Genomic DNA, 114051 nt, shown 5'->3' on the forward strand with positions numbered 1-114051 from the left:
CCATCACGCACGAGGGTCGAGACTTTGTTGATCCGCCCCTGTGCCGATGCCCAGGATGGCAGCAATAGGGCCACCAATGGTATTAATACGCTGAATTTCTTCATTTTTTGGCCTCCTGCAGCTCAAGCACTGCATCTCTCTCTATCCATTCACCTACGCCGTCCTGCACGATCTCACGCAGGGTGATCGCGCTGTCGCTGATGCTTTTTATCTTTCCGTAGTTCTGGCCCATGTACATGCCCTTGCTGACTTGGTAGATCAGGCTATCGGCCTTGACCAGGGCCACATCCTGCGAACCTTTTCTCAAGAAGCCCACCATCGAGATGGTGTCCAGAGGAAGCGACTCGAGCTGTTCTTTGCGCCGGGCACGCTCGGGTGCCACCAGTGCATCCGAGATGGTGGCGGGTGCACTAGCGCTCCCGCCCAGCAACGCCGCCAGCCGCTCCTTGCTGAACGGGTCCAACGTGGCACTGGCCAGGTAGCCTTGCGGCACAAATTCCTTGGGGGCGGTAATGGGCTTGACCGCGGGTCGGGTGCTGGCCTGCTCCTGCTGCATCCACTGCTGCAGGTTATCGCCCTCGTCACTACAAGCCGTCAGCAGCGATAGCGCCAGCGCAGCGCCTATCCATTTAGACAATGTATGCATATCCCACCCTACTTCTTCCCTTTTTGTTTGGACTTCGCAGCTTGCTGCTCTTGGAGCTCTTGCGGATCCAAATAGCGGAAGGTTCTGGCCGTGGCGTTCAGCGCCAAGGTGGCGCTGTCCTTGTTGGCGGGTGCCAGCGCGATATTGTTCAGGGTCACAATGCGCGAGAGATTGGCGACGTCAGCCGCAAAGAAACCGATATCGTGGTACTTGCCATTCACCTTCAAGGTAATGGGCAACTCGGCATAGTAGTCCCTGACCACCGTCTGCCCTGGCTTGAACAGGTCAAACTGCAGGCTGCGGCCAATGCCTGCCTGGTTGATATCGGACAGCAGCGCTGCCATCTCCGCCTTGCTGGGCAACTGCTTTTCCAGCTGGGTCACGTACTGCAGCACCTGCTCGCGCTGCTTGCGCAGCGCATCGAGGTTGACGGCCTTGCGCAAACGGGTCTTGTAGTCTTCCTTGAGTTTGAGCTCTTGGGCCTGCGAGGCGGTCAACTCGTCCTCAAAATTGCTCAGGTAGGCATACCAGCCCAGGCCAATCACCAAGGCCGCAATGAACAGCAACAAGACCGCACGAGGTGCGGCCGGCCATACGGAGGGGTCCTTGGGATCGAGGTTTTGAAACTGGCGCTGAAAGCTCTTCAACGCCTCTCCCGCTTGGATATTTTTTTTTGTAGCCATGATCGCCCTTACTTTTTCAGACCCTGAGCGTTATTGGCCTGCTCCACATCGCTGGAGCGCACCAGGCCAAAGCGCAGGTTAAAGCCGGCAACCCGCTTTCTTTCCTTGGCATTGACCTGGGTGGTGGTACCCACCACTTCGACCAGCTCGGGCTTGGACAGCCAAGGCGTCTTGGTCGCCAGGCTGTTGAGCAATTCGGAGACGCGCTCGTTCGATTGCGCAATGCCCTGGATCTGCACTGTCTGCTCTTGCTGCTTGAGGCTTTCGATATAAACACCGTCGGGCAACTGCAGCACCAGCTCATTGAGCAAATGCACGGGCAGATTGCGGTCGGACTGGAGGTCCTCCACGGCCTTCTGCCGGGCCTTGAGTGCGGCAATTTCCGCATCAATCTTGGCCACATCGGCGATCTTCACATCCAGGGCCTTGATCTCACGGTTCAGCAGCGCATTGCGCTCGCCTTGCAGATCGATCTTGTACTGGTAAAACATGTAAACGGCACCACAGACCACGGCACCCACCAGGGCAGCGGCCACCATCGATGCCTGGAAACTCTCTTTGCGCTTCTTGCGCGCCACCTCGCGGTGCGGCAGCAGGTTGATCAAGATCATGCGGCATACCTCCGCAGCGCCAGACCACAGGCCGTCAGGTAGGTGGTGAAGTCCTTGCTCTTGCTGCGCGAGCGCACCGCCGCATCCATCACCATGTCCTCAAACGGGTTGGCGGCAGACGCCGCAAAACCGGTCGCGTCAATCACCGCATCTGTCAAACCGCTCAGCACGGCCGAGCCGCCTGCCAGCAAAATATGGTCAATGCGGTTGTGTGGCGTGCTGGTAAAGAAGAACTGCAAAGCGCGGTTGATCTCCTGCCCGATGCTTTCCACAAAGGGCTTGAGAACGACTTGCTTGTAGTCGCCAGGCAGGTCGTTGCCCCGTTTTTTCTGCTCGGCTTCTTCTTGCGAGAAGCCGTACTGGCGCATGATCATCTGCGTGAGTTGACCACCATTGAAAGACTGGTCACGCTCGTAGATCACCTGGTTGTTATGGATGATCTGCAAGAAAGAGGCACTGCCACCGATTTCAAAAATGGCAATGAAGGCATCCTTGCCCTTGCTGGGCATATTGCCGATCAGGCGTCTGGCGGCCAGCGCGGTGGCATTGGACTCGATCTCCAGCACCACCGGCTTGAGGCCTGCCGCTTCAGCCAAACCTTGGCGGTCCTGCACCGTTTCCTTGCGTGCTGCGGCGATCAGAACATCCACATCACCCACCGAATTGGCGGATGGGCCAATGACATAAAAATCCAGATTCACCTCATCGAGGGAAAATGGTATGTATTGGTTAGCTTCTGATTCAACTTGAAACTCCATCTCGAGCTCCGAAAGCCCAGATGGAAGCACGATTTTCTTCTGAATCACGGCAGAAAGCGGCAAAGCCAGCGCTGCTTGTTTGGTGCGCGTACCGCTTTTTTTGACCAGACGGCGCAAAGAATCGGCCACCTCATCAAAGCGTTCGATGCCCGACTCAGTCACCCAGCCAGGCTCCAGCAGCTCTTGTGCACAGCGTTCAACCACATATTGACCACTGCCACTCCTCCCCAATTCAACCAACTTGATGCTCGACGCGCTCACATCTATCCCAAGCAGGCTAGGCGGCTGGCGTCGGAACAAAGATCCCATTGAGACCAAGATGGGCTCCTCCCTAATTTGCTCTATATTGAGCTACAAAACTTAACACCCCCTATGAATGCTATCAGCAAGATAGTCGCGCAGCAAAGAACCGCCTGCTGCTAGTCCCAATTCGTTGTCAAAACAATACGATACAAGGGATACATTGGGCGCTGCATGACGTTTGTCACAAGCTAATTCAAAGCAGGCGCTTTCCACACGGTCAGCAGCTGCGTGATAGCATCCCCCGCTTATGCAAGCTCATCTCGACGGTCTGACCCTATGAATCCAGACGCTCCGATTTCACGCAGAACGCCTGAAAAATCTCCCGCCAAGCAGCCCAAGCAAGCCCAGCCATCCAGCTTCGCCAACAAGGCGCTGAAATTCTTTGGCTGGCTGCTGGCCCTGCTCGTCGCCGCTGCGATTGCGGGTGCTGCCGTGGTTGCCGTGGGCTTGGCCATGGCCTACCCCAACCTGCCCGATGTCTCCGAGCTGGCCGACTACCGCCCCAAGCTGCCGATGCGAGTCTACTCGTCCGAAGGCGCGTTGCTGGGGGAATTTGGCGAAGAACGCCGCAATTTGACGCCCATCAACGAAATCCCCAAAGTGATGGTCGATGCGGTGCTGGCCATCGAGGACACGCGTTTCTTTGAGCACAGCGGCGTGGACTACAAGGGCATGGCGCGTGCCCTGCTTGCCAACCTGGGGCGCGAAAAGGCCCAGGGCGCCTCCACGATCACGATGCAGGTGGCCCGGAACGTTTATCTGTCGTCTGAAAAAACCTATACCCGCAAGATATACGAGATTCTGCTGACCTTGAAGCTGGAGCATGCACTGAGCAAGAACCAGATCCTGGAAATCTACATGAACCAGATCTACCTGGGCAACCGGGCCTATGGTTTCTCCGCCGCGTCCGAGACCTACTTCGGCAAGCCGCTCAAGGATGTCACCGTGGCGGAAGCGGCCATGCTCGCCGGCCTGCCCAAGGCACCCTCGGCCTACAACCCGATCAGCAACCCCAAGCGCGCCCGCATCCGCCAGCTCTACATCATTGACCGCATGGAAGAGAACCGGTTCATCACACCGGCCCAGGCCAGCCAGGCGCGCGAAGAGCCTTTGAAGATCCGCTCCAGCTATGCAGACAACCGAGTTCATGCCGAATATGTGGCCGAGATGGCACGCCAGCTGATCTTTGCGCAGTACGGCAGCGAGGCCTACACCCGCGGCCTGAATGTCTACACCACCTTGATCGCCAGCGACCAGGAGACCGCCTACGATGCACTGCGCAAAGGCATCATGGACTACGAAAAGCGCCAACATTACCGTGGCCCCGAGAAGTTCATCAGCCTGCCCGCTGCTGGACAGGAACGCGATGAGGCGATTGACGAGGTGCTGGCCCAGCACCCCGACAACGGCAACATCCTGTCCGCCGTTGTGCTGGAGGCGAGTGCACGCAAGGTGGTGGTCATCCGGGCTGACGGTGACCCGATCAGCATTAGTGGCGATGGCCTCAAACCCGTGCAGTCGGGCTTGAGCGACAAAGCCCCGCCCAACACCAAGCTGCGCCCCGGTGCCGTGGTGCGCATCATGGAGACCGCCAAGAAAACCTGGGAGCTGACCCAGCTGCCCGAGGTCGAAGGCGCTTTTGTCTCACTTGATCCCCGCAGTGGCGCGATCAAGGCGCTGGTCGGTGGTTTCGATTTTGACAAGAACAAGTTCAACCATGTCACCCAGGCCTGGCGCCAGCCGGGCTCCAGCTTCAAGCCCTTTATCTACTCTGCGGCCCTGGAGAAGGGCTTCTCGCCCACAACCGTCATCAACGACGCACCCTTGAGCTTTCCGGGCTCGGCGGGCCAACAACCCTGGGAGCCCAAAAACTCCGACGGCCGCTTTGATGGCCCGATGACCATGCGCCAGGCACTGGCGCGCTCCAAAAACCTGGTGACCATCCGCGTGATGCAGTCCGTCGGCCCGAAAAAGGCGCAAGAGTGGGTCACCAAGTTCGGCTTTGATGCCGACAAGCAGCCGCCCTACCTGCCCATGGCCTTGGGCGCAGGCTCGGTCACCCCGATGCAGATGGTGGCCGGCTATTCGGTGTTCGCCAACGGCGGGCACCGGGTCAATCCCTATCTGATTGCGAAGATCACCGACCACCGAGGCAATGTGCTGTCTGAATTCACGCCGCCAAGTGTGGAAGACCTGCCCCGCGCCATCGACGCCCGCAATGCCTTCATCATGGACTCCCTGCTGCAAGATGTGGCCCGCTACGGCACGGCCGCCAAGGCCCAGGCCCAACTCAAACGCCCGGACATTTATGGCAAGACCGGCACCACCAATGACTCTGTCGACGCCTGGTTTGCCGGCTTTCAGCCCACCAATGCGGCAGTCGTCTGGATGGGCTATGACAACCCACGCAGCCTGGGCGCGCGCGAATATGGGGGCGGCCTGAGCCTGCCTATCTGGATCAACTACATGCAGCATGCCCTCAAAGGCGTGCCGGTGGCCCAGATGACGCCGCCCAGCGGCCTCGTCAACCAAGGCGGCGACTGGTATTACGAAGAGTACGCACGCAGCGCTCCCAACCTGGGCCTGGATTCACCCGCATCCACGGCAGGTACCATGGTGCCGCCACCCAATGCCGAAGAGCGCAACAAGATTCTGGATCTGTTCCGCAACTGACACAGCGCCCGCACCAAGACAAAAGGCCAGCCCGTATTCGCTACGGACTGGCCTTTTTACATGGGCAAACTCGCCTCAGGCGCGAAAGACCAGCGCCAAACCGGACTGGACACTGGCGTCCCGGGTCAGGTCGGCGAAGAAATCATTGCCCGTCTTGGTATCGCGCCATACGCTGCCGTCCCATTTGTAGTGGTAGCCACCGGATTTGGCTGCCAGCCATACCTCATGCAGGGGCGGCTGCAGATTGACAATGATCTGGCTGCGGTTGGCAAAAACCAAGGTCAGCAAGCCACCCACGCGCTGGGCGTCAATGTCGGCATCGGTGTCATCGTTGATGCGGTCGCAGGTTTGCTCAACCGCTAGCAAGAGTTTTTCTGCCGCATCCAGGTATTCGAGTTCGTTCATTACAATGCTTCAATGTGGAGTATTTACCAAATTGTATGCAGGACCATTGTCCTTGCCACCGGTGCGGCACTCTTGGCCGCTTGCGGCCAGCGCGGGCCGCTGTACCTGCCAACCGAGCCTGCTGCCGCCAACCGGGCAACATTGCCACAAACCTTGGACCCCAGCGCGCCAGACCGGCCTGAGCCTCAGCTCCAGCCCTCCCCCGTGATGCAGCCGGCCAAACCCTAGTGCCCGCCTGGGCCTGCGCGCGAAACGCGGTCTCCCGCGATCCGCGTTCATGCCCTTGGCCAAGGGCGCTGCAGCGGGGCCCAGCGCCAGCGCCAGCGCCCGCTGTATGCGCTGTGCGGGCCACCAGCCCGCATCCTTGATCCATCTCAAGGTCCAGCCCACTACACCCCGTTACAGTCACGCCCGTTGCAATTGATAAGTGGGCGTAAGCGATGGCGTTGGAACCTGTGGAACTGTACCGTGATGAGCAGCACGCTTGTCTGATGTTCACCGACCTGGTGGAAGAGGATGCGCAGGCCGTGCAGGCCAACCAGTTCTTGATTGTCGACCATGGCACCGGCGCCATCATCGACCCAGGCGGCAACCTCGCCTTCAATGAGCTGTACATGGGCATGGTGCGCTATTTCTCGCCGCACAAGCTGTCCTACTTGATAGCGTCCCATGCCGACCCGGACATCATCGCCTCGCTGGACCGCTGGCTCACCTCCACCCGAGCCTCCTTGGTCATCTCGCGCGTATGGGAGCGCTTTGTGCCGCATTTCACCAAGGTCGGCAAAACGGAGAACCGGGTCATTCCTGTGCATGATGCCGGCGGCATTTTGCCCCTGGGCCAAAGCCATCTGCATATCTTACCCGCCCATTTTCTGCATGCCGAGGGCAACTTCCATTTCTACGACCCGATCAGCCGCATCCTCTTCACCGGGGACCTGGGCGTATCGATGACCGACGGCTATATCGCCCGCACGCCGGTGACCGACCTGGCCCCGCACATGGCGCGCATGGAGGGCTTTCACCGGCGCTATATGGTCTCCAACAAGGTGCTGCGCCTGTGGGTAGCGATGGCGCGGCAGCTGGATATTTCGCTGATCGTCCCCCAGCACGGCGCCCCCATCATGGGGCCGGCCATTGCCCAGTTCTTTGATTGGCTCGACCACCTGATGTGCGGTATCGATCTGATGGACAACCAAAACTACCGGCTGCCCCAGCAGCCAATCTCCCCGGTGCCGCAACGCCCTCAGTGACGCAGACCCCGGGCGCCATTTACAAGGTGCCGTAGCTGTGCAAGCCTGACAGGAACATATTCACCCCGAGGAAGGCGAAGGTCGTCACCACCAGACCCACCAGCGCCCACCAGGCAGAGACCGTGCCGCGCAGGCCCTTGACCAGGCGCATATGCAACCAGGCGGCATAGTTCAGCCACACGATCAGCGCCCAGGTCTCCTTGGGGTCCCAGCTCCAGTAGCCGCCCCAGGCCTCGGCCGCCCACAGCGCGCCCAGCACGGTGGCAATGGTGAAAAAGGCAAAGCCCACCGCAATGGCCTTGTACATCAGGTCGTCCATGATCTGCAGACGCGGCGTGCCCCGGTTGATCCAGCTGCGCAGCACGATCATCAGCCCAAAGAACAGCTCCAGCGGCAAGGCCATGCGCAAGGTCTTGTCCAGTGAGGGGTAGAGGCTCTCATCGCCCCAGATGCGAAAAGCCACCAAAGGCAGCACCAGCACCAGCATGGGCAGGAGCACCAGGCCGATCCATAGTGCGCGCTGCGTGGCGGCCTTGAGCAGGTAGGCCAGCGCCACCATCGCAGCCAGCGCAAAGGTGCCGTAGCCGACAAAATTGGCCGGCACATGCAGTTTCATCCACCAGCTTTGCAGCGCGGGCACCAGCGGCTGGATCTCATGGGCCTGGCGCGCCACGGTGTACCACAGCAAAAAGCCGACCGAGGCACTGACCACCAGCATCACAAAGCCGCCCAGCGCGCGGGTCTGGTAGTGCGCTTCAAAGTACAGGTAAAACAGCGCCGTCATCCAGGCAAACAGCACAAACACTTCATAGAGGTTGCTGACGGGGATATGGCCAATGTCCGGGCCCATCAGATAGCTCTCGTACCAGCGCGCCATCGTGCCCACCAGAGCCATCACAATGGCCAGCCAGGTCAGGCGGCTGCCCACCACCGACAACGCAGAGCCTTCGCCCTTGGAGAGCAGGCCGATCCAGTAAAACACCGTGCTCATGAAGAACAGCAGGCTCATCCACAAAATGGCCGACTGGCTGGAGAGAAAGTACTTGAGGCCAAACACTGTCTCAGAGCGCGCAATCTGGCCCGCGCCATCCACCCGGTACAGCCCAATGGCCACCAGCGAGAGCGCCGCCACCACCACCATCAATAGCTGCAGCGGCCGCCAAAACCAGCCCAGCCAGATGAAAAATGGCACCGAGGCGATCAGGATGCCTTTTTCATAGCCATCCATGTGGTGGCCATACAGAAACAGCGCAACACCGCCGCCAATGGCCAGCGCGATCGCAAACAGCCAATCCAGCACCGAACGGCTGCTGAAATAACCCGGATTGAGTTCCACCGTCTGGACCACGGTGCCCGCTGGGCCCGGCTGCAGGTTGGTTGACGCAGTATTCATCGTTGTTCTCCGCTAGGGCTCGCGCCCAGAAGCTTTTGGCTCAGGTCGTCAAAATCGCGGTCCACATCCAGGGTGCGGCGGTTGGTGGACAAGGCCATGCGTGCATCGGCACTGCCATCGGCGCGTGGCGCCAGCCAAACCCACAGGCGCCGGTCGCGCACATAGAGCATGGCAAACACCCCCAAGATCAAAAACAGACAGCCCAAGTAGACGACCAGCTTGCCCGGGGCCTTGGCCACCTGGAACACGCTGGCCTGCACCTGGTCAAACTGGGTCAGCTCAAACACCAGGGGCTCCGGGTACAGCAGTGCATCGCTGAGCGACAGCACCGACTGGGTCATGAAGCGCTGCGTCTGCTCGTTGGGCTCCAGCGGCGCCAGGCCGTCATCGGCCCGCGCCACCTGCATCAGCTCAAACAGCACCCCGTTCAGGATGCGCACCAGCACCTCGCCTGCCTTGGCCCTTTCAGCCTCCGGCACATTTTGCTCCATGAAGGCTGAAATCGCCTGCAAGCCGGTGACCTTGTCTGCACCCGGCTGCCCGTCACCGGCAAAAATCACCAAGGCCTTGAGGGCTGAGGCATAGAGCTGTTCGCGCAGCGCCGGGCGGCCCGCCTCGACGGCACCTTCCACATACTGCTGCACCGCCCGCTCGCGCATCGCAGGTGTCTGCAGCGCGGCCTTCAAGCGCAAAAAGCCCCGGTAGCTCGACTGCTCATCGGCGGGAATACGCAGGTAGCGGAACTGGTCGGCCAAGGTCTCGCGCACGCCCCAGAGGTAGACCGGCTGGCCATCGCCCATGTCCACGGGCAGCATGTAGTTGTTGAACTCGCGCGCCTGGCCAGAGGCATCGCGCAGCTTGTAGCTCACGCTGGGGCCCACATTGCGCAGGTCGCGGGGCGTGATCACCTTGTTGCCAGCGCCCAGGTGGTTTTCCAGGCTGGATCTCAGATCCACCTTGCGCACATCGGTAGCGCCTTGCGCCGCATCACCCGGGTTGCCACCCATGTTTTCCACATTGATGGTGCGCAGGCCGGTGAACTCCATCTCCAGCGGCGGCTGGCCCTCGCCCAGCTTGATTTGCGTGGAAGCACCTACTTCGCCCTGCACCTCAAAGCTCTTCATGCCGACCACCAGGGGCACGGCACGCAGCTGCAGGCGCGAGCCGCCATCCTCAAAGCTCGATTGGTAGATCTCGATGCCCTGGTAGCTGGCGGGATGGTTGACCTCGATGCGCTTTTCCACGGAGGCCCCGGTCTTCTTGTCATGCAACACCACCTCGCTGGCAAACAGCCTGGGCATCCCCGTGGAGTAGTACTCGACAATGAATTTCTTCAACTCCACCGAGAACGGCAGGTCCTGCAGCAAGATGCCGTCCGATTGGTTGAGGATGGCCGTGCCCGATTGCGCGCCTTCGGTCACGATCAGGTTGCCGCGAAACGTCGGGTTGCTGGCCGGCAAGCGATGCTGCTCGGGCACATCCGCCAACATGCCGCCTCCGCTGAAGGTGGTTTTTCCGCCCAGCAGCATTTGTGCGCGCACGATCAAGTCACCATCGAGCAGGCCCCCCAGGCAGATCAGCACAATGGCGCTGTGCGCCGCCAGGTAGCCAATCTTGTGGGCCGCGCCGGCCTTGGCCGCCACCATCCAGCCATCGCTGCGCTCTTGCAAGCGCACCTTCCAGCCACTGCCGGCCAGTTGTGCCCCTAGCCGCTGGGCTGCTTGCGCCGGGGTTTCTGCCAGGTGGGCGCTGGCCTGGTGGTGGAAGGCCTGCAGGCTCTGCACGCGCAGGTTTTCCTTGTACTGGCGCAAATCCGCCAGGTACTTGGGTGCATGTTTGGCAATGCACAGGCTGGTGCTGGTCACCAAAAACGCCAGAATCAGCAAGAACCACCAGGCGCTGTAGACCGCATTGAGCTTGAGGGACAGGAACAGCTGGGCCCAGAAAGGGCCGAACTGGTTGACATAGTTGACGGCCGGCTCATGCTGGCGCAATACCGTGCCAATGACCGATGCAATGCAGATGATGGACAGCAGCGCAATGGCAAAGCGCATCGACGACAGCATCTCGTAAACGGCCCGGGTGGCCAGTTGGGGCTGTAGCTGCGTTTGCGGGGGGGAGGATTCAGACATGGTACGACGCTATCGGTGAAAAGCAGGGGCAAGACCGCTGCTGCGCTGCCCGTCCGCATCCCATGGAGTCAGTACCGGGACACAAGTTCGCAGGACGCCTAAGTTTAGTCTGCAGGACCAGGGATAGCCCCAGACTCAGGCCAATGCCCCGCAACCCGCTCAATGACATGGCTTGGGCGGACGGCACGCAGACCGCCAGGAAAGGCCAAGAGGTGAGGAAAGGCCAGGAAAAAGGCCCCACAACAAGAGCCTTGGCTTAGCGCAGCCCCGCAATATAGTCCGACACTGCCTTGATCTCTTTGTCGTTCATCTTCGCGGTCACGCCCGTCATCTGCAAGCTGTTGCCGCGTTTGCCATCGCGGAAATCATGCAAGGTCTTGCTGACGTAGTCGGCGTTCTGGCCGGCCAAGCGCGGGTATTGGGCGGGAATGCCGGCACCATTGGGGCTGTGGCAGCCCGCGCAGGCAGCGATCTGGCGATCTGGCAGACCCCCCCGGTAGATGCGCTCACCCAGTGCCACGGTGTCCTTGTCCTTGGCAAAACCCAGCTTGCCCGGTTTGCTGGCCAACCAGGCCGAGATATTAAGCATGTCGGCATCCGACAGCCCCGCCACCATACCCTGCATCACCGGGTCCTTGCGCTTGCCGGACTTGAACTCCTGCAGCTGCTTGAGCAAATACTCGGGGTGCTGCTGAGACAATTTGGGGTTGATGGCGATCGAGGCATTGCCGTCTGCGTTGTGGCAGGCCACGCATACAGCGGTGTAGCTGGCCTCGCCCTTGACCAGGTCCGGCTTGGCCGACCGGGCAGGCGCATCGGTCGCCGAATACACAGAAAAAGAAGAAAAAGCCAGTACAGCCGTTGTCAGCAAAGGGGCGATCAACTTCATATCGTGGGTCTTTGTCTGGTTTATAGGTATAAGGCCAAACCGGCCGGATTCTACAATGATGCCTTAGATAGATTCAAATGCACATGACGACAACACCTAGTACCCCCCAAGCCGTTGCAGACACGCCAAGCCCTGGTATCGATGGCAAGGCGGCTATGGGCTGGATGCACACCGCCCGCTTTCTGACCACCGCTGCACAGCTGCACCAATTGCCCGTCGTCGATGTGCCTGAGTTTGCCTTTGTCGGCCGCTCCAATGCGGGCAAGTCCACCTCGATCAATACCCTCACCCAGCAGAACCAGCTGGCCTTTGCCTCCAAAAGGCCCGGCCGCACCCAGCACATCAACCTGTTCTCATTGGGCAAAAAGGGCGTGACCGATGCCGTACTGGCCGATTTGCCTGGCTACGGCTATGCCGCCGTGTCGCGCGAGGACAAGAAGCGCTGGCAGCAGGTGATGGTGAACTACCTGGTCAGCCGCCAAAGCCTGACCGGCATTGTGCTGCTCTGCGACCCGCGCCTGGGCCTGACCGAGTTGGATGAGGCCTTGCTCGACATCATCCGCCCCCGGGTGGAGCAAGGTCTGAAGTTCTTGATTCTGCTCACCAAGGCCGACAAGCTGACCCGCGTCGAGCAGGCCAAGATCCTGTCCATCACCAAGCTCAACGCCGGCGGCGGCGAGGTGATGCTGTTCAGCGCGTTAAAGAAGCAGAACGTGGACCAGGTGGCCCAGCTGCTGTGGCAGTGGTCGCACCCTGAAGGCCTGACCAGCCCCGAGGCTGCGCCTGCAGCGCCGGAAGCCGCTTCGGACGAACAATAAACCGCTCGGGCGCCCGCCGAGGCGCGCGACAACAAAGGCCCGAAAGGGCCTTTGTTCTTTATGGGTACAGCGAGGGCTGGCCTTCGGGCCGGGTCTTGAAGCGCTTGTGCACCCAGTAGTACTGCGGCACCATGGTGCGGATCTGGGCTTCGAGTTCGCGGTTCTGGCGTGTGGTGTCCGCCACCACATCGTCGGTGGGAAAATCCTGCCAAGCCGGCGAGATAGTCACCTCGTAGCCCTCGGGCGTCAGCCGCGTGTACATGCCAATCACCTTGGCCTTGCCCAACCGGGCAAAGCGCGACAGCGAGGGGATGGTGGCAGCGACCTGGCCAAAATAGGGCACAAACAGCGAGTCGTTCGGGCCAAAGTCCATATCGGGCAGCAGGTACAGCAAACCCTTGTCCTTGCGCAGGCTGGCAATGATGGGCTTGATGCCGTCATCGCGGTTGAGCATGCGCACATCGCCAAAGCGCTGCCGGCCCTTGCGAATCCAGGCATCGATATCGGCGTTCGGCTGGGTCGAGAAGATCGAGGTGAAAGGCCGGTTGCAGTGGATGGTCAGGGCCGTTCCGCCCGCATCCATGCTGTAGAAATGCGGTGCAAAGATGATGGTCGGGGTATCGCCTTCGAGCTCCTGTAGCGCGCCCGTCATGCGCGTGCGCTTTTCCAGTGTTTTTTGCGGTGCAAACCACAGCCAACTGCGGTCCAGCCAAGTTTGGCAGAAGACCACAAAGCTCTGCTTGGCCCAGGTCAGGCGCTGCGCGTCGCTCGCTTCGGGAAAGCACAGCGCCAAGTTGCGCAAGGCAATGCGGCGGCGCGATGGCACCAGGTAGAACAAGGCCCGGCCCATCAACCAGCCCAGGCCGCGCAATACCGACAAGGGCAGGTGTGACATCAGCCACATCCACCCGATAAACAACTTACCCATGCTTTTGACCTTCCGAGGGAGCGGCAGCGAGGCTGCGCGGCTGCTTGTAGCGCGCATAACCCCACAGATACTGCTCAGGGCTCTCGCGGATCAGCTGCTCCATTTCCTGGTTGATCTGCAATACGGCAGCCTCGGGCTCCTGGGCCAGCGGCGCTTGCAGGCCGCGCACATACAGATCAAAGCCCCGGCCCAGCGGCCGACGCACACAGCGCGCCAATATAACAGCCGCGCCTGTCTGCTGGGCCAACTTGGCGGCCAAGGTCATCGAGTAGGCCGGTTTGCCAAAAAACGGCACCCACATGCCCTGGCCATCAGGCGGCACCTGGTCAGGCAACAGGCCCACGCTATGGCCTTGGCGCAAGGCCTTGATCATTTGGCGCACGCCTGCCATCGTCGTGGGCGCAGAAGCCAGGCCGGGCCGCGTACGCGCCGTCTCCATCAGCTTGGCCAGCCAGGCCTGGCGCGCCGGGCGGTAGAGCACGGTGATGGGGCCATGCACAACGCCCCAGCGCCGCGCCATGTACTGCGCCGACAGCTCAAAGCAGCCCATGTGCGGCGTCAGGAACACAATCCCTTTGCCAGCGGCCAAGGCCTGCTCGATGGCCTCGGCCCCATGGATATCGCAAGGCAGCGGCGCGCCAAACCACAGCCGTGGCACCTCGGCCACCATGCGGCCGGTATGGGCCACCGCTTTGCGGATATCGGCAAAAGCATAGCCCGCCTGCCGGGCATTGGCCAGAAAACGCCGTCGGTAGGTCGGCGACGCGGCAAAGGTCAGCCAGCCCAGGCCAGCGCCCAGACCATGCAATAGCCACAACGGCAGCGCAGCAAAGAGTCGAAACAAGAAAGGCATTAGAATATGTCGGTCGCTGAGTTAAAGAGCAACTTGCAGGGCGACGTTAAAAACAAACTGCTAAAGCGTTCGCCAGGCTCCTTCAAGGCTCGGGCAACGCCATTGCCCAAGTTAACGAAGGAGTTTTTGTTTATGGCAAACAGCGATTTTCTGTTCACCTCGGAATCAGTGTCCGAAGGCCATCCCGATAAGGTAGCCGACCAGATCTCTGATGCGATTTTGGACGCTATTTTCACCCAAGATCCGCACAGCCGCGTGGCAGCCGAGACACTGACCAACACCGGCTTGGTGGTATTGGCCGGTGAAATCACCACCGGCGCCAATGTGGACTACATCCAGGTGGCACGCGACACCATCAAGCGCATCGGCTACGACAACACCGACTACGGCATCGACTATAAGGGCTGTGCCGTGCTGGTGGCCTATGACAAGCAAAGCCAGGACATCGCCCAGGGCGTGGACAAGGCCAGCGATGACGAGCTCAACACCGGCGCCGGTGACCAGGGTCTGATGTTTGGCTATGCCTGCGACGAAACCCCGGAGCTGATGCCCGCGCCCATCTACTACGCCCACCGTCTGATGGAGCGCCAGGCCCAACTGCGCAAGGATGGCCGTCTGCCTTTCCTGCGTCCGGATGCCAAGAGCCAGGTCACTTTGCGCTATGTGGACGGCAAGCCCCACAGCATCGACACCGTGGTGCTGTCGACCCAGCACAGCCCCGACCAGTCGGAGACTGCCACCAAGATGAAGGCCAGCTTCACCGAAGCCATCATCGAAGAGATCATCAAGCCGGTGCTGCCTTCGGAGTGGCTGCAGGACACCAAGTACCTGATCAACCCCACCGGCCGTTTTGTCGTCGGTGGACCCCAAGGCGACTGCGGCCTGACCGGCCGCAAGATCATTGTGGACACCTACGGCGGTGCCTGCCCACACGGCGGCGGCGCCTTCTCCGGCAAGGATCCAACCAAGGTGGACCGCTCCGCTGCCTACGCCGCCCGCTACGTCGCCAAGAACGTGGTCGCTGCCGGTCTGGCGCGCCAGTGCCAAGTGCAGGTCGCCTACGCCATCGGCGTGGCCCGCCCGATGAACATCACCGTCTACACCGAAGGCACCGGCGTGATCCCCGATGCCGAGATCGCCAAGCTGGTAGCCGCGCACTTTGACCTGCGCCCCAAGGGCATCATCCAGATGCTGGACCTGCTGCGCCCGATCTACAGCAAGACGGCAGCTTATGGCCACTTTGGCCGCGAGGAACCTGAGTTCACGTGGGAGCGCACCGATAAGGCAGCACTGCTTCGTGCTGCTGCGGGTCTGAAGTAATTCAGCTTAGCCCTTGCAAAATCCGCCTGGCGCAATCCCGGCGGATTTTTTCGTTGAGCGACCGAAAGCCTTACAGCCCCCGCACACTCAGCGCCAGCTGTTGCCGAAACGCGGGCCGAACCCGGTGCAGTTGCGCGGGCCGATGCGCGCCACCCGCCTGCATTTCGCCAGGCACCGGCTCCAGCATGCCCAGCTCGTCCATCTTGCGGCGGAAGCTCACCTTGTTCAAAGGCTCGCCCAGAATGCATTCATAGACCTGCTGCAACTGCGGCAAGCTAAAGCTTTCGCCAAAAAAATGCACCGGCAGCGACGAGTACTGGCTCTTGCTGCGCACCCGGGCCAGCGCTGTCTGCAAGATCTGCCCATGGTCAAAAGGCAGCTGGCCAGCGGCATGGACGGGCACGATCTTCAGACTCACCCTTTGTGCGGGCAGCTTTTGCTGCGGGATCAGCGCGCAATAGCTGATGGCGACCGACCAGCCGCGCGGATCGCGTGCCGGGCCGCTAAAAGTCGCCAGCTGTTCCAAGTAGGCCTCTTCAATCCCCGCCTTGCTGCGCAGCACGCGGGCGGCACTGGCATGGGCATCGGCGTCTTCTTGCGCATGGATATAGCCGCCTGGCAAAGCCCATACCCCCGCAAACGGCGCGCGCTCGCGCTGCACCAGTACAACGCTCAGCACCCCATCCACCAAGGTCAGCACCACCACATCCACCGTGGTCAGCACCTGGCTCGAGGCGGTTTCACTTTGACTCATTTCTGTACCAAGTCTTTTTCATGAAGGGCAGTATGCCGCCGCAGCTCAGTTGAATCAATAAAAATGCAGGCCGAACGCTGAAGATGGGCTGTAAACCACGCCGGCAAGTTAGTTGCAAAAATATTTTAACTAGCGTAGACTGCATCTTATCGAAGGAGAAGGACATGCGCCAACGCACACAGCTGCTCATCATCGACCCGCAAAACGACTTTTGCGATCTGCCGCCAGACTGGCGCCCCAGCAGCGCTGCAGCCGCTGCCCCTTTTGCGCCCAGCCTGCCCGTGGCGGGCGCCCATGCCGACATGCAGCGCCTGGCGCAGTGGATTGCGCAGCAAAGCCCGCAGCTGGATGGCATCACCATCACGCTCGACTCCCACCAGGCCTATGACATTGCCCACCCCACCTTCTGGCAGCAAGGCGATGGCAGCGCGGTGCCGCCCTTTACCACCATCACCGCTGCCCAGATGCGCGCTGGCAGCTTCAGGCCTCGCAACCCGGACGAGCGCCAACGCACCCTGGCCTACCTCGATGCGCTGGAGGCCCAGGGCCGCTACACCTTGATGGTCTGGCCGCTGCACTGCGAGATCGGCAGCATCGGCCACGGTGTGCACGCCGACGTATTAAACGCCTGCCGCCAATGGCAAAGCCAGCGCCAGCGCGCCGTGCACCATGTGTTCAAAGGCATGAATCCATGGACTGAACACTACAGCGCCTTGCGCGCCGAGGTACCGGATCCGCAGGACCCGGCAACCGGCCTCAACACCGCCTTGCTGCAGCAGCTGGCGCAAGCCGATACCCTGGTGATTGCCGGTGAAGCGGGCAGCCACTGCGTGCGCGCCACCACCGAGCACATCGTGCAGAACATCGCGCCGCTCTGGGGCGCAGAGGATTTCTCGCGCATCGTGCTGCTGACCGACTGCATCAGCCCGGTTGCCGGCTTTGAGGCTGCGCAAGACACCTTTTTGCAGCAGATGCGCGCCGTCGGTGTACGCTGCACAACCAGCCATGCTTTCAATTTATAGCCTTTAGCACTCCAGCGCTTGATGGATAAGCGCTGAAAGCTCTCATTTTTGACAGAGAAAGACGCGGTATGCAGCCCATCATCACCAGCCTGCTCGACACCGATTTGTACAAATTCACGATGTGGCAGGCCATGCTCCATCGCCATCCCCAGACCCAATCCACCTACCGCTTTGTCTGCCGCTCGCAGACCGAGTTTCCGCTAGTGGATTTGCTGGACGAGGTCCGCGCCGAGATCGATGCGCTGTGCGCGCTGAAATTCAAGAAAGACGAGCTCGATTACCTGGCCAGCCTGCGCTTCATGAAAAGCGATTTCATCGACTTTCTGCGCATCTTTCAGTTCCAGCGCGATTTCATTGAAGTCGAGGCCGATGGCGACGGCCTGCGCATCGTCGCCCATGGTCCCCAGGTGCATGTGATGGGCTTCGAGATTTTTGTGCTCTCCATCGTCAACGAGCTGTACTTCCGCCGCTTTGACCAGGCCAGCGCCCTCGCCGAAGGGCGCAAACGCCTGGGCGCAAAAATAGTGCGCCTGCAAGAGCTGGCGCAAGAGGCCAAGCACCGCCATCCCTTCGAGCTGTTTGACTTTGGCGTGCGCCGCCGCTTTTCTGCGCCCTGGCAGCGCGAGGTGGTGCAAGCCTTTGCCACGCAGACGGCGCAGTGGTTCAAAGGCACCTCCAACGTGCTGCTGGCCCGCGATCTGAACCTGGTGCCCATCGGCACCATGGCCCATGAATACCTGCAAAGCTACCAGGCCCACGGGGTGCGTCTGCGCGATTTTCAGATCGCCGCACTGGAAGACTGGGTGCAGGAATACCGCGGTGACCTGGGCATTGCGCTGACCGATACCGTGGGCATGGACGCCTTCCTCGCCGACTTCGACATGTACTTTGCCAAGCTGTTCGACGGCTTGCGCCATGACTCGGGCGACCCCTATGAATGGGGCGAAAAAGCGCTGGCCCACTACGCCAAGCTGCGCATCAATGCGCATGCCAAGCGCCTGGTGTTCTCCGATGGCCTGACCTTGGACACGGCCCTGGCGCTCTACCAGCACTTTGCCGACCGCATCCAGTGCGGCTTTGGCATAGGCACCCAGCTGGCCAACGACATGGGCCTCAAGCAGCTCAACATCGTGATGAAGCTCACCCACGCCAATGGCCAGCCGGTGGCCAAACTCAGCGACAGCCCGGGCAAGACCCTGTGCGACGATGAGACCTACCTGGCCTACCTCAAGCAAGTCTTTCATGTGACGCATTAAGGGGGCTGCCATGCTCAAGATCACCCTGGCCCAACTCAACCCCACCGTGGGCGACATGGATGGCAACATCGACCAGATGGTCGCCGCCGCCCGCCAGGCGCAGGCCGAGGGCGCACAGCTGGTCGTCTTTGCCGAGCTGTCGCTAACCGCCTACTACCCCGGCGATCTGCTCGACGAGCCCGACTTTCTGGACCGGGTCGACGCCGGCATTGCACGCCTGTTGCGAGAGAGCCAGCAGCTGCCCGAGCTGCACTGGGTGCTGGGCGCCCCCACCCGCGCGGCAGGCCCTGGCAAACACCTGCACAACAGCCTGCTGGTGCTGCACAACGGCAGCATCCGCCTGCAGTACGACAAGCAGCTGCTGCCCACCTACAACATCTTTGACGAGCGCCGCCACTTCGAGCCCGGCCGCGATGCAGCCAAGGTGCTGCGCATCGGTCAGATGCAGGTTGGCTTTCTGATCTGCGAAGACGGCTGGAACGACAGCGGCGCCGACTACGCCACCAACCCCTTCGAGCGCATGGCCGACGCCGCCCCCGATGTGGTCGTCAGCATCAATGCCAGCCCCAGCCATCTGGGCAAGCGCGAGGAGCGCCACCACATCTTCAGCCAGGCCGCGCGCCGCCATGGGCTGCCGATTCTCTATGTCAACCAGATTGGTGGCCAGGACCAGATCGTGTTCGACGGTGCCTCATTTGCGGTGCAGCCCGAGCGCGGCATCGTCTGGGAAGCGCCGCGCTTTGTGCAAACCGTCTGCACCTTGGGCTTTGACAATGGCGACTTCTGCCTGCCCGATGGCACGCGGCCCGCCACCCCAGCGGCACAGGGCCTGCCCACGATGGAGTTCTACCGCCAGCAGACCGTTCTGGGCCTGCGCGACTATGCGCGCCGCTGCGGCTTCCGCCAGGTCGTGGTCGGCAGCTCCGGCGGCATCGATTCGGCGCTGACGCTGGCCTTGGCCGCCGAGGCGCTCGGCCCCCAGAACGTGGTGGGCATCACCATGCCCTCGCATTATTCCTCCAGCGGCTCGGTGGACGACTCGCTGGCGCTGTGCCGCAACCTGGGCATCGCGCTGCACACCCACCCCATTGCCGAACTGGTGCAGGGCTATGCCCAGCAGTTTGAGGCCAGCTTTGGCACCCCATTGCAAGGCCTGCCGCTGGAGAACGTCCAGGCGCGCATCCGAGGCACCATCCTGATGGAGTACAGCAACGCCTTCGGCCACCTGCTGCTGACCACGGGCAACAAGTCTGAAATCTCGGTGGGCTACTGCACCCTGTATGGCGACACCAATGGCGGCCTGGGCCTGATTGGCGATCTGTACAAGACGGAGGTGTTTGCACTCTCGCGCCATATCAATGACAGCGCCGGGCGCGAGCTGATCCCCGAGGCCATCATCCAAAAACCACCTTCGGCCGAGCTGGCACCCGAGCAAAAGGACGAGGACAGCCTGCCGCCCTATGCGGTGCTCGATGAAATCCTCAAGATCCTGATCGAAGGCCAGCGCCTGTCGAGCCAGGAGTACGACGCCGCCCGCCTCTTTGTCGACAAGCTGATGCAGACCGAGGCCGGGCGCCAAACCGTGGACAAGGTGCAGCGCATGGTGCACCGCAGCGAATACAAGCGCCGCCAGGCGCCCCCCATCCTGCGGCTGCGCCCACGCGCCTTTGGCACCGGCCGGCAAATGCCGATTGCTGCCTACTACCCTTGAGCGCAAAGGACGGCGGCCAGCCGCTCTTGGCACGCTCAACCGCAACAAGGCCTGTCCGCAGCGCATAATCCCAAGCCAACACCCCCCGCTGGCACCAAGACACCGAGACATGACCGCAGTTACCGAGCACTATGACCTGGCCGTACTGATTGGCCGCTTCCAGCCGCCGCACCTGGGCCACCTGGCCTTGCTGCAGCAGGCCCTTGCCCGCGCCACCAAGGTGGTGGTGGTGCTGGGTTCGGCGCTGCAGGCCCGCAGCCCCAAGAACCCCTTCACCTGGCAAGAGCGCGCGCAGATGTTTGCCGCAGCACTCAGCCCGGCCGATGCAGCCCGCCTGGTGTTTGTGCCCATCCGCGATTACTACGACGAGCCGCGCTGGGTGACTGCCGTGCGCGAAGCCGTCACCAGCCACAGCACACCTGGCGCACGCATTGGCCTGGTGGGCCATTTCAAGGACGAGAGCAGCAGCTACCTGGCCCACTTCCCGGGCTGGGAGCTGGTGAGCCTGCCGCGCCAGAACAGCATCGACGCCACCCCCATCCGCGACGCCTATTTTGGCTTGCAAGGCGATGGTTCGGCCGATGCGCTAGCCCCATTGGCTGCGATGCTGCCCGCCAGCGCACTGCAGTTTCTGCAGCAGTTCCGCCAAAGCGCTGACTATTCTGCGCTGCAGACCGAATGGCAGATGCTGCGCCGCTACCAGGCCTCCTGGGCGGCAGCGCCCTACCCACCGGTCTTTGTCACCGTCGATGCGCTGCTGCGCTGCGGCAACGAGGTGCTGCTGATACGCCGTGGCCATGCCCCTGGCCAAGGCCTGTTGGCGCTACCGGGCGGCTTTGTCGAGCCGCGCGACAGCCTCTGGCAATCTTGCTTGCGCGAGCTGCAGGAAGAGACACATTGCGCGCTGGACGAAGCCCAGCTGCAGACCGCCTTGCAATCGGTCACCGTGTTCGACCACCCCGACCGCAGCTTGCGCGGCCGCACCATCACCCATGTGCACTATTTCGACCTGCAGCGCAGCCCCAAGCCCGCCGTGCGTGCCGACGATGATGCGGCTGAGGCCTTCTGGCTCAGCATCGATGCGATACGCGCGCGCGAGGCCGAGTTTTTTGAGGACCATTTCCAGATTCTGCAAAAGCTCGTGGCGGCATCGCATTGATCTGCAGCGCCAGCCTGGGTACGCATACAGATCCGCCCGCGCGGTGCCCACCTACCTGCCAGGGCGCTGCCTTGGCCCATGACCTATGACGACATCCCTACACATCCGCCCCGCCACCATCGACGACACCAACACCATCCTGCGTTTTGTGCGCGATCTGGCGGTCTATGAAAATGCCGAGCACGAGGTACTCTCCACACCCGCCCATGTGCACAAGACCATGTTCAGCACGGGCGCAACCGCGCATGGCCTGGTCTGCGAGCAAGAGGGCCAGGCGATTGGCTTTGCGGTGTATTTCTTCAACTATTCCACTTGGCAGGGTCGCAATGGCCTCTACCTGGAAGACCTGTATGTCGACCCCGCAAGCCGTGGCAGCGGCGCGGGCAAGGCCTTGTTGCGCCATCTGGCGCGCATTGCGGTGGACAAGGATTGTGGCCGCTTCGAGTGGAGCGTGCTGGACTGGAACACCCCATCGATCCAGTTCTATGACAGCCTGGGTGCCAAGCCCCAGAGCGAATGGATTCGCTACCGCATGACGGGCGAGGCGCTGGAGGCCTTTGCCAAAGGCTGATCTGACGCCAAGGTGCCAAGCCTCACAACCCCATCAGCGCCCAGTCAAGCCCTGGTTGTAGCGGGCTGGCTGGGGCTGTAGATGCACGGGCCTCAGACCGTAGCCGGGTCGAAATCGAGCTGGTAGTTCTGCGGGCCACGTGCCGCAATCTTCAAGGCGCCCATGCGGTTGCCCAGCTCCACGCAGCTGCGCAGCGGGCGGCCCTGCTCCAGGCCCCAGAGCAAACCACCGCGCCAGGCATCGCCGCAGCCGGTCGGGTCCACCACCGCAGCGGCTTTGAGGCCAGGCACATGGCTGCGCTCGCCCTTTTCCCACAGCTCACAGCCCTCAGCACCCAAGGTCACCATCAGGGCTTGCACTTGGTTAGAAATTTCAGCAAACGACAGGCCGGTGCGTTCGCTCAGCATCTTGCCTTCGTAGTCGTTCACGGTCACCCAAGTGGCCAGGCTGATGAAATGGCGCAAGTCATTGCCATCGAACATCGGCAGGCCCTGGCCGGGGTCAAACACAAAGGGGATGCCAGCGGCATGCAGCTGCTCGGCATGCTGGAGCATGGCGTCACGGCCATCGGGCGCCACGATGCCGATGGCTGCGCCGCAGTCCTTGGTGATGGTGTTTTCATGGGCCTGCATCATCGCGCCAGGGTGGAAAGCGGTGATCTGGTTGTTGTCCATGTCGGTGGTGATCATGCACTGGGCGGTGTAGTGGTCGTCGAGCTTTTTGATAAAGCGCGTGTCGATGCCCAGCGCCTTGAAATGCGCCACATAGCCATCGCCGTCATGGCCCACCACGGCCATCGGCAGCGCCTGGCCGCCCAGCAGGTTCAGCGCGTAGGCAATATTGCCCGCGCAGCCGCCAAAATCCCGGCGCAAGGTCGGCACCAGAAAGGACACGTTCAGGATGTGGATCTGATCGGGCATGATCTGGTCGGCAAAGCGGCCCGAAAAGGTCATGATGTTGTCAAACGCGAGCGAGCCGCAAATCAGCGAAGCCATGGATGCATTCTTTCTGTTATTCAATTTAAGGGTAAAAGGCGAGCACCCGGTAGCCCACTACATCACCGGCGGCCTCTGCCACCTCAATGACCATCTCTGCCGTCCACTCGCCATGGGCATCCAGCGCTGCGGGCGCCTGCAGATCCTGCGGACCCAGCACGCGGCGTAGCACCAGCTTTTCTGCGGCGTCGTTGAGGCTCAGCTCCAAGGAGGGGACAGCCACCGGGTCATCGGCGGCATTGCGCAAGACCACACGCAGCCTGAACTGGCGCGGCCCCACGGCATTGAAGCTGATGCTGTCGATAGAGACGGCCTGCAGTTGCCGTGGCACGGCAATCTCGCAACCCGCCAGGCGGCAGGCCGCTTGCAGCGCGGGCCGCCACTGCGGTTGTGCCAAGGCCAGCCGGTCACGCTGGGTCAGCGCCACTTGCAGCAGCAAGGCCGCCAGCAACAGCAGGCTGAGCAACAACGACAGCACAACCACCCAGGGCTTGCGCCAGAAGGCCTTGCGCTTGGCTGCGCGCACAAAGCCGGGCTCCACAGCGGCGTCCTTGCCGGCAGAAGCGGCGGCATCGACAGCCGCTGTATCGACAGCCGCTGTATCGACAGCCGCTGTGTCGACAGCCGCTGCATCGGCAGCCGCTGCATCGGCAGCCGCCACGGCTTCGTCCATCTGTGCAACATAGTTGGTCGCTGCCGCCAGCGTGGGCTCCACCTTGCCAGCGCCCAGCGTGCGCCCGGCCAATGCGGGGTCGCGCAGCAGTGCCTCGTCTTCGCGGCGCTGGCCCTCAGGCACGGCGGCAGCCATCTGCGCCGCTGGCGCCACATCTGCTGCCGCTGCGTAAACCGCCTCCCCAGCGGGGGCATCTTCAACGGCCGGGTCGGCCCGATCAGGCAATCGGCTGGATGGCGAGGACGGTGCCAGCGGCAGGCCCGCGTCGCTGCTGGGCAAGGGGGTTGCGGGCGTGGGGAGCTGCGCCTGCGGCGCTGACTCGGCGGGCTTTTGGCGCTCGGCCATGGCTTCGAGCAAGCGCCCCTCACGGGCCTGGAGCTCGGCCAGGTCATCGGTGGCAGAAAAATCCACGCGGCTGCTGCGCAGCGAGGGTGGCCGCTGGTCAGCGAGCGGCTGCCATTGGCTCTCCAGCCCACTGCGGTCCGCCGCCACGGCAGGCGGCTGCAGCGGTTGCGCCGCCGCAGCCTCGTCTTCGTAGGCCTGCATCCACGAGGAATCCACATAGCCCGAATCGCCGCCCAGGTTGGCGCGGCGCGGGAACACCAGCACCGACAGCTCGGGCACCTGGGCATTCGGATCGATCTGCAGCGAGTTCTGCGTCATCAGCACCGCAGCAGCCTCGCCTTTGGCGGCTGGCACTGCGGCAAAAGCCGAGGCCAAAGCCGCTGCCGCCTGCCTGGGCGCTGGCGCAGCAGCGGGCTGCGCCTGGTCAGAGGCTGGTGCAGCCGCGCCCGGCACCAGGTGGGCGAGCGCATCAAACACCGCTTTGCACTTGCCGCAGCGCACCCAGCCATCGGATATGCGCAACTGGTCATCCACCACCTTGAAGCGGGTCTGGCACTGGGGGCAACGCGTTATCTGGCTCATCGCAGTCGATTGTAGAGTCAGAAGTTCAGCGGCCTGCCTCGGCGGCGGCATCGGCCGCGCGATGTGCCGTCATCAGCACCCAGCCGTCTTCGGTATCGGCCACGTTCAGCTGCAGATAAGGGGCATAGGCCGCTTTGAGCTCATCGGTCTGGCGCTCCAGAATACCGGCCAGCACCAGGTGGCCGCCGCTGGCGACATGCGCGCACAACAGCGGCGCCAGCACTTTCAGCGGTGTCGCCAGGATGTTGGCCAACACCGTTTGGTACTCGCCCTGGGCCGCATCGGGCAGGCCAGCATGCAGTTGCACGCGGTTGGCCTGGGCGTTGTACTCGGTCGCTTCCACGGCGGCGGTGTCGATGTCCACCGCATCGATGTCCACCGCACCAAACTTGGCAGCGCCAATGGCTAGGATGCCAGAGCCGCAGCCGTAATCGAGCACGCGGCCCAGATCCTGTCCTTGCGCCCCGCGCTGCGCAATCCAGCGCAGGCACATGCGGGTGGTGGGGTGGGTGCCGGTACCAAAGGCCAGGCCCGGATCCAGGCGAATGCTGCGGGTGGCGGCTGCTGGCAGTTCATGCCAGGTGGGCACGATCCAGAAATCGGGGGTGATATCTACGGGCGCGAACTGGGATTGGGTCAGGCGAACCCAGTCCTGCTCGGCCACCTCTCGGATGCCCAGCAGCTCGCAACCTTCAAAGAAATCCTGCAACTGCAGCAGGCTCTGCGCCTCTTGGGCCGCAGCGCGCTGCGGGAACAGTGCCACCATGCGGCTGCGCTGCCAGCCATCCTTGGGCGGGGGCATGCCGGGCTCGCCAAACAAGGCCTGTTCGGCATCGGTCTGGGCATCGGCATCTTCGACCGAGACGCTGAGCGCATCGAGCGCATCCAGCGCTTCACTCACGCTCTCGACCCGGTCCTCCGGGCACATCAGGCACAGTTCGTACATGACAGGTTTCCTTAAAGCAAAAAGCTGGCATTCCCTTGGAAATGCCAGCATCTATCACGATCAAAGGGGGCGCATCAGCGCTTGCGCGCGGCCAGCCACTCTTCCAGATAGTGGATATTGGTGCCACCGGCATTGAACTTGGCATCCACCATCAGCTCCGAATGCAGCGGGATATTGGTCGAAATACCCTCGACCGCCGTCTCCAGCAACGCCGTACGCATACGGGCGATGGCCTGTTCGCGGGTGTCGCCATAGACAATCAGCTTGCCGATCATCGAGTCGTAGTTCGGCGGCACAAAGTAGTTCGCATACACATGCGTATCTACACGTACACCCGGTCCGCCCGGCATGTGCCAGGTGGTCACCCGGCCTGGAGACGGGGTGAATTTGTAGGCATCTTCGGCGTTGATTCGGCATTCAATCGCATGGCCGCGCATCTGCGCGTTGATCTGGCGCTGCGTGAACGGCAGTTTCTCGCCAGCGGCCACCATGATCTGGGTGCCGACGATATCCACACCGGTGATCCATTCGGTCACGGGGTGCTCGACCTGCACGCGGGTGTTCATTTCGATGAAATAGAACTCGCCGTTTTCGTACAGAAACTCGAACGTACCCGCACCCCGGTAGCCGATCTTCTTGCAAGCGGCCACGCAGCGGTCACCGATCTTTTCGATCAGGCGGCGTGGAATGCCAGGGGCCGGAGCCTCTTCAATGACCTTTTGGTGGCGGCGCTGCATGGAGCAGTCACGCTCGCCCAGGTAGACGGCGTTCTTGAACTTGTCGGCCATCACCTGGATTTCGATGTGGCGCGGGTTCTGCAGGTACTTTTCCATGTACACCGCAGGATTGCCGAAGGCTGCACCAGCTTCGGCCTTGGTCATCTGCACGGCATTGACCAGGGCCGCTTCGGTGTGCACCACGCGCATGCCACGGCCACCGCCGCCGCCAGCGGCCTTGATGATCACCGGGTAGCCAATGGCCTTGGCAATGCGGCGGATCAGCGCCGGGTCGTCAGGCAATTCGCCATCGGAGCCAGGCACGCAGGGCACGCCCGCCTTGATCATGGCCTGCTTGGCCGAGACCTTGTCACCCATGATGCGGATGGACTCAGGCGATGGACCAATGAACTGGAAGCCACTCTTTTCCACACGCTCGGCAAAGTCGGCGTTCTCGGACAGAAAGCCATAACCGGGGTGGATGGCTTCGGCGTCGGTCACCTCGGCAGCCGAGATGATGGCGGGCATGTTCAGGTAGCTTTGGGCCGACGGAGCCGGGCCAATGCACACGGCCTCATCGGCCAGCTTCACATACTTGGCGTCGCGGTCCGCCTCTGAATAGACCATGACGGCCTTGATGCCCAGCTCGCGGCAAGCGCGCTGCACACGCAGGGCGATCTCTCCGCGGTTGGCAACCAGAATTTTCTTGAACATGGGCTAGGCCTTATTCAATGATGAACAAGGGCTGACCAAATTCCACGGCCTGGCCGTTCTCGCCCAGGATCTGCTTGATCGTGCCCGATTTGTCGGCTTCGATCTCATTGAGGATCTTCATCGCTTCAATGATGCACACGGTGTCGCCTTCCTTGACCTGGCTGCCGATTTCGACAAAAGCCTTGGCACCGGGCGCGGACGAGCGGTAGAAAGTGCCGACCATGGGCGACTTGACCGTATGGCCTTGCGCCGCAGCGGGTGCAGCGTCTGCCGCAGCAGCGGCTGCGGGTGCCGCAGCCACGGGGGCCGCAACGGGCAACGCAGGTGCAGCCATCATTTGCTGTACCACAGCGCCGCCGCCCTTCACAATGCGAACCTTGCCTTCTGCTTCGGTGATTTCCAACTCCGAGACATTCGACTCGGACACGAGATCGATCAGGGTTTTCAGCTTGCGTAAATCCATGGGAGCTCCAACGGCTAGAAAATCAAACAGGGCGCAAATTTACTCCAATTTCGCCCTATTTGACTCAATATCTTTGATTTTTGATCAACGGCAACACTGCCGCCCCGGCTTGCATACCTTATAGACTTGCCCAATTTTGCAAGTCAGATGCAAGAAGTTGCCCCATTTTACGATGTTGAACCTCACCTTGCCTACCAAATACCACTGTAAACGGTAGGCCGCCGGCGGAATTGCCCAGATCGCGTGTGAGCTGTGTGCCGCTCAGGCCGGCAATCGCCACCGGAAACGCCAAGGGCATGCGCTGCAGAAAACGCTGCACCGCCGCATCCTGGTCCACCGCCAGGCCGAGCACCTGCCAACCTTTGTCGCGCTGCGCTTGGTAGAACTGGTTGAGCATGGGCAGCTCATCCACGCAAGGCGGGCACCAGGTCGCCCAAAAATTGAGCAGCAAAGGCTTGCCCTGGAAGGCCTGCATGCGCACTTCGCCCTGCCCGCCCGGCGCCGCAAAGGCCTGGCCCCAAATGCCATCCAAAGCGGCAGCGCTGGGCTGCCCCAGGCGATGCTGCCACCAAGCCCAACCCGCACCGGCAGCCAGCGCAGCGCCCGCCACGCCCCCCGTCAGCAGCTGCCTGCGGCGTCGCGACACCGTGGGGGATGCCAAGGTGTGGGCTGTATCCACAGCCTCGCGCTCAGGTGTTTGCATCAGGCATCACTCCTTGGGTTCGGTCAACAGGCGGCGCACCGCATCCAGCGAGCCACGGGGGACACGGCCCCGACTGTCAGGTTTGAGGGCACCCCGCAGGTCATCCAGGTCATAGACCAGGTAGTGCACGCCAATGCTTTCGTTCAGCGGCTTGCAAAAGCTGCTGATAGACAGGGCATCCACGGTTTCGCCATGGAAGCCGTTGATCGACGACACCTCGTAGCGCACCCCATGGTCTATCAACGCAATCTCGGCGGATTTGGAGTCATCACAGAACAACTGTATGTAAATGTCGGACAGCCGCGTGGCCGTGCCGTTCCACACGGCACCTGCCAGATAGGGCCTGAAGGCCGCCATGCGCTCCATCCACAGCAGCGCCCACTCGCGCAGCGCAAGCAGCTCAGCGGGCTGGGTGTCGCCACAGAACAGCGCCAAATACTCACGCACAGCCGCTTCCAGCACGTCATTGTCTGGCAGGGCTGCGCGTCCGGGCAGCCCCAGCTGTTTGGCAGCGCGCTTCTTGGCGGGCCCCCATTCCAAGCCCTCTTCCACCACCATGCGCGCAGCAGTGTTCGCAATTTCCCAGCTTGCATCAGTCATAGCGGTCCATTGTGTCGGATTTTCTGCCAGCCCGACGGCACTTGCTTGCAATTGCGAGGCAGCAGAGCACAGGGCTTGGCTGGACGGGCCGTAGAATCGGCCTCCATGCACATTCATATTCTGGGTATCTGTGGCACCTTCATGGGTGGAGTGGCGGCCTTGGCACGTGAGGCCGGTCACAAGGTAACGGGCTGCGACAGCGGTGTCTACCCGCCGATGAGCGACCAGCTGCGGGCGCTGGGCATCGACCTGGTGGAAGGCTATGGGGCCGACCAGCTCGCGCTGCAGCCCGACATGTTCGTGGTCGGCAATGTGGTCAGCCGTGCCCGTCTGGACGATGGCTCGCCCAAGTTTCCGCTGATGGAAGCCATCCTGGATGCGGGCGCCCCCTACACCAGTGGCCCCCAATGGCTGGCCGAGCATGTGCTGCAGGGCCGGCATGTGCTGGCCGTGGCTGGCACCCACGGTAAAACCACCACCACCTCGATGCTGACCTGGATTTTGGAGGCCGCCGGCTTGCAGCCGGGCTTTTTGGTGGGCGGCGTACCACTGGATTTTGGCGTTTCAGCCCGCCTGGGCGCGCCCACCCGGCCTGGAGAGGGCGACCCCCGGCCCGTGTTTGTGATCGAAGCGGACGAATACGACACCGCCTTCTTCGACAAGCGCAGCAAGTTTGTGCATTACCGCCCCCGCACCGCCGTATTGAACAACCTGGAATTCGACCATGCCGACATCTTTGATGACCTGGCAGCGATTGAGCGCCAGTTCCACCACCTGGTACGCACCGTGCCGGCCAGCGGCCGCGTGGTTGCCAACGGGGTGGAAGAGAGCCTGACCCGTGTGCTGCACCAAGGTTGCTGGAGCGAGGTGGTGCGCTTTGGCGCCGCCATCGACGAGATGCGCGCCGAAGGCGACCCGTCTAACTTCGAGGTGTTTTACAAGGGCGAAGCAGTCGGCAAGGTGCAATGGGGCCTGAGCGGCGTGCACAACCAGATGAATGCACTCGCCGCCATGGCCGCCGCCCAGCATGTGGGTGTGGCGCCCGCGCAGGCTGCGCAGGCACTGTCGCGCTTTCAGAATGTCAAACGCCGCATGGAACTGCGCGGCACCGCCGCCGGCATCCAGGTGTTCGATGACTTCGCCCACCACCCCACCGCCATCCGCACCACCTTGGATGGCCTGCGCCAGCAGGTGGGCGCCCAAACCCGCATTCTTGCGGTGTTCGAGCCGCGCAGCAACACCATGAAGCTGGGCACGATGAAATCGCAGCTGCCCTGGTCACTGGAATCGGCCAACCTGGCCTTTTGCCATACCGCCGGTCTGGATTGGGATGCCGCCCAGGCCCTGGCCCCCATGGGCACACGCGCGCAGACCGCCAACAACATCGACGCCCTGCTCGCCCAGGTACTGGCTGCCGCGCGGCCAGGCGATGTCATCGTCTGCATGAGCAACGGTGGTTTTGGGGGTATCCACACCAAACTGCTGCAGGCGCTGGCGGCACGGGGCTGACAAGCCCCGGCTCCACCCTCAAGCGCCCTGCCCAGAAAAAAGCGAGCCCATAGGCTCGCTTTTCTACCAGTGGATCTGTCTGACTGGCCGGCTGGTTCTCAGAACGAGGCCGTCATGGCCTTGGTGTTTACCACCACCGTGGGGCGGCCCACCGCGCCCACGCTGGCGCGGGCAAACTGGGCCAACCACTGGGCATCGCCCAGCAGTTGCGCACCGGCGGCCTTGGCGACGACCACCACCTTGTCAACGATCAGCACCTTGCCGCTGGCCCGCAAAGGTTCGCAATCCATGCGCAGAAATTCCTGGTCCAGCCAGCGGCGCCCGTCCTCGTTGGACATGGCCTCCGCGCTGTCGAAATCGTGGACAAATTCCTGGCCATCCTCCAGCAGCACCCGTACTTCGTTGCGCATGACAATCCCTTATCGGTGGTTCTCAACAGGGGCAGGCATCTGCCGCCCCCAAAACCGCCAGCTTACACGGTTGCGGCGCTGGTCTCCTCGGTATTTGCGCGCACCCGGCGGGCTTGTACCGCGTCGGACAGCTCGGCCAAGGTCGCCAGCGAATCCTCCCAGCCCAGGCAGGCATCGGTGATGCTCTTGCCGTACTCCAGGCTGTCGGGGTCGTTCTTGCCTGGCGTGAACTTCTGCGCACCGGCCTGCAGATGGCTCTCGATCATCACGCCAAACACACGGCGCGATCCGCCTTCGATCTGCTGCGCGATATCGTGCACGACCTCCTTTTGCTTCTCATGCTGCTTGCTGCTGTTGGCATGGCTGCAGTCCACCATCAAATTGGCGGGCAGGTGCGCTGCTTCCAGGTCCTTGCAGGCAGCGGCCACATGGGCGGCATCGTAATTCGGGGTCTTGCCGCCGCGCAAAATCACGTGGCAGTTGGTATTGCCCTTGGTGTGCACGATGGCGACCTGGCCGTTCTTGTGCACCGACAAGAAGTGGTGCGGGCGGCTGGCCGACTGGATGGCGTCGGTGGCGATGCGGATATTGCCGTCCGTGCCGTTCTTGAAGCCCACTGGAGCGGAGATGCCCGAGGCCAGCTCACGGTGCACCTGGCTCTCCGTCGTGCGCGCGCCAATCGCACCCCAGCTGATCAGGTCGCCAATGTACTGGGGCGAGATCATGTCCAGGAACTCGCTGCCGGCCGGCACGCCCTGGCGGTTGATTTCAATCAGCAACTGGCGAGCGATGCGCAGGCCCTCGTCGATGCGGTAGCTCTCGTCGAGGTAGGGGTCGTTGATGAGCCCCTTCCAGCCCACCGTCGTGCGGGGCTTTTCGAAGTAGACCCGCATGACGATCTCCAAGGTGCCTTCGTACTGCTTGCGCACAGCCTTGAGGCGGCGGGCGTATTCCAGCGCCGCTTGCGGATCATGGATGGAGCAGGGGCCGATGATGACCAGCAGGCGGTCATCCTCGCCGGCCATGATGTTGTGGATGTTTTGGCGGGTGTTGTTGATCAGCGATTCAACGGGCGTGCCGTTGATGGGGAAAAAGCGAATCAGATGCTCGGGTGGCGGCAGCACAGTAATGTCCTTGATGCGTTGGTCGTCGGTTTGGCTGGTTTTCTCGACACCGCGATACCAAGCATCGCTTGTGGGTTGGGCTTGCTGAGTCATCTGAGGATCCTGAATGTGTGGGTGGTTTATGCAACAAAAAACCGCCGGGCTTTTCAGCTTCGGCGGTTGTCTGGGAGGTTTAGGTGCTCGCGCGCTTTTAGACCTCTCGTCCGCCTTGGACAGAGAACCAAAAGTAAAAGCTAAAAGCGCTACGTGCTTGCATGTTTTTCAATGTACCACATCTGCAGACGGCTGTTTTCATGCTGCAGCGCAAAACGCACAAAAATTGCAAAAAACAAGATCAGAACTCTGAAAACACAGAATTGCATCTACAAATCACACCGATATGCATTTTTTCTGCGCAGTGGTAGAACACAGACAATGCCAAGCTGCCCAAAAACAAACGCCCGCGCGGCAAATACCGCGCAGGCGTTGGCTCAATCTGGCGCGGTGCGCCGCGCATGGGCGTGGCCGTTAAGCGGTGCCGCCCACCGTCAAACCATCAATGCGCATGGTGGGCTGGCCTACACCTACCGGCACGCTCTGGCCTTCCTTGCCGCAGGTGCCTACGCCGCTGTCCAGGCGCATATCGTTGCCGATCATGCTGACGTGTTTCAGGCACTCGGGCCCGCTGCCTACAATGGTGGCGCCCTTGACGGGGTACTGGATCTTGCCGTTCTCCACCCAATAGGCTTCGCTGGCCGAGAAAACAAACTTGCCGCTGGTGATATCGACCTGACCACCGCCAAAATTGCTGGCATACAGGCCTTTCTTGATCGAGGCAATGATCTCCTGCGGGTCCTTGTCGCCACCGAGCATGTAGGTGTTGGTCATGCGCGGCATGGGGATGTGGGCATAGCTCTCGCGCCGGCCATTGCCGGTGGGCTTGACCTTCATCAGCCGCGCATTCATCGCATCCTGGATATAGCCCTTCAAGATGCCATCTTCAATCAGCACATTGCGCTGGGTCGGCTGGCCCTCATCGTCCACATTCAGCGAGCCACGGCGGTCGGCAATCGTGCCGTCGTCCAGCACGGTCACGCCCTTGGCTGCCACGCGCTGGCCGATCATGCCGCTGAAGGCGCTGGAGCCCTTGCGGTTGAAGTCGCCTTCCAGGCCATGGCCCACCGCCTCGTGCAGCAACACACCGGGCCAACCCGGGCCCAGGACCACGGTCATCACGCCAGCAGGCGCTGGGCGCGATTCCAGGTTCACCAAGGCCGCCTTCACGGCCTCGTCCACATACTGCTGCACCAATGCATCGTCGAAATAGGCCAGACCAAAGCGACCACCGCCGCCCGCCGAGCCCACTTCGCGGCGGCTCTTGCTCTCGGCAATCACCGTCACCGACAGGCGCACCAGCGGGCGCACATCGGCTGCCAAGGTGCCATCGGCGCGCGCTACCAGCACCACATCGTGCTCAGCGGCCAGGCCGGCCATCACCTGCTTGACGCGCGGGTCCTTGGCGCGGGCCAGCTTCTCCACCTTCTCCAGCAAGGCGACTTTAGCGGTGCTGTCCAGGGTGGAAATCGGGTCCAGATCGGGGTACAGCGAGCGGCTGAGCGCAATTTTCTTGGCTGGCACCTTGACCTGGCGCGACTGGCTCTGCGCCCCGATGCTGCGCACCGTATGGGCCGCATCCAGCAGGGAGGCCAGCGAGATGTCGTCCGAATAGGCAAAGGCGGTTTTCTCACCGGCGACAGCCCGCACTCCCACGCCCTGGTCGATCGAGAAGGAACCTGTTTTGACGATGCCCTCTTCCAGGCTCCAGCCTTCAGCCCGCGTGTACTGGAAGTAAAGATCTGCATCATCCACCTTGTGGGCGCGGATATCGGCCAGCGCGCGTGCCAGATGGCTGTCATCCAGACCGAAAGGCGTCAGCAGCAGGCTGCGCGCTATTTCCAGTCGTTGTTCGGTAGAAGCCGCCAGCGGCTTGGCCACAGCAAGGTCAAAAGGTGCATTCATAAGGCGATTTTAGGGCTTGCGCAATGGCCGTGGGCACATGCGTTGATTTGCGGCGGCCACGGGCAGGGCTGCGGCCTCTCAGGAATCTGCGGTTAAAGGCGTGGTTTTCAATGGGCGGGCGCCGCAGACTCGCCTTTCGACGACCCTGGCACGCCCCAAGCCGGCTGCGCCTTCCGCTACAGCCTGGGCGCCTGCTGCTGCGCCAGCTGGCGCTGCGAGCGTGCCACGGACATCAGGATGCCCAGCGCCAGCCCCAAGGTCACCATGGCCGTGCCGCCGTAGCTGACAAAGGGCAAGGGCACGCCCACCACCGGCAAGATGCCGCTGACCATGCCCATGTTCACAAAAGCGTAGGTGAAAAAGATCATCGATACCGCGCCCGCCATCAGGCGGCCAAACAAGGTGGGCGCACGCATCGCAATGGCCAGGCCGCGCCAGACCAGCAGCAAAAAGAAAAAGATCAGCAGCAGATTGCCGGCCAGGCCGAACTCTTCGGAAAACGCGGCAAAGATGAAGTCGGTGGTGCGCTCGGGGATGAACTCCAGATGGGTCTGTGTGCCGGCCATAAAGCCCTTGCCCATAAAGCCGCCCGAGCCGATCGCGATCATCCCCTGGATGATGTGAAAGCCTTTGCCCAACGGGTCACGGGTGGGGTCCAGCAGGGTGCAGACCCGCTGGCGCTGGTATTCATGCAGCACCACCAGGTCCATGCCGTCTTCGCAGAGGTGGTGGCCATAGATGGCGATCAGCAGCAAGCCAATGACGCCAATCAGCACGGGCGGGATGATCAGCTTCCAGGACAGGCCGGCAAAATAGATGACGGCCAGGCCTGCGGCCATCACCAGCAAGGAGGTACCCAGATCCGGCTGCTTCATGATCAGACCGACTGGAATGACAAGGATCGCAAAGGCCACGACAAAATCGACCGGGCGCAAGGCCCCTTCGCGGCGCTGAAACCACCAGGCCAGCATCAAGGGCATCGCAATTTTCAGCAATTCGCTGGGCTGGATCACAATGCCCAGGTTCACCCAGCGCTGCGCCCCCTTCTTGGTGATGCCAAACAAGGCCACCGCCACCAGCAAGGCCACGCCCAGTGCATACAAAGGCAGGGCAAAGCTGGCCAGCCGGTGCGGAGGAATCTGCGACACCACCAGCAAAATGCCCAGGGCCAGCAGCATGTTGCGGCCATGGTCGGAAAAGCGCGAACCATGGTCAAAACCGGCGGAATACATCGCCGTCAGTCCGATGGCGGCCAAGGTGCCAATGATGAAGATCAGCGGCCAGTCATAGCCGCGCAGCATCGGCAGCAGGCGCTGGAACACATTCGGTTTATCAAGAACTTCGGACATGGCCGCCATTATCCTTGCTTGGCATCGACGGGCTTATCAGCACTGTTGGTAAAGGCCGGTTTTACACATCCAGGGCGGGCCAGATCAATTCAACAAAACAATTGGGGTTGGCAAAGCGTTGACTGGATGGGTCCGAGCGCTATTATTTGTGCATGACGACCACCCACTTGCTTTACCTGCACGGCTTTCGCTCCTCCCCCCAGTCTGCCAAGGCCCAGCGCCTGCAGCAGCATATCGCGCAGACGCGCCCCCACGTCGTGTGGTCCGCGCCGCAGCTGCCCCCGTCGCCCCAAGAGGCCGCCGATCTGCTGCTGGCCACCACCCGCAGCTGGGCGGGTTTGCCGCCAGAGAGCCTGGCCATCGTCGGCTCCTCGCTGGGCGGCTTTTACGCCAGCTGGATCGCCCAGCAACTGCGCTGCAAAAGCGTGATGCTCAACCCATCGACGACACCCTGGCTGACCTTGGAGCAGCACCTGGGCGAGCAGACCGCTTGGCACAACCCGGATGCCTCCTTTTTCTTTCGCCCGGAATACCTGCAGCAACTCCAGGCACTGGACGTCAGCGGCCAGCCTCCCGCCGCCGCCCAGCTGCTGATTGCGGCCATGGGCGATGAGGTGCTGCACTGGCAGGACATGGTGGCGCGCTACCCCAGCGCCCAATTGCTGCTGGACGAAGGCAGCGACCATGCACTTTCCAACTTTGAGAGCTATTTGCCGCAGATAGATGCATTTTTGGGCTGGTAAGCACCCCGCCAGGGGCTGCGCAGCCTGCACCCCTGGGGTTGCAACCAACAAACAGTTGCCGCCATCCCCAGCAAAAAACCCTGCAGCAGCGCCCTGGCACCATCCAGCATGGGAAAATGCGCGCCTATGTATGCACTGTTTGACGACGCTGGCAAATTTCTGGCTGGCCGTATCCTCTCCGAAGCTGAAAGCTCCGCCCAAATTGAATTGGACTCCGGCAAACGGGTCAAGGTCAAAGCAGCGAACCTGCTTCTCAAATTTGACAAGCCCACGCCCGCTGAGCTGATCGCGCAGGCGCAAGCCTTGTCGGAAGAGATCGACCCCCAGCTGGCTTGGGAGTTTGCGCCTGAGCAGGAGTTTGGCTTTGCCGACCTGGCGCGCGACTACTTCTCGGAGAACGCCTCGATCACCGAGCAGGTGGCGGCGCTGTTTACCTTGTTTGAGGCACCGCACTACTTCCGCCGCGCCGGCAAGGGCCGCTTCAAGAAGGCTCCGGCCGAGATCGTGCAACAAGCGCTGGCCGCCATCGAGAAAAAGGCCCAGCTGCAGGCGCAGATCGACGCCTGGGCGGTTGAGCTGGCCAACGGCCAGTGCCCGGCCCCCGTGCAGCAGCAGCTCTACAAGATTCTGTTCCGCCCCGACAAGAACGCACCCGAATACAAGGCCGTCGTCGAGGCCAGCCGCAAGGCGCAGCTGGCACCGCTGGCCCTGCTGCAAAAGGCCGGCGCCATCGACTCGTCCTACCAGTTCCACTGGCAGCGCTTCCTGTTTGACAACTTCCCCAAGGGCACGGGCTTCCCAACAGTCACCGCGCCGCTGCCGCCGGCGGATCTGCCGCTGGCAACCGTGGAGGCCTACTCCATCGACGATTCGGCCACCACCGAAATCGACGATGCGCTGTCCGTGCAAGGGCTGGGCTCCGGCCAGGTCATCGTGGGCGTGCACATTGCTGCGCCCGGCCTGGCCATCGAGCCGGGCTCGGCCCTCGACCACCTGGGCCGCAGCCGCTACTCCACCGTGTACATGCCGGGCTACAAGGTCACCATGCTGCCCGATGAAGTGGTGCAGATCTACACCCTCGACGAAGGCCGCGCCAACCCGGCCGTGTCGCTCTACGTCACCTACGACGAAGCCACCCTGGAAGTGCTGAACAAGGAAACGCGCCTGGAGCGCGTGCCCGTGGTTACCAACTTCCGCTACGACAAGCTCGATCACATCGCCACCGAAGCCTGGCTGACCGATCCCAGCTTGCAGATCGAGGACACGCCCCAGCCACTGCTGGACAAGCGTGACGAGCTGAGCTTCCTCTACCGCCTCTCGCGCCACCTCAAAGCTGGCCGCGAAGTGGTGCGCGGCAAGCCCGAGAACTTCAACCGCCCGGACTACAACTTCCGCCTGCAAGGCAATGGCGACCAGGTCCCCAATGGCTCGGAGATCGTGCAGATCACGGTGCGCAAGCGCGGTGCGCCGCTGGACCTGATCGTTGCCGAAGCGGCCATCGTTGCCAACAGCAGCTGGGGCCAGTTGCTGGCCGACCATGGCGTGCCCGGCATCTACCGCAGCCAGGCCAGCCTGGCACCGGGCATCAAGGTGCGCATGTCCACCAAGGCCCTGCCCCATGCCGGCATTGGCGTCAAAAGCTATGTCTGGGCCACCTCGCCGCTGCGCCGCTATACCGACCTGGCCAACCAGTGGCAGATCATCGCCTGTGCGCGCCATGGCGCCACGGCCGCGCTGGTCGCCCCATTCAAGCCCAAGGATGCGGAGCTGTTCTCCATCATCAGCGGCTTTGATGCGGCTTACAGCGCCTACAACGGCTACCAGGCCGGCATGGAACGCTACTGGACCTTGAAGTACCTGACGCAAAACGGCATCAGTGACCTCACTGCAACAGTTATGAAGGAAGGCCCGGCAGGCAGCATGCTCGTGCGTGCAGATGAACTACCATTGGTGTTTCCGGTGCTGGGTGCGCAGAGTCTGCCGCGTGGTGCCCAAGTCCGGGTCAAGCTCGGCGAGATCGACGAGATCACGTTGGATGTGACTGGAACCGTGCTGGAGAGACTGGACGACGAACAGGCCAACCAGGCCGAGACAGAGTCGCCAGAAGACGAGGAGGAGGCTGTAGCCGGGCCCATCGCAATTGCGGTGGACATGGGCGACGGTGAGGACGCGGCGGCCATAAAAACCGATTAACCCGGAACCGTGAAGTTTTTGCCATTTCTTCGATCCCTGTCCACGCTGCAACTGGCGCTGGCCGTGTCCGTGCTGTTGCACGTCGCCGTCCTGAGCATCCGCTTTGTCGATCCCCAGGCCTTTGACCGGGTGTTTGAAGACACCCCGCTCGAAGTGATCCTGGTCAACGCCAAATCCAACGACGCCCCGCCCGACAAGGCCCAGGCTGTGGCCCAGGCCAACCTGGCCGGCGGCGGCGAATCGGCCAACAGCCAAGAGCGCGCCACCAGCCCCATGCCCTACTCGGCCATCACTAATATGGGGGATGACTTTGAAGAGCGCCAGCGCCAGGTCGATGCCATGCAGTCCCAGCAAATGCAGCTGCTGGCCGATCTGCGCAACCAGCTGGCCCAGTACCAGCCACCCGACGCGCGCAAAACCAGCGCCTCGCAGGCAGAGGTGGAGCAAGAGGAAAAGCACAAGCAACTGCTCAAGATGCTGGCCGAAATTGAAAAGCGCATTCACGAAGAAAACGCCCGGCCCAAAAAACGCTACATCAGCCCCGCCACCCGCGAAGAGGTGTTTGCCATCTACTACGACCAGCTGCGCCGCAAGGTTGAAGACCGGGGCACCAGCAACTTCCCCGAAGCCGGTGGCAGAAAACTCTATGGCGAGCTGGTCATGATCATGACCGTCAACCACGACGGCCGGGTGCTGGGCACCGAGGTCTACAAAAGCTCGGGCAACCAGCAGCTCGACCGCCGCGCCGAAGCCATCGCCGTCAGCAGCGGCCCCTTTGGCCATTTTGGCCCCGCGCTACGCGCCAAGGCCGACCAGATTGCCATCGTCTCCAAATTCCGCTTCACCCGCGAGCAGACCCTGGAAACGGCCAATTTGCAGTAAAGTGGCATCCGCCCTTTTGCGACCCTTGTTGGCACCCCTGTGGGCAAGCATGCGCAGCCGGGTGCCGTTTTTCCGCCATGTGCTGCATGCGCCTGTCTTGCAGCTCAAGCCGCTACCACCATGCCTCTTCCAGACCGCTATTGCGTCATCGGCAACCCGATTGCCCACAGCCGCTCACCCCGCATCCATACCTTGTTTGCACAGCTGACCGACCAGGCCTTGGTCTACGAGCGCGAGCTGGTCGCTCTGGATGGTTTTGACGCCGCCGTGCAGCAACTGGTGCAGACAGGCACCCGGGGCATGAATGTGACCGTGCCCTTCAAACTGGAAGCCGCAGGCCTGGCGGACAGCCGCAGCGATCGGGTGCTGCGTGCAGGCGCTGCCAACACCCTGGTGGTGGGCGCCGATGGCCGCATCCATGCCGACAACACCGACGGCCTGGGCCTGGTGGCCGACATTGTGCGCAATGCAGGCGTGGCGTTGGCCGGCCAGCGCGTGCTGCTGCTGGGCGCAGGTGGTGCAGCTGCGGGCGCGTTGGCGCCGCTGTTGGCCGAAGCCCCAGCCCTGCTTGTGGTCTGCAACCGCACCCATGCCAAGGCCCAGCATCTGGTGGACCTGCACGCCGATCTGATCCAGGGCACCGCGACCCAACTGCAGGCGTTGGCAACAGATGCGCTGGCTGGCCCGTTTGACGTGGTGATCAACGCCACCGCCAGCAGCCTGCAAGGCGCCGCCATCCCCGTGCCCGGCCAGCTGCTGCGCCCGGGTGCACTGGCTTACGACATGATGTACGGCCCCGCTGCCGAGCCCTTTTTGCAATGGGCCAGCCAACACGGCGCCACCGGCCGCGATGGCCTGGGCATGCTGGTTGAGCAAGCGGCCGAGGCCTTTGCGCTGTGGCGCGGGGTGCGCCCGCCGTCACAGCAGGTACTGGCGCAGCTGCGCCGCGAACTAGCGACCCCCTGAGTACGCCATGACGGGCGCCCGCCGACTCCCACTCTGGCTCCGAACATGAAGGCCATCGCGCGCTGGATCGGATGGGTGCTGCTGCTGGCTTTGGGCCTGCAGCTGTTCTTTATTACGCGCATCGCGGTGATGGCCAGCATCGACCCGGCATCCACCGCGTTTGAGCGCAGCGAGGCCTGGCGCCAGGTGCGCCACGACGGGCGCCTGCACTGGCGCCAGCAATGGCGCCCTTACACGCAGATATCCGACCACCTCAAGCGCGCCGTCGTCGCCTCGGAAGACGACGATTTCGTCAACCATGACGGCGTGCTCTGGGATGCGATAGAAAAGGCCCGCGCGCGCAACGCCAAGGCCATGGAGCGCGCTGAACAGCGCAAGGAAAAAGCGCTGGAACGCGCCCAGGCCCAGGCAGAGAAGCGCGGCCAGGCATTCGATCCCAACACGGTGCAGGAGGGGCCACCCGTCAAGCTCATGGGCGGCTCGACCATCACCCAGCAACTGGCCAAAAACCTGTTGCTGTCCTCGGAGCGCAACCTGCTGCGCAAAGGCCAGGAGTTGGTGCTGACCTATGCGCTGGAATCGTTGCTCAGCAAGCAGCGCATTCTGGAGCTGTATTTGAACCATGCTGAATGGGGCGATGGCGTGTTTGGCGCAGAAGCGGCGGCCCAGCGCTACTTTGGCAAATCGGCGGCCCAGCTAAGCGCCTACGAAGCCGCACGCCTGGCCGTCATGCTGCCCAACCCCAAGGGCGCAGAAAAGAACCCGCAATCGGCCTACCTCAACCGCCGCAGTGCCACCATTGCGGCACGCATGCGCTATGCTGAGATTCCCTGAATTCCGGCCCGGCCGGCACCCCCACCGAACAGCATGAGAATCATCGGCATCGATCCCGGCTTGCAGACGACCGGCTTTGGCATCATCGACGTGGACGGCCAGCGCTTGTCCTATGTGGCCAGCGGCACCATCCGCACCACCACCCTGGATCTGGGCAACCTGCCGGGTCGCTTGAAGATGATCTTTGACGGCATCTGCGAAGTCAGCCAGCGCTACCAGCCCGACATGGCTTCGGTGGAGATCGTGTTTGTCAACGTCAATCCACAATCGACCTTGCTGCTGGGCCAGGCCCGGGGCTGCGCGCTGACGGCCCTGGTATCGCAAAATCTGCCGGTGGCCGAATACACCGCATTGCAGATGAAAAAAGCCGTGGTGGGCCATGGGCGCGCCGCCAAGAACCAGATCCAGGAGATGGTCAAGCGCCTGCTACAGCTGCCCGGGCTGCCCGGCACCGATGCAGCGGATGCGCTGGGCATGGCGATAACCCATGCCCACGCAGGCTTGTCGATGGCCCGCATGGCCGAGGTGAGCCCTTTGCAGCGGCGCCAGCATGCGATGTACAAGGCCGGCCGCAGCTACTGAGCCAGCGCCCCCAGGCCCGTTGCGCTATAGGCCAGAGCCGGCGCAAACTCCGCAGACAAAAAAAAACCTGTGCATCGCTAGGTGCACAGGTCTGGTCGGCTACAGGCTCCTTGTGCGTGGATCCGTGCGCTCCGTGAAGCAGCGCTCGGCACAAGGTGCAACCACCAAAGTAAGCTTTGGAGTGGGCGGGCGCATAAAGGTTCGCTTAGGGCGCCATGCAAACCCTCAATTATGGCCAGTTCGCGGCGTCTCAATAAGCATTGATAACAATATTGGCGATCAAGCCGGAGCCCACCGCAATCAGCAGGTAGTCGCCGCCGTACTGGATCCATTGGTAGCCCCGGGGTGGTGCGCTCAGCCGGTGGCCACGCCAGTCGCCCACCACATAGCTGTAGCCCCGGTAAGGCGCGGGCACATAGCCACCGCGGTACCAGTCGTTGCGCGGGCCAATGCCCCGGCCACGGTCGGGCACCACCACGACGCGGGGCGGAGGACGGTGATCGTGGCGATAGCCACGGCGGGATTCTTCATAGCGGCGATCCCGTTCGCGCTCGCGCTCCCAGCGGCGCTGCTGGCCGTGCGGGCCATGGTCGCGGTCACGCCGATCGTCACGCTGGTAATGGCGGCCATCGCCGTGGCGGCCATCTGGCTGCGCCTGTGCCGGGGCACTGAAAGCCATGGCGCCAGCCAATGCCAGGGCCAGACTGCCAATGCCAGCCAGGCGGCTCAAACGGCTAGGGGTAGTGCTCATGACGGAATCCTTTCTGGTGAACCAGCAGCTGCTGGTACAAGCGGCAAGCTGCCACCATGTAGATCTAACGCTGCGCAGTGCGGCAGCGTTTACCGTGCATGCCTGGGCGCGGAGGCTGTGTGTCTTTTGTAAAGTTGCTGCTGTTTCAGCAAAGCCGCATGGCTACAGGCGATGCAGCGCTTGGGGCCAGCAAGGGCGGGCGGCTGGTTTACCGCACTTTACCTGCCGCACAGTGCCTTGGAACGGGCGCGGCTCAGACCATGCGGCCCACAAAAAGCACAGCGAAGAAGGCCAGACCCGCCACCACGGTCCACTTGACCAGCAGCAAGGACCATTGGCGGTAGCGGCGCTGGCCGGTGCCCAGGTAAAAGCAAAAGCTGAGGGCTGCCATCAGCACCAGCAGCATGAAGATCCAGCGGAACAGCAGCATCCGTGCAGACCGGCCTACCAGGCCAGTGCAGATTGCGCAAAGCCCTGCGGGGCCTCACGCACATGGTCAAAGCTCACGATGTCCCAGGCATCCTGCTGCTGCATCAGCTCGCGCAGCAGCAGGTTGTTGAGCCCGTGGCCCGAGCGGAACGCGCTATAGGCTGCCAACAAGGGGTAGCCCACGATGTAGAGGTCCCCGATCGCGTCCAGAATCTTGTGCTTGACGAACTCGTCGTCATAGCGCAAACCATCGCTGTTGAGCACCTTGTAGTCGTCCATGACGATGGCATTGTCCAGGCCACCGCCCAGTGCCAGGCCATTGGAGCGCAGCATCTCCACATCCTTGGTAAAGCCAAAGGTGCGGGCGCGGGCGATATCGCGGCTGTAGTTGCCAATGCCCAGGTCGAACTCATAGGTCTGGCCGGTCGAATCGACCGCAGGGTGCGAAAAGTCAATCTCGAAGCGCAGCTTGTAGCCGTGGTAGGGGTCCAGCCGCGCCCATTTCTGCGCCGCGCCCTCGCCCTGGCGGATCTCGACGGGCTTGAGCAGGCGCAAAAAGCGCTTGGGGGCGTTTTGCAACTCAATACCTGCGCTTTGCAGCAGAAACACGAAGGAGGCTGACGAACCATCGAGGATCGGGATCTCCTCGGCCGTCACATCGATATAGAGGTTGTCGATGCCCAGACCGGCACAGGCGGACATCACATGCTCGACCGTATGGATGCGCACATCGCCTTTGCCCAGGGTCGAGGCCATGCGGGTATCGACCACCGCTTCGGCATTGACCGGAATATCGACCGGCTCGGGCAAATCCACCCGGCGAAACACAATGCCCGTGTTGGGTTGTGCAGGGCGCAGGGTGAGCTCGACCCGCTGGCCGCTGTGCAGGCCCACGCCGACGGCACGGGTTAAAGACTTGATGGTTCGTTGCTGGAGCATAACTTGTTGATTTTACGCTGTACGCACGCCCAGGACGCGCAAAAATGCCAATCACCCAGATAGTGCAAGCCTTGTAGGACACCGCACTTGCCTTGCCGGCCTATCTGTGCACAAAGCCGCCCACCCAACGGTGGCGCTGGCAGGCGGGGGGCCAGCGAACAACAACGCAGACCTCTAACAACAACGCGCTGAACCCCCGAAAGGTTTCAGCGCGCTGTGTTCAAAGCCCGGTCCGCCCAGAAGGGAGAACCGGCTTACAGAAAGCCCCGCAAGGCGATCAGTCGGCCTGCTTGCGCAGGAATGCGGGGATCTCCAGGTCTTCCATGCCGCTGGAAGACATGGCATCCACGCGGGCCGACGCCGCATTGCGGCCGGTGCGCCACACGGACGGGGTCTTCTTGTCGGCAAAGTCGTTGGCAAAGGCATTGCCCATGGGCACCGCATTTTGCACACCCAGACCCGACACGGGGCTGTTGACCGACTGGGGCGTGTAGGCGATGTCGTCGGTGCCGGTGCGCAGACCCGCGCTGCCCTGGATCACCGAGATCGGCTGGCGCTTGGCCACAGGACGCGACAGGCCGGTAGCCAGCACGGTCACGCGGATCTCTTCGCCCAGGGTTTCGTCGTAAGCGGCGCCGAAGATGACGTGCGACTCTGGCGAGGCGTAGGCATTGATGGTGCTCATGGCCTGGCGCGATTCGGCCAGCTTCAGGCTGCCCTTGGTCGCGGTCACCAGCACCAGGATGCCCTTGGCGCCCGACAGATCGATGCCTTCCAGCAGCGGGCAAGCAACGGCTTGTTCCGCCGCAATGCGTGCACGGTCAGGGCCGCTGGCCGTGGCCGTGCCCATCATCGCCTTGCCTGGCTCGCTCATCACGGTCTTCACGTCGGCAAAGTCGACGTTGATGTAGCCATGGTCGTTGATGATCTCGGAGATACCGCCGACCGCGTTCTTCAGCACGTCGTTGGCATGCGCAAACGCCTGGTCCTGGGTGATGTCATCGCCCAGCACGTCCAGCAGCTTCTCGTTGAGCACCACGATCAGCGAATCCACATTGGCTTCGAGCTCGCTCAGGCCGCCGTCGGCGTTGGACATGCGGCGCTTGCCTTCCCATTCGAAAGGCTTGGTCACCACGCCAACGGTCAGGATGCCCATCTCCTTGGCGACGCGTGCAATCACGGGAGCCGCACCGGTACCGGTACCGCCGCCCATGCCAGCGGTGATGAACAGCATGTGCGAGCCCACGATCGCAGCGCGGATGTCTTCGATCGCAGATTCAGCAGCCTCACGGCCGTTTTCAGGCTTGCTGCCCGCGCCCAGGCCGGTTTCACCCAGCTGGATCACGCGGTGGGCATGGCAACGCTCCAGCGCTTGCGCATCGGTGTTGGCCGAAATGAATTCGACACCTTGCACGCTGTTGGCGATCATGTGCTCGACCGCATTGCCACCACCGCCACCGACGCCGATCACCTTGATCTGGGTGCCTTGGTTGAATGTGTTGCCTTCATACATTTCGATGGTCATAGCCTGCTCCTCTTGCTCTCGCGTTAATTTGGAAAAAATGGTTTACGAATAATTCACTCTTTAATGAACAATGGTTGTCTGGTGGCCCTTTGGGTCTCCAAGGGTCGTACCCTTTGAGTCTTGAAGGGCCGCTTTGCGCCAGCCAACAAGTGGTGTCATGCATGGTTAAAAGTTCCCCACAATAAAGTCCTTCAAACGCCCAAATGCCGATTTCACCGAACCGGACTTCTGGGCCACCTTGTAGCCACGCATGCGGGCCATGCGGGCCTCTTCCAGCAGGCCCATGACGGTGGCAGCGCGAGGCTGGGCCACCATCTCGGCCAGGGTGCCGGAATACTTGGGAATGCCGCGGCGCACGGGCTTGAGGAAGATGTCTTCCCCCAGCTCGACCATGCCCGGCATCACCGCGCTGCCGCCCGTGAGCACAATGCCCGACGACAGCACCTCCTCATAACCAGACTCGCGGATGACTTGCTGCACCAGCGAGAAAATTTCTTCGACGCGTGGCTCAATCACACCGGCCAGCGCCTGCTTGCTCAACAAACGTGGGCCCCGGTCACCCAGACCGGGCACATCCACCTGCGAGTCGGGGTCGGCCAGCAGTTGCTTGGCGCAGCCGCTCTCGACCTTGATGTCCTCGGCGTCCTTGGTCGGTGTGCGCAGCGCCATCGCGATGTCGCTGGTGATCAGGTCACCGGCAATCGGGATCACCGCCGTATGGCGAATCGCGCCACCGGTGAAGATCGACACATCGGTGGTGCCTGCGCCGATATCGACCACGCACACCCCCAGCTCACGCTCGTCATCGGTCAGCACGGCCTGGCTGGAGGCCAGCGGGTTGAGCAGCAGCTGCTCGACTTCCAGCCCGCAGCGGCGCACGCACTTGATGATGTTTTCAGCCGCGCTTTGCGCACCGGTCACGATGTGGATCTTGGACTCCAGGCGCAGGCCGCTCATGCCGATGGGCTCACGCACATCCTGGCCGTCGATGGCAAACTCCTGGGGCTCGACCAGCAGCAAACGCTGGTCGGAGGGGATATTGATCGCCTTGGCGGTATCCAGCACCCGCGCCACATCGGCGGCTGACACCTCTTTGTCCTTCACCGCCACCATGCCGCTGGAGTTGATGCCCCGGATATGGCTGCCGGTGATGCCGGTGTAGACGCGCTGGATGTTCAGGTCGGCCATCAGCTCGGCCTCCTTGAGCGCCTGCTGAATGCTCTGCACCGTCGCATCGATGTTCACCACCACACCGCGCTTGAGCCCATTGCTGGGAGCCACACCCAGGCCCGCCAGCTTGAGCTCGCCATTGCCCAGCACCTCGGCCACGACCACCATGATCTTGGCGGTGCCGATGTCCAGGCCGACCACTACGTCTTTGCTATCTCGCGCCATAGTCAGTAGCCCTCGCTGATCAAGTGATTGGTATGGTTCATGTTTCGCATCTCTCTGTTTTATTTTTTGACCGGGGCTCGGCCCGCAGAAGCGCCCGTCGTCACGCCCTGCATGCGCACCGCATAGCCACCGGCATGGCGCAGATCCGCCGACATCAGCGATGCCACGCTGCGCTTGTAGGTACCGGTCACCTCTGGCAAAGATTCAACAAATTTACGCACCCGCTCGCTCAGCGCCTCCTCCCGGCCCTGCCCCATTTCAATGACCGCGCCGGACTGCAAGGTGGCTTTCCAGCTGCCACTGTTAGACTCCGCCAAGCTCACCAAGGCGTTGTCGAGCTTGGCGTAGATCGGCGCCAGCGCGCGGAACATGGCCAGCACCTCTTGCGAGCGGCCGGCCGGGCCCGACAGGTGCGGCAGATGCAGCAGATCCGGATCGGTGGAATCACCCTCGAACATCTGGCCGTCGCTGTTGAGCAGGCGGGATTCGCCCTCTGCACCCCAGATCGCGGCCGCGTCCTGCTCGGTGATCGTCACCGCCAGGGTGTGGGGGAACTCACGCTTGATGCGGGCCTGGCGCACCCAGGGCGCCTGCTCGAAAATCCGGCGGGTCTCATCCAGGTCCATCGTGAAGAAGTTGCCCTTCAACGCCGGCATCACATTGGCCTGCAACGACACCGCACTGTTGTGCTCCATCTCGCCTTGCACCACGATGCGCGCAATGCTCAGCGCCGGGTGGTGAATAGCCCAGCGAGCCGCTGCCAGCACCAGCAACGCGCCGCAGCCGAGGAACAATGCCGTGGCCAGCATGTTCATCAGCTTGACGTCGAAGGGGACTGGCATGGTCTGCTCCATGGATCGCATCTCCTTGTCTTACAGCTCCGCGCCTTGGGCCGCATCGGTCGATGCGTTCGCCACCAGGTGCAAGCACAGGTCTTCGTAGCTCATGCCGGTGGCACGCGCTGCCATGGGCACCAGCGAATGGCTGGTCATGCCCGGCGAGGTGTTGATCTCCAGCAAAAACAGCTGCTGGTCCGAGGCGCGCACCAGCACATCGGCACGCGACCAGCCCCGGCAGCCCAGGGTGCGGAAAGCCTTTTCCGCCAGATCGCGGATCGCCTCCTCCATCTCGGCGGGCAGTTCGCTGGGGCAGAAATACTGGGTGGTGTCGGTGAAGTACTTGTTCTGGTAGTCGTAGTTGCCCTCGGGCGCCACGATTTTGATCACCGGCAAAGCCTTGGCGCTGCGGCCCTGGCCCAGCACCGCACAGGTCGTCTCAATGCCCTCGATGAACTGCTCACACAGCACCTCGGGGTCATAGCGGGAGGCCAGTGCATAAGCCTGTGCGCATTCTTCGGGGCTGCTGATCTTGGACAGACCAATGGTCGAGCCCTCGCGTGCGGGCTTGACGATCATCGGCGCGCCCAGCGCGGCCAGCGCATCGCGCGTGTCCTGCGCGCTGGCAGCCATGCGCCACTCGGGGGTGGACAGGCCTTCAAAGCGCCAGATGCGCTTGGTCATGATCTTGTCCATCGCAATGCTCGATGCCATCACGCCAGGGCCGGTGTAGGGAATGCCCAGCAGTTCCAGCGCGCCTTGCACCGTGCCGTCTTCGCCATGGCGGCCATGCAGTGCGATAAAGCAGCGCGCAAAGCCCTGCTTGCGCAGCTCACCCATGTCCTGCTGCGAGGGGTCAAAGGCATGGGCATCCACACCCTTGGACTGCAAGGCAGCCAACACGCCCTTGCCGGACATCAGCGACACCTCGCGCTCTGCCGAGCTCCCGCCCATCAGCACCGCGACCTTGCCCAAGGCCTTCACATCAATATTTTTCATGGTTTCAGTCATACCGCACTCCCCTGGGGAGCCATTCGCTCTTGCTTGTCCAACGCCAATGCCATCACCTGTGCCGCCACCGCGCCAATCGATCCCGCGCCCATGCACAGCAGCACATCGCCGTCCTGCGCCTGGTCCAGAATCTGCTGGGGCAGGCTGGCGATCTGCTCGACAAATACCGGCTCCACCTTGCCCGCCACCCGCACTGCGCGGGCCAGCGCCCGGCTGTCGGCCGCCACAATCGGCGCTTCGCCAGCCGCATACACCTCGGCCAGCAGCACCGCATCGGCACTGCCCAGCACCTGGACAAAGTCCTCAAAGCAATCCCGCGTGCGGGTGTAGCGGTGGGGCTGGAAGGCCAGCACCAGCCGGCGCCCCGGAAACGCGCCGCGCGCGGCCGCAATGGTGGCAGCCATTTCGACAGGGTGATGGCCGTAATCGTCAATAACCGTAAACTCGCCGCCATGAGCGAGCTGGGCCTGGCCATAACGCTGAAAACGGCGCCCCACGCCCTTGAAGCCCTGCAAGGCCCGCTGCAGTGCGGCGTCGTCAATGCCCAAGGCGGCAGCCACACCGACCACCGCCAGTGCATTGAGCACGTTGTGTTCGCCGGGCAGGTTCAGCACCAGCTCCAGATCGGGCAAGGCCTGGGCCAGGCGCCGCTGCACGGTAAAGCGCATCTGGCCGTTGTCGGCCTGCAGGTTGACGGCGCGGATCTGGGCGGCTTCACTCAGGCCATAGGTCGTCACCTGGCAGGCCACGCGCTCGACGATGTCGCCCACCGCCGGGCTGTCGATGCAGACCACGGCATTGCCATAGAAAGGCATGCGGTTCAGAAAATCGACAAACGCGTTCTTGAGCCGGCCAAAGTCATGGCCATAGGTCTCCATGTGGTCGGCATCGATATTGGTCACCACCGCCATCACCGGCAGCAGGTTCAGGAACGAGGCATCGGACTCGTCCGCCTCGACCACGATGTACTCGCCACTGCCCAGGCGTGCATTGGCGCCGGCGCTGTTGAGCTTGCCGCCAATGACAAAGGTGGGATCGAGTCCTGCCTCGGCCAGCACGCTGGTCACCAGGCTGGTGGTCGTCGTCTTGCCATGGGTGCCGGCAATCGCAATGCCCTTGCGCAGGCGCATCAGCTCGGCCAGCATCAGCGCGCGTGGCACTACCGGAATGCCCATGGCCCGTGCTGCCAGCACCTCGGGGTTGTCAGCCTGCACGGCCGTGGAGGTCACCACTGCCTGGGCATGGGCGATGTGCGCGGCATCATGGCCCACCAAGGTGGTGATGCCCACATCGCGCAGATGCGCCATGGTGCTGCTGTCCGACAGGTCCGAGCCCGAGACCACATAGCCCAGGTTGTGCAGCACTTCGGCAATGCCGCTCATGCCAGCGCCGCCGATACCTACAAAGTGAATGCGTTGGATGGCGTGTTTCATCGTGCCAGCTCCTCGCATGCGTCCGCCACCACCTGTGCGGCTTCCAATTTCTGCATTTTCTTTGCCTTCTGGGCCCTGTCCAACAGGGCCGACCGCTGCATATTCTCTAGCATCTGAGCCAGGTTTTCCGGGGTCAACACGCTTTGTTGCACCAACCAGCCGGCACCGGCATCCACCAGAAAGCGCGCATTGGCGGTCTGGTGGTCGTCCACCGCTGCCGGAAAGGGCACAAACACCGCTGCCGCGCCCACGGCTGCCAGCTCGGTCACCGTGCTGGCACCTGCGCGGCAGACGATGACATCGGCATCCGCATAGGCCTTGGCCGCGTCATCAATAAAAGGCGTCAGGCTGGCCTGCACGCCGGCGGCGGCGTAGTTGGCCTGCAGTGCATCGATCTGCTTGGCGCCGCTTTGGTGGGTTACCACCGGGCGTACGCCGGGCGCCATCCGCGCCAGCGCCTGGGGCACTACCTCGTTCAAGGCCTTGGCGCCCAGGCTGCCGCCCACCACCAGCAGCTGCAAGGGGCCGCTGCGGCCGGCAAAGCGCTGCGCGGGTTCGGGCTGCTGCAAAAACTCGGCCCGCAGCGGATTACCCACCCACTGGCCACCGGCAATCGCATTGGGGAAGGCGCTGAAAACACGCCGTGCCATGCGGGCCAGCAGCTTGTTGGCCATGCCCGGCACCGAGTTCTGCTCATGCAGCACGATGGGCACACCCGCCAGCTTGGCGGCCAAGCCGCCCGGCACGGTGATATAGCCACCCATGCCCACGACCACATCGGGACGAACCTTGCGCAACACGGCGCGGGCCTGCTGCAAGGCCTTGAGCAGACGCCAAGGCATGCCAACCAAGGAGCGCAGGCCCTTGCCACGCACACCCGAGAAAGCCACCCGCTCCAGCGCAAAGCCCTGGGGCGGCACCAGGCGCTCTTCCATGCTGTCGGGCGCGCCCAGCCAGTGCACCGTCCAGCCACGGCTGCGCAGCTCTTGGGCGACGGCCAGGCCGGGGAAAATATGGCCGCCGGTGCCGCCAGCCATGATCAGGGCAGTCTTGCGGCTCATGACCGTGCTCCCCCGGCGCCCATGGCCTTGTTTTCGCAATCGATGCGCAGCACGATGGCAATCGCCACCAAATTCATCAAGATCGCCGAGCCGCCAAAACTCATCAGCGGCAAGGTCAGCCCCTTGGTGGGCAAGGCGCCCAGGTTCACCCCGGCGTTGATGAAGGTCTGGAAACCCAGCCAGATCGCGATGCCCTGCGCCACCAGGCCAGAGAAGATGCGGTCCATGCGAATCGCCTGGCGACCGATCTCGACAATGCGGCGAATCATGAAGAAGAACAGCCCCAGCAGCGCCACAATGCCGACCAGGCCCAGCTCCTCACCAATCACGGCCAGCAAGAAGTCGGTATGCGCCTCGGGCAGCCAGTGCAGCTTTTCCACGCTGCCGCCCAGGCCTACGCCAAAGATTTCGCCCCGGCCAATCGCAATCAGCGAATGCGACAGCTGGTAGCCCTTGCCCAGCGCATGCTTTTCGCTCCAGGGATCGAGGTAGGCAAAAATCCGCTCACGCCGCCATTCCGAGGTCATCACGATCAGCGCAAACGCGGCCACCAGCACCAGCGCGATCAGGAAGAACATGCGGGCATTGACGCCGCCCAGGAACAAGATGCCCATGGCTATCACGGCGATCACCATGAAGGCGCCCATGTCCGGCTCGGCCAGCAGCAGCGCGCCGACGATGCCCACGGCCAGGCCCATCGGCAGCACGGCGCGGAAGAAGCGTTCCTTGACGTCCATCTTGCGCACCATGTAGTCGGAGGCATACATGATCACCGCGACCTTGGCCAGCTCCGAGGGCTGGAAGTTCATGATGCCCAGCGACAACCAACGGCGTGCACCGTTCACCACGGTGCCCACATGCGGGATCAGCACCGCGATCAGCAGCAAGATGGAGGCGATAAAGAGCCAAGGCGCCCAGTGCTCCCAGACCTTCATCGGAATCTGGAAGGCCAGCACGGCCGCGACAAAGCCTAGGCCCACACTCATCAGGTGGCGCTGGAAGAAGTAGTAATGGGCGATCTTGCCAAAACGCGGGTTGTCCGGCATCGCGATCGAGGCCGAGAACACCATGACAATGCCCCAGGACAGAATGGCCACCACCAGCCAGATGAGCACCTGGTCGGCACCAAAGATATTGGTGGCATTCGATGGCGTCTGACGGTATTCATTGCCACCCACACGCACCGGCAGGATGTCGACGGGTTTTTCACCGGCGGGTTTGAACCAGCCGGAGAACCTGCTGCGCAGTCCGGTATCGGCCGTCATGGCTGCACCTCCAGGCTGCTGCCGCGCTCTTCGGCCAGCTCGGCGACCGCCTGGCAAAAGACCTCGGCGCGGTGGCCGTAGTTCTTGAACATGTCAAAGCTGGCACAGGCGGGCGACATCAGCACCGCGTCCCCTGCCACCGCCTTTTGGCTGGCCAGTTGCACGGCCTCGGGCATGCTGGGCGCATGCAGCAGGGGCACACCGGTATCGGCCAAGGCCGCCTCGATCAGCGGCGCGTCGCGGCCAATCAGCACCACCGCCCGCGCATAGCGCAGCACGGGCGCTGCCAAGGGCGAAAAGTCCTGGCCCTTGCCTTCGCCGCCCAAAATCAAGACCACCCGGCGTTCGGCGCCCAGGCCCATCAGCGCAGCCACGGTGGCACCCACATTGGTGCCTTTGCTGTCGTCAAAATATTCCACGTCGCTGACGATGCCGATCGGCTCAACCCGGTGGCGCTCGCCCCGGTACTCGCGCAGGCCAAACAGCATGGCGGCAAAACCGGCGCCTGCCGCACGGCCCAGGGCCAAGGCGGCCAGCGCATTCATCGCGTTGTGGCGGCCACGGATGCGCAGCGCATCGGCGGGCATCAGCCGCTGCATGAACACATCGTCTGCCGCGCTGTGGTTGCGCTTGTTGGTGGCACTGTTGCCGTCGTCTTGGGCACGCACCAGCCAGGCCATGCCGTTGACCACGTCCAGGCCATAGTCACCCACCTGGCTCGGCGCATCCAGGCCAAAGCTGATGTGCGGTCGCAGTTGCGGCCGCTGCAGCTTGACCCGGACGGGGGGCGGCAGCATGGCCATCACGGCCGGGTCGTCCCGGTTGAGCACCATCAGCGCGTCAGCGCCAAAAATCTTGGCCTTGGCCGCTGCATAGGCTTGCATGCTGCCATGCCAGTCCAGATGGTCCTGGCTGATATTGAGCACGGTAGCGGCCGTCGGGTTGAAGGCATGCGCATCTTCCAGCTGGAAGCTGGACAGCTCCAGCACCCAGGCCTGGGGCAGGTTTTCGCCGTCGATGTGCTGCGCCAGGGTATCGAGCAGGCTGGGGCCGATATTGCCGGCCACGGCGGTGGATATGCCAGCATGCGCGAGCAACTGCCCCGTCAAGGACGTGACCGTGGTCTTGCCATTGGTCCCCGTAATCGCCAGCACCTTGGGCGCATAGCCATGGCCCTGGGCCAGTGCTTGCAGCGCCAGGCTGAACAAATCGAGCTCGCCACTGACAGGCAGGCCAATGGCGCGGGCGGCATCCACCACGGGTGCGACCACCTCGGGGCTGAGCCCGGGGGAGCGGTACACGGCGCGCACCGGCTGGCCATCGATCAGCGCAGCCGTCAACGGGCCCGCCTCAAAGCGCACCTCGGGCAATTCGCTGCGCAGCTGCGCCAGTTGCGGTGGCTCGTCGCGTGTGTCGGCCACGGTGACCTGGGCACCGCAGCGCGCACACCAGCGCGCCATCGCCAGGCCCGAGATCCCCAGACCGAGCACCAACACCTGCTGGCCCTGCAGAGGGGTTGCCTGGCCTTGGGGCCACTGCGCGGGCACTGGGGCAAACACGACCTCTTCCGCCTGCGGCTGCAGATCAACGGCGGTGACATCGCTGCTGGCCGCATCCGAGACGCCAGGATCGGCAAAAATCTGCGCCACAAAGGCGGCCGCTTCCTTGGCCGCCGTCAAGGTCGACACATCGGGAACGGGGGCCAAGTCTGCAGGCAGTGCTTCCACCGGGGCCGTGTCTACTTCGACCGTGTCCATAGAGTCCGACTCCACGGGGGCCGTCTCCAGGGGGGCCATATCCATGGTGGCCGCATCCGCTTGTGCCAACGCAGCATCCGTGGTCGGCACCGCCTCTGCCAGTGTGGCGGCCTCCAGCCCGGGCTCCACGGCCTGCGGCAGCACAGCAGCTTGCGGCAACGCAGCCGTTTCCAGCGGTGCGGCAACGGCATCCGTCGGGGCGACCAGGGGGTTGAGGTGCTCGGTCGACATGGTGTTTACCTCAGCTTCAAGGTAGACAGACCGACCAGGCACAGCAGCATGGTGATGATCCAGAAGCGCACGACCACCTGGGTTTCGCGCCAGCCGCTTTTCTCGAAGTGGTGGTGCAAGGGGGCCATCTTCAGCAAGCGCCGGCCTTCGCCGTAGCGCTTCTTGGTGTACTTGAACCAGACCACCTGCAGCATCACCGACACAGCCTCGGCCACAAAGATGCCGCCCATGATGGCCAGCACAATCTCCTGGCGCACGATGACGGCAATGGTGCCCAGTGCGCCGCCCAAAGCCAGCGCGCCCACGTCGCCCATGAAGACCTGGGCCGGATGGGTGTTGAACCACAGAAAAGCCAGGCCTGCGCCCGTCATGGCGCAGCAAAAAATCAGCAATTCACCGGTGCCACCAATGTGCGGGAAGAGCAGGTAGCGCGAGAAATTGACGCTGCCCGTGACATAGGCAAACACGCCCAGGGCCGAGCCCACCATCACCACGGGCATGATGGCCAAGCCATCGAGCCCATCGGTGAGGTTCACGGCATTGCTGGCACCCACGATGACCAGGTAGGTCAGGATCACAAAGCCCAGCACGCCCAGCGGGTAGTTCACCTGCTTGAAAAAGGGCACCATCAGGCCGGCATTGGGAGGCAGATCCAGCGAGAAGCCCGATTGCACCCAGCTGACAAACAGGCTCCAGACCTCGGCATTGGTGTTTTCCGAGATGCAAAACACCAGCGCCAGTGCGGCGGCCAGGCCAACGACCGACTGCCAGAAATACTTTTCGCGCGAACGCATGCCCTCGGGGTCCTTGTTGACCACCTTGCGCCAGTCATCGACCCAGCCAATGGCACCAAAGCCCCAGGTCACAATCAGCACGATCCAGACAAAGCGGTTGGACAGGTCAAACCAGAGCACCGTCGAGATGGTGATGGCCAGCAAGATCAGCACCCCACCCATCGTGGGCGTGCCGCTTTTGCTCAGATGGCTTTCCATGGCATAGCCTCGGATGGGCTGGCCAATCTTCAGGGCTGACAAGGTGCGGATCACCTTGGGACCGGCCACCAGGCCAATCACCAGCGCCGTCATCGCGGCCATCACGGCGCGGAAGGTGAGGTACTGGAAAATGCGCAAAAAGCCAAACTCTGGCGAGAGGCTTTGCAACCAGCTGGCGAGCACAATCAGCATGCGGCCTCCTCACGGGCGCTCAGCCCCTTGTCTGCGCACGACTGCATCGCCTGCACCACTTGCTCCATCTTCATGAACCGCGAACCTTTGACCAACACACTGCCTAGTTGAGGCATCAGCTTGCACACCGCATCCTGCAAGGCAGGCATGCTCTCGAAATGTTGAGCCCCAGCGCCAAAGGCCTCTGCGGCAAACCCGCTTTGCGGGCCCAGGGTAAACAGCTGGCTGATGCCTTGCTGCCGGGCCAGCGCGCCGGCCTCGGCATGGAACTGAGGGCCCTGGTCTCCTACCTCGCCCATATCGCCCAGCACCAACAGCCGGGCAGCTGGCAGCTCGGCCAGCACCGCAATGGCGGCTTGCACCGAATCGGGGTTGGCGTTGTAGCTGTCATCGACCACCGTCAGGCTATGACCGGCCACCGCCATGGACAGCGCGCGCGAGCGGCCTTTGACCGGCTCAAACGCCGACAGGCCCTGGGCAATCGCTGCCAGCGGCACACCGGCCGCGTGGGCCGATGCGGCGGCCGCCAAGGCATTGCGCACATTGTGGCGGCCGGCAATCTGCAGCACCACGGCGGCCTCGCCACCAGGCAGGTGCAGCTGGAGGTGCCAGGCGCCTTCGCGCCAGACCACGCCACTGGCAAAGGCCTGCGCACCATCGGCCTGCTCGCCAAACAGGCAAGTGGCCCGGCCTGCGGCCAGCCCTTGCCACAAGGGGGTATAGACATCGCCTGCGGGGAACACGGCCACACCATCGGCCGGCAGGGCCGACAGCACGCTGCCGTTTTCCAGCGCCACGGCCTCGACCGTGTGCATGAACTCCTGGTGCTCGCGCTGGGCGTTGTTGACCAGGGCCACCTGGGGCTGCGCCATGGCGGCCAGCACGGCGATTTCGCCGGGGTGGTTCATGCCCAGCTCCACGACGGCTGCGCGGTGCGCTGCCGTCAGGCCCAGCAAGGTCAAAGGCACGCCGATCTCGTTATTCAAATTGCCCCGGGTGGCAAAGGCAGCGTCGCCGACATGGGCCCGCAAGATGGAGGCCAGCATCTGGGTCACCGTGGTCTTGCCATTGCTGCCCGTCACCGCAATCAGCGGCAGCTGGAACTGCGCGCGCCAACCGGTGGCCAGCGCGCCCAGCGCAGCCAAGCTGTCGGGCACCACAATGCCGGGCAGGCCGGCAGCTGCGGGGTCGGCATGGCACAGCGCGGCCGCTGCACCTGCTGCCTGGGCCTGGGCCAGAAACTGGTTGGCATCAAAGCGCTCACCCTTGAGCGCCACAAACAAATCGCCCGCCTGCAAGCTGCGCGAATCCGAATGCACACGCAGCAAAGGCACTGCACCCTCCCCCACCAGCCGGGCCTGGGGGACAAGGGGCCCAATGAAGCCCAGCGCCTGCTGCAGGGTCATCATGCTCATAGTCGTTCTTTCCGCTTGGCCAGCGCAGCATGGGCCTGCGCGGCATCGAGGAAGGGCAGCTTCACGCCAGCCACTTCCTGGTAGTCCTCATGGCCTTTTCCGGCCAGCAAAATCACATCCTGGCTGGCCGCGCGCAGCACCGCCTCTTCGATGGCCACTGCCCGCTCGGCCTGTACCTGCCAATGCGCATCGGGGGTCATGCCACGCAGAATGTCGTCGATGATGGCCTGGGGCTGCTCGCCGCGCGGGTTGTCGCTGGTCACGATCACAGCGTCGGCGCCGGCCTGGGCAATGCGGCCCATCAGCGGGCGCTTGCCGGCATCGCGGTTGCCACCGCAGCCAAACACGCACCACAGCTTGCCGCCGCGCTGCTGGGCCAGGGGCCGCAGGGCCTGCAAGGCCTTGTCCAGCGCATCAGGGGTGTGGGCGTAATCAATGGCCACCAAAGGTGCATCGGCTTGTGCCACTTGCTCCATGCGGCCAGGCACCGCTGCCAGCACCGCGCAGGCTTGGGCCGCCTGCTGCAAGCTGGCGCCCAGCACGCGCAGGCTAGCGATGACCTGCAGCAGATTGAGCACGTTGTACTGGCCAATCACCTGGCTGTGCAAGGTCACGGCAGCATGCGCGGCGCCGGCCTCCACCACCTCAAACACCAGCCCACGCTCGCCCGCGCGGATGGCCTGGGCAGACAGACGGGCCTGCGCGGCGCTGTCCACGGAGACGGTCCACAGATCCAGCGCGCCACCGGCCAGCGATGCCGCCAAGGCCGCGCCCCGGGCATCGTCCAGATTGACCACGGCGGACTGCAGGCCAGGCCACTGGAACAGCGCCTCTTTGGCGGCCCAGTAGGCATCCATGCTGCCGTGGTAGTCCAGGTGGTCCTGGCTGAAATTGGTGAAGATCGCCAGTCGGATGCGGGTGCCCGCCAGGCGGTGCTCGGCAATGCCGATGGACGAGGCCTCGATGGCGCAAGCGCCGTAGCCGGCATCGGCAAAGCGGCGGAAGGCGCGCTGCAGCAGCACCGGATCCGGCGTGGTCATGCCCGTCGCATCCAGCTGCTTGGGCGGAATACCCACGCCCAAGGTGCCCACCATGGCGCAGCCCCGGTGTTGCAAAACTCCGGCTTCGCAGAGATGGCTCACCGCCTGGGCCAGCCACCAGCTGATACTGGTCTTGCCATTGGTGCCGGTCACGGCCAGCACATCGAGCTGCTCGCTGGGCTGGCCCAACCAGGCACTGGCAATCGGGCCAGTGGCGGCCTTTAAATCGGGCATGGCCGCTACGGGCATGCCTTGCACATCAAACTGCTCCAGACCGGCTTGCTCCACCAGGCAGGCGGCAGCGCCGCGCTGCACGGCTTGCGCCACATAGGCACGGCCGTCGTTGACGCCGCCAGGCCAGGCAATGAAGGCATCGCCGGCTTGCACCTGGCGGCTGTCTGTTTGCAGGTTGCCGCTCCATACCCGCTCGCGCAGCCATTCAACGGCTGCGGCGCTGCTGTGCACGGTGGTCACAGGGGTGGTGGCGCTCATAGCGGCTCCTCCACATCGTTGGCCACGATCTGCGGCTTGACCGACATATCGGGCTGTACGCCCATCAGGCGCAAGGTCTGCTGCACCACTTCGCTGAACACCGGGCCGGCGACGGTACCGCCGTAAAAACTGCCCTGGCTGGGCTCGTCGACCATCACGGCGACGATGATGCGCGGGTTCTCAATCGGCGCAATGCCGGTGAACCAGGCGCGGTACTTGCCTGCGGCATAGCCACGGCCCTGCTGCTTGCGCGCCGTGCCCGACTTGCCGCCAATGGAGTAGCCCACGGTCTGCGCCTTTTGGCCGGTACCGCCCGGGCCGGCTGCCAGCCACAGCATGTGGCGCACCAGCTCGGCCGTCTTCTTGGAGAACACCGGTGTGCCCGCTGGGCGGCCGCTGCGCTTGAGCATGGTCGCGGGGATCACATTGCCGTCGTTCGAGAACACGGTATAGGAGCGCGCCATCTGGAACAAGGATGCCGACAGGCCATAGCCGTAAGAGATGGTGGCCTGCTCGACGGGCTTCCAGCTCTTCCAGGGGCGCAGACGGCCGCTGGCCGCACCGGGGAAGGCGATCTGGGGCTTTTGGCCATAGCCCAGCGCCGAGTGCACGTTCCACATCTCTTGCGCCGACATCTTTTGCGCCACCTTGAGCGCGCCCACGTTGCTGGACTTCTGGATCACGCCGTCCACCGTCAATGCGCCATAGTTGTGGGTGTCGCTGATGGTGAAGCCGCCAATCGCATAGCGGCCTGGCGTGGTGTCGATGATGGTGTTGTTCTTGACCCGGCCCAGCTCCAGCGCCGTGCCCACCGTGATGGGCTTCATCGTCGAGCCGGGCTCGAAGGTATCGGTGATGGCGCGGTTGCGCAGCTGCTCGCCCGTCAGGCGCGAGCGGTTGTTCGGGTCGTAGCTGGGGTAGTTGGCCAGCGCCAGCACTTCGCCGGTGTGGGCATCCATCACCACCACGCTGCCGGCCTTGGCCTTGAAGGCCGCGACCTGGTCGCGCAGCTTTTGGTAAGCGAAGAACTGCACCTTGCTGTCGATGGACAGCTGGATATCCTGGCCCTCTTGCGGCGGCGTCTCCACGCCCACGCCTTCAACGATGCGGCCCAGGCGGTCCTTGATCACGCGGCGCGAGCCGGCCTTGCCGCCCAGCTCGGTGTTGAAGGCCAGCTCCATGCCTTCCTGGCCCTGGTCTTCCACATTGGTAAAGCCCACGACGTGGGCTGCTGATTCACCTTCGGGGTACTGGCGCTTGTACTCTTTGCGCAGGTAGATGCCCTTGACATCCAGCGCCTTGATCTTCTGCCCAATATCCCAATCGAGCTGGCGCTTGATCCAGACAAAGGACTTGTCCTCGTCGGCCAGCTTGGCGTCAAACTGGGCCTTGGGCATGCCTATTAATTTGGAGATCTCTGCCAGCTTGCCCTTGATCGCCGGGTCGTCCTGGTCCACATCTTCCGGAATCGCCCAGATGCTGGCGGCCGGCACGCTGGAGGCCAGAATCAAACCATTGCGGTCCAGAATGCGGCCCCGGTTGGCGGGCAATTCAATCGTGCGGGCAAAGCGTACCTCGCCCTGGCGCAGGAAGAAATCGTTGCCGATGACCTGCACATAGGCGGCGCGGCCAATCAGACCCGTGAACGCCAAGGCCAGACCAATCATGATGAAGCGGCTGCGCCACATCGGCGTGCGCTCAGCCAGCAGTGGGCTGGTGGAGTAGCGCATGTCCTTGCTCATGGTGCAGCCACTCCCGCGCCGGGCTCGGCCACATACACGGTGACCGCCGGGGTCGCCGTCTGCATGGCCCATTTGTCACGCGCCAGTTGCTCCAGCCGCAGCGGCGTGGCCTGGGCCCGCTTTTCCACCTGCAGGCGCTGGTGGTCCGTCTCCAGCTGGCGCGACTCGGCCAGCGCACGGTCCAGCTCGGTAAACAGCTTGCGCGATTCGTACTGCGACTGCACCAGCGCCATGGCGCTGACGATGGTCACCAGGAGCAGCAGGATGTTCAGGCGCAGCAGCACAGCCACCCCCTGTGGGTTCGCACGGCCAGACCGCAGGCCCTCATGCTGCCACCTCGGTACGCTCAGCCACCCGCATCACCGCGCTGCGGGCGCGTGGGTTGGCCGCTACCTCGGCCTCACTGGGCTTGCTGCGCTCCAATGCCTTGAGCAGCATGGGCTTGGGCGCTGCAAAGGGCGCGCGCCGGTCGAACACTTCTTTGGAATGCTTGGCAATGAACTGCTTGACAATGCGGTCTTCCAGCGAATGGAAGCTGATCACCACCAAGCGGCCACCGGGTGCCAGCACCCGCAAGCTGGCCTCTAGCGCCTGCTCGAGCTCTTCAAGCTCGGCATTAATGAAAATCCGAAGAGCCTGGAATGTCCGCGTGGCAGGGTTTTGCCCAGCCTCGCGGGTCTTGACTGCGCCAGCCACGAGCTCGGCCAGATCGGCAGTGGTGGCGACTGGCGAGCCAGCCTCCCGCCGCGCAACAATCGCCTTTGCAATGGGCCCAGCAAACCGTTCTTCACCGAAGTCACGTATCACCTCCGCTATTTGCTGTGTTTCCGCCTCTTGCAACCACTCGGCCACGCTTTGGCCCCGGGTGGTATCCATGCGCATATCGAGCGGGCCAACGAAGCGGAAGCTGAAACCGCGCTCGGGACTGTCAATCTGCGGGGAGCTGACCCCCAGATCCAGCAATACGCCCGCCACCGAAGCAGCGGGCAATTGCGCCATGTGGCTAAAGCCCTCATGGCGAATGGAAAAACGGGGATCGGCGATCTTGCCCGCCTCGGCAATCGCCTCGACATCCTTGTCAAAAGCAATGAGCCGGCCCTGGGCCGGCATCTTGGACAGCACCAAGCGGGAGTGCCCGCCTCGGCCAAATGTCCCATCCACAAAGACCGGCTCGGTCTCTACCGCCGTCTGTAAAAGTGCGTCAACGGCCTCGTTCAGCAGGACCGTGGTGTGCAGGTAGTTATTGGTTTCCACATGCACCTCAGAATGCAAAGTTATCCAGGGCATCGGGCGGCAGATTCTGCAGGGCTTCCGCCTCCTGCTTCTCATAGGTCGCCTTGTCCCACAATTCAAAATGGCTGCCCATCCCCATCAGGATGGCATCCTTGCTGATGTTGGCGGCAGCGCGCAACTCGGGCGACACCAGCACACGGCCCGTGCCATCCATCTCCACATCCATGGCACTGCCCAAAAATATGCGTTTGAGCACTTGCTCACCCATCTTGACCTGCGCCATGCGGGCGCTGAAGAGCGCCCAGGCATCCTGCGGAAAAATCATCAGGCAACCATGGGGATGGCGGGTGATGGTCAAGGTCGCCCCCGGCTTCGTCAGCGCGTCGCGATGCCGGGTCGGTATCGATAACCGCCCCTTGGCATCAAGACTGAGTGAGGAAGCTCCTTGAAACACGGCGTGGACTCTGGTTGAGGTTTCGGAGGAAGACAAGTGCACTTTTTCCCACAAAACTGCACTTTTCCCCACTGTATCAGGAATTCCAGATGGCGCCACACTTCAACACAATGATTTGCAATGAAAATACAAGTAAATCAATAACTTATAACGTACTTCACGTAAAAACCGCTACGAAATTCTTCTTATTTGATAGGTACTTACAATCACCTCTATATCCAGACTCTGAGCTATCCACCGACGATAGGGGATATGAAATTCCATGTCATCTGTTACAAATGCAGTCCCTAGAACGGTGGGCTGCAAGTGGTGCCTGTCCCAAAAGCAAGTGCCCGCCAACTGGGGCGGGCACGGGGCGCAGGCTGGCCGAAGCCCGCTCTGAATGCTACAGAATGTAGCGCGACAAATCCTCGTTCTGGCTCAGCGACTGGAGCCGCTTATCCACATAGGCGGCATCAATGACCACGGTCTGCCCGTCCAGCTTGGTCGCATCAAAGCTGATCTCTTCAAGCAGGCGCTCCATCACCGTCGCCAGGCGGCGTGCGCCGATGTTCTCGGTGCGCTCGTTGACGTCAAAGGCGATACGGGCCAGGCGCGTAATGCCTTCGGCTTCAAACTGCAGCTTCACACCTTCGGTGGCCAACAAGGCCTCGTACTGCTTGATCAAAGAGGCATGGGTCTGCGTCAGAATCGCCTCGAAATCCTGCACCGACAGCGAACCCAGCTCCACCCGGATGGGGAAACGCCCCTGCAGCTCGGGAATCAGGTCGCTGGGCTTGGCCAGGTGAAACGCGCCCGAGGCAATGAACAGAATATGGTCGGTCTTCACAATGCCGTACTTGGTGGACACGGAAGTGCCCTCGACCAAGGGCAGCAGATCGCGCTGAACCCCTTGGCGCGAGACATCGCTGCCGCTGGTTTCCTGGCGCGTAGCGACCTTGTCGATCTCGTCGATGAAGACAATGCCGTTTTGCTCCAGATTCTCGATGGCGCGGGATTTGACATCGTCCTCGTTGACCAGCTTGGCAGCCTCTTCATCGGTGATGAGCTGCAGCGCTTCGCTGATCTTGAGCTTGCGGACCTTGCGCTTTTCCTGGCCCATTTGGCTGAACATGCCGCGCAACTGCTCGGCCATCTCTTCCATGCCCTGGGGGCCGGTAATCTCGATCTGGGGCTTGGCTTCGGCCACATCGATCTCGATCTCCTTGTCGCTCAGCTCGCCCTGGCGCAGCTTTTTGCGGAAGACCTGGCGCGTGCCGGTATCGGGCGCCGCCTCGCCAGTGCGGGCCGGTGGCAGCAACGCATCCAGAATGCGCTCTTCTGCCGCATCTTCCGCCCGGGCGCGCAGCTTTTTCACATCCGCTGCGCGGGTCTGCTTGACGGCCACTTCGGCCAGGTCGCGGATGATGGCATCCACATCCTTGCCCACATAGCCAACCTCGGTGAACTTGGTCGCCTCCACCTTGATGAAGGGCGCATCGGCCAGCTTGGCCAGGCGGCGTGCGATCTCGGTCTTGCCGACGCCGGTGGGGCCAATCATCAGAATGTTCTTGGGCGTGATTTCCTGGCGCAGGCCATCAGCGACCTGCTGGCGGCGCCAGCGGTTGCGCAGCGCTATCGCTACAGCGCGCTTGGCGTTGGCCTGGCCAACGATATGGTTGTCGAGTTCAGAAACAATTTCCTGGGGCGTCATCGAGGACATAAAGCAAAAATCCGGGTTAGCGCCAGCGAGGTGCGGGCGCTGCTGTCGATCAATCGAGGAGGATAGGTCTGTACACAGGGGGGCCAGCCGCGCCTACAAGGTCTCGATGGTGTGGTGCATATTGGTGTAGATACACAGCTCGCCGGCGATCGCCAGCGACTTGCGCACCACGTCTTCTGCCGACAGCTCGGTGTTGTTCAGCAGCGCCTTGGCGGCGGAATGCGCATAGGCCCCGCCCGATCCAATCGACACAATGCCCTGCTCGGGCTCCAGCACATCCCCATTGCCAGTGATGATCAGCGAGGCTGAATGGTCAGCGACGGCCAGCATGGCTTCAAGGCGGCGCAGCACCCGGTCGGTGCGCCAGTCCTTGGTCAACTCGATGGCTGCGCGGGTCAAATGGCCTTGGTGCTTGTCCAGCTTGGCCTCGAAGCGTTCAAACAAAGTAAAGGCATCGGCCGTGGCGCCAGCGAAGCCCGCCAGCACTTTGCCGCCATAGAGCTTGCGCACCTTGCGTGCAGTGCCCTTGACCACAATGTTGCCAAGCGTGACCTGGCCGTCGCCGCCGATGGCGACCTGGATGCCCTGCGGGGTTTCGCGCCGCACGCTGAGGATGGTTGTGCCGTGATACTGTTCCATAGTCCTGCCTATATAGAGCCGGGAGGCCGTTTTCCAAGGCACCGGCAGCGCGGCAGACGGAAAAAAACGCACCCGGGGGTGCGTTTTCGCCCAACACCGCTGCCAGCATCAGTTTTCGCGCTGGTTGACGATGGAGTGCTCGTTGATGCCGATCAGGTTGAAAAACACCGCATTGAGCCGGTGCAGGTTGCCAAAGCGCACCAGAACATTTTTTTGCTGGCATTCGGCCACCCAGTTCAGCACCGATCCGGCAGCGACAAAGTCGATGCGCATCAGCCGATCGCAGCGCACCGTGAAAGCCCGGCCAGGCTCCACCATGGGCGTGAAGGTGTCGAGCTGCTGAGACACATCTCCCTCGACAACCCCTTCAAGCACCGCCTGCGGGCTCTCAGCGACCAGCGACTTTCGCTCCGGCAGATCCAGCGCCAGCACCGAATCGTGCGCCACAGGCGCTCCTGAACGGGCACTGTCGCTGCTCATCTCCAGCTTGGGCGGCACCCAGGACGGCGGAGAGACTTCGTAGGTGATGCAGTAGTCCAGCGCTGCGGCTTCAAAATCCTGCTCCAGCTTCAGCACGCGCAGCAATGCCAGGCGCAGCGCCCAGCGGTCTTGCGCCACCTGCTTGTCACCCACGGGCGTCAGCGCCTCCAGCACCGACAGCAAATGGTCAGTGCCGACAAACACCACGCGCACCTCCGGCCTCTCGGCCCAGGCCCGGAACTGTGCAAGCAAAGGCTCTACCGCCTCGTCGCGCAGTTCGGTCACGCGGGACCAATTCAAGGTCCAAGGCGGCGCAAAGCGCTTGAGATTGCCCAGCAAGCCGCTGAGCGCTGCAGCGCTGAGCACCGGCGGTGCCTGCCAGTTCAGCAGCCGGGTTTCGGCACCCGGCGCCTCTGCGGTTTGCTGGGCCTTGGCGCCCAGCTCTTGCGGCATCGAAAACCACACCGGCGCGGAGCGGCCATATTTGCTGGCAAATTCAATGGCGTGGAAATCAAACTTGGTCTGGTCGCCCATGGCCCGGTACAGGTCAAACAAGGTCAGCCAAATCGTCAGCTGCCCCATCAGGTCGCCCTTGCGCTGCTGCACCAGCGCCAGCAGCGAGGCTTCCGCCCCAGCAGCATCGCCATTGGCAAACAGCACCGCCGCCTCTTCAAGATCCGTGTCATGGATAAAGCGCCCCGACTCCACCTGCGCATCGTAGGCGGCAGGGGGCAAGGTCGCGGGGGCGGCCATGCTGGCCGCAGGCGGGGCAGCGGCCACGGCTGGCTCGGCAACCAGGGGCTCTGCAGGCGCTGCCACAGGCGCGGCAGCCTCCTGCGGCGCCGCTTGCGCCGCTGCGGCCTGATTGGCTGCAGCAGCAGTGGCGGCATCGCCGGCCCACCATTGCTTGGACATCTGGCGCTCGATCTGGTTGATCTTCTCGATGGTGTGCGCAGGATGCGCAGGCTTGCCAGCTGCGGCCTGGGCGCCATCGGGCGCGACACCGGCTTCGAGCATCGCCGCTGAGCTGGCCGCGCTCAAGCCATCTACCCCAGAGGTGCTGGACTTGTTGGCTTCACGCCGTATTTTGCGCAGTTGGTCGAACTCCAGCTTGCGCACAAAATCATTGCGGCGCTTGCGCTCCATGATCTCCTTGAGCGCCTGCTTGGAAAACTGGGCTTCCGGATTCTCCGGCTCCGGCGTTTTGTCCAACTCCGACCACTGCGTGGTCGGCTTGGTTACAAAGCGCACCACCTTGGACAACAAACCCTTGTTTGGCTTGTGGGCCTCACTCATGGTTACTCCCTCCCCTTGCGTGTCCGGTGCGCTGCCTCAGCTTCAATCACCAAACATTTTTTGTTTCAATTCACGGCGCTGCTGCGCTTCCAGCGACAAGGTGGCCGTTGGACGGGCCAGCAGACGACCCACGCCAATGGGCTCGCCGGTCTCATCGCAGTAGCCATAATCGCCCGCATCGATGCGGGTGATCGACTGGTCGATCTTCTTCAGAAGCTTACGCTCCCGGTCACGCGTGCGCAAGACCAGTGCATGCTCTTCCTCAATGGTAGCGCGGTCTGCAGGATCAGGCACCACGACGGTATCTTCACGCAGGTTTTCCGTCGTGGCGTCGGCATTCATATGGATACCGGTCTTCAACTCCACCAGCTTCTTGCGAAAAAACGCCAGCTGGATGTCGTTCATGTATTCGCTCTCCGGCATCGACAGCACCTCATCGTCAGTGAGGGTGTCTACCGTCTTCGACTTCCAAGCATTGGCCAGCTTAGCGTCGCGTTTAGGGATAGTTGGCGTTGTGGTAGGCATAGTTCTCTCGACTGGCTAGCGCCGTTCTTACAGGCGACGGATGTCCGTCTCGTTACAAAAGAGGTGCCAAGCCCGACAGGCCCAGCTCCCCTGATCCACTGGCCCCAGCCCCATCGGGGCTCGGGCGCATCGGCGAAGTTGGGCGCGTGCCCGCTTTGCTGCATTTTGGGCCGCGATTGTATATGCCATCCATAGGGCCCAACAAGTGCGTGCAGCCCAGATGCAACGCGGGGTTTCCCGAAGCCCATCCCCCAGGCTGCACCTTGCGGCCGATCAGGCCTCCACGACGCACTGGTCCAGACCCTGTCGCAAGATGTCTTGCGGCAGGTCAATGCCGATGAACACCATCTTGCTTTGGCGGCGCTCGTCAGCGGCCCATTCTGGACCCAGGTCGCTGCCCATCAGCTGGTGCACGCCTTGGAAAATCACCTTGCGGTCGGTGCCCTTCATCGCCAGAACGCCCTTGTAGCGCAGCATGCGCGGGCCATAAATGTTCACAATGGCGCCCAAAAAGTCTTCCAGCTTGGCCGGGTCAAAGGCCTTGTCCGCACGGTAGACAAAGCTTTTCACATCGTCGTCATGGTGGTGGTGGTGCGGATGGTTGCAGTGCTCGCCATGCACGTGTTCGTCGCCATGGTCGTGGCCGCAGTTTTCGTCATGCACATGGCCGTGGTCATGGTCGTGACCGCAGTTCTCATCGTGAACATGGCCATGGTCGTGCTCGTCTTCCTTGAGGAAGTCGGGATCGATATTCAAGGTGGCATTCAGATTGAAGCCACGCAGATCCAGCACATCCTTCAGCGGCACATCGCCAAAATGCACGGCACGGATAGGCGCACGCGGGTTCATGTGCTTGAGGCGGTGGATCAGCGCATCCTTGTCGGCCTCGCTCACCAGGTCGGTCTTGGACAGGAAAATCTGGTCGGCAAAGCCGACTTGGCGACGCGCCTCCTGGCGGGTATCGAGCTGCTGGCCCGCGTGTTTGGCATCCACCAGGGTGATGATCGAGTCGATCAAATAGGTTTCCGCAATCTCTTCGTCCATGAAGAAGGTCTGCGCCACGGGGCCGGGGTCTGCCAGGCCGGTGGTTTCGATCACGATGCGCTCAAAATCCACCAGGCCCTTGCGGCGTTTGGCGGCCAACAGCTGCAGCGCTTCACGCAGGTCTTCACGGATGGTGCAGCAGATGCAGCCATTGCTCATCTGCAGAATTTGTTCCTTGGACTCTGTCTTGAGGATATCGGTGTCGATGTTCTCTTCACCGAACTCGTTCTCGATCACGGCAATCTTCATGCCGTGCGACTCATGCAGCACACGCTTGAGCAGCGTGGTTTTGCCCGAACCCAAAAAACCCGTGAGGATGGTGACTGGAATGAGTGACATAGAACCCCTGATAGTTACACAAAAGGCAGCAGCCACAAGCCGCGCCCTGCGCAGACTTGCCCGTCCACCGGCCCTGCAGCCAAATTGCAGGCCTTTGTATCAAACACCGTTATGTGAGGCCATGCCAGGCAATATCAAGACACCGGCAGGTAAATTCTGCTGGCATGCAAACAGCCGGCTATTGTGGCACGGTTTGCAGGGCAGACTGCCTCTGGTCTTGCCAGCGATCAGCCCCTGTGCCAGCGGCCAAAGAATGCTATCAAAAAAGCAGCAAGAATGCCGCTGCAATGCGCCTGCGCAAGCCCAATGCCTGGCGATGTCAGAAGCGCTCATACCCTTGCAGATAGCGCCACTGCCCCTGGGGCAGCTTGCCCAGAGAAATGCGGCCGATCCGCAAGCGTTTGAGCCCCACCAGCTCCAAACCCAGAGCCGCGCAGATGCTGGCCAACCACTCGGGCGCGACGCGCTTGAGCGCAAAGCGCAAATGGGTTTCATTCTGCCAACTGGCCTTGAGAGGCGGCAGGCGGTCACCGTCGATATACAGGCCATTGGCCAGCAAGGCCAGGCCATCGTCGATGATCTGGCCACGCACCTCGGCGAGAAACTCCTGCTCGATCAGACCGGCATCCTCCGTCAGATGGCGGAGGATGCGTGCATCCTGGCTGTAGACCACCAAGCCGCTGGCGGCGCGGGGCATGGGCAGCACAAACTGCTGGTGGCGAAAATGGCGTGCCACCGGCACCATCGGCTGGGGCGTATCCACATCCGCCAGATGCGCGGGCACCAGAAGGTCCAGCGCACTGGCGCCCTCGCGCCCCGGCTCTACCGGGCGCAGGCTGTAGCCTGCGGGTTTGTGCAGCAACAAGGTAACGGCCTGGATCGGGCGCAGATGGGCACCCGGCTGCAAGGCCACGGCCTGGCCCGGCAGCACACGGGCGCCGGGTGTGTCCTGCACCTGGCCATCCACCGTGACAAAACCGGCGTCAATGTAGTGCTCGGCCTCGGCGCGCGAGCAACCGATGTCGCTCGCCAGGCGCTTGGACAGGCGGATGGCTTGGGGGTCTAGAGCTTGCATGGGGCAGCAAATCTGCGGCTTGGCACGACAGTGCGCCATCCGCTCCTTAAAAAATAGCAAAAGCCCTGCATTCGCAGAGCGCAAACGCTATTTTAATCGCCTGCCATGGCTTGCGCTCCGCCGCAGCCCTTCACGGCCTGCCTGCAGGCACTCAAGCCGGTGCAAAACGCAGGCGAAACCGTGCCCCGCCTCCGGGCGCGCTTTCCGCATACGCCACCCCGCCTTGCAGTTCGGTCAGCGCATGGACAATGGACAGCCCCAGCCCCGAGCCCTCTCTTTTGCGGCGGCCCGGCGCCATCGCAAAACGCCTGAAGGGATGCGTGCGCAGCTCCGGCGGCAGGCCCGGCCCGGCATCGCTGACCAGCAGCTCGACCCAGATGTGCCCTTGCCCATCACGCATGGGGCGCACCTCCACCTCCAGCCAGCGGCCGCTGGCCGCATGGCGCACGGCATTGCCCACCAGGTTGGCAATGATCTGGCGCATGCGCAAAGGGTCGGCGCGGATGGCGCTGACGGCATCATCCTCAGGCAGCACCTGCGACAGCGCCATCTCGGCCAGTTGCAACTGAGGCTGCAGCTCCTGCAGACTCTCGCGCACCAGCGCACCCAGGCTCAGGCGCTCCTTGCGCAGCGACATTTCACCGGCCTCGGCCATGGCCAGGGTGTGCAAATCATCGATCAAGCGGCCCAGATGCTCGGTCTGCGCCAGCAGCAGCCTAAACTCCAGCTCGCTGGGCGCGATAACGCCATCGCACAGCGCATGCAAATGGGTCTTGAGCACCGACAAGGGCGTGCGCAGCTCATGCGAGATGGACGCCGCCGAGGCCTGGCGCTCGGCATTGAGTTTTTGCAGCGCATCGATCATGGCATTGAAGGTATGCACCACCTCCTTCAACTCCCCATGCGCGCCCTCTTCGACCACACGCGTCGAGCTGAAATCCCCATGCGCCACGCGCTGCGCCACCTCCACCATCGACGCCAGCGGCCGCGTGATATAGCGCGAGACGAAAAAGCCCATGGCCAGGCCAAACGGCAGGCAGACCAGCAGGCCAATGAACAGCGACACCTGCTCGCCAAAGAACACCTCGCCACGCCAGTACTCGCCATAGATCTGCATGGCGCGCGGGCTGTTGTCCATGTCCCGGTCCATGAGATCGTCCAGCTCCACGCGCACGGACTCGGGCAGGCTTTGGTAGAACTGGTTGTACTGCACTGCATTGAAGGCCCAGGCGCAGGCGCTGAGCAGCGCAATGGTGCTGAGCAGGGTGCCGGCAATCCAGAAGCCAAAGCGCACCCAGATGCGGTTCAGTCCCCGGGCCATAGGCGGTACCCAATGCTGCGCACGGTCTCGATCAGCTCCTCCTGGCCTGCCAGCTGCAGTTTGCGGCGCAGCTTGGACAGGTGCGAGTCAATCACCCGCTCCAGCGCGTCGCTCTCGGGCAAGCAATGCTCGATCAGCTGCGCACGCGAAAAACAACGCCGCGGCTGCGATGCCAGCAGGGCCAGCAGCCGAAATTCGGTCAGGGTCAGCGGCAGCGGCGTGGCCATGCCTTGCGCGTCATACACGCGGGCGCTGTGCGCGTCCGGGCTGATCTCCAGCGCCCCGACCCGGATCGGCGCCATGGGCGCAGACGCGGCCTTGGGCTGGCTGCGGCGCAACACGGCCCGCACCCGCGCCACCACCTCGGCCGGATTAAAAGGCTTGACCACATAGTCATCCGCCCCCAGGCGCAAAGCCACCAGCTTGTCCACATCGTCGGCCAGCGCGGTCACCATGATCACCGGCGTCTGGCCCTGATCCCGGATAAAGCGCAGCACATCGACACCGTCCATGCCAGGCAAGTGAATATCGAGCAGCACCAGATCGGGCTGGTGCTGGCGAAAAAGCTGCACGGCCTGCTCACCATCGCGCGCATGCAGGCTGCGCAGGCCGTCGCGCTCCAGGTAGGCGACAAGAATCGTGGCGATTCCCGGCTCATCCTCCACGACGAGCACCAGCGGAACCGCCACCGGTGGAGTGGGTAGTTTCATCGCGGACTGCTTCCAAAAATAGGGGCATGCGGCACAGCCTCAAAGGCGCGCACACGCTGTTGAAACAAGCCATTATGACCGTGCTGCCAGCCGGTTGCACGCCCTTGCCGCCTCCATGTTTTCTCCATCATTTGTGCAAGCTTGCGCAAGCTTGGCGGGTTTGAATCAAGCGCATATTTGTCCCGCCTATGCGGTCTGGCCACTGCGGTCAACACCGGCCTTGAACCGACTCCATTGCACGTGAAACCCCTGTTCTGCAAAACACTGCTGCTGCTTGCCCCTGCTGCTTTGCTGGCCGGCTGCATGACGCCGCCGCAACCCCCGCTTGACCAAGACACCCCTGCGCAGTGGCGCCAGGCGGTCAGTGCAGGGGTCGATGCGCGCACCATCCGGGCTGCCGATTTGGCCAGCTGGTGGACGCTGCTGGCCGATCCGGCGCTGAACGCGCTGGTCGAGCAGGCCCTGGCCCAGAACCTGGACCTGGCCCAAGCGCTGGGCAGGCTCCAGGCGCAGCGCATTTTGCTGGGCATTGCCACTGCCGCCTACAAACCAGAAGTCAGCGCAGGCGTGCGGACCTTGCAAGACGTGGCCGCGCTGGACTCCTACTTCCATGCCAGCCTGGACGTGAGCTGGAACCCCGGCCTGTTTGGCGCCTATGAATCGAGCACGCTCGATGGCCAGGCGCAGCTGCTCAATGCCCAGGCACAGCTGCAGGCGGCCCAGGTCCAGCTGATCGCCAACGTGGTGCAGCGCTATCTGGAAATCCGTGTCGCACAGCAGCAGCGCTTTTGGCTGACGCAGCAGCAGCAACTGGACGCACGCCGCCAGCAGCTGCAGCAGCTGCGCGTGCAGCAGCACATCGGCAGCGCCGATCTGGTGCAGCAAGCCAGCCTGGAGCTGGCCCGCAGCCGCAGCCAGGAGGCAGACCTGCAACACCACCAGGCACGCGCAGCGCATGCACTGGCCGCGCTGCTGGGCCGCAGCGAACCCGATGGTGCCTGGTTGGCCCCCTCCTCGGCGCCCTCGCTGCCCGCCACCGCCGGGCTGAACCTGCAGGTGCTGCCCGCTGAGCTGCTGCGCCACCGCCCCGCCATCCTGGCGGCCGAAGCCGGTGTGCAGCGCGCCGCAGCCGCTGCCGGCCTGTCGCACTCGGCCCTGTATCCACGCTTTGCGTTGGGCGGCTCACTGCTCTACTCCTACAACCTGACGCAAAACCGGCGCTCCAGCTCCAACCACGTGCCCATGCTGGGCCCGGTGATCGACATCCCCCTGCTCGACTGGGGCCGCAGGCGCGCACAGGCCGATGCGGACGAGGTGCAGATGAACAACGCCGTCAAGGCATACCGGCAAAGCGTTCTGGACGGCATTGCCGAGGTGGAAACCGCGCTGGCGGGCCTGGCCGCCCAGCAGCAACGCCAGCAGTCGCTGGACACCCAAACCAGCTTGCTGCGCACACGCGCCCAGCAGTTGCAGCGCCGCCAGCAGCTGGGCCTGGCCAGCGAGCTCGACGCCATGGAGCCGCGCCGCCTGCTGCTGCTGCAGCAAAGCCAGCAAGGCGTCGCCCAGGCGGCGCAGGCACTGGCCTGGGTGACGCTGTTCCAGGCCCTGGGTGGCGCCCCCCTGCCGCAGCAAGCCCTGCCTGGCGCAACCGGGCCCCTGCCATGATTGCCCTGGCACGCAAAACCCTAGTCTACGAATGGCGCCGCTTTGTGCCCTCGGTCTTTGCCGTGGGCTTTGCCGGTGTGTTGCTGGTCATGCAGGCGGCGCTGGTGCTGGGTATTTTCAGCTCGGCTGCCATTTACATCACGGCCAGCTCTGCCGACCTGTGGGTGGGCTACCCCGGCACACAAAGCGTGAACTTCGGCCGCAACATCGGCCCCGATGTGGAAATGCGCCTGCGCACGGACCCGGATATCCGGGCCGTCGAGCCCTTCGTCTGGGTGGATGGCGACTGGCGTGCCAGCCAGGGCGCTGGCCAGACCGTGGGCGCGGTATCGGTCTACCTCTCGGGCATCTCCACCAGCAATACCGCCATGATGTTCGACCGCGTGATTGCGCCATGGCAGCGCAAGCTGCTGCGCGAACCCGGTGCCGTCATTGTTGACCGCGCCGACCTGGACAACCTCGCTAGCAGCGAAGGCGGCACCGCCTGGATCAACAACCAGCGCGTGCGGATCGTGGCCGCCGTCGATGGCCTGCGTGGCCTGGGCGGCATCAATGTGCTGGCATCGCTGGAGAGCGCCCACCAGATCGCAGGCAGCTCGCCCAACCAGGGCAGCACCTATCTGCTGGCCCGGGTGCGCAAAGGCGCCGACAGCCATACTGTGCAGCAGCGCTTGAGCAGCGAAGCCCGCAGTTTTGGCCCACACGAGGTCTGGACCGCCAGTGCCTTTGCGCACCGTTCGCAGCGTTACTGGATGCTCGATACCGGCGCCGGCGCAGGTGTGCTGTTCATGGCCGTGGTCGTGTGCCTGGTGGGCGCCGTTGTCACCAGCCAGTCGCTCAAAAGCGTGGTGGCGGGCTCGGTGCGCGAATACGCGGTGCTCAATGCCCTGGGCGTGAGCCGTGCCGCACTGGGCCGAATTGTGGTGGAGCAGGCCTGCTGGATCGGTGCTGCCGGCCTGCTGCTCACCAGCATCGCCAGCCTGGCCCTGGTCTCGGTGGCGCAGATCTACCGGGTGCCTGTTGCACTCAACCTGCAAGCCGTGCTTGCCTGCGCTGCCTTGGTCGCCACCTTGGCCCTGTTGTCCGGCCTGGGTGCCATGCGCGTGCTGCTGCGCACCGACCCGGCCACCTTGCTGCGCTGAAAGACCTGCCCATGCCCACCAGCGCCCTCTCCCCACCCAGCCTGCAGGCCGTTGGCTTGCGCAAGACCTATGTCTCGGGCGCTATCCGCGTCCAGGTCCTGCAAGACCTGTCGGTGGATTTGTACTCCGGCGAGCTGACCTTGATCTCCGGTCCCTCGGGCTGCGGCAAAAGCACCTTGCTGTCCCTGCTCTCAGGCCTGCTCACCCCGGACCAGGGTGAGACCTTCGCCCTGGGCCAGAACCTGACGACCATGCCCCCCCGCGAGATGGAACGCTTTCGGCTGTTGCATACCGGCTTTGTGTTCCAGGGTTTCAACCTGTTTCCGGCGCTGACGGCCCTGGAGCAGGTGCAACTGCCGCTGGGCTACCTGGGCATACGGCGCAGCGAATCGCTGCGCCGCGCGCAGGACGCCCTCGAAGAAGTCGGCCTCACCCACCGCGCCCATATGCGGCCCGCCGAGCTGTCTGGCGGCGAGAAGCAACGCGTGGCCATTGCCCGAGCCCTGGCCAAGGCGCCCCAGCTTTTGTTTGCCGACGAGCCGACCAGCGCGCTGGATGCCGAAAGCGGCCAGCGCGTGATCGACATCCTCCATCGCGTTGCACGCAGCCACGGCAGCACCGTGCTGTGCGTCAGCCACGATCCGCGTCTGGTCGGCCACGCCGACCGGGTGCTGGACATGGAAGACGGCGCCGTGTACCGCGACCGACGCCAACCCACCGTGATAGAGAACTAAGCCGTGACCAAGACCTCCCCCACCCCTTTGTCTTCGCCGCATGCATGGCTGGCGCTGGGCCTGATCGGCATGGCAGCGCTGGGCTTGGTGGCATGCACGCCAGCCGCCGACAGCCCGCCTGTCAATACGGCCACCCAGCAGCAAAACCGCTCCCCGGTTGCCGTCGCCAGAGGAAAAATCGAAGTCGATGGCGGCCTGCTGAACCTGGCCAGCGCCATCGATGGCACGGTGCAGAAGGTCGCCGTCCGCGAGGGCCAGCAGGTGCAGGCCGGCCAGCTGCTGCTGAAAATCAACGACCAAGACCTGCGTGCCGAACTGGCCGTGGCCCAGTCTGCGCACCAACTGGCCCAGGCCAAGCACAAGGCGCAGGCTGCCAGGCTGCCGGCGCTGCAAACCCAGCTCAAGCGTTTGCAGGCCGCTGCACGCGATGGCGCCGCTGACATGCAGGAGGTCGACAACGCGCAGACCGCGCTGCGCAATGCGCAATCAGAGGCCGATGTAGCGCAGGCCGAGGTACAGCTGGCCCAGGCCAAAACGCAACAGTTGCGCGACCGCCAGCGCCTCTACCAGCTGAGCGCCCCGGAGGCAGCCACCGTGGTGCACCTGCATGCCCAGGTCGGCAGCCAGGTGCACACCAACCAGGCGACGATGCGTTTGCTGCCGCAGCGCCCGCTGCGCATACGGGCAGAGCTCAACGAGAGCTTTGCCGGCGCGGTGCAAAAGGGCATGCGCGCCACGGTGGTGCTCGACAACGACAGCGCCACCCCACTGCCCGAGGCCCGGGTGCTGCGCATCAACCCCATGTTTGGGCCCTCGGCGTTGCAGGACGATGCGCAGCGCGGGACGCTGCGCGTCGTCGAATGCGTGCTGGAATTTGAGGCCCCACCCGACAACCTGCGTGTGGGCCAGAACGTGAGAGTGAGCTTCCATGAATAAACACATCCTTTGGCAAGCGCCCGCTTGCCGCAACGCGGCCGGCTGGATGGTCCAGTCCGATTTTGACGGCACGATCAGCGTGGTCGATGTCACCGACAGCTTGCTGCAGCGTTTTGGCATGGCCGGCTGGACCGCCTTGGAAGCCGCCTGGGAGCGGGGCGACATCGGCTCGCGCGCCTGCATGCAAGGCCAGGTGGCGCTGCTGGACATGAGCCAGCAAGAGCTGGATGCGCACCTGGACGGCATTGCCATCGACCCCGGTTTTGCCGGCTTTGCACAAGCGGCACAGGCCCTGGGCCTGCAGGTGCAAGTGGTCAGCGACGGCATCGACTACGCCATCCAGCATGTGCTGGCGCGCCACGGCCTGGGCCACCTGGAGGTGGTGGCCAACCGCCTGGTGCAGTTGGACACCCGCCGCTGGGCACTGGATTCGCCCTGGGCCAGCCCGCACTGCAAACGCGCCAGCGGCAACTGCAAATGTGAGCGCCTGGCCGCGCAGCATACCCAGGCTACGCGGGTACTCTATGTGGGCGACAGCAGCTCGGATTTCTGCGTCTCGCACCAGGCCGACTATGTGTTCGCCAAGTACCGGCTGATCGACCACTGCGAGCGCCATGGCATTGCCCATGCGCCTTTTCACAGCTTCAGCGATGCCACGCCCTTGCTGACGCAGTTCATGCAGCAGCAGGAGATCGCGGCATGAGTTCCGCCCTCGATATGCTGTGTCTAACGCCCCATGAATTCGTCATGCCGGGCTCCGGCGCCGCCGCGCGTACCGGCGTACTGCTGGTGCATGGCCTGACCGGCACCCCGGCCGAAATGCGCTTGCTCGCCAAGGGCCTCAACCGCGAGGGCTTTACCGTCTATGCGGTGCAACTGGCCGGCCACTGCGGCAGCATGCAGGACCTGGTCCGCACCCGCTGGACCGACTGGCTGGCCAGTGTGCAGTCCGCATTGCTGCGCTTTGCCCCGCATGTCGACCGGGTGGTGGTGGGTGGCCTGTCGATGGGGGCCTTGCTGTCGCTCGCGGTGGCCGCCTCGCATCCGCGCCAGGTGGCAGGGGTGGCGGCGCTGTCCACCACCTTCCGCTATGACGGCTGGAGCATTCCGCGCTACACCAAGCTGGCCTTTCTACTGCCGCTTTTTCGCCTGTTGGGCATTGGCCGCCACCGCGTGTTCATGGAAGCGCCGCCCTATGGCATCAAGGACGAGGCCTTGCGCGCAAGGGTGGTCGCACAAATGCACAGCGGCGACAGCGCTGCGGCCGGCCTGCCCGGCAACCCCTGGTGGTCCATCATCGAGCTGCGCCGGCTCTCTGCCCATGTCCGCGCCCACCTGCCTGATTTGCGTGCCCCCTGTCTGGCCATCCACGCTAGAGAGGACGATATCTCCCACCTCTCCAATGCCCAGGACATTGCCACCGGCGCGGTCCATGCGCAGGTCGAGGTCGTGCTGCTGGACAACTGCTACCACATGATCACCATCGACCGCGAGCGCCGCACGGTGATCGCCAAGGTGCATGACTTTGTGGTTCGCATTGGCGGCACGCCAGCACAGGCGGCCGCATATGGGCAGTGAGATCACGCCCCTGGTGATCAGCCTGTGGCTGATCAATGTGCTGGTCGACAGCGGCGGGCAGTTGGCCTTCAAGGCCGCTGCCAGCCAGACCCCGAGCACGGCCACCGGCATGGCGCACTGGCGCTTCATGATGGCGCGGCCCTGGATCTGGATCGGCGGGGCCTGCTACGTGGTTGAATTTATCGCCTGGCTGGCCTTCTTGTCGCTGGTACCGCTGTCCGACGGCGTGCTGCTGGGCAGCATCAATATCGTGGCCATCATGGTGGCCGGGCGCCTCTTTTTCCAGGAAAAGCTGGCACCCATGCGGGTAGCGGGCATCGTGCTGGTCTCCATCGGCGTGGCCGTGGTGGGCCTCAAGGGGTGATGGCATGAAGCGCTTCTACATCGTGGGCTTTCTGGTGCTGATGGCCTTCGACACCCTGGCCCAGCTGAGCTTCAAGAAAGCGGGCGATGCCGCACTGCCGCTGGAGTTCAGCCCTTCATGGCTCTGGCGGGTGTTTGCCCAGCCCTGGATCTATGGCGCCTTGATCGGCTATATCGGCGCCTTCTTCACCTGGATGCATCTGCTGCGGCGCGCGCCTGTCGGCCCCGCTTTTGCCGCCTCGCACCTGGAGATCATCTCCGTGATGGTGCTGTCCCATTACCTGTTCCAGGAGAACATCGGCATGCCTCAGATACTGGGCTGCGTATTCATCGTTGCCGGCATTGCCTGCCTGGCGATGAGCGAAGCCCAGGACCATGGCGCCGCCGAGCCTACTGACCCGGCAGACAGGGCTGGGGGCGCCAGCGCGCCCGCACGCTGATGGCATTGACCGGCCAGGGGCACAGGCGATGACAGCGCACCGCATCTCCGTCCCACCCACCGCAGGCCTGGCGCTGCGTTGGTCCGATCTGCGCCCCTGGGGCGACGCGCGTCTGGACCGGGCGCTGGCCGCCTGGCTGGGTGTGGACGATGTGCTGCTGGAATGCTCCGGCACCTCGGCGCTGACGCTGGCACTGCGCACTCTGCGGCAGCTGGCGCCCGATCGCTGCGAGGTGGTAGTACCCGCCTATACCTGCCCCTTGGTGGCGCTGGCTGTGGCCCAGTGTGGCCTGCAGCTGCGCCTATGCGATCTGTCGCCCGATGCACTGGATATGGATAGCAGCCCACTGCATGCGCTGATAAGCCACCGCACCCTTGCCGTGGTGCCCACCCACCTGGGTGGCCGTGTCGCCGATGTTGCCAGCGTGCTGCCCCGCGCCCAGGCCTGCGGCGCCTATGTGATCGAAGACGCCGCCCAGGCGCTGGGCGCCAGCGTGCAAGGGCGCAGCGTGGGCTTGCAGGGCGACATCGCGCTGTTCAGCCTGGCCGTGGGCAAAGGCCTGTCCACCTATGAAGGTGGCGTGCTGCTGGCACGCGACCCCGCGCTGATGGCGGTGCTGCGTGCGCAGCACCAGCAATCGATACGGCCCCACCTGGGCTGGGAGCTGCGCCGCAGCCTGGAACTGCTGGGCTATGCCGCCGCATTCCGGCCCGCCTTGCTCGATCTTGTCTATGGCGCGCCGCTGCGCCGCAGCCTGGCACGGGGCGCCTGGGTGGAGGCGGCCGGCGATGATTTCGACAGCCATATCCCGCAGCACAGCCTGGGGGCCTGGCGCCAGCGCGTCGGCCTGCGCGCGCTGGCGCGGCTGCGCACGCACTGGGCGCATGCACACCAGCAGGCGCAGCGGCGCATCGCCCAGCTGCGCGCCCTGCCCGGCTTAGAGGTGCTGGGCGATACCGCCCCACAGGCACAGGGCATCTGGCCGGTGATCTTGCTGCGCCTGCCCAGTGCCGCCCAGCGCGATGCGCTGATGCGGGCGCACTGGGCCAGTGGCTGGGGCCTGTCGCTGCCCTTCAGCCACATCCTGCCCGACTACGCGCGCTACGCGCCCCTGCTGGGAGACGCCGTGCACGACCCGGTGCCACAGGCGCGCGACTGGGCGCAGCGCCTGCTGGCCATCAGCAACAGCGCCTGGCTCAGCGATGCACTGTTTGCCCAGTTGCTGGACGCGTTGAAGCAGACAAGGCCGCCATCAGCCGCTGGTTGAATGCATGCTGCCCTGCTTGCGCCTGGGCCAGCGTCTGCGCGTTGATCGCCGTGTCCTGGCCATCGCCGGCACTCAGCCAGCGCTTCCACCAGGTGGCATAGCGCCAAGACGAGATATCGCCGGTGACATCGCTGCCCACCAGCTGACCGCCCAGGGCCGCCATGATGCGCAGCGCCTGCGCCTCACGCATCTGGCCCTGGTCCCAGTTGGTGGTCACCACATCGGGGGCAAACACATCCTTGTCGATGCTGAGGTAGCTGCTCTCGCGCGCAGTGGCCAGGACGGCGGTCAAGGCATCGACCAGGCCATCCATGCTGTCAAACGCGCGGAAGGCAGCCGCCATGCCCAGCCGCCGCGCCCAGCCCGTGTCCACGCCGCAGCTCCAGTAGCTGAGCTTGCCGGCGCGCAGCGGGCCCAGGTAGTTCTCCCAGGCGTGGCCCGCGCCAATGTCCTGCGAGGTGATGCCCGCCACATGCACATGCGATACCGCCGGGTGCATGGCAATGCGCCGCACCCAGGAGCCGCAATGCACACCCCAGGGAAAGCGCATGTTGTCGGGGTGGTTGTCCAGCACCACCACGCGCAGCGGGCGTGCCGCCGTAAAGCCCTGGCGGGCGATGCAATGCGTGATCAGCAGCCAGGAGAGGTGGTGAAAATCGCCGCTCCCCATCCAGGCCGTGCCATGCTGCGCCGGCAGCTGGGCCTGTACATGGCGGCTAAAACGCTGGTAGACACCCAGCGATGCCCCAAAGCGGATGGCGTCCTGCCAGTCGCCCAGCGGCAGACGCAGCTCCCCGGCCAGCGGGCCGACGGAGCCATCGACATCCAGCACCAAGGGCTTCATCGCTGCTCCTGCCATGCACGGTCACTTTCAAAATGCCGGGAAAAACGCCGCCCCAAGGCCCGCAGCACCGGGTTGCGGATGTAGACCGCATGCTGGGTGAACGTGAAGCTGGCGCCCAATTGCGCCTTGACTTCGGGGTCGGTCCAGCCGGCGACATAGTGTGACAGGCCGCATTCCAGCGCATATTCCAGATTGACCATCCAGCTGACGAAATACAGATTGGTCTGGCGGGCACGCGGGTAGGACAGGCCGATGTATTTGTCGACCAGCCGGCCGTCATGCGCAAAACACAGGTTCCAGCCCAGCAAGGCACCATCCTGCGCATCGCGGTACTCAAAGACAAGGCCCTGGTTGGCGGCATCGCGCAGCACCGCCGCAAAAAAGCTGCGCGTGAGCTTGTCGAAATGCAGCGCGCTTTGCGCATACACGGCTTCGAACAGCGCGTAGTAGGCATCGACCAGGGCATCGTCGGCAAAGGCTGGGCCGGTGGGAATGCGGCGGATCTGCAATTCGTTGCGGCTCTTGAGCTTGCGGCGCAGGTCGGAGCGCCGGTTCTTCGACAGCCGCGCCAGGTAGGCATCGATGCTCTCGAAATCGATAGGCACATAGGCCAGCGCCTGGCCGTCCACCAGGATAAAGCCCTCATGCTGGAGCGCCTGGGCCAGCCGGTGGGCATCCGCATTGTCGGCCGGGGGCAGCAACGGGGAGGCCTGTGGCAAGTCCTTGACGATGGTCAGCATGCAGCGCCCCGCATGGCGGCACAACTGGGCCGCCAGCCTGTCCATGTCCACATCCGGGGGCAGCACCAGGTACTCGCTCAGGGTCGAGCCTACAAAATCGGTCCGCAACCGCAGCCGCCGTGACAGCCAGGCACCCCCGGGCCATTGCAGGATGCGGCGTTTGACGGTGTCATCGGCGGTGGTCAGCAGATCGAAGGGTGCACGAAAGGCCGGAAAAGGCCGGTCCGAGCGCACCGCAAAGCCTTGCGGCGGATGCGCGGCAAACTGCCGGATCAGCGCAGAGGGCTCCAACTGGTTGCGCGAGGGACGCAGGGGCTCGTCCAAGCTCAGGACCGCTTGGCCAGGCTGATCAGCTGGTCGAGCAGCACCAGCGCTTCATCGATCTCGCTGCGGCTGATCATCAGCGACGGCGCGAAGGTGATCACGTTCTTGTAGTAGCCGCCCACGTCCAGCACCAGGCCGCGTTTTTGGCCCTGGTACTCCAGCTTGCCTTCCAGGCCCAGGTCCACCATCTTGTCCAGCAGTGCCTTGTTGGGGGTAAAGCCATCGGCCGTGCAGATCTCGGCGCGCAGCGCCAGGCCCATGCCATCGACATCGCCGATCTCCGGGTGGCGCTTTTGCAGCTGCTGCAGACCATCGAGGAAATAGGCCCCCGATTCGCGCACCTGGCGGCCAAAGTCCATCTCGTGGGTCATCCGCATGACCTCCAGGCCCAGGGCGGTGCCCAGCGGGTTGGCGGCAAAGGTCGAGTGGGTCGAGCCTGGCGGGAAGACGGTCGGGTTGATCAGTTCCTCACGCGCCCACAGCCCAGACAAGGCGTTCAGACCATTGGTCAGCGCCTTGGCAAACACCAGCACATCGGGCTTGACGCCAAAATTCTCTACCGACCACAAGGTGCCGGTGCGCCAAAAGCCCATCTGGATCTCATCGACCACCAGCAGCACGCCATGGTCGTCGAGCACTTTCTTGAGGCCGTTGAAGAAATTGGGCGGTGGCACCACATAGCCACCGGTGCCCTGGATGGGCTCCACATAGAAAGCCGCGTACTCGCACTGCTGGGTCTTGGGGTCCCAGACGGCGTGGTATTCGTTCTCGAACTTGCGCGCAAACTCCTGCACGATGGCGTCCGCATACTCTTCGGACGTCATGCCCTTGGGCCGGCGGAAGGGGTAGGGAAAGGGGATGAACTGCGCGCGGTCGCTGAAGTGGCCAAAGCGGCGGCGGTAGCGGTAGCTGGAGGTGATGCTGGAGGCCCCCAGGGTGCGGCCGTGGTAGCCGCCCTCAAAGGCAAACATCAGGCTTTTGCCGTTGGTGGCATTGCGCACCACCTTGAGCGAGTCTTCAATCGCCTGGGCCCCGCCCACGTTGAAGTGCACACGGCCTGGCAGGCCCCATTTTTTCTCGGCATCCTGCGCGATGAACTTGGCCAGTTCGATCTTGGTGGGGTGCAGGTACTGGCTGGCGACCTGGGGCAGCTCACGCAGCTGCTCGATCATCTTGTCTTCCAGACGCTTGTTCTTGTAGCCGAAGTTGACGGCCGAGTACCACATCTGCAAGTCCAGGTAGGGCGTGCCCGTCTGGTCATACATGTAGCTGCCTTCGCAGCCGGTAAAGATCTTGGGAGGATTGACGTAATGGACAGTGTCGCCAAAAGAGCAGTATTGGGCTTCGTCAGCCAGCAGTTGTTCGGTGTTGAGGGTCACGGCGCAAGGCTCCAGATTTGAGTCCCGCAAGTCTGGCTTCGCAATGTTGTGGCTCAGCCTACGTTGTTTGTAGGATTGATGGAGATCTTGCCCGCTTCATGGACGACTGCCTCGGCCCGGTTTGGTGCTGGCTGGCGCACGGTGTACCATGATTGCCAACCATGGCCGCCCGACGGGCGGCCGCCGCACTTTGGCCCTTGGCCCCTTCTCCATGAATAGTCCTCAAAAACGTTTTTCGATGATCCGCGAGTTCCACCTCGCCGACTGGTTCACCTTGGGCAATGCCGTCTGCGGCGTGGGCGCGCTGTTCTCGGCGATGACCTTTTTGGAAACCGCTGACCGCCGGCATATCTACTTTGCAGCCGCCCTGGTGCTGGCGGCGCTGGTGTTCGATGTCTTTGATGGCCGCATTGCCCGTTGGCGGCAGAAATCATCGGCCATGGGGCGCGAGCTCGATTCGCTGGCGGATGTGATCTCGTTCGGTGTGGCGCCCGCCATCATTGCTTACGCCTGCGGCATGCAAGGCCTGTGGGACCGTATCGTGCTGGGTTACTTCGTGGCCTGTGGCGTGTCGCGCCTGGCGCGCTACAACGTCACGGCGGAGTCGCTGTCCGAGGGGCCATCGGGCAAGGTGAAGTACTTTGAAGGCACCCCCATCCCCACCTCCATCGTGCTGGTGGCGCTGTTGGCGCTGGCCGCTGCGATGAATGCGGTGCGCGCCGACCTGTGGATGGGCAAGGTGCTGATTGCGGGCTTTACCCTGCACCCGCTGGTGCTGCTGTTTGCGGTGTCGGGCTCGCTGATGATCAGCCGCATCCGGATTCCTAAGCTCTAAGCGAACTTGGACGCAACGCCCAAGTCTCCATCACATCCCGCGAATATGCTCCACATGCGCCAGCAGTGACCGCTTGGCCACCGGCCACAGCCGCTCTGGCGTATCGGCATAGGCGATGGCCACCCAGTCCTCCGGTGTGCCGTCCGGCGCTTGGGCCATGGCCTTGCGCACCTTCTCTTCCCGCGCCATGCGGTGCGCATGCAGCTTGGCAATCACCTGCAGCGGCTGGGCCAGCACATAGCCGTGGGCCGGCAGGATAAAGCCGATCTGGCCTTGCTCGCAGGCCTGGGCCAGCTTGGCGAGCGATGCCAGATACAGGCGCATATTGCCATCGGGCGGATCCACCACCGTGGTGCTGCCGTTCAAGATATGGTCGCCGCTGAACAGCAGGCCGTCTTCTTCCAGCACCAGGCAGACATGGTTGGCCGCATGGCCGGGCGTGTGCAGCACGCGCAGGCTGTGGCTGCGCGCGGGGTCGGTGGGATGCGCCAGTGACAGCACCTGACCATCCTGCAATTCCTGGTCCGGCCTGAACTGGCTGCCGGCCCGTGCGGTGCAGGCCGACGACAGCCCCCAGATCAGCGGCTTGCTGCGGCCGGTTTGGGCCACCAGCGCCTGCAGCGGCGCAGCCGCTGGGGAATGGTCGGCATGCGAATGGGTGCAGACGATGGCGCGGATATCGCCACCGGTGGCGGCCAGGATGCGCGCCAGGTGCGGGTCGTCCTGCGGCTGCGGCTTGGGGCCGGGGTCGAGCACGATAAAGCCCGTCTCGGCGTCGCCGATCAGGTAGGTATTGGTGCCTGGCCCGGTCATGGTGCCGCCGTTGTCCGCCGTCAGGCGTTGCACATTCTTGCGCAGCGGCACCGGCTGCGCACTCTGCCAGCCGAGCACATGGTGCAGCTGTCCATCAGGGCAGACCATGGCCAGCTCGCCATAGGCGCTCTCATGCTCCATAAAGCGCCGCACTTCGCCATCCACCACCGCGCCACGCGGCATGGACTGCCACAGCCATTGGCCCGGCTGCACCTGTTGCAGCGCCTGCAGCACATCGAGCAGGGCCTGCACCGTCGGGTAGGCGGCCAGGCGCTCCAGGGTGACGCGGGTGGGGAACATCACCGTCATGCGCCCCTCGGCCGCATGCTGCAAGGCCTGCGCAGGGTGTACCCACAGGGCCTCGAACTGTTCGCTGTCATCGGTCACCGCCTCCTGCCCCTCGGGCATGCGCGCCACGAAAAAGGGCACATCGAAGCGGATGGGTATCTCCTGCGCGGCCGTCCAGCGCGCCAGCGGCCACAGGGCATCGGCTGCCAAGCTCAGCCCCAGCGCCGCGCATTGGGGCAGCAAGGGCTGGCTGCGGTCCATGCCGGCCACCTCGGCCTGGCTGGCCCAGCGGCCATCGGCATGGCGGGCCAGCAGCACGCCCATCTCCTCCAGGCTCTCGCGGATGGCGGCCTGGGCGTAGGTCAGCTCCTCAGCGGTCTGCGCCGTGCGCCGCGCCAGCTGGTCGTGGTTTTGCGCATCGGCCGCATCGACGGAGCCGCCGGGGAACACATAGTGCCCGGCCGCAAAACGCGCCTTGTCGGAGCGGCGCGACATCAGCACTTCCAGGCGGGTGGCACCCGGCCCCGCCTGCGGGTCTGGTGCATCGCGCAGGAACAAGGCGGTGGCGGCTGCACGGGCCGGCACGGGCTCGCGTTGCACATGGAGTAGCTGGCTGGTTCGGGTCATGCGGCCCATTATCAACACTTGCATGGCCTGCCCATGTCACCCGCAGGGCGGTTGCGCAAGCCCATGGCCACAGACTGTCCGCATCTGCAACCTCGGGGCCGGGTGGCATTGACAGGTTCTCACGCGCTGTGCCCTGCTCGGCATCCGACCGGGCCCAAAAAGCGATAATGGGCGGATGGACATCCGTTTTACCAAGATGCAAGGCGCCGGCAATGATTTTGTCGTGCTCGACGAGACCGCCGGCCCGCTGGGGCTGCGCGCCGACCAGTACCGCTTTTTGGCCGACCGCCATTTTGGCGTTGGTGCCGACCAGATCCTGACGGTGCGGCCCGCGCCCGCCGCAGGGATCGATTTCGAATACATCATCCATAACGCCGATGGCGGCGAGGTGGAGCAATGCGGCAACGGCGCGCGCTGTTTTGCACGTTATGTGTATGACAAGGGCCTGACCGACAAGCGCGCGATCCGGGTCCAGACCCAAAAAGGCGTGATCGCCCCTGAGTTGATGGCCGATGGCCGCGTGACCGTGAACATGGGCCAGCCCCGCCTGCTGCCTGACGAGGTCCCCTTCAACACCAGCGGCCTCACGCCCGTCGCGCAGCACCACACCCAGAAATGGCCGCTGGCGCTGCAGGTGCCCAGCGATCCAACCACGGTGTTCGTGGTGCCGGTGTCCATGGGCAACCCGCATGCGGTGATGCTGGTCGACGATGTGGATACCGCACCGGTCGCATCCCAGGGCCCCGTGCTGGAGTCCCACCCGCGCTTTCCGGAGCGGGTGAATGTGGGCTTCCTGCAAGTCCAAAGCGCGCACCAGGTGCGGCTGCGGGTGTTTGAGCGCGGCACCGGCGAGACCCTGGCCTGCGGCACCGGCGCTTGCGCTGCAGTGGTCGCGGGCATCGCGCTGGGCCTGCTGCAAAGCCCCGTGGATGTGCAGACCCGTGGCGGCCTGCTGACCATCGCCTGGAGCGGCCAGGCAGCCGATCCGGTGATGATGACCGGCCCGGCCACCACGGTGTTCGAAGGGCAAATCAGCATTCCCGATTAGTCCCCCTCCCTGCCCCTGCACCTTGCGGATACCGAATGAAGAGGCGGCCCCCGTGCCGATACAAGAGACACCGATGAACGCCAACAACCAGGTTCCCCCCATTACCGAAGAAGACATTGCCGAGTTCCTGGTGCAGACACCGGATTTCTTCGAGCGCCATGCCCAGGTGCTGACCGGCGTACACATGGTCAGCCCCTATGGCAACCGCACCGTCAGCCTGCAAGAGCGCCAGGCCGAGATGCTGCGCGACAAGATCAAGGGCCTGGAGCACCGCATCATGGACATGATGCGCAACGGCAGCCAGAACCACCACACCATTGACCGTATCCACCACTGGACCTGCGATGTGGTCAAGACCCGCAACCCGCTGCAGCTGCCCGAGGTGATTGCCCAGAGCCTGGCCCAGCACTTTGAGGTGCCCCATGTGGCGCTGCGCCTGTGGGATGTGGCGGAGACCTACCTGAACGAGCCCTTTGCCCAGGGCATCAGCGCCGATGCCCGCAGCTTTGCCAGCTCGCTGTCCACCCCCTACTGCGGCCCCAATGTGGGCGTTGAGCCCGCCGGCTGGCTGCCCCACAGCGCCCAGGTGCAGTCGGTGGTGCTGCTGCCGCTGCGCGATGGCGCCATCCTGAGCGACACCCCCGCCTGGGGCCTGCTGGTGCTGGGCTCACCCGACCCGGCCCGCTTTGAGGCGGACATGGACACCCACCTGCTCGAAAGCATTGGCGAGATTGCCGCCAGCGTGCTCTGCCGCCTGCGCTAGCCCATGGATACGCCAGCCCCTCTGTGCGCCCCCATGCTCCAGTACCTGGAGCATGTGCGCGTGCAAAAGCGGCTGGCCGCACGCACGCACACGCTCTACACCCTGGATTTGCAGCGCCTGTCAGCCATGGCAGCCGAGCTGCCCACCGATGTGCTGCAACTCGGGCCCCAGCATATCCGCCGCTTTGTCGCGCAAATGCATGCCGCAGGCCGCAGTGGGCGCGGCATTGCCTTGATTCTGAGTGGCTGGCGCGGCTTTTACAACTGGGCTGGCCGCGAAGGCCTGGTCGAGCGCAACCCGGTGCAGGACGTGCGCGCCCCCAAATCCCCCAAACCCCTGCCCAAGGCCTTGTCGGTAGACGATGCCGTGCGCTTTGCCGAAACCAGCCATGCCCAGGGCGACCCCTGGGTGCAGGCCCGCGACAGCGCCATGGTCGAGCTGCTGTATGGCAGCGGCCTGCGCGTGGGCGAGCTGGTGGGCCTGGACACCGCCGCCAGCGTGCAGGCCCGCGGCTGGATCGACATGCAAGCGGCCGAGGCCCATGTGCTGGGCAAGGGCAGCAAGCGCCGCATTGTGCCGGTGGGCAAGGCCGCGTTAGCGGCGCTGGCCGCCTGGCTGGCCCTGCGTGACCAGGTAGCGCCCTGCGATGCGGCGCTGTTCATTGGGGTGCGCGGCGCGCGCCTGTCGGCCGCCAGCGTCTGGCAGCGTCTGCGTGAGCGCAGCCTGGTCGCCGGCATGACCACGCCGGTGCATCCGCACATGCTGCGCCATTCCTTTGCCAGCCATGTGCTGCAGTCCAGCCAGGACTTGCGTGCCGTGCAGGAGCTGCTGGGCCACGCCAGCATCACCACCACCCAGGTCTACACCCGGCTCGATTTTCAGCACCTGGCCCAGGTCTACGACCAGGCGCATCCACGCGCGCGCAAAAAGGACTGAGCACCTGCGGCCCCAGCTGCCGGGTGCCAAAGACAAAACGGCCAGCGATCTGCATCGCTGGCCGTTTTGTACGCTATCAAAGTGTGAAGTCTGCCGATAAGCCGGATTCTGTGCACCTGGGTTGCCCCAGGCGTGACCGCCATTACTCTGGGCCGGGTGTCACCACCACGGCTCGACGCTACCTACCCGCCAACTCTGCGGAACCACATCAACGCTGGCCTACTTGGTATTGCTGCGCGTAGAGATTGCCCGTTTCACCCCGGGTGGTTTACCTTGCGGTACGCCCCCCGGACTCGTCTCTGTTGCTCTGATCCTCACCTCACGGTGGGCAGCCGTTAGCTGCTACGCTGTCCTGTGCAGTCCGGACGTTCCTCCAGTGCTGCCTTTCGGCAATTGCACCAGCGGCGGTCTGGCAGGCTTCACAGGCGTGATTATTCCACCGAATGGCCGCCGCCCGCGCCAGCGGCCCAAAAACTGCATGGCATTGCCGGGAATAAGCCGCTCAGCACAGCGCTACTCCAGCACCGCACTGCTGAACTCGCGCCGAAACTGCTCGGGCGGCATGCCCGCGGCACGCTGGAACATGGCGATAAAGGCCGAGGCCGTGCTGTAGCCCAGGTCAAAAGCGATCTCCTGCACCGTCTGGCCCTGGCCCAGCGCATCCACCGCACACAGATGGCGCAGGCGCTGGCGCCATTCGGCCAGGCCCATGCCCAACTCCTGGTGGCAGTGCCGGGCCAGGGTGCGCTCGGTCAGGTGCACCGAGGCCGCCCAGTCGGCCATGGTGCGGCGGCTGCCCGGCTCAGCCTTGAGGGCGTCGAGCACGGTCACCAGTGCCTTGGACTGGGCAGCGGGCAGAAAACTGTGCTCGGACGGCGCCTGCCGCATCTGGTCCACCATGACCTCGGCCAGGCGCAGGTCTTCGGGCGTTGCGGGCCGGCGTATGTCACGTTGGGCCAGATCGGCCAGGATGCTGCGCGCGATGGCGCTGATGCGGATGATGCAGGCATGCCCAGGCAGGCCCGTGCACAGCGCCGGCTGCACATAAAACGAGCGGTAGACGGCCGCCTGCGGCACATAGCAGTTGTGCTCCACCGCTGGCGGAATCCAGATACCGTACTGCGGCGGCGCCACCAGGCTCCGCCCTTGGGTGACGATGGTCATCGTGCCATGCGATGTGTAGTTCAGATGCCCGGGCCGGTGGCGGTGCGCATCGGCAAAGCTGCCGGCGGCAAACTCGTCATAACGCACCAGATAGGGCGCCGTCTCGGCATCCACGTCATAGATTTTCAGTGCCTGGCCTGTCGCCATGGTGGCTCCTTGCAGCGACCCGCCAGCGCAACATGTCTGGCTTGGTGGCTGAATTGTCAGATTACAGCTATAGGCTTTAAACCCGCCACGGCGATGATAGCAGCCAGACGTTTTTGAGTTCTAGACATATGCAATACCTGTATCCGCTGCTCGCGGTCTTGATCTGGTCGGGCAACACGGTGGTCAGCAAACAAGCCGCTGGCGCCATCGCACCCATTGAAATCGGCTTTCTGCGCTGGGTGCTGGCGGTGCTGCTGGTCACCCCCATGCTGCTGCCTGCCGTTTGGCGCAACCGCGAGGCCATCCGAGGCCATGCCGGTCAAATCCTGGTGCTGGGCATTTTGGGCATGGTGGTCTACCAAAGCTGCGCCTACTTTGCCGCCGCCTACACCACGGCCACGCACATGGGCATCATCCTGACCTTGTCGCCACTGGTGGTGCTGGGTATCTGTGTCGGCCTGCTGGGCCAGGTGCTGACGGCGGGCGGCGCCTTCGGCTCGCTGCTGGCCTTTGCCGGCGTGGTCTTGGTCATCAGCGAAGGCCATCCCAGCTCGCTGCTCGCCCAGGGCATCAACCGGGGCGATCTGCTGATGCTGCTGGCCTGCCTGGCCTATGCGGCCTACAACATCTTGCTCAAACGCTGGGCCATGCCGCGTGTGCCCAGCTGGCAGCTGCTGTACCTGCAGATGGTGGTGGCCATGTTCGCCCAGCTGCCGTTCTACCTGGCCTCACCCAAGGTCGGCCTCAATGCCGACAACTGGTACCTGGTCGCCTATGCCGGCACCATGGCATCGATTGTGGCCACCTGGATGTGGATGACCGCCGTGGCCAGGCTGGGCCCCAGCCGCTCCATCATGTTCTTCAACCTGACCCCGCTGCTGACCGCGCTGATCGCCTCGGCCTGGGCCAAAGAGCAGCTGCACAGCTATTTGTGGATTGGCGGGGCGATGACCATTTTGGGCGTGCTGCTGGCCGAGCTGTGGAAAACGCCGCTGCGCCGCGCCAGAGGCAGTGCCCGCAACGCGGTCTGAAAGCTCAGCCCATCGCCAAGAGGTCGTAGATGGTCTTGGCCATCAGCCCCAGCAGGCCGCAGACCGATACCAGCATCAGCCAGGGCGCCCAGGCCTTGTCGCGCCAAGAAAAGCCCAGCATCAGGCTGACGCAGCAAATGCCCAGCAAAACCAGGGTGGTGTTGAAACTCAGCAAACGGCCTCCGTGCACAGTGGTGTGGATCAGCGGTCATCTTCCGCCCATTGGCCGGTTGGCTTGTTGACGGCCATCAAGGAATGCGGACGCGCCTAAGCCCTCCGCCCCCTTCTCGCTAAGAACATGCTTGGCATATTGATATTCCAGATGGAATGATCAACTGCGTCACAATGGTTCGACGATTTCCACCCCCTACCCCTTGATCCGCTGGAGGCTCCATGAAAGTTGAGAACATTCTGCACACCATTGGCAACACGCCGGTGGTCCATATCAACCGCCTGTTTGGCCCTGGCGCCCAGGTCTGGATCAAGTCCGAGCGCAGCAACCCCGGCGGCTCCATCAAGGACCGGATTGCGCTGGCGATGATTGAAGATGCCGAAAAGTCTGGCGCACTGCAGCCCGGTGGCACCATCATTGAGCCCACCAGCGGCAACACCGGCGTGGGCCTGGCCCTCGTCGCTGCCGTCAAAGGCTACAAGCTCATCTTGGTGATGCCCGAGAGCATGTCCATCGAGCGCCGCCGCCTGATGCTGGCCTATGGCGCCAGCTTTGACCTGACCCCCAAGGAAAAAGGCATGAAGGGCGCCATCGCCCGCGCCGAAGAGCTGGCCGCGCAAACCCCCGGATCCTGGATTCCGCAGCAGTTCGAAAACCCCGCCAACACTGCCGTGCATGAGCGCACCACCGCCCAAGAGTTGCTGGCCGATTTCCCCGATGGCCTGGATGTGCTGATCACCGGCGTGGGCACCGGCGGCCACTTGTCGGGTGTGGCCCATGTGCTCAAGGCCAAGTTCCCCCAGCTCAAGGTCTATGCGGTCGAGCCCACGGCCTCGCCGGTCATCTCGGGCGGCCAGCCCGCGCCCCACCCGATCCAGGGCATTGGTGCCGGCTTTATTCCGCGCAACCTCGATACCAGCGTGCTCGACGGCGTGATCCAGGTCGATGCCGAGCCCGCCCGTGAATACGCGCGCCGCGCCGCCCGCGAGGAAGGCCTGCTGGTCGGCATCTCGTCCGGCGCCACCTTGGCCGCCATCGCACAAAAGCTGCCCGATCTGCCAGCCAACGCCAAGGTGCTGGGCTTTGCCTATGACACCGGTGAGCGCTACCTGTCGGTCGAGGGCTTTCTGCCCGCCTGATCACCGCAGCCGCCCCTGCGCTCTACCCCCAGCCCCTGGCATCCAAGCCAGGGGCTTTTTTATTACCTATCGTCACATCAAAATGGATAACCATAATTAATTTATGGAGCCAGCCATGCCATATTTCAGGCCGAGCGCGTTTTCTTGCCCAGCCACCTTCCAGCCCCTTTTTCCGATTGCGCTGCTGATCTTGGCCCGAGCACCTGGCCCCTAACCAGAAGCCCCGCGCCCGCCTCGTCCACCCAAAAACTTCCCAACACCTGGAGAGACCGTGATGCAATTTTCCTGGAACGATCCAACGGCGATCATGTTCGCCATCTACCTGGTGGCCATGCTGGCCATTGGCTGGCTCGGCTACTTGGGCACCAAGAACCTGTCCGATTACATCCTGGGCGGCCGCAGCCTGGGCAGCTTCGTGACCGCCCTGTCGGCGGGGGCATCGGACATGAGCGGCTGGCTGCTGATGGGCCTTCCGGGGGCGATCTACGCCTCCGGCCTGTCCGAATCCTGGATTGCAGTCGGCCTCATCTTTGGCGCCTACCTCAACTGGTTTTTCGTCGCGGGACGCCTGCGCCTCTACACCGAGCGCGCTGGCAATGCACTGACCTTGCCCGACTATCTGGCCAACCGCTTCGAGGACAAAACCAATCTGCTGCGCATCGTTACCGCGCTGGTGATCCTGGTGTTCTTCACCTTGTACTGCGCCTCGGGTGTGGTGGCGGGTGCACGCCTGTTCGAGAACATGTTTGGCATGCACTACACCACCGCGCTATGGGTGGGCGCGGCTTGCACCATCGCCTATGTGCTGATTGGTGGCTTTCTGGCCGTGAGCTGGACGGACACCATCCAGGCCTCGCTGATGATCACCGCGCTGATCCTGGCACCGGTCATCGCCTGGCTGGCCGTGCAAGGCCAGTTGCAGCCCGGCCAGGACCTGCATACCATCGTGGCCGCCGAGAAGTTCGATCTGCTGCGCGGCGCCAGCGTTGCCGGTATCGTCTCGCTGCTGGCCTGGGGCCTGGGTTACTTTGGCCAGCCGCATATCCTGGTGCGCTTCATGGCCGCCTCGTCGGTGCAGACCATTCCCTCCTCACGTCGCATCAGCATGGGCTGGATGATTCTCTGCCTGGGCGGTGCCATGGCCGTGGGCTTCATCGGTATCCCGTATTTCGCGGCCCATCCCGAAGGCGCTGTGGCCGTGAACGCCAACGCCGAGACCGTGTTCATCGAGATCGCCAAACAGCTGTTCAACCCCTGGATCACCGGCGCGCTGCTGGCGGCCATTCTGGGCGCAGTGATGAGCACGCTGTCGTGCCAGCTGCTGGTGTGTTCCAGCGCGCTGACTGAAGATATCTACCGTGTCTTCCTGCGCAAGCAGGCCAGCCAGACCGAGCTGGTGTGGGTCGGCCGCGCCATGGTGCTGCTGGTGGCCCTGATTGCGATTGTCATCGCGCGCAACCCCGAGGCCAAGGTGCTGGGCATGGTGAGCTATGCCTGGGCAGGTTTTGGCGCCGCTTTCGGCCCAGTCATCATCTTGTCGCTGTTCTGGGGCCGCATGACGCGCGGCGGCGCACTGGCCGGCATCATTGTCGGGGCCGTCACGGTGCTGGTGTGGAAGCAGTTCGGCTGGCTGGGCCTGTACGAGATCATCCCCGGCTTCATGCTGGCCTGGATCGCTACCGTCGTCGTTAGCCGCATGGGGCCAGCGCCCTCGCCGGCCATGGCGCAAACACATGCCGAGGTGGAACGCGAGTTCGCCCAGCTGCCCCGCTGATTGGCAGCGCTGCGGAACAAAAAAGGGAGCGTGCCAGGCACGCTCCCTTTTTTGCGGCGAGTGGCCAAGGCCTTCAGGCATCCGTCACAGGGGCCAATCCAGCGCTGTCCACCTGGGCTTCCAGGCGCTTGACGCGGCTCTTGCGCCAGGCCGACCAGGTCACCGCAGCGAGCAAGAACGCGCTGATGCAGACAAAGGTGGCACTGATGGGGCGCTGCATGAAGACCATCATGTCACCCCGGGACAGCAGCAGCGCACGGCGGAAGTTCTCCTCCATCATGGGGCCCAGCACAAAGCCCAGCATGATGGGTGCGACCGAGAAGTCCAGCACCATCAAGATGGCGCCGATGATGCCGAAAGCCAGCACCTCCCAGATGTGGAACAGGCTGTTTTGCGTGGTAAACACCCCCACCGCGATGAAGAACATCGCCGACGGGAACAGGTACTTGTAGGGCACGGCCAGCATCTTCACCCAGACGCCGATCAGCGGCACATTCAGGATCATCAGGATCACATTGCCGATCCAGAAGCTGGCAATCAGGCCCCAGAAAATGTCCGGGTGCTCACTGATCAGCTGCGGGCCTGGCTGGATGCCCTGGATCAACAACGCGCCCAGCAGCAAGGCCATCACGGCATCGCCCGGAATGCCCAGGCTCATGGTCGGGATGAAGTCCACCTGGGTCTTCGAGTGCGCCGAGGCCTCAGGGGCTGCGACGCCAGCGATCATGCCGGTGCCAAAGCGGCTGGGGTCCTTGGCCACCTTTTGCTCCAGCGCATAGGCGATGAAGGTGGTGATGGTTGGGCCCGTGCCGGGCATGGCGCCAAACAAGGTGCCCACGGCCGTGCCGCGCACCATCGGCCAGAAGGCCTCTTTCAGCTCGGCCATCGAGGGGCGCATGTCGCGGATGCGCATCTTGGTGTTGCTGGTGATGGCCTTCATCTTGTTGACGTTGAGCAAGAAGTCGGCAATGCCGAACAAGCCCATGGCCACGGCCACCATCTCCAGGCCATCGCTCAGGTCCGGAAGGTCGAAGGCAAAGCGGAAAGTGCCGCTGTTCACATCGGTGCCAACGATGCCGCAGAGCAGTCCAAACAAGGTCATGGCCACCCCCTTGAGCGGCGAGCCGCGCGACATGGTCGAACCCGCCAGCAAGCCCAGCAGCATGATGGAGAACAGCTCGGCAGGGCCAAATTTGAACGCGATGGTGGTCAGCAGCGGCGAGGCGAAAATCATCACGATGATGCCGACCGAAGCGGCAAAGAACGAGCAGATCATCGTGATGCCCAGCGCCGTTCCGCCCTTGCCTTTCTTGGTCATCGGGTAGCCGTCCAGGCAGGTCACTGCATGGGGCGGGTGCGAAGGCAGGTTCAGCAAGATGGCGCCGATCGCGCCGCCGTACTGTGAGCCGTAGAAGATACCGGCCAGCATCAGGATGGCGGGAACCGGTTGCATGGTGTAGGTCAGCGGCAGCAGGATGGAGATCGCCGACAGCGCGCCCATGCCCGGCAGCACGCCAATCAGGTTACCCACCAGCACGCCGAAGAAGGACCACATCAGATTGTGGCCCTGGAAGGCGATGCCAAAGCCGAACCAGAGGTCTTGCAATGCTTGTCCCATGGCTTACATCCCCCATCTGACCAGCGGCATCTGCACTTGCAGCGCCCACCAGAAAATCACCACGGCGACGATCATCATCGACATGGCCAGCACAAAGCAGGCCATGATGCTGTTGCTGCGGTCGCCCAGAGCGCAGATAAACACAATGGCAAAGGTGGCGGGCAGCAGGCCCAGGTATTCGCCGCAGAAGTAGAAGGCAATGGTGCCCAGGATGATGCAGACCGCACCCCGGAAGTCCGGGATGTCATGCTTGTGCCCGACCAGCGCGGCATCGCCGCCAGCGCCTTTTTTATGGGCCGTCAGCGCAATCAGCACACCCGTCAGCGCCAGCAAGATGCCCACTGCAAAGGGGAAGTAGCCCGGCCCCATATGGTCCAGGGAGCCAATGTTGTAGCTCTGCGCCGCATAGGCCGCACTGCCACCGATCAGCACCATCAGCGCGCCGCCGTAGTAATCCTTGTTGTAGGTTTTGCCTGGGGCGCTCATGGTCGCCCCCTGGCGGGCACAGCGCGCCCATGCACACCCCGGAGGGTGGTCCAGCATTCACACATCTTCGTCTCCTTCTTTTACAACTTTGCGCAGAAAGTCTAGAAAACGAAGCTGCCAAACAGCTGCCAATCCGGCAGCCAACACCAAAAATACGTAGATCTACTTAGCCAAAACAGTCCCGCAAAAGACAGCGGAATCAGGCGCTTGCGGGGGCCAGCGGCAGGCGAACACGGACCAGCAGCCCCGGGCGGCCATCGCCATCGGCGGCATTCCCGTCTTCCAGCAGCAGCTCTCCGTGGAAGCGCTGCACATAGGCCCGTGCAATCGCCAGCCCCAGCCCCGATCCACCCGGCGCTTGCGCGGCATCGGCTTGGAGGCGGCTAAAGCGGGCAAAGGCCCGCTCGCGGTCTTCGGGGGCAATGCCGGGGCCATCATCCTGCACACGGATCTCCACCCAGCCCGGCGTACGCAGCACGGCCACATTGATATGGCCTTGCGCCGGGGTGTAGACGATGGCGTTGTGGACCAGGTTGGCGAGCAGTTCATACACGGCCGTGGCGGCGGCCTGCACGGGCGCGGCCATCGGCACAGCCGGCGCGTGTGCGCCATCGCTGCCGGCAGGTTCATCCTCATCAAAATCCTGCCCCCGCACATCGGTCCAGCCCAGGTCCTGCTGCTTGTCCAGCGCCAGCGGCAGGTAGGCCAGCACCACCTCGCGCGCCACCGCATTGGCATCGCAGAGTTCGGCCTCCCTGCGGATCGCCACCGCAGGCTGGCTGGCATGGGCCAGCGCCAGCAGCTGCTCGGACACGCGGCGGCCCCGCTGCAGTTGCTGGAGCATGCTGCGCAAAGTCGCCTGCACGGCCTCGGGATCGGTCTCGCGCAGCGCATAGCCGGCCTGGGTGGTCAGAATGGCCAGCGGTGTGCGCAGCTGGTGCGAGGCATCGGCCAAAAACTGGCGCTGCTGGGCCAGCGCATCGCGTTGCTGCGCCAGGTGCAGGTTCATCGCATCCACCAGGGGTCGCACCTCGCCGGGCACGTCCTGCGTCGCCAAGGGCTGCAGGTCATCGCTGCGGCGCTGCTGCACAGCGCGGCGCAAAGCCTTCAACGGCCGCAGGCCCCAGGCCACGCCCAGCCACACCACCAGCACCAAGACCAGCAGGGTGCGGCCGTCGCGCAGCAGGCTGTCCCACATGAGGCTGTGCACGGTACGCTCAATGCCCGCGCTGGTCTGGGCCGACTGGATCAGCACCCGCCATTCCTGGCCCGATCGGTCATGCAGCACGCGCAGCAAGGCCAGCACGCGCACCGGCTGGTGCTCCACCTCGGCGGCATAGACCACGCGCGTACCATCGGCAGCCGCGCGAAAAGGCCGGCCTGCATCGGCCGGGTCCTGCGCCGGCTCTGGAAACTGCGCCGCGCCCAGCAGCAAACGGCTCTGCGCGCCATCCGGCGTCTGCAGCTGCACGCGCAGGAACTTGCGCCGGCTGCTCACGGCCTCGAACATCGAGACGATGTGCAACGGCCCATCCAGGCTCAGCTGGCCCTCGCCGTCCCAGCCCAGGCTGTCCGACAAGGCCTGCGCCGGCTCCAGCAGGCTCTGGTCATAGGCCTGGGCCAGCTCCCGCCCCAGGCTAACGCTGTCACGCCAGCTGTCCAGCACCAAGAGCGCCGTCAGCACGGGCACCAGCACCCACAAAAGGCGCAAACGCAGGCCATGGGACGCGCGCAAATGCCAGGCCATGGCGGCTAAGTGGACAGGGTCGCGCCCGGGCTGTGAGGCGCCGTGGATTCGAGCATATAGCCCAGCCCCCGCACGGTGACCACATGCACGTCGGCACCCGCCAGCTTGCGCCGCACCCGGTGCAGCACCTGCTCGATCGCATCGGGGCTGACCGTGCTGTCTTGCGGGAAGACCTTGGCGCTGAGTTTGGATTTGCCGACGGGCGCGCCGGTGCGTGCCATCAAGGCCTCCAGCGCCGCATGCTCGCGTGGGGTCAGCGCCAGCATCTGCGCGGCCAGCCAGAAGGTGCGGTGGCTGCTGTCATAGCGCAAGGATCCGCATTGCTGCACCGCTTGCACCCTGCCCTGGCTGCGCCGGTACAGGGCCGCCAGGCGTGCCTCCAGCTCGGCCACTTCAAAGGGTTTGGTCAGGTAGTCGTCGGCGCCTCGATGCAGGCCTTCCACCCGGTCTTGCACCGCCCCTTGCGCGGTCAGTACCAGCACCGGCTCACGCCGGCCCTGGCTGCGCATCGACGACAACCAGTCAAAGCCATGCTGGTCGGGCAGTTGCAGATCCAGCACCACCACGTCAAAGGGGTCGTCCTGCAGCAAGCGGGTGGCCATGGCGGCATGCGAGGCGTGCACCGCCTCGATGTTGGATTGTTTGAGCGCGCGCACCAGCCAGGCCGCCATTTCCAGCTCGTCTTCAATCAGCAATATGCGCATGCTTAGCCGCCCGCTCGTGGAGCCACAAAGAGCGCGATCATACGCCTATGGACCGTTGCGCGGGTGTGCCGTGGGCGTCGCTACTCCTGGATCGGCGAGGGGATGCCAGGCGTGGGCACCGGTGGTGGCTGGATGGGAGCGGGGTCTTTGACGGGCGGCGCTTCCGGGTGACGGGGGTCAATATGCATCAAAGGCTCCTTGAGAATCATCTCCGGGCATTGTGCCCAGGCCCGGCAGGGCGCGCTGTCAGCAAACGCCCTGCCGTCGCGGCGCATTTAGCGCGCCAGCACGGGTGCCAGGGCCTTGCCGGTATGCGTGCCCGCCTGGACCAGGTCCTCGGGTGTACCCGTTGCCACAATGCGGCCGCCGGCATTGCCGCCTTCCGGCCCCAGGTCGATCACCCAGTCGGCCTCGGCGATCACATCCAGGTCATGCTCGATCACCACCACGCTGTGACCGGCATCCACCAGGCGGTGCAACACATGGATCAGCTTGTCCACATCGGCCATGTGCAGGCCCACGGTAGGCTCATCGAGTACATACAAGGTATGGGGCGCCTTGTTGCCCCGGCGCGTGATGTCATCGCGCACCTTGGTCAGCTCGGTCACCAGCTTGATGCGCTGCGCCTCGCCGCCCGACAAGGTGGGCGAAGGCTGGCCCAGGGTCAAATAGCCCAGGCCCACATCCTGCAGCAGCTGCAGCGGATGGGCGATGCTGGGCATGCTGGCAAAGAAGGCCACGGCCTCGTCCACCTCCATCTGCAGCACCTCGCCAATGCTCTTGCCGCGCCAGGTCACCGCCAGGGTTTCGGGGCTGAAGCGGGCGCCATGGCAGACCTCACACGGCACCTTCACATCGGGCAGAAAGCTCATCTCGATGGTGCGCATGCCCTGCCCCTCACAAGCGGGGCAGCGGCCCTCGCCAGTGTTGAAGGAGAAGCGCCCTGCCGCATAGCCGCGCGCCTTGGCTTCCAGGGTTTCGGCAAACAGCTTGCGGATCGTGTCCCAAAAGCCGATGTAAGTGGCGGGGCAGGAGCGCGGCGTCTTGCCAATTGGCGTCTGGTCCACTTCCAGCACCCGGTCAATGCCTTCAAAGCCTTGCAAGCCCTTGCTGCCGATAAGCGCGGGGGCCTTGCCGGCATCCATGTCATCGCGCCCCGCCTTGGTCGAGCGCTGGCCCACCCAGGCGGCCACATTGGTCAGCAGCACATCGCGCGCCAAGGTGGATTTGCCCGAGCCCGACACGCCGGTGACCGCCACCAGGCGCTTGAGCGGCAGGCGCACATCGACGTTCTGCAGGTTGTGCAGGTTGGCACCCAGCACCGCCAGCCAGTGCAGCGGCGCCATGGCATCGGCGCGGGCCGGCGCCGCCATGGCGGCATTGGCCAGGGCGCTGTCGGCAGCCAGCGCTGCGGCCAGGTCTGCAGCGATCTGCTTCTTGGTGCGCTTTTTGGCGACGGGTGCGGCCTCGTCCGTGGGCGCTGCCAGCACCGCATCGGCCACGCCATGCACCAGCCGGCGCGGCTGGAAGGGGTGGCGCATCGCATGCAGCAGGTAGCGGCCGGTTTGCGATTCGGGCGCATCCATCACATCCTGCGTCGTGCCCTGGGCCACCAGGCGGCCGCCACGCTTGCCAGCGCTGGGGCCAATGTCGATCACATGGTCGGCGCGGCGAATGGTGTCCTCATCGTGCTCCACCACCACCAGGGTATTGCCCTTGGCGCCCAGCTTTTGCAGCGCATTAAGCAGGATGTGGTTGTCCCGCGCATGCAGGCCAATCGTGGGCTCGTCGAGCACATAGCACACCCCTTGCAGATTGCTGCCCAGCTGGGCGGCCAGGCGGATGCGCTGTGCCTCTCCGCCTGACAAGGTGGGCGCGCCCCGGTCCAGGGTCAGGTAACCCAGGCCGACCTCTTCCAAAAAGGCCAGGCGGCTGTGGATCTCGGGCAGCAAATCGCGGGAGATATCGCTTTCGCGGCCGGACAGCGACAAGCCCTCCACCCAGAGCCGCACATCCGTGACCGACAACTGGGCAATGGCGGCAATCGACCGGTCATGGAACAGCACCGCACGTGCGGTCGCATTCAGCCGCGTGCCCTGGCAGCTTGGGCAGGTGGTTTCGCCCACATCGTCGGCCTCGGGCTCCTCAAAGCTTTGCTCGCGGCCCCGGTTGTCCTGGGCCATGACGGAGTCGTCATAGACCTTGCGCTGGTCCTTGGTCAGCTTGACGCCGGTGCCCACGCAATCGGGGCACCAGCCGTGCTTGCTGTTGTAGGAGAACAGGCGCGGATCCAGCTCGGCATAGCTGGTGGCGCACACCGGGCAGGCACGTTTGGTGGAGAACACCTGCAGTTTGCCGATGGCCGCCGTATCACTGCCTGCCTGCATGGCCGCTTCCAAGGTGCCGATGGCCGACAGCACATGCAGCACGCCCTTGCCCAGCTCCAGCGCCGTGGCCAGCTTGTCGCGCAGCAGGGCCTCGTTCTCGGGCTTGATCTCGATGCTGGCCACCGGCAGCTCGACCGTGTGTTCCTTGAAGCGGTCCAGGCGCGGAAAGCCGGTGGTGGGCAGAAACTGGCCATCGACGCGCAGATGGGTGTAGCCACGCGGCCGCGCCCAGTCTGCCAGCTCGGTGTACACGCCCTTGCGGGCAACCACCAGCGGCGCCATCAGGCCAATCAGCTGGCCCCGGTACTGGGTCATCAGCTGGGCGGCAATGCTCTCGGGCGTTTGCGGCTGCACGGCCGCGCCATCCTTGGTGCAGTGCTGCACGCCCAGCTTCACGTAGAGCAGGCGCAGAAAATGCCAGACCTCGGTGGTGGTACCCACGGTGGATTTGCGCCCGCCGCGCGAGAGGCGCTGCTCAATCGCCACCGTCGGCGGAATGCCGTAGACCGCATCCACCTCGGGCCGGCCTGCCGGCTGCACAATGGAGCGCGCATAGGCGTTCAGCGATTCGAGGTAGCGGCGCTGGCCTTCGTTGAACAAAATGTCAAACGCCAGGGTGGACTTGCCCGAGCCCGAGACGCCCGTCACCACATTGAACTTGCCACGCGGAATATCCACGCTCAAATTCTTGAGGTTGTGCTCCTTGGCATTGATGATCTGGATGCTGTTGCCCGGCCCGGGCAGCGCGGCGCTTTGCGCAGGCGCTGCCAGCGCATAAGCGGCACGCTGCTCACGCACTTCATGGGGCTGGCCGTCTCCGCGCTCGCCGAGCATGGCCAGCTCGTAATCGCGCAGCGCCTGCGCGGTGTAGGAGCGGCCAGACTTGCGCACCTCCTCGGGCGTACCCTCTTCCACCACCTTGCCGCCGTCTTCGCCGGCATCCGGCCCCAGGTCGATCAGCCAGTCGCTGGCACGGATCACATCGAGGTTGTGCTCAATGACGATCAGCGAGTTGCCCACCTCCAGCAGCTTGCGCAGCGCCCGCATCAGCTTGGCGATGTCTTCAAAGTGCAGGCCGGTGGTGGGCTCGTCAAACAGGAACAAGGTGCCTTTGCGGGCCAGCGCCTGCTTGGATTTGGCCGCGCTCTTGGCCGCCCCCGCCAGAAAACCGGCCAGCTTCAGGCGCTGGGCTTCGCCGCCCGACAAGGTCGGCACCGGCTGGCCCAGCTTCACATACTCCAGACCCACATCCACGATGGGCTGCAGCGCACGGATCACCTCGCGGTCCTTGGCGAACAGCACGGCCGCCTGGCTGACGGTCAGCTCCAGCACATCGGCCACATTCATCAGGCGGCCATCGCGCTCGATGCGTACCTCCAGAATCTCGGCGCGGTAGCGCTTGCCATCGCAGTCCGGGCAGCGCAGGTACACGTCGGAGAGAAACTGCATCTCCACATGCTCAAAGCCCGAACCGCCGCAGGTAGGGCAGCGGCCATCGCCACTGTTGAAGCTGAACTTGCCGGCGGTGTAGCCGCGCTGCAGCGACAGCGGCGCCGTCGCAAACAGCTCACGCACCGCATCCCAGGCACCGACATAGCTGACCGGGTTGGAACGCGCCGTCTTGCCAATCGGCGACTGGTCCACAAAGACGATGTCGGACAGATGGTCCGCCCCCAGCAGGCGCTGGTGCGCGCCAGCCAGCTCGGTGGGCTTGCCAAAATGGCGCATCAAAGCGGGTGCCAGCACATCCTGGATCAAGGTGGATTTACCCGAACCCGACACGCCGGTGACCACCACCATGCGCTGGAGCGGAAAATCCACCGACACATTCTGCAGGTTGTGCTCGGTCGCGCCCTCCAGAATCAGACGCGGCGTGCTTTCGGTCACCATGCGCTTGGCACCCATGCCGACCTGCTTGCGGCCGCCCAAATAGGCGCCAGTCAAGGTATCGGCATGGCGCAGTTCAAGAGGGCTGCCATCAAACACAATCTGCCCCCCCTTCTCGCCCGGGCCCGGGCCCATGTCGATCATGCGGTCGGCGGCAAACATCACCGCCGGATCATGCTCCACCACCACCAGGGTGTTGCCGGCGTCGCGCAAGCGCTTCATCGCCACGATGATCCGTTCCATATCACGCGGGTGCAGCCCGATGGAGGGCTCATCGAGCACGAACAAGGTGTTGACCAGCGAGGTGCCCAGGGCCGTAGTCAGGTTGATGCGCTGCACCTCGCCACCGCTCAAGGTACGGCTCTGGCGGTCCAGGGTCAGGTAGCCGATGCCGACGTCGCAGAGGTAGAGCAGACGGTTGCTGATTTCCTCGTGCAACAGCCGCAAGGCCTGGGCATCGCCATCGTTGCTGCGGCGGATGTCCATGCTGGCAAAAAACACGCGCAACCGGGCAATCGGCAGCAGCATCAAATCATGCAGGCTCAGGCCGGGCAGCGCCTCCAGCTGCGCCCGCGTCCAGGCCACGCCTTGGGGCATGAAGCGCTTGTCCGCAGGCAAGGCGGCATCCGCATCCTTCTTGCTGCCAATACGCCACAGCAGGCTCTCGGTCTTCAGCCGAGCACCGCTACAGACCGGGCAAGGCGTGTAGCTGCGGTACTTGGACAGCAAGACGCGGATATGCATCTTGTAGGACTTGGTTTCCAGATACTCAAAATAGCGGCGGATGCCATACCACTGGCGGCTCCAGTTGCCGTCCTTGTAGCCCTCCTCGCCATGGATGACCCAGTCCTTCTGCGCCTCGGTCAGCTTGGCCCAGGCAGTGTCGCGGGGAATGCCCTGCGCCTCAGCATGGCGCATCAAATCGTCCTGGATCTCTTTCCAGGCGGGTGTCTGGATGGGCTTGATCACGCCGGTGCGCAAGGTGAGCTTGTCGTTGGGAATCACCAGGCCCCAGTCGACCCCAATGACCCGGCCAAAGCCCCGGCAGGCATCGCAGGCACCCACCGCAGAGTTGAACGAGAACATCGACGGCGTGGGCTCGCGGTAGCGCAGGCCACTCTCGGGGCAGTGCAGGCCGGCAGAAAACTTCCACAGCGCGGGCTCGGCGGTGTTGCCCTCGGCATCGGCCTCTGCGATGGCATACACCGTCATCTCGCCGCTGCCGCGCTTCAAGGCCACTTCAATGGCCTCAATCACGCGTGCCTTCTCGGCCTTGCTGAGACGAAAACGGTCGGCCACCACATCGAGCAGCTTGACCCGCAGGGGCGCCTCGGCAGCCGCCTGCTTGCCGGCCTTGGGCTTTTTCTTGCTGCTGTCCACGGCGGCAGCATGCCGCACCGCATCGACCTCGCGCTCGGCCTGCACCTTGGTGAAGCCGCTGGCCGACAGCCATTGCTCGACCTGCTCGGCGCTGGTGTTGGCCGGCAACTCGACGGGGAAGGTGATCACGATGCGCGGGTCACCCGCCTGGCTGCGCTGCAGCAGCTTCTCGTAAATGCTCTCGGGCGTGTCGTGCTGCACTGCCAAGGCGGTCTGCTGGTCAAACAGATGGCCGGCGCGTGCTACGAGCAGTTTCAAGTGGTCGTTCAGCTCGGTCATCGTGCCCACGGTGGAGCGCGAGCTGCGCACCGGGTTGGTCTGGTCGATCGCAATCGCCGGCGGCACGCCCTCGACCTTGTCGACGGCCGGCTTGTCCATGCGGTCGAGGAACTGGCGCGCATAGGCGCTGAAGGTCTCGACATAGCGGCGCTGCCCCTCGGCATACAAGGTGTCAAACACCAGGCTGGACTTGCCCGAGCCGCTGGGCCCTGTCACCACGGTCAGCTCCCCCGTGCGGATATCCAGATCCAGATTCTTGAGGTTGTGCTGACGCGCACCACGGATGCGAATGTTTTCCTGAGACATACCGATGAGCTATCCAGTAATTCGTTGGCGCAGTGCAGCACCCGAATAAGCACGGCCTCAGGCGCAAGGCCAGAGATGCCCAAATACGGATGACTGACAAGACTGCGGGGGAGCAAAATGATCGTGAACAACCATTCTAGGGAGTTCGCCCGGCACGCAACGCCGCTTGCGGCAAAGCCCTGCAAACCACTGTACAAATTTACAGATATTAGCAATTAGGAGACATCACTCCCCCCTCTGCCTGCCGCCCATGAAAAAACCCGCATCCTCTCGAATGCGGGTTCAGGGGCGGAAGGCGCGCTGGGCGCCTTAGGCCTGCTTAGAAGTTGTGGCGGATCCCAGCAGCGAAGGTGCTGAAGTCGGCGCCGGAGACACCGGTGGCGTAGCTGGCGTTGGCCTTGTTGTCGACCTTGGTGTAGCCAGCGTACAGCTTGGAGCGCTTGCTCAGGTTGTAGTTGTAGCCCAGGATCAGCTGGCGTGCGCCGCTGTTGCTGACGTCATCCCACTTGCCTGCCCAGCCGAAGCCAGCCACGAATTCGGAAGCACCCATGGTGTACATACCGGTCACGCGGGCCGCATTGCGCTTGCCGCGCAGCTCTTCGTCAGAGCGCTGGTAGTAAGCACCCAGCTGGAAGGCATTGATGGTGTAGTGAGCGCGCAGGCCCAGTTGCTTGTCGCCACCGACCTTGGTGAAGCCAGCACCCAGGGCCAGCGGGCCGCTTTCCCAGTTGGCTGCCAGGTCGTAGCCGTTCTTGTCGTTGGTGCCAGCAGCCTTTTCATGGAACGAGGTCGCGCCTTCGATGGTCAGGCCACCCAGGATCACGGGGGTGCGGTAGGCGATCTTGTTGGAGTCGCGCATCACGTAGGTGTACAGCGCGTCCGACAGCGAACCGGTGTCGTGGTTAGGCTGGTCCAGCACGCCGTAGTCGGCCACTGCGTAGTAGGACTCGGAGGTGAAGGTACCCAGACGCAGCATACCGAAGCCGCCTTCCAGGTTCACTTCGCTCTGGCGCTTGAAGTTCAGACCGCCAGCGGAGCCGGTGCCCGAGCCGTCATCAGAGTTGAAACCCGATTCCAGCACGAAGCCAGCCTTCAGGCCGCCACCCAGGTCTTCCGTACCACGGAAGCCGATACGCGATGCGTTGTTGAACAGACCGGTGGTCGACACATCGCCCACCTTTTGGCGTTCCACCGAGGTATTCACACGGCCATAAACCTGCACGCTGCTTTGTGCCAGCGCAGCGGTGGAGCCAGCAACGGCCAAGGTGGCAATCATCAAACGATTCAGTGAACGCATAGTGTCCTCGGGGATGGAGTAATAAAAATGGTTTGGACGGTGCCGACTGGGTTTTCAAAACGCCGTATTCAGCTCGTCACATATTATTAATTCTAGGCGGCAGACCCCATTTTCGGCGCTGTATATCGCGCAGATTTTGCGAGAGTGACGCATTGTTACCACACTTCCATGACAGACCCTGGTATTAACCATGAGGCCTAGAAAAGGCGCAAAAAAAACAGCACCCGAAGGTGCTGTTGGGAGGTGAAAGCCTCAGGTGTTACGCGGCGCGCATTCCTCGGGATCCTCCGCATAACCCTCGCCAAGCGGGATGGACGCGGATCGGGATGAGACGCAAGGCGTCTTTTGCAGTCAATAGCCGTAGCTATTGACAAGGAAGACAACGCAGCGGATCGCCCGAGCCCGCGTTCAGACCACGGCAGGGAGTTTTGCAGAGGGTCCCTAGGGGCCCTCTCGCATTTTGGATCTCAGTCGTTGGCGTAAATGTCCACGTCCTTGGTTTCACGCACGAACAAGGTACCGATGACAAAGGTAATGCCGGCAATGATGATCGGGTACCACAGACCGTTGTACATGTTGCCGGTCTGGGCCACGATCGCAAAGGCCGTCGTCGGCAGCAGACCGCCGAACCAGCCATTACCGATGTGATACGGCAGCGACATGGAGGTGTAGCGAATCCGGGTCGGGAACATTTCCACCAGCATGGCGGCAATAGGCCCGTACACCATGGTCACCAGCAGCACCAGGTAGGTCAGCAGCACCACGGTCAAGACCTTGTTCGTCTTGGCCGGGTCGGCCTTGGCGGGGTAGCCATCCTTGGCCAGGGTTTCCGCAACCGCCTTCTTGAACGCCCCATCCTTGGCCTTCAGATTGTCGCCACTCAGGCCCGCTGCAGCATAGCTGGGGATCGTGTCATTGCCGATCTTGATGGCAGCGATCGTTCCGGCAGGTGCTGCCTCAGTCTCATAGCTCACCGAGTTGGCGGCCAGCAGTTGCTTGGCCACGTCGCAGGAGCTGGTGAACTTGGAGGTACCTGTGGGATTGAACTGGAAGGAGCACTCGGCCGGGTTGGCAATCACCACCACCTTGTTCTTGGCTTGCGCCGCTGCCAGATCCGGGTTGGCCGCTTCGGTCAGCATCTTGAACACGGGGAAGTAGGTCAGCACCGCCAGCAGGCAGCCGGCCATGATGATGGGCTTGCGGCCGATCTTGTCCGACAGCGTACCGAAGATCACAAAGAACGGCGTCGCGATCAGCAAGGCCACGGCAATCATCAGGTTGGCGCTCACCGCATCGACCTTGAGCTGCTGCGTCAGGAAGAACAGCGCATAGAACTGGCCCGTGTACCAGACCACGGCTTGGCCGGCGGTCAGACCGACCAGCGCCAAGATCACGATCTTCAGGTTCTTCCACTCACCAAACGACTCGCGCAGCGGTGCCTTGGAGGTCTTGCCCTCGGCTTTCATGCGTTGGAACGCAGGCGATTCAGACAGGGTCATGCGGATCCACACCGACACGCCCAGCAACAGAATCGAGACCAGGAACGGAATGCGCCAGCCCCAGTCGTTGAAGGCAGGCTCGCCCATCAAGGTACGGGTGCCCAGAATCACCAGCAAGGACAGGAACAGGCCCAAGGTGGCCGTGGTCTGGATCCAGGAGGTGTAGGCACCGCGCTTGCCGTTGGGGGCATGCTCGGCCACATAGGTGGCTGCGCCACCGTACTCACCGCCCAAGGCCAGGCCTTGCAACATGCGCAGCACGATCAGGATGATGGGCGCCGCCACACCGATGCTGGCGTAGTTGGGCAGGATACCGACGATAAAGGTCGACGCGCCCATCAGCAAGATGGTGACCAGGAAGGTGTACTTGCGCCCGATCATGTCCCCCAGCCGGCCAAACACCAGTGCGCCAAAGGGGCGCACGATGAAGCCCGCCGCAAATGCCAGCAGTGCAAAGATGAAGGCCGATGTTGGATCCAGTCCGGAGAAGAACTGTTTGGCGATGATGGCCGCCAGCGAGCCGTAGAGATAGAAGTCGTACCACTCAAAAACCGTACCGAGTGACGAAGCGAAGATGACTTTGCGCTCTTCCTTCGTCATCGGCCGTGCAGCTGCACTGGTTGCCATGTTGTTGTCTCCTTGTAGTGTTGCCGCTCTTTTTTTTGGCGGACACTGCATTCTTCAAGGAAGCGCTGACCCAAGTCTGACGGTTTTCCAACACAAGCTTGCAGGTCGCTGACAATTCGCTGACAAACTCCAGTGCAACCCGCAGAAATCGTTTTGCCATGCGGAAAATCGCTGCACTGCAGCATCAACCAAGGGAAAGTCCTAGGCCTGGCAAAACAGGGCGGAGAGGCATTTTGCCGCGCGCTGCGGCTGCAAAAACGGCGGCTCAGGCCTTGGTCAAACCCGAGGGACGGTTGGCGGCCGCCTCCCAGTGCCCATCGGCAAACCAGGCATCGCCGTTCAGGCAGGCGCTCAGCATCGGCAGCCCATCCAGGCCCCAGAACAGCTGCCCGTCCAGCACCATGCTGGGCACGCCAAAAGCCCCGGCGGCGGTGGCCGCATCGGTGTTGCTGCGCAGCCATTGCTTGGCCTCTTGCTCGGCCGCATCACCGCTGCGCAGCTGCTCGGCCAAGGTCTGCTGCAAAGCCTGCAGGCGCTGCGGCTCCAGCGCGTCGGCGCCACCCAGCCAGACATGGCGAAAGATCGCATCGGCCGTGAAGCGGTTGATGCAGCCGCCCTGGCCCGTGCGCAAGGCCAGGCGCAGCAAAGGCAGCGGGTTGAAAGGGTGTTGCGCAGGCATCTGCAGGCCGCAGCCCTGGCGCTCGCCCAGCCAGCTCACATGGCGGTAGGTCCAGGCACGCTTGTCGGCAATACCGGCCGGGCCGGGGTTGGCATGCTGCTGCAGCAGCGCACCCAGCAGCACGGGCCGGTAGCGCACATGCACGCTATGGCCTTGCAGCGCCTGGGGCAGCGCATCAAAGGCCAGCCAGGCGTAAGGTGAGACAAAGTCCAGGTAGAAATCGATGGTCTTCATACCCGGACTCCTTTAGGGTGCAGGCACCAGTGGTCGGCCATTGCTGCCCAGGCCCGCGCGGCCCAGCGCCTGCAACCAGATCTGCTGGCGCTCTGCCGTCTCAGCCTTGGACCAGGCACGGATTTCGTCGATCGAGCGGTAGCAGCCGATGCAATGGCTGCGGTCCGCATTCATCTTGCACAACGACACGCAAGGCGATGGCACTACATCGGCGTAATCGGCGGCAAAAGCGCCGGTCACGCGGACCTGCTTGGTGCGGGCCGCCAGCGGCGCGGGCGAGGCCACGGGCAGCGCTACGGGTTGTTCTGCTTGCTCGCTCATACCGCCTCCTTGACCACATCGGCCACGGGCGCGCCGGTCAGCGCCTCCAGATCGGCGGGCGCCAGCGCAAAAACCCCATTCGGATGGCCCGCCGCCGCCCAGATCTGCGCAAAGCGGAACAGCTCGCGGTCGATCAGGGTCACCGGCTGGGTCACATGGCCGACCGGGGAGACTCCACCAATCGCAAAGCCGGTGCGGGCTTTGACAAAATCGGCATCCGCCCGGCCCACGGGGCCCACCAGCGCGGCCACCTTGGCCTCGTCCACGCGGCAGTCACCCGAGGTGATGACCAGCACGCAGGCATCGTCCATCTTGCGGCGAAAAATAATGCTCTTGGCGATCTGGCCCAGCGCAATGCCCAGCGCATCGGCCGCTTCCTGGGCCGTGCGCGCTGCCACCTCCAGCATCTGCGGCCCATGCGGATGGCCCTTGTCCTGCAGCACCCTGGCTACCCGCTGTACCCCTTCGGGCAGGCTCAGCAACTCCGCTCCACACATGGTTTGACTCCTTGTTAAGCCGTGATTGTGCCGATTTGCACCCCCCGCTGCAGCGCTCCGGGCATTCGCGACTGGTCTCAGCCCTTTAACCCGCGCGCTTGTTCATCAGCGCCACGGCCACGCGCGAGTTGGGCTTGCGCTGCAAAAAGTCGCTGATGTAGATGCCCGCATCGACCAGCTTGTCCAGGTCAATGCCGGTCTCGATGCCCATGCCCTGCAGCATGTAGACCAGGTCTTCGGTGGCGACATTGCCGGTGGCACCCTTGGCATAAGGGCAGCCGCCCAAACCCGCAATGGACGACTGGAAGTTCCAGATGCCCATCTCCAGCGATGCCAAGGTGTTGGGCAAGGCCTGGCCATAGGTGTCATGGAAATGCCCGCTCACCTGGTCCACGCTGAAATACTGCAAGGTCGCCTCCAGCGCCTTTTGCACCTTGATCGGCGTGCCCACGCCAATGGTGTCGGCTACATCGACGCGCTCCACGCCAATGCCCTTCATCAGCTCAGCCAAATAGGCCACGCGCGATGGTGCAATCTCACCCTCATACGGGCAGCCCACCGTGCAGCTCATCGCGCCGCGCACCGCAATGCCAGCCGCCTTGGCGGCGGCCACCACGGGCGCAAAGCGCTCGATGCTCTCGGCAATCGAGCAGTTGATATTGCGCTGGCTGAAGGCCTCGCTGGCCGCGCCAAACACCACGATTTCATCGGGCTGGGAGGCCACGGCCGCTTCATAGCCCTTCAGGTTCGGCGTCAGCACCGAATAGCGCACCCCGGCCTTGCGCGCCAGCCCCGCCATCACCTCGGCGTTGTCGCCCATCTGGGGCACCCACTTGGGGCTGACAAAGCTGGTCACCTCGATTTCGGTCAGGCCCGCATCTTGCAGCCGGTGCGTCAATTCGATTTTCACAGCGGCAGGAACGGGCGATTTCTCGTTTTGCAGGCCGTCACGGGGGCCGACATCAATCAATTGAACGCGTTGGGGGTAGCGGGCCATGGGGCGTCTCCTGGGGGTTTTCTGGGGTAAACGGGGGGTCGGATTCAGTATCCGCGATCGGCATAGACCATGCCGCCAGGCTTCTCACCTGCGGCAAAGGCCTGGAGCTTGTGCAGGATCTGCAGCAAGGTCTCCTCGGGCAAGGTGCGGGCAGAGCTGTGCGGCGTGATGCGAATCTGGGGGTGCTGCCAGAACGGGTGCGCAGCGGGCAGCGGCTCGGTGCGGAACACATCCAAGGTGGCGCCTGCCACCTGGCCACTGTCCAGCGCGGCCAGCAGGTCGGCATCCACCAGGTGCGCGCCACGCGCCACATTGACCACATAGGCGCCCGGCTGCAGCTGCGCCAGCAGGCCGGCATCGATGATGTTCTCGGTCTGCGCCGTCAGCGGAAGCAGGTTGACGAGGATGCGCGTGGAACGCAAAAAGACCGGCAGCTGCGCCATGCCGGCAAAGCACTGCACGCCGGCGACCTGCTTGGGTGAGCGGCTCCAGCCGCGCACCGGAAAATCAAACTGCGCCACCGCCTGGGCCACGCGCTCGCCCAGCACACCCAGGCCCATCACGCCAACGGGAAAGTCGCTGCGCAAGCGCAAGGGCTGCTGGGCCCAGACGCCAGCGCTTTGCTGTGCCCGGTACGGCGCCAGGTCGCGAAAATGGTCGATGACCGCATGGCAGACATACTCGGCCATCTGCACCGCCATGCCAGCGTCTTCCAGCCGCAGCACTGGCACACCCGGGGGCAGCTGGCGCGCAAACAGCGCATCCACCCCGGCGCCCATATTGAAGATGGCCTTGAGGCCCGCGCCTTGCTCGTCCAACAGCTGCTGCGGCGGCTTCCAGACCAGCGCGTAATCGGCCTGGGCCATGCCAGGCGTCCAGCCGCTGGCTTCTGCCTGGGGCAGGTGCAGGCGAATGGCGTCCAGCCAGGGCTGCAAGTCGTCGCTTTCGGTATAGACGAGAATTTTCATGGCCGGGATTTCAGCACAGAAAAGGGCGCTGCGCGGTCACAGACAGCGCAGCGACCGCTTCAGGAAGCCGTGACCTGGAGCTTGAGCAGCTCCGAGCCTTCGGTCACCTGGTCGCCGGGCGCAAACAGCAGCTCCAGCACCTCGCCGTCGGCGGGGGCTGCAATCGTGTGCTCCATCTTCATCGCTTCCATCACCGCTAGCGGCTGGCCCTTGCTGACCTTGTCGCCCGCCTTCACCGCAAACGACACCACCTTGCCCGGCATCGGCGCGGTCAAACGCCCGCCTTCGCTGCCCGCCTCACCGGCATGGGCCAGCGCATCAAAGGCGGTGATCTCAGCCGCGCCACGTGGTGCGAACACATGCACCACCTCGCCTTGCTGCCAGGTCTGCACTTGGTCGCGCTGGCCGTTGAACTGCAGCTCCACCAGCTCGCCGTTAGGGCTGAACTGCAGCGGGCCCGTGGCATCGCCCACCGTCAGCACCAGGCCAGCGGCCTCATAGCGCAGGGCTGCCTGCAATTTATCGCCACCAAACTCAAAGTCAAAACGGCGCTCGGTCACCCCATGCGACTGCCAGCCATCACGGCGGCTAAAGGGGTCGTGGCTCTGGGTCGCGCGCTCCTGCAGCAGCTCGGCCACCACGGCCGCAGCGGCAGCGGTGTCGGCGCCCAGGCCGCGTTGTTTGAAGAGCAGTGCCTCCTCGCGCTGGATCAGTGCCGTATCGAGCTTGGCCTGGCCAAACGACGGCGTGGCCAGGATATGGCGCAGAAACTGCACATTGGTCTGCAGACCGACGATGCGCACCGCAGCCAGCGCCGCATCCAGCCGCGCCAGCGCCTGGGCGCGGTCGGCGCCATGCACGATGAGCTTGGCGATCATGCTGTCGTAGAAGGGGCTGATGGCATCGCCTTCGCGCACCCCATCGTCAATACGCACATCGCTGACACCGAAGCTGCTGCAATCGGGCTTGCGGTAGACATGCAAGGTGCCGGTGGCGGGCAGGAAGTTGTTGTCCGGGTTCTCGGCGCAGATGCGCGCTTCGATCGCGTGGCCGGAGATCTTCAGCGCCGCCTGCTGCTTGGGCAGCGGCTGGCCGTTGGCCACCTGCAATTGCCACTGCACCAGGTCTTCGCCAGTGATGGCCTCGGTCACCGGGTGCTCGACCTGCAGGCGGGTGTTCATTTCCATGAAGTAGAACTTCATCGCCTCGGGCTGGTCGTAGCCGCCAGGCTGCTCGACGATGAATTCCACCGTGCCGGCACCCACATAGCCCACGGCCTTGGCAGCCGCCACGGCCGCCTCGCCCATCTGCTGGCGCAGCGCGGCGGTCATGCCGGGCGCTGGCGCTTCTTCCAGCACCTTCTGGTGGCGGCGCTGCACCGAGCAATCGCGCTCGAAGAGATACACGCAGTTGCCCTGCGAATCGCCAAACACCTGGATCTCGATATGGCGGGGGCGCAGCACGTATTTTTCGATCAGCACCGCATCGTTGCTAAAGCTGTTGATGGCCTCGCGCTTGCAGGACTCCAGCGCGGCGGCAAAGTCTTCGCTCTTTTCCACCAGGCGCATGCCTTTGCCACCACCGCCGGCACTGGCCTTGATCAGCACCGGGTAGCCAATGCGGTCGGCCTCCCCGTGCAGCATGGCCGGGTCCTGGCCCGCGCCGTGGTAGCCGGGCACCAGCGGCACACCGGCCTTTTCCATCAGCTGCTTGGATTCGGCCTTCAGGCCCATCGCGCGGATGGCCTGGGCAGGCGGGCCGATGAACACCAGGCCAGCAGCGGCGCAGGCCACGGCAAAGTCTTCGTTCTCGCTCAAGAAGCCGTAGCCAGGGTGGATGGCCTGGGCGCCGGTGGCCTTGGCGGCCTCAATGATGCGTTCCCAGCGCAGGTAGCTGTCCTTGGGGGCGCTGCCGCCGATGTGTACGGACTCGTCGCAGGCCGCCACATGCTTGGCATGCGCGTCAGCGTCGGAGTAGACGGCCACGGTCTTGACACCCATGCGGCGGGCCGTAGCGGCAACACGGCAGGCAATCTCACCCCGGTTGGCGATCAAAATTTTCGAGAACATAGAACAATCTCCTCAGTCTTTTTCCTGACCCCAGCCCGCCTTCGCAAGCCCTCGGTCAATATCGTTGGTTATCCGCGCCCGTGGCGGCCAGGGCCACCGGCTCTTCATGGCCCAGCCACCGGCGAATCCGGCGCACTACGGCCCGCAAAAACTTCCACAAGGTCCAGGTCAGCACCCACATCAACACCAGCACCACGGCCAACGCCACCGCAAACACCAGCGGGTGGTTGATCGCCAGCCACACCGCACCGATCGAGACCCCATCCTCCAGCAGGCTCGCGCCCCAGTTGGAGAACGGCTCCGGGCTGGTGTTGATCGCCGCGCGCGTGGTGGTCTTGGCCACCTGGCTGCTCAGCGCCAAGGTGCCGCCCATCAGCGCAGCGGCGGTGGCCATCGTCGCGTTGTCGGTGCCAAATACGCTGGCCGCCAAGGCCGCGCCTGCGGGCACTCGCACCACGCTTTGCACCACATCCCAGGCCGAATCCACACCGGGAATCTTGTCGGCAAAGAACTCGACAAACAGCAGCGCACCGCTGATGAACAGGATCACCGGCTGCTGCAGCACCGTCAGCCCACCGGGCAGTTGCAGCACGTCCGTCGCGCCCAGCATGCCCGTCACAAACACCACCGCGTAGAGCCGAAAGCCACTGGCCCAGCCCAGCGCCGCAGCCAGGGCCATCAGCTGGCCCCAGTCCCACTGCGCCATGGCCTGGCCCACTTGGCCTGCCGCCTGGCCGACCTGGTCGGCCGCCTGCCCCACCGTTTGGGCGGTGTCCTTGTCCAGATGCAGGCCGATGCCGTGCAGCCAGGTGACGATGGTGTTCCAGATATCCATGGTGGTGCTCCTCAGTGCCAGTCAGCAAACGCGCTGTTTATAGCGCCAATGCCTGCTTGCTGTCTGCCATCCAAAGCCGTTTTTTGGAGCCCTTAGCCTCCCAGCCAGCTGGGTTTGCGTTTGTTCAAGAATGCCTGCACGCCTTCCTTGCCTTCGGCGCTGGAGCGGATGTCGGCAATGCCGGCCACCGTCTCGGCAATCAATGCGGCATCCACCTCGCGGCCAGCGACATCGATCACCAGCTTTTTGCAGGCCTGCACCGCTGCCGGGCTGGCGCTCAGCAGGTGCTTGAGCAGACC

The 114051-nt window shown here is 63.6% G+C and carries 103 protein-coding genes and 1 other RNA gene (2 of these 104 running past the window's edge); 33 read left to right on the forward strand and 71 right to left on the reverse strand.

The window, feature by feature from the left end; genetic code table 11:
- The 5 genes in view from pilQ to M2375_RS02830 are tightly spaced (at most 8 nt apart) and all read right to left on the reverse strand, a layout consistent with a single transcriptional unit that may run on beyond the window.
- Positions 1–104, reverse strand: partial view of a type IV pilus secretin family protein gene (pilQ, locus tag M2375_RS02810; RefSeq protein WP_259163787.1) — the start only. Its footprint begins 2014 nt before the window's first position; only the first 104 of its 2118 coding nucleotides appear in the window; the start codon lies at positions 102–104; its stop codon lies off the left edge, out of view.
- A complete protein-coding gene (locus M2375_RS02815; protein ID WP_259163788.1) occupies positions 101–646 on the reverse strand; it encodes a pilus assembly protein PilP in 546 nt (181 codons plus the stop codon). The genes pilQ and M2375_RS02815 overlap by 4 nt, the downstream gene beginning before the upstream one ends.
- An 8-nt stretch (positions 647–654) precedes the next feature.
- On the reverse strand, positions 655–1329 hold the full coding sequence (locus tag M2375_RS02820) for a type 4a pilus biogenesis protein PilO (RefSeq protein WP_259163789.1): 675 nt from the start codon (positions 1327–1329) through the stop codon (positions 655–657).
- An 8-nt stretch (positions 1330–1337) separates the two neighbouring features.
- The gene (locus tag M2375_RS02825) at positions 1338–1940 is read right to left on the reverse strand and encodes a PilN domain-containing protein (RefSeq protein WP_259163790.1); all 603 of its coding nucleotides are present in this window, start codon (positions 1938–1940) and stop codon (positions 1338–1340) included.
- Positions 1937–3016 carry a pilus assembly protein PilM gene (locus M2375_RS02830; protein WP_259163791.1) on the reverse strand — a complete coding sequence of 360 codons (1080 nt, stop codon included), beginning with the start codon at positions 3014–3016 and terminating at the stop codon, positions 1937–1939. The genes M2375_RS02825 and M2375_RS02830 overlap by 4 nt, the downstream gene beginning before the upstream one ends.
- Positions 3017–3277: 261 nt before the next feature.
- On the opposite strand from M2375_RS02830, the gene M2375_RS02835 reads away from it, so the two are divergent.
- On the forward strand, positions 3278–5674 hold the full coding sequence (locus M2375_RS02835; RefSeq protein WP_259163792.1) for a penicillin-binding protein 1A: 2397 nt from the start codon (positions 3278–3280) through the stop codon (positions 5672–5674).
- 75 nt (positions 5675–5749) lie between these two features.
- Here M2375_RS02835 and cyaY read toward each other — a convergent pair whose 3' ends face one another.
- Entirely contained in the window at positions 5750–6079 is a 330-nt protein-coding gene (gene cyaY / locus M2375_RS02840) for an iron donor protein CyaY (RefSeq protein WP_259163794.1), read from the reverse strand.
- Between the two features lie 12 nt (positions 6080–6091).
- Between cyaY and M2375_RS02845 the strand changes: the two genes are divergently transcribed.
- Both M2375_RS02845 and M2375_RS02850 read left to right on the forward strand, forming a co-directional pair.
- The gene (locus tag M2375_RS02845; protein ID WP_259163795.1) at positions 6092–6307 is read left to right on the forward strand and encodes an LPS translocon maturation chaperone LptM; all 216 of its coding nucleotides are present in this window, start codon (positions 6092–6094) and stop codon (positions 6305–6307) included.
- 212 nt (positions 6308–6519) lie between these two features.
- Entirely contained in the window at positions 6520–7329 is an 810-nt protein-coding gene (locus tag M2375_RS02850; RefSeq protein ID WP_259163796.1) for an MBL fold metallo-hydrolase, read from the forward strand.
- Positions 7330–7348: 19 nt separating this feature from the next.
- Here the strand turns inward: M2375_RS02850 and ccsB are convergent, their stop codons facing one another.
- The 3 genes from ccsB to M2375_RS02865 all read right to left on the reverse strand — a co-directional run bounded on the left by ccsB (position 7349) and on the right by M2375_RS02865 (position 11743).
- Positions 7349–8722, reverse strand: a complete 1374-nt coding sequence (gene ccsB / locus M2375_RS02855; RefSeq protein WP_259163797.1) for a c-type cytochrome biogenesis protein CcsB — start codon at positions 8720–8722, stop codon at positions 7349–7351.
- Complete coding sequence (locus M2375_RS02860; RefSeq protein WP_259163798.1) at positions 8719–10854, reverse strand: cytochrome c biogenesis protein ResB; 2136 nt, start codon at positions 10852–10854, stop codon at positions 8719–8721. Before M2375_RS02860 ends, ccsB begins: the two co-directional genes overlap by 4 nt.
- A 256-nt stretch (positions 10855–11110) precedes the next feature.
- Complete coding sequence (locus M2375_RS02865; protein WP_259163799.1) at positions 11111–11743, reverse strand: cytochrome c; 633 nt, start codon at positions 11741–11743, stop codon at positions 11111–11113.
- A gap of 83 nt (positions 11744–11826) precedes the next feature.
- Here M2375_RS02865 and yihA point away from each other — a divergent pair, with 83 nt between their 5' ends.
- Entirely contained in the window at positions 11827–12561 is a 735-nt protein-coding gene (gene yihA / locus M2375_RS02870) for a ribosome biogenesis GTP-binding protein YihA/YsxC (RefSeq protein ID WP_259163800.1), read from the forward strand.
- 58 nt (positions 12562–12619) lie between these two features.
- Here the strand turns inward: yihA and M2375_RS02875 are convergent, their stop codons facing one another.
- Positions 12620–13489, reverse strand: a complete 870-nt coding sequence (locus M2375_RS02875) for a lysophospholipid acyltransferase family protein (RefSeq protein WP_259163801.1) — start codon at positions 13487–13489, stop codon at positions 12620–12622.
- On the reverse strand, positions 13482–14342 hold the full coding sequence (locus M2375_RS02880) for a lysophospholipid acyltransferase family protein (protein ID WP_259163802.1): 861 nt from the start codon (positions 14340–14342) through the stop codon (positions 13482–13484). The genes M2375_RS02875 and M2375_RS02880 overlap by 8 nt, the downstream gene beginning before the upstream one ends.
- Before the next feature lie 132 nt (positions 14343–14474).
- On the opposite strand from M2375_RS02880, the gene metK reads away from it, so the two are divergent.
- Entirely contained in the window at positions 14475–15662 is a 1188-nt protein-coding gene (gene metK / locus M2375_RS02885; RefSeq protein ID WP_259163804.1) for a methionine adenosyltransferase, read from the forward strand.
- Positions 15663–15732: 70 nt separating this feature from the next.
- On the opposite strand, the gene M2375_RS02890 is transcribed toward metK, so the two are convergent.
- A complete protein-coding gene (locus tag M2375_RS02890; RefSeq protein ID WP_259163806.1) occupies positions 15733–16416 on the reverse strand; it encodes an NrtR DNA-binding winged helix domain-containing protein in 684 nt (227 codons plus the stop codon).
- Between the two features lie 164 nt (positions 16417–16580).
- Here M2375_RS02890 and M2375_RS02895 point away from each other — a divergent pair, with 164 nt between their 5' ends.
- The 5 genes from M2375_RS02895 (at position 16581) to M2375_RS02915 (ending at position 22135) form a co-directional block, all read left to right on the forward strand.
- On the forward strand, positions 16581–17438 hold the full coding sequence (locus M2375_RS02895) for a cysteine hydrolase (protein ID WP_259163807.1): 858 nt from the start codon (positions 16581–16583) through the stop codon (positions 17436–17438).
- A 68-nt stretch (positions 17439–17506) separates the two neighbouring features.
- A complete protein-coding gene (pncB, locus tag M2375_RS02900; RefSeq protein WP_259163808.1) occupies positions 17507–18694 on the forward strand; it encodes a nicotinate phosphoribosyltransferase in 1188 nt (395 codons plus the stop codon).
- A 10-nt stretch (positions 18695–18704) separates the two neighbouring features.
- Positions 18705–20405: an NAD+ synthase gene (locus M2375_RS02905; protein WP_259163809.1), complete on the forward strand. Its 1701-nt coding sequence runs from the start codon at positions 18705–18707 to the stop codon at positions 20403–20405.
- 109 nt (positions 20406–20514) lie between these two features.
- Entirely contained in the window at positions 20515–21564 is a 1050-nt protein-coding gene (locus M2375_RS02910) for a bifunctional nicotinamide-nucleotide adenylyltransferase/Nudix hydroxylase (protein WP_259163810.1), read from the forward strand.
- A gap of 85 nt (positions 21565–21649) precedes the next feature.
- Positions 21650–22135 carry a GNAT family N-acetyltransferase gene (locus M2375_RS02915; protein WP_259163811.1) on the forward strand — a complete coding sequence of 162 codons (486 nt, stop codon included), beginning with the start codon at positions 21650–21652 and terminating at the stop codon, positions 22133–22135.
- A gap of 92 nt (positions 22136–22227) precedes the next feature.
- Here M2375_RS02915 and M2375_RS02920 read toward each other — a convergent pair whose 3' ends face one another.
- The 7 genes from M2375_RS02920 to M2375_RS02950 all read right to left on the reverse strand — a co-directional run bounded on the left by M2375_RS02920 (position 22228) and on the right by M2375_RS02950 (position 28872).
- On the reverse strand, positions 22228–23130 hold the full coding sequence (locus tag M2375_RS02920; RefSeq protein ID WP_259163812.1) for a carbohydrate kinase family protein: 903 nt from the start codon (positions 23128–23130) through the stop codon (positions 22228–22230).
- Positions 23131–23155: 25 nt separating this feature from the next.
- On the reverse strand, positions 23156–24730 hold the full coding sequence (locus tag M2375_RS02925) for a zinc-ribbon and DUF3426 domain-containing protein (RefSeq protein ID WP_259163813.1): 1575 nt from the start codon (positions 24728–24730) through the stop codon (positions 23156–23158).
- A gap of 25 nt (positions 24731–24755) precedes the next feature.
- Positions 24756–25676: a 50S ribosomal protein L11 methyltransferase gene (gene prmA / locus M2375_RS02930; RefSeq protein ID WP_259163815.1), complete on the reverse strand. Its 921-nt coding sequence runs from the start codon at positions 25674–25676 to the stop codon at positions 24756–24758.
- 74 nt (positions 25677–25750) lie between these two features.
- Positions 25751–27106 carry an acetyl-CoA carboxylase biotin carboxylase subunit gene (gene accC, locus M2375_RS02935; protein ID WP_259163816.1) on the reverse strand — a complete coding sequence of 452 codons (1356 nt, stop codon included), beginning with the start codon at positions 27104–27106 and terminating at the stop codon, positions 25751–25753.
- 10 nt (positions 27107–27116) lie between these two features.
- The gene (gene accB / locus M2375_RS02940) at positions 27117–27569 is read right to left on the reverse strand and encodes an acetyl-CoA carboxylase biotin carboxyl carrier protein (protein ID WP_259163817.1); all 453 of its coding nucleotides are present in this window, start codon (positions 27567–27569) and stop codon (positions 27117–27119) included.
- 118 nt (positions 27570–27687) lie between these two features.
- Positions 27688–28272, reverse strand: coding sequence for a TlpA disulfide reductase family protein (locus tag M2375_RS02945; RefSeq protein WP_259163818.1), 585 nt, complete (start codon positions 28270–28272; stop codon positions 27688–27690).
- A gap of 6 nt (positions 28273–28278) precedes the next feature.
- On the reverse strand, positions 28279–28872 hold the full coding sequence (locus M2375_RS02950) for a hypothetical protein (protein ID WP_259163819.1): 594 nt from the start codon (positions 28870–28872) through the stop codon (positions 28279–28281).
- A gap of 105 nt (positions 28873–28977) precedes the next feature.
- Here M2375_RS02950 and mpl point away from each other — a divergent pair, with 105 nt between their 5' ends.
- A complete protein-coding gene (mpl, locus tag M2375_RS02955; RefSeq protein ID WP_259163821.1) occupies positions 28978–30381 on the forward strand; it encodes a UDP-N-acetylmuramate:L-alanyl-gamma-D-glutamyl-meso-diaminopimelate ligase in 1404 nt (467 codons plus the stop codon).
- A gap of 98 nt (positions 30382–30479) precedes the next feature.
- Here mpl and M2375_RS02960 read toward each other — a convergent pair whose 3' ends face one another.
- The 4 genes from M2375_RS02960 to rodA all read right to left on the reverse strand — a co-directional run bounded on the left by M2375_RS02960 (position 30480) and on the right by rodA (position 35262).
- Positions 30480–30791 carry a hypothetical protein gene (locus M2375_RS02960; RefSeq protein ID WP_259163822.1) on the reverse strand — a complete coding sequence of 104 codons (312 nt, stop codon included), beginning with the start codon at positions 30789–30791 and terminating at the stop codon, positions 30480–30482.
- A gap of 62 nt (positions 30792–30853) precedes the next feature.
- Positions 30854–32008 (reverse strand): 3-deoxy-7-phosphoheptulonate synthase, encoded by a 1155-nt coding sequence (locus M2375_RS02965; RefSeq protein WP_259163823.1) that lies wholly within the window; start codon positions 32006–32008, stop codon positions 30854–30856.
- A gap of 414 nt (positions 32009–32422) precedes the next feature.
- On the reverse strand, positions 32423–33913 hold the full coding sequence (tldD, locus tag M2375_RS02970) for a metalloprotease TldD (protein ID WP_259163825.1): 1491 nt from the start codon (positions 33911–33913) through the stop codon (positions 32423–32425).
- Positions 33914–34089: 176 nt separating this feature from the next.
- Positions 34090–35262: a rod shape-determining protein RodA gene (rodA, locus tag M2375_RS02975; RefSeq protein WP_259163826.1), complete on the reverse strand. Its 1173-nt coding sequence runs from the start codon at positions 35260–35262 to the stop codon at positions 34090–34092.
- Positions 35263–35414: 152 nt separating this feature from the next.
- Here rodA and M2375_RS02980 point away from each other — a divergent pair, with 152 nt between their 5' ends.
- The 6 genes from M2375_RS02980 to ruvC all read left to right on the forward strand — a co-directional run bounded on the left by M2375_RS02980 (position 35415) and on the right by ruvC (position 41462).
- The gene (locus M2375_RS02980; protein ID WP_259163828.1) at positions 35415–36005 is read left to right on the forward strand and encodes a YqiA/YcfP family alpha/beta fold hydrolase; all 591 of its coding nucleotides are present in this window, start codon (positions 35415–35417) and stop codon (positions 36003–36005) included.
- 126 nt (positions 36006–36131) lie between these two features.
- Positions 36132–38198 (forward strand): ribonuclease catalytic domain-containing protein, encoded by a 2067-nt coding sequence (locus tag M2375_RS02985; protein ID WP_259163829.1) that lies wholly within the window; start codon positions 36132–36134, stop codon positions 38196–38198.
- Between the two features lie 9 nt (positions 38199–38207).
- Complete coding sequence (locus M2375_RS02990) at positions 38208–39080, forward strand: energy transducer TonB (protein ID WP_259163830.1); 873 nt, start codon at positions 38208–38210, stop codon at positions 39078–39080.
- Positions 39081–39200: 120 nt separating this feature from the next.
- The gene (gene aroE / locus M2375_RS02995; RefSeq protein ID WP_259163831.1) at positions 39201–40046 is read left to right on the forward strand and encodes a shikimate dehydrogenase; all 846 of its coding nucleotides are present in this window, start codon (positions 39201–39203) and stop codon (positions 40044–40046) included.
- Positions 40047–40091: 45 nt separating this feature from the next.
- Entirely contained in the window at positions 40092–40880 is a 789-nt protein-coding gene (locus M2375_RS03000; RefSeq protein ID WP_259163832.1) for a transglycosylase domain-containing protein, read from the forward strand.
- Between the two features lie 33 nt (positions 40881–40913).
- Entirely contained in the window at positions 40914–41462 is a 549-nt protein-coding gene (gene ruvC, locus M2375_RS03005; RefSeq protein ID WP_259163833.1) for a crossover junction endodeoxyribonuclease RuvC, read from the forward strand.
- A gap of 250 nt (positions 41463–41712) precedes the next feature.
- On the opposite strand, the gene M2375_RS03010 is transcribed toward ruvC, so the two are convergent.
- From M2375_RS03010 to M2375_RS03135, 26 genes are all read right to left on the reverse strand, one after another.
- Positions 41713–42213, reverse strand: coding sequence for an RcnB family protein (locus M2375_RS03010; protein WP_259163834.1), 501 nt, complete (start codon positions 42211–42213; stop codon positions 41713–41715).
- 253 nt (positions 42214–42466) lie between these two features.
- Positions 42467–42643: a hypothetical protein gene (locus M2375_RS03015; protein WP_021026173.1), complete on the reverse strand. Its 177-nt coding sequence runs from the start codon at positions 42641–42643 to the stop codon at positions 42467–42469.
- A gap of 14 nt (positions 42644–42657) precedes the next feature.
- On the reverse strand, positions 42658–43581 hold the full coding sequence (gene lpxC, locus M2375_RS03020) for a UDP-3-O-acyl-N-acetylglucosamine deacetylase (RefSeq protein ID WP_259163836.1): 924 nt from the start codon (positions 43579–43581) through the stop codon (positions 42658–42660).
- A 277-nt stretch (positions 43582–43858) separates the two neighbouring features.
- Positions 43859–45106: a cell division protein FtsZ gene (ftsZ, locus tag M2375_RS03025; RefSeq protein WP_182325532.1), complete on the reverse strand. Its 1248-nt coding sequence runs from the start codon at positions 45104–45106 to the stop codon at positions 43859–43861.
- A gap of 165 nt (positions 45107–45271) precedes the next feature.
- Positions 45272–46501 (reverse strand): cell division protein FtsA, encoded by a 1230-nt coding sequence (gene ftsA, locus M2375_RS03030; protein WP_182325533.1) that lies wholly within the window; start codon positions 46499–46501, stop codon positions 45272–45274.
- A 59-nt stretch (positions 46502–46560) separates the two neighbouring features.
- Positions 46561–47343, reverse strand: coding sequence for a cell division protein FtsQ/DivIB (locus tag M2375_RS03035; RefSeq protein ID WP_259163844.1), 783 nt, complete (start codon positions 47341–47343; stop codon positions 46561–46563).
- A gap of 30 nt (positions 47344–47373) precedes the next feature.
- Positions 47374–48348, reverse strand: a complete 975-nt coding sequence (locus M2375_RS03040) for a D-alanine--D-alanine ligase (RefSeq protein ID WP_404979267.1) — start codon at positions 48346–48348, stop codon at positions 47374–47376.
- The gene (murC, locus tag M2375_RS03045; RefSeq protein WP_259163847.1) at positions 48345–49781 is read right to left on the reverse strand and encodes a UDP-N-acetylmuramate--L-alanine ligase; all 1437 of its coding nucleotides are present in this window, start codon (positions 49779–49781) and stop codon (positions 48345–48347) included. Before murC ends, M2375_RS03040 begins: the two co-directional genes overlap by 4 nt.
- Positions 49778–50842 carry an undecaprenyldiphospho-muramoylpentapeptide beta-N-acetylglucosaminyltransferase gene (gene murG, locus M2375_RS03050; RefSeq protein ID WP_259163848.1) on the reverse strand — a complete coding sequence of 355 codons (1065 nt, stop codon included), beginning with the start codon at positions 50840–50842 and terminating at the stop codon, positions 49778–49780. The genes murC and murG overlap by 4 nt, the downstream gene beginning before the upstream one ends.
- Positions 50839–52107 carry a putative lipid II flippase FtsW gene (ftsW, locus tag M2375_RS03055; protein WP_259163849.1) on the reverse strand — a complete coding sequence of 423 codons (1269 nt, stop codon included), beginning with the start codon at positions 52105–52107 and terminating at the stop codon, positions 50839–50841. Before ftsW ends, murG begins: the two co-directional genes overlap by 4 nt.
- Positions 52104–54095 carry a UDP-N-acetylmuramoyl-L-alanine--D-glutamate ligase gene (gene murD, locus M2375_RS03060; protein WP_404979268.1) on the reverse strand — a complete coding sequence of 664 codons (1992 nt, stop codon included), beginning with the start codon at positions 54093–54095 and terminating at the stop codon, positions 52104–52106. The genes ftsW and murD overlap by 4 nt, the downstream gene beginning before the upstream one ends.
- Positions 54096–54100: 5 nt before the next feature.
- Positions 54101–55279 carry a phospho-N-acetylmuramoyl-pentapeptide-transferase gene (gene mraY, locus M2375_RS03065; protein WP_259163852.1) on the reverse strand — a complete coding sequence of 393 codons (1179 nt, stop codon included), beginning with the start codon at positions 55277–55279 and terminating at the stop codon, positions 54101–54103.
- A complete protein-coding gene (gene murF / locus M2375_RS03070) occupies positions 55273–56688 on the reverse strand; it encodes a UDP-N-acetylmuramoyl-tripeptide--D-alanyl-D-alanine ligase (protein WP_259163968.1) in 1416 nt (471 codons plus the stop codon). The genes mraY and murF overlap by 7 nt, the downstream gene beginning before the upstream one ends.
- A 2-nt stretch (positions 56689–56690) precedes the next feature.
- On the reverse strand, positions 56691–58226 hold the full coding sequence (locus tag M2375_RS03075) for a UDP-N-acetylmuramoyl-L-alanyl-D-glutamate--2,6-diaminopimelate ligase (protein WP_259163853.1): 1536 nt from the start codon (positions 58224–58226) through the stop codon (positions 56691–56693).
- Positions 58223–59968 carry a penicillin-binding protein 2 gene (locus tag M2375_RS03080; protein WP_259163854.1) on the reverse strand — a complete coding sequence of 582 codons (1746 nt, stop codon included), beginning with the start codon at positions 59966–59968 and terminating at the stop codon, positions 58223–58225. Before M2375_RS03080 ends, M2375_RS03075 begins: the two co-directional genes overlap by 4 nt.
- Complete coding sequence (gene ftsL / locus M2375_RS03085; protein ID WP_259163970.1) at positions 59965–60249, reverse strand: cell division protein FtsL; 285 nt, start codon at positions 60247–60249, stop codon at positions 59965–59967. Before ftsL ends, M2375_RS03080 begins: the two co-directional genes overlap by 4 nt.
- Positions 60250–60292: 43 nt before the next feature.
- Positions 60293–61222 carry a 16S rRNA (cytosine(1402)-N(4))-methyltransferase RsmH gene (gene rsmH / locus M2375_RS03090; RefSeq protein WP_259163855.1) on the reverse strand — a complete coding sequence of 310 codons (930 nt, stop codon included), beginning with the start codon at positions 61220–61222 and terminating at the stop codon, positions 60293–60295.
- Positions 61223–61229: 7 nt separating this feature from the next.
- Positions 61230–61655, reverse strand: coding sequence for a division/cell wall cluster transcriptional repressor MraZ (gene mraZ / locus M2375_RS03095; RefSeq protein WP_259163971.1), 426 nt, complete (start codon positions 61653–61655; stop codon positions 61230–61232).
- Positions 61656–62040: 385 nt separating this feature from the next.
- Positions 62041–63357, reverse strand: a complete 1317-nt coding sequence (gene hslU, locus M2375_RS03100; RefSeq protein WP_259163856.1) for an ATP-dependent protease ATPase subunit HslU — start codon at positions 63355–63357, stop codon at positions 62041–62043.
- A 93-nt stretch (positions 63358–63450) separates the two neighbouring features.
- Positions 63451–63996 (reverse strand): ATP-dependent protease subunit HslV, encoded by a 546-nt coding sequence (gene hslV / locus M2375_RS03105; RefSeq protein ID WP_182325545.1) that lies wholly within the window; start codon positions 63994–63996, stop codon positions 63451–63453.
- A 108-nt stretch (positions 63997–64104) separates the two neighbouring features.
- Positions 64105–65772 (reverse strand): hypothetical protein, encoded by a 1668-nt coding sequence (locus M2375_RS03110; RefSeq protein ID WP_259163857.1) that lies wholly within the window; start codon positions 65770–65772, stop codon positions 64105–64107.
- Between the two features lie 42 nt (positions 65773–65814).
- Positions 65815–66297, reverse strand: coding sequence for an RNA polymerase-binding protein DksA (gene dksA / locus M2375_RS03115; protein ID WP_259163858.1), 483 nt, complete (start codon positions 66295–66297; stop codon positions 65815–65817).
- 273 nt (positions 66298–66570) lie between these two features.
- Complete coding sequence (locus M2375_RS03120; protein WP_259163861.1) at positions 66571–67680, reverse strand: GTP-binding protein; 1110 nt, start codon at positions 67678–67680, stop codon at positions 66571–66573.
- Between the two features lie 319 nt (positions 67681–67999).
- A complete protein-coding gene (locus tag M2375_RS03125; RefSeq protein ID WP_259163863.1) occupies positions 68000–68755 on the reverse strand; it encodes an RNA pseudouridine synthase in 756 nt (251 codons plus the stop codon).
- 151 nt (positions 68756–68906) lie between these two features.
- The gene (locus M2375_RS03130) at positions 68907–70076 is read right to left on the reverse strand and encodes a sensor histidine kinase KdpD (RefSeq protein ID WP_259163865.1); all 1170 of its coding nucleotides are present in this window, start codon (positions 70074–70076) and stop codon (positions 68907–68909) included.
- Entirely contained in the window at positions 70061–70786 is a 726-nt protein-coding gene (locus M2375_RS03135; RefSeq protein ID WP_259163866.1) for a response regulator, read from the reverse strand. The genes M2375_RS03130 and M2375_RS03135 overlap by 16 nt, the downstream gene beginning before the upstream one ends.
- A 240-nt stretch (positions 70787–71026) precedes the next feature.
- Here M2375_RS03135 and M2375_RS03140 point away from each other — a divergent pair, with 240 nt between their 5' ends.
- Genes M2375_RS03140 through M2375_RS03180 form a run of 9 tightly spaced genes read left to right on the forward strand, consistent with a single transcriptional unit; the run spans position 71027 to position 78911 of the window.
- Positions 71027–72451 carry a TolC family protein gene (locus M2375_RS03140; RefSeq protein ID WP_259163867.1) on the forward strand — a complete coding sequence of 475 codons (1425 nt, stop codon included), beginning with the start codon at positions 71027–71029 and terminating at the stop codon, positions 72449–72451.
- Complete coding sequence (locus M2375_RS03145) at positions 72448–73593, forward strand: ABC transporter permease (RefSeq protein WP_259163868.1); 1146 nt, start codon at positions 72448–72450, stop codon at positions 73591–73593. The genes M2375_RS03140 and M2375_RS03145 overlap by 4 nt, the downstream gene beginning before the upstream one ends.
- An 11-nt stretch (positions 73594–73604) precedes the next feature.
- Positions 73605–74327, forward strand: a complete 723-nt coding sequence (locus tag M2375_RS03150; protein ID WP_259163869.1) for an ABC transporter ATP-binding protein — start codon at positions 73605–73607, stop codon at positions 74325–74327.
- 3 nt (positions 74328–74330) lie between these two features.
- Positions 74331–75263 carry an HlyD family efflux transporter periplasmic adaptor subunit gene (locus tag M2375_RS03155; protein ID WP_259163870.1) on the forward strand — a complete coding sequence of 311 codons (933 nt, stop codon included), beginning with the start codon at positions 74331–74333 and terminating at the stop codon, positions 75261–75263.
- A complete protein-coding gene (locus M2375_RS03160; protein ID WP_259163871.1) occupies positions 75256–75966 on the forward strand; it encodes an MtnX-like HAD-IB family phosphatase in 711 nt (236 codons plus the stop codon). Before M2375_RS03155 ends, M2375_RS03160 begins: the two co-directional genes overlap by 8 nt.
- The gene (locus M2375_RS03165) at positions 75963–76841 is read left to right on the forward strand and encodes a carboxylesterase (RefSeq protein ID WP_259163872.1); all 879 of its coding nucleotides are present in this window, start codon (positions 75963–75965) and stop codon (positions 76839–76841) included. The genes M2375_RS03160 and M2375_RS03165 overlap by 4 nt, the downstream gene beginning before the upstream one ends.
- Positions 76831–77205, forward strand: a complete 375-nt coding sequence (locus M2375_RS03170) for a hypothetical protein (RefSeq protein WP_259163874.1) — start codon at positions 76831–76833, stop codon at positions 77203–77205. The genes M2375_RS03165 and M2375_RS03170 overlap by 11 nt, the downstream gene beginning before the upstream one ends.
- Positions 77206–77209: 4 nt before the next feature.
- Positions 77210–77644: a DMT family transporter gene (locus tag M2375_RS03175; RefSeq protein ID WP_259163877.1), complete on the forward strand. Its 435-nt coding sequence runs from the start codon at positions 77210–77212 to the stop codon at positions 77642–77644.
- A gap of 28 nt (positions 77645–77672) precedes the next feature.
- Positions 77673–78911 carry a DegT/DnrJ/EryC1/StrS family aminotransferase gene (locus M2375_RS03180; RefSeq protein ID WP_259163879.1) on the forward strand — a complete coding sequence of 413 codons (1239 nt, stop codon included), beginning with the start codon at positions 77673–77675 and terminating at the stop codon, positions 78909–78911.
- Here M2375_RS03180 and M2375_RS03185 read toward each other — a convergent pair.
- From M2375_RS03185 to M2375_RS03195, 3 genes are read right to left on the reverse strand one after another with little or no spacing between them, the layout of a single operon-like run.
- Entirely contained in the window at positions 78841–79755 is a 915-nt protein-coding gene (locus M2375_RS03185) for an arginase family protein (RefSeq protein ID WP_259163881.1), read from the reverse strand. The two genes, M2375_RS03180 and M2375_RS03185, sit on opposite strands and share 71 nt — an antisense overlap.
- Positions 79752–80819 (reverse strand): GNAT family N-acetyltransferase, encoded by a 1068-nt coding sequence (locus tag M2375_RS03190; protein WP_259163883.1) that lies wholly within the window; start codon positions 80817–80819, stop codon positions 79752–79754. Before M2375_RS03190 ends, M2375_RS03185 begins: the two co-directional genes overlap by 4 nt.
- A gap of 2 nt (positions 80820–80821) precedes the next feature.
- On the reverse strand, positions 80822–82198 hold the full coding sequence (locus tag M2375_RS03195; RefSeq protein ID WP_259163884.1) for an aspartate aminotransferase family protein: 1377 nt from the start codon (positions 82196–82198) through the stop codon (positions 80822–80824).
- Positions 82199–82409: 211 nt separating this feature from the next.
- Between M2375_RS03195 and pssA the strand changes: the two genes are divergently transcribed.
- On the forward strand, positions 82410–83033 hold the full coding sequence (gene pssA / locus M2375_RS03200) for a CDP-diacylglycerol--serine O-phosphatidyltransferase (RefSeq protein ID WP_259163885.1): 624 nt from the start codon (positions 82410–82412) through the stop codon (positions 83031–83033).
- Positions 83034–83063: 30 nt separating this feature from the next.
- Here pssA and M2375_RS03205 read toward each other — a convergent pair whose 3' ends face one another.
- Positions 83064–84761, reverse strand: coding sequence for an MBL fold metallo-hydrolase (locus M2375_RS03205; protein WP_259163886.1), 1698 nt, complete (start codon positions 84759–84761; stop codon positions 83064–83066).
- A 175-nt stretch (positions 84762–84936) separates the two neighbouring features.
- Here M2375_RS03205 and dapF point away from each other — a divergent pair, with 175 nt between their 5' ends.
- The 3 genes from dapF to M2375_RS03220 all read left to right on the forward strand — a co-directional run bounded on the left by dapF (position 84937) and on the right by M2375_RS03220 (position 87508).
- Positions 84937–85809 carry a diaminopimelate epimerase gene (gene dapF / locus M2375_RS03210; protein ID WP_259163887.1) on the forward strand — a complete coding sequence of 291 codons (873 nt, stop codon included), beginning with the start codon at positions 84937–84939 and terminating at the stop codon, positions 85807–85809.
- A 73-nt stretch (positions 85810–85882) separates the two neighbouring features.
- Positions 85883–86572, forward strand: coding sequence for a DUF484 family protein (locus tag M2375_RS03215; protein ID WP_259163888.1), 690 nt, complete (start codon positions 85883–85885; stop codon positions 86570–86572).
- A gap of 33 nt (positions 86573–86605) precedes the next feature.
- The gene (locus tag M2375_RS03220) at positions 86606–87508 is read left to right on the forward strand and encodes a tyrosine recombinase XerC (RefSeq protein WP_259163889.1); all 903 of its coding nucleotides are present in this window, start codon (positions 86606–86608) and stop codon (positions 87506–87508) included.
- 81 nt (positions 87509–87589) lie between these two features.
- On the opposite strand, the gene rnpB is transcribed toward M2375_RS03220, so the two are convergent.
- Positions 87590–87929, reverse strand: an RNA gene (rnpB, locus tag M2375_RS03225) — RNase P RNA component class A.
- Between the two features lie 92 nt (positions 87930–88021).
- Positions 88022–88819 carry a helix-turn-helix transcriptional regulator gene (locus M2375_RS03230; protein ID WP_259163890.1) on the reverse strand — a complete coding sequence of 266 codons (798 nt, stop codon included), beginning with the start codon at positions 88817–88819 and terminating at the stop codon, positions 88022–88024.
- Positions 88820–88947: 128 nt separating this feature from the next.
- On the opposite strand from M2375_RS03230, the gene M2375_RS03235 reads away from it, so the two are divergent.
- Positions 88948–89850, forward strand: coding sequence for a DMT family transporter (locus M2375_RS03235; protein WP_259163892.1), 903 nt, complete (start codon positions 88948–88950; stop codon positions 89848–89850).
- Positions 89851–89854: 4 nt separating this feature from the next.
- Here M2375_RS03235 and M2375_RS03240 read toward each other — a convergent pair whose 3' ends face one another.
- Positions 89855–90025: a hypothetical protein gene (locus M2375_RS03240; RefSeq protein ID WP_259163895.1), complete on the reverse strand. Its 171-nt coding sequence runs from the start codon at positions 90023–90025 to the stop codon at positions 89855–89857.
- Positions 90026–90243: 218 nt separating this feature from the next.
- On the opposite strand from M2375_RS03240, the gene cysK reads away from it, so the two are divergent.
- Complete coding sequence (cysK, locus tag M2375_RS03245) at positions 90244–91161, forward strand: cysteine synthase A (RefSeq protein WP_259163896.1); 918 nt, start codon at positions 90244–90246, stop codon at positions 91159–91161.
- A 274-nt stretch (positions 91162–91435) separates the two neighbouring features.
- Positions 91436–92935, forward strand: a complete 1500-nt coding sequence (gene putP, locus M2375_RS03250; protein ID WP_259163897.1) for a sodium/proline symporter PutP — start codon at positions 91436–91438, stop codon at positions 92933–92935.
- Positions 92936–93008: 73 nt separating this feature from the next.
- Here putP and M2375_RS03255 read toward each other — a convergent pair whose 3' ends face one another.
- From M2375_RS03255 to M2375_RS03325, 15 genes are all read right to left on the reverse strand, one after another.
- Positions 93009–94553 carry a tripartite tricarboxylate transporter permease gene (locus M2375_RS03255; protein ID WP_259163898.1) on the reverse strand — a complete coding sequence of 515 codons (1545 nt, stop codon included), beginning with the start codon at positions 94551–94553 and terminating at the stop codon, positions 93009–93011.
- Between the two features lie 3 nt (positions 94554–94556).
- Positions 94557–95039 carry a tripartite tricarboxylate transporter TctB family protein gene (locus M2375_RS03260; protein ID WP_259163899.1) on the reverse strand — a complete coding sequence of 161 codons (483 nt, stop codon included), beginning with the start codon at positions 95037–95039 and terminating at the stop codon, positions 94557–94559.
- Between the two features lie 199 nt (positions 95040–95238).
- Positions 95239–96786 carry a sensor histidine kinase gene (locus tag M2375_RS03265; protein ID WP_259163900.1) on the reverse strand — a complete coding sequence of 516 codons (1548 nt, stop codon included), beginning with the start codon at positions 96784–96786 and terminating at the stop codon, positions 95239–95241.
- 5 nt (positions 96787–96791) lie between these two features.
- Positions 96792–97490, reverse strand: coding sequence for a response regulator (locus M2375_RS03270; protein WP_259163901.1), 699 nt, complete (start codon positions 97488–97490; stop codon positions 96792–96794).
- Positions 97491–97765: 275 nt separating this feature from the next.
- Positions 97766–103729 carry an excinuclease ABC subunit UvrA gene (gene uvrA, locus M2375_RS03275; RefSeq protein ID WP_259163902.1) on the reverse strand — a complete coding sequence of 1988 codons (5964 nt, stop codon included), beginning with the start codon at positions 103727–103729 and terminating at the stop codon, positions 97766–97768.
- A 319-nt stretch (positions 103730–104048) separates the two neighbouring features.
- Entirely contained in the window at positions 104049–105026 is a 978-nt protein-coding gene (locus tag M2375_RS03280) for a porin (protein ID WP_259163903.1), read from the reverse strand.
- Positions 105027–105493: 467 nt separating this feature from the next.
- Complete coding sequence (locus M2375_RS03285) at positions 105494–107152, reverse strand: MFS transporter (RefSeq protein ID WP_259163905.1); 1659 nt, start codon at positions 107150–107152, stop codon at positions 105494–105496.
- A 265-nt stretch (positions 107153–107417) separates the two neighbouring features.
- On the reverse strand, positions 107418–108065 hold the full coding sequence (locus M2375_RS03290) for a 2-hydroxychromene-2-carboxylate isomerase (RefSeq protein ID WP_259163906.1): 648 nt from the start codon (positions 108063–108065) through the stop codon (positions 107418–107420).
- 12 nt (positions 108066–108077) lie between these two features.
- Positions 108078–108386 (reverse strand): DUF1289 domain-containing protein, encoded by a 309-nt coding sequence (locus M2375_RS03295; protein ID WP_259163908.1) that lies wholly within the window; start codon positions 108384–108386, stop codon positions 108078–108080.
- On the reverse strand, positions 108383–108883 hold the full coding sequence (locus M2375_RS03300; protein WP_259163909.1) for a YbaK/EbsC family protein: 501 nt from the start codon (positions 108881–108883) through the stop codon (positions 108383–108385). Before M2375_RS03300 ends, M2375_RS03295 begins: the two co-directional genes overlap by 4 nt.
- Positions 108884–108968: 85 nt before the next feature.
- Positions 108969–109880, reverse strand: a complete 912-nt coding sequence (locus M2375_RS03305; RefSeq protein WP_259163911.1) for a hydroxymethylglutaryl-CoA lyase — start codon at positions 109878–109880, stop codon at positions 108969–108971.
- 44 nt (positions 109881–109924) lie between these two features.
- A complete protein-coding gene (locus M2375_RS03310; protein ID WP_259163912.1) occupies positions 109925–110848 on the reverse strand; it encodes a glyoxylate/hydroxypyruvate reductase A in 924 nt (307 codons plus the stop codon).
- Positions 110849–110907: 59 nt separating this feature from the next.
- On the reverse strand, positions 110908–112917 hold the full coding sequence (locus tag M2375_RS03315; RefSeq protein WP_259163913.1) for an acetyl/propionyl/methylcrotonyl-CoA carboxylase subunit alpha: 2010 nt from the start codon (positions 112915–112917) through the stop codon (positions 110908–110910).
- Between the two features lie 55 nt (positions 112918–112972).
- Positions 112973–113752 carry a DUF4126 domain-containing protein gene (locus M2375_RS03320; protein ID WP_259163914.1) on the reverse strand — a complete coding sequence of 260 codons (780 nt, stop codon included), beginning with the start codon at positions 113750–113752 and terminating at the stop codon, positions 112973–112975.
- A gap of 92 nt (positions 113753–113844) precedes the next feature.
- Positions 113845–114051, reverse strand: partial view of an enoyl-CoA hydratase/isomerase family protein gene (locus tag M2375_RS03325; protein ID WP_259163916.1) — the end only. Its footprint extends 582 nt past the window's final position; 207 of the gene's 789 nt are visible here — the last part of the coding sequence; its start codon lies beyond the right edge, outside the window; the stop codon is at positions 113845–113847.

The organism is Comamonas sp. BIGb0152 (assembly GCF_024809975.1).
Lineage (GTDB): Bacteria > Pseudomonadota > Gammaproteobacteria > Burkholderiales > Burkholderiaceae_C > Comamonas.

Excerpts from the sequence above, each read along its gene's own strand:
- M2375_RS02815 (WP_259163788.1), bottom strand. The coding sequence starts at position 646 with ATGCATACATTGTCTAAATGGATAGGCGCTGCGCTGGCGCTATCGCTG.
- M2375_RS02820 (WP_259163789.1), bottom strand. The coding sequence starts at position 1,329 with ATGGCTACAAAAAAAAATATCCAAGCGGGAGAGGCGTTGAAGAGCTTT.
- M2375_RS02825 (WP_259163790.1), bottom strand. The coding sequence starts at position 1,940 with ATGATCTTGATCAACCTGCTGCCGCACCGCGAGGTGGCGCGCAAGAAG.
- M2375_RS02835 (WP_259163792.1), top strand. The coding sequence starts at position 3,278 with ATGAATCCAGACGCTCCGATTTCACGCAGAACGCCTGAAAAATCTCCC.
- cyaY (WP_259163794.1), bottom strand. The coding sequence starts at position 6,079 with ATGAACGAACTCGAATACCTGGATGCGGCAGAAAAACTCTTGCTAGCG.
- M2375_RS02845 (WP_259163795.1), top strand. The coding sequence starts at position 6,092 with ATGTGGAGTATTTACCAAATTGTATGCAGGACCATTGTCCTTGCCACC.
- M2375_RS02850 (WP_259163796.1), top strand. The coding sequence starts at position 6,520 with ATGGCGTTGGAACCTGTGGAACTGTACCGTGATGAGCAGCACGCTTGT.
- ccsB (WP_259163797.1), bottom strand. The coding sequence starts at position 8,722 with ATGAATACTGCGTCAACCAACCTGCAGCCGGGCCCAGCGGGCACCGTG.
- M2375_RS02860 (WP_259163798.1), bottom strand. The coding sequence starts at position 10,854 with ATGTCTGAATCCTCCCCCCCGCAAACGCAGCTACAGCCCCAACTGGCC.
- M2375_RS02865 (WP_259163799.1), bottom strand. The coding sequence starts at position 11,743 with ATGAAGTTGATCGCCCCTTTGCTGACAACGGCTGTACTGGCTTTTTCT.
- yihA (WP_259163800.1), top strand. The coding sequence starts at position 11,827 with ATGACGACAACACCTAGTACCCCCCAAGCCGTTGCAGACACGCCAAGC.
- M2375_RS02875 (WP_259163801.1), bottom strand. The coding sequence starts at position 13,489 with ATGGGTAAGTTGTTTATCGGGTGGATGTGGCTGATGTCACACCTGCCC.
- M2375_RS02880 (WP_259163802.1), bottom strand. The coding sequence starts at position 14,342 with ATGCCTTTCTTGTTTCGACTCTTTGCTGCGCTGCCGTTGTGGCTATTG.
- metK (WP_259163804.1), top strand. The coding sequence starts at position 14,475 with ATGGCAAACAGCGATTTTCTGTTCACCTCGGAATCAGTGTCCGAAGGC.
- M2375_RS02890 (WP_259163806.1), bottom strand. The coding sequence starts at position 16,416 with ATGAGTCAAAGTGAAACCGCCTCGAGCCAGGTGCTGACCACGGTGGAT.
- M2375_RS02895 (WP_259163807.1), top strand. The coding sequence starts at position 16,581 with ATGCGCCAACGCACACAGCTGCTCATCATCGACCCGCAAAACGACTTT.
- pncB (WP_259163808.1), top strand. The coding sequence starts at position 17,507 with ATGCAGCCCATCATCACCAGCCTGCTCGACACCGATTTGTACAAATTC.
- M2375_RS02905 (WP_259163809.1), top strand. The coding sequence starts at position 18,705 with ATGCTCAAGATCACCCTGGCCCAACTCAACCCCACCGTGGGCGACATG.
- M2375_RS02910 (WP_259163810.1), top strand. The coding sequence starts at position 20,515 with ATGACCGCAGTTACCGAGCACTATGACCTGGCCGTACTGATTGGCCGC.
- M2375_RS02915 (WP_259163811.1), top strand. The coding sequence starts at position 21,650 with ATGACGACATCCCTACACATCCGCCCCGCCACCATCGACGACACCAAC.
- M2375_RS02920 (WP_259163812.1), bottom strand. The coding sequence starts at position 23,130 with ATGGCTTCGCTGATTTGCGGCTCGCTCGCGTTTGACAACATCATGACC.
- M2375_RS02925 (WP_259163813.1), bottom strand. The coding sequence starts at position 24,730 with ATGAGCCAGATAACGCGTTGCCCCCAGTGCCAGACCCGCTTCAAGGTG.
- prmA (WP_259163815.1), bottom strand. The coding sequence starts at position 25,676 with ATGTACGAACTGTGCCTGATGTGCCCGGAGGACCGGGTCGAGAGCGTG.
- accC (WP_259163816.1), bottom strand. The coding sequence starts at position 27,106 with ATGTTCAAGAAAATTCTGGTTGCCAACCGCGGAGAGATCGCCCTGCGT.
- accB (WP_259163817.1), bottom strand. The coding sequence starts at position 27,569 with ATGGATTTACGCAAGCTGAAAACCCTGATCGATCTCGTGTCCGAGTCG.
- M2375_RS02945 (WP_259163818.1), bottom strand. The coding sequence starts at position 28,272 with ATGCAAACACCTGAGCGCGAGGCTGTGGATACAGCCCACACCTTGGCA.
- M2375_RS02950 (WP_259163819.1), bottom strand. The coding sequence starts at position 28,872 with ATGACTGATGCAAGCTGGGAAATTGCGAACACTGCTGCGCGCATGGTG.
- mpl (WP_259163821.1), top strand. The coding sequence starts at position 28,978 with ATGCACATTCATATTCTGGGTATCTGTGGCACCTTCATGGGTGGAGTG.
- M2375_RS02960 (WP_259163822.1), bottom strand. The coding sequence starts at position 30,791 with ATGCGCAACGAAGTACGGGTGCTGCTGGAGGATGGCCAGGAATTTGTC.
- M2375_RS02965 (WP_259163823.1), bottom strand. The coding sequence starts at position 32,008 with ATGACTCAGCAAGCCCAACCCACAAGCGATGCTTGGTATCGCGGTGTC.
- tldD (WP_259163825.1), bottom strand. The coding sequence starts at position 33,913 with ATGAATGCACCTTTTGACCTTGCTGTGGCCAAGCCGCTGGCGGCTTCT.
- rodA (WP_259163826.1), bottom strand. The coding sequence starts at position 35,262 with ATGTCCGAAGTTCTTGATAAACCGAATGTGTTCCAGCGCCTGCTGCCG.
- M2375_RS02980 (WP_259163828.1), top strand. The coding sequence starts at position 35,415 with ATGACGACCACCCACTTGCTTTACCTGCACGGCTTTCGCTCCTCCCCC.
- M2375_RS02985 (WP_259163829.1), top strand. The coding sequence starts at position 36,132 with ATGTATGCACTGTTTGACGACGCTGGCAAATTTCTGGCTGGCCGTATC.
- aroE (WP_259163831.1), top strand. The coding sequence starts at position 39,201 with ATGCCTCTTCCAGACCGCTATTGCGTCATCGGCAACCCGATTGCCCAC.
- M2375_RS03000 (WP_259163832.1), top strand. The coding sequence starts at position 40,092 with ATGAAGGCCATCGCGCGCTGGATCGGATGGGTGCTGCTGCTGGCTTTG.
- ruvC (WP_259163833.1), top strand. The coding sequence starts at position 40,914 with ATGAGAATCATCGGCATCGATCCCGGCTTGCAGACGACCGGCTTTGGC.
- M2375_RS03010 (WP_259163834.1), bottom strand. The coding sequence starts at position 42,213 with ATGAGCACTACCCCTAGCCGTTTGAGCCGCCTGGCTGGCATTGGCAGT.
- M2375_RS03015 (WP_021026173.1), bottom strand. The coding sequence starts at position 42,643 with ATGCTGCTGTTCCGCTGGATCTTCATGCTGCTGGTGCTGATGGCAGCC.
- lpxC (WP_259163836.1), bottom strand. The coding sequence starts at position 43,581 with ATGCTCCAGCAACGAACCATCAAGTCTTTAACCCGTGCCGTCGGCGTG.
- ftsZ (WP_182325532.1), bottom strand. The coding sequence starts at position 45,106 with ATGACCATCGAAATGTATGAAGGCAACACATTCAACCAAGGCACCCAG.
- ftsA (WP_182325533.1), bottom strand. The coding sequence starts at position 46,501 with ATGGCGCGAGATAGCAAAGACGTAGTGGTCGGCCTGGACATCGGCACC.
- M2375_RS03035 (WP_259163844.1), bottom strand. The coding sequence starts at position 47,343 with ATGCCAGTCCCCTTCGACGTCAAGCTGATGAACATGCTGGCCACGGCA.
- M2375_RS03040 (WP_404979267.1), bottom strand. The coding sequence starts at position 48,348 with ATGACTGAAACCATGAAAAATATTGATGTGAAGGCCTTGGGCAAGGTC.
- murC (WP_259163847.1), bottom strand. The coding sequence starts at position 49,781 with ATGAAACACGCCATCCAACGCATTCACTTTGTAGGTATCGGCGGCGCT.
- murG (WP_259163848.1), bottom strand. The coding sequence starts at position 50,842 with ATGAGCCGCAAGACTGCCCTGATCATGGCTGGCGGCACCGGCGGCCAT.
- ftsW (WP_259163849.1), bottom strand. The coding sequence starts at position 52,107 with ATGACGGCCGATACCGGACTGCGCAGCAGGTTCTCCGGCTGGTTCAAA.
- murD (WP_404979268.1), bottom strand. The coding sequence starts at position 54,095 with ATGTCGACCGAGCACCTCAACCCCCTGGTCGCCCCGACGGATGCCGTT.
- mraY (WP_259163852.1), bottom strand. The coding sequence starts at position 55,279 with ATGCTGATTGTGCTCGCCAGCTGGTTGCAAAGCCTCTCGCCAGAGTTT.
- murF (WP_259163968.1), bottom strand. The coding sequence starts at position 56,688 with ATGATGACCCTGCAGCAGGCGCTGGGCTTCATTGGGCCCCTTGTCCCC.
- M2375_RS03075 (WP_259163853.1), bottom strand. The coding sequence starts at position 58,226 with ATGAGCGCCACCACCCCTGTGACCACCGTGCACAGCAGCGCCGCAGCC.
- M2375_RS03080 (WP_259163854.1), bottom strand. The coding sequence starts at position 59,968 with ATGAGCAAGGACATGCGCTACTCCACCAGCCCACTGCTGGCTGAGCGC.
- hslU (WP_259163856.1), bottom strand. The coding sequence starts at position 63,357 with ATGTCCTCGATGACGCCCCAGGAAATTGTTTCTGAACTCGACAACCAT.
- hslV (WP_182325545.1), bottom strand. The coding sequence starts at position 63,996 with ATGGAACAGTATCACGGCACAACCATCCTCAGCGTGCGGCGCGAAACC.
- M2375_RS03110 (WP_259163857.1), bottom strand. The coding sequence starts at position 65,772 with ATGAGTGAGGCCCACAAGCCAAACAAGGGTTTGTTGTCCAAGGTGGTG.
- dksA (WP_259163858.1), bottom strand. The coding sequence starts at position 66,297 with ATGCCTACCACAACGCCAACTATCCCTAAACGCGACGCTAAGCTGGCC.
- M2375_RS03120 (WP_259163861.1), bottom strand. The coding sequence starts at position 67,680 with ATGTCACTCATTCCAGTCACCATCCTCACGGGTTTTTTGGGTTCGGGC.
- M2375_RS03125 (WP_259163863.1), bottom strand. The coding sequence starts at position 68,755 with ATGCAAGCTCTAGACCCCCAAGCCATCCGCCTGTCCAAGCGCCTGGCG.
- M2375_RS03130 (WP_259163865.1), bottom strand. The coding sequence starts at position 70,076 with ATGGCCCGGGGACTGAACCGCATCTGGGTGCGCTTTGGCTTCTGGATT.
- M2375_RS03135 (WP_259163866.1), bottom strand. The coding sequence starts at position 70,786 with ATGAAACTACCCACTCCACCGGTGGCGGTTCCGCTGGTGCTCGTCGTG.
- M2375_RS03145 (WP_259163868.1), top strand. The coding sequence starts at position 72,448 with ATGATTGCCCTGGCACGCAAAACCCTAGTCTACGAATGGCGCCGCTTT.
- M2375_RS03150 (WP_259163869.1), top strand. The coding sequence starts at position 73,605 with ATGCCCACCAGCGCCCTCTCCCCACCCAGCCTGCAGGCCGTTGGCTTG.
- M2375_RS03160 (WP_259163871.1), top strand. The coding sequence starts at position 75,256 with ATGAATAAACACATCCTTTGGCAAGCGCCCGCTTGCCGCAACGCGGCC.
- M2375_RS03165 (WP_259163872.1), top strand. The coding sequence starts at position 75,963 with ATGAGTTCCGCCCTCGATATGCTGTGTCTAACGCCCCATGAATTCGTC.
- M2375_RS03170 (WP_259163874.1), top strand. The coding sequence starts at position 76,831 with ATGGGCAGTGAGATCACGCCCCTGGTGATCAGCCTGTGGCTGATCAAT.
- M2375_RS03175 (WP_259163877.1), top strand. The coding sequence starts at position 77,210 with ATGAAGCGCTTCTACATCGTGGGCTTTCTGGTGCTGATGGCCTTCGAC.
- M2375_RS03180 (WP_259163879.1), top strand. The coding sequence starts at position 77,673 with ATGACAGCGCACCGCATCTCCGTCCCACCCACCGCAGGCCTGGCGCTG.
- M2375_RS03185 (WP_259163881.1), bottom strand. The coding sequence starts at position 79,755 with ATGAAGCCCTTGGTGCTGGATGTCGATGGCTCCGTCGGCCCGCTGGCC.
- pssA (WP_259163885.1), top strand. The coding sequence starts at position 82,410 with ATGAATAGTCCTCAAAAACGTTTTTCGATGATCCGCGAGTTCCACCTC.
- M2375_RS03205 (WP_259163886.1), bottom strand. The coding sequence starts at position 84,761 with ATGACCCGAACCAGCCAGCTACTCCATGTGCAACGCGAGCCCGTGCCG.
- dapF (WP_259163887.1), top strand. The coding sequence starts at position 84,937 with ATGGACATCCGTTTTACCAAGATGCAAGGCGCCGGCAATGATTTTGTC.
- M2375_RS03215 (WP_259163888.1), top strand. The coding sequence starts at position 85,883 with ATGAACGCCAACAACCAGGTTCCCCCCATTACCGAAGAAGACATTGCC.
- M2375_RS03220 (WP_259163889.1), top strand. The coding sequence starts at position 86,606 with ATGCTCCAGTACCTGGAGCATGTGCGCGTGCAAAAGCGGCTGGCCGCA.
- M2375_RS03230 (WP_259163890.1), bottom strand. The coding sequence starts at position 88,819 with ATGGCGACAGGCCAGGCACTGAAAATCTATGACGTGGATGCCGAGACG.
- M2375_RS03235 (WP_259163892.1), top strand. The coding sequence starts at position 88,948 with ATGCAATACCTGTATCCGCTGCTCGCGGTCTTGATCTGGTCGGGCAAC.
- cysK (WP_259163896.1), top strand. The coding sequence starts at position 90,244 with ATGAAAGTTGAGAACATTCTGCACACCATTGGCAACACGCCGGTGGTC.
- putP (WP_259163897.1), top strand. The coding sequence starts at position 91,436 with ATGCAATTTTCCTGGAACGATCCAACGGCGATCATGTTCGCCATCTAC.
- M2375_RS03255 (WP_259163898.1), bottom strand. The coding sequence starts at position 94,553 with ATGGGACAAGCATTGCAAGACCTCTGGTTCGGCTTTGGCATCGCCTTC.
- M2375_RS03260 (WP_259163899.1), bottom strand. The coding sequence starts at position 95,039 with ATGAGCGCCCCAGGCAAAACCTACAACAAGGATTACTACGGCGGCGCG.
- M2375_RS03265 (WP_259163900.1), bottom strand. The coding sequence starts at position 96,786 with ATGGCCTGGCATTTGCGCGCGTCCCATGGCCTGCGTTTGCGCCTTTTG.
- M2375_RS03270 (WP_259163901.1), bottom strand. The coding sequence starts at position 97,490 with ATGCGCATATTGCTGATTGAAGACGAGCTGGAAATGGCGGCCTGGCTG.
- uvrA (WP_259163902.1), bottom strand. The coding sequence starts at position 103,729 with ATGTCTCAGGAAAACATTCGCATCCGTGGTGCGCGTCAGCACAACCTC.
- M2375_RS03280 (WP_259163903.1), bottom strand. The coding sequence starts at position 105,026 with ATGCGTTCACTGAATCGTTTGATGATTGCCACCTTGGCCGTTGCTGGC.
- M2375_RS03285 (WP_259163905.1), bottom strand. The coding sequence starts at position 107,152 with ATGGCAACCAGTGCAGCTGCACGGCCGATGACGAAGGAAGAGCGCAAA.
- M2375_RS03290 (WP_259163906.1), bottom strand. The coding sequence starts at position 108,065 with ATGAAGACCATCGATTTCTACCTGGACTTTGTCTCACCTTACGCCTGG.
- M2375_RS03295 (WP_259163908.1), bottom strand. The coding sequence starts at position 108,386 with ATGAGCGAGCAAGCAGAACAACCCGTAGCGCTGCCCGTGGCCTCGCCC.
- M2375_RS03300 (WP_259163909.1), bottom strand. The coding sequence starts at position 108,883 with ATGTGTGGAGCGGAGTTGCTGAGCCTGCCCGAAGGGGTACAGCGGGTA.
- M2375_RS03305 (WP_259163911.1), bottom strand. The coding sequence starts at position 109,880 with ATGGCCCGCTACCCCCAACGCGTTCAATTGATTGATGTCGGCCCCCGT.
- M2375_RS03310 (WP_259163912.1), bottom strand. The coding sequence starts at position 110,848 with ATGAAAATTCTCGTCTATACCGAAAGCGACGACTTGCAGCCCTGGCTG.
- M2375_RS03315 (WP_259163913.1), bottom strand. The coding sequence starts at position 112,917 with ATGTTCTCGAAAATTTTGATCGCCAACCGGGGTGAGATTGCCTGCCGT.
- M2375_RS03320 (WP_259163914.1), bottom strand. The coding sequence starts at position 113,752 with ATGGATATCTGGAACACCATCGTCACCTGGCTGCACGGCATCGGCCTG.